Here is a 115,343-nt window from a genome sequence, read left to right on the forward strand (position 1 = left end):
ACTAGTCTCAGTACGTTGGTAGTGTTTACAGTAATATCAGGTTGTAATATGTCCTTATTTGAGGATACAGATATTAAGGACGTTGTAGAGAAAGTAAGTGATGGGGACACATTGATATTAAGAGATGGTGGTGGAGAAAAACACAAAGTACGACTGGGTTGTATAGATGCACCAGAGATACCCCATTCCCATAAGCAAAAGAGGAGTAAAAAAAGGCGGGATATGAATCAGTTTAATTGGGGGGTAAAGGCAAAAAATCGTCTGGCACAATTGATTAAAAATTCAGGGAGTAGGGTGAAAATAAATGTTGTTGACCAGGACGAATATGGTAGAAAAGTTATAGAATTGCGGTTGAGAGATGATACTTTAGTGCAAGAAGTTTTATTAATAGAAGGCTTGGCAAAAGTCCATCCGGAATACATGAAACTATGTAGTAGTAAAGATATTATGTTGCAGGCGCAAACCCAGGCCCAAAGGCAAAAAATAGGAATTTGGGGTGATGATCAATTTATTGATCCCTGGGAATACCGCAAACTATAGGAATAATGGTAACCCAGGTTTTTGAAAACCACAAGCCACAGTAGGATATATAATTTAGAGTTAATTTACGATGACTAACAACCAATTACCCAAGTACGAATCATTAGTGAAATCATCCGGTAACTTGTCAGACCAACCGTTGATTGAACTGAGAGGTGTTTCTAAATCATTTGGAAGAACCAGGGTTTTAGACGGTGTGGATTTACAAATTTACAGAGGAGAAGCACTGGGAATTATTGGACCATCGGGAACGGGAAAATCAACTATACTAAGAATTATAGCAGGTTTATTAGAACCCGATGCGGGAGAAATTTATATTCAGGGAAAAAAACGCAATGGTTTAATTGAAGATAATAAAGACCCCATTGGTATTGGTATGGTATTTCAACAGGCGGCCTTATTTGATTCCCTAAATGTAGATGAAAATGTGGGATTCCTATTATATCAAAAATCAAAACTAGTCCCAGCTCGAATTCGCAACCTAGTTAACGAAAAATTAGAAATGGTGGGGTTATCAGCTGAAATCGCCAATCTTTACCCATCAGAACTTTCTGGTGGGATGCGAAAAAGGGTGAGTTTTGCCCGTGCCATTATGTCCAATCCTGATTATCCTCGAGATACCCCGGAAGTTCTACTATATGATGAACCTACTGCTGGGCTTGACCCAATAGCCTCCACTGTTATAGAAGACCTGATTCGTAACTTGCAACATACACAGGGGGTTTGCAGCACCTACTGCATTGTCACTCACCAGGATAGCACGATCAGACGCACAGCAGACAAGTTAATATTTCTTTACCAAGGGAAAGTACAATGGCAAGGTAGGATAGGTGAAATAGATTACACTAATAACCAGTTAATCAGACAATTTATGAGTGGTAGCATCCATGGACCAATTCAAGTGATTGGTTAATAACCAGTATAAAGGGAGAATTGAATGAGTGGATTCAAGACTACAAGGACTTTTAGGGAAGGTGCGGTAGGATTATTGCTCCTACTTGGTTTGGGAGCATTTGGTATTATTTTTTTATGGTTAAATAGAGCCACTCCAGGACGTAGTTCCTATCAGGTGATAGTGGAATTTGCTGATGCTGGAGGTATGCAAAAGGGGGATCCTGTGCGCTATCGAGGCGTGAAAGTAGGTAGTATTGCCAAGATAACAACTAAACCCAATGCGGTGGAGGTTGAGCTGGAAATCAATGACCCTAATTTGCTAATCCCCGCCGATTCCAGAATAGAAGCTAATCAAAGTGGTTTAATCAGTGAAAGTGTTGTTGATATTACTCCCCTAGGCGATGTTACCTTGGATCCTAACACTGCTAAACCCCTGGATAAGGATTGTAATCCCGGTTTGATAATCTGTCATCAGTCCGGTAAGTTAAGAGGTCAAATTGGCACTAGTGTTGATAGACTGATTAGACAGTCGTCGGATTTTGCTGATAGATATGGAAATCAGCAGTTTTACGATAATGTTAATCGTTTGTTAATTACTTCCACAGATGCAGCGGCTAGTATAGCTAAGCTAAGTCGAGAATTACAAGTTGCCAGCAGAAGTTTTCAGGGAGAAGTGGGAAAATTTTCCGATACTGCTGTGACTATTCAACGTGCAACTAATGAACTCACTGCTACTACTAAACAAACAGCAGCACAGATAAATACAACCGCCGGTGATTTTAGTACCACAGCAAAGCAAGCGGGTAAACTAATTAATAATCTCGATGATTTGTTGACTACAAATCGTTCAGCATTAGTTAGTACTTTGAATAATATTAACGAAACAAGTAATCAATTGAGGCAAACGGTTAATGCGCTATCACCAGCCGTAACCAGATTAACCCAAGGAGATATACTCAAGAACCTGGAGATTCTCTCAGCTAATGCAGCAGAAGCTTCCATAAGTCTAAAAGATGCCAGTAAGACTTTAGCAGATCCTAAAAACATAGTTTTGTTGCAGCAGACACTGGATGCGGCAAGGGTCACTTTTGAAAATACTCAAAAAATCACATCTGATTTAGATGAGTTAACGGGAGATCCTAAATTCCGGCAAAATTTGTTGCAACTGGTTAATGGGTTGAATAAGTTGCTGTCTTCCACCGGGGATATGCAGGAACAAACAAAAGTGGCCTTGACTTTGGACTCGATTAAACTATCAATCAATCAAAGTTCTAGTCAGTCTGAGTCAGAAACGACCTCTGATTTAGGAGTTAGCAATCATGGAGTAAAAGCAGAAAAGTTGGAAAAACAAGAGAATCGATTGGTTCCTTCCGTTCCTGCAACTCCCAGTCCAGTGACAGAAATTACCCCTATACCCGAGTTATTACCAGAGCCAGTTTTGCCATCCTCCCAGGAACCCTAGGCCTAATTCCAATCTTCTTCCTCTCTTTTAGCATGACTTTTGTAAATCCCGCCTACATGGTGAATGGCTCGTGTTTTGACAAAGAGTTCTTCCGTAGTTAAACCCCAGAGTTGCAAAATTCGGTCTAAATCATTTTGTAGGTCTCGAGCTCCTGGAAAACCCTGATATCTGATTTTTAGTCGAGCCAGTTCGGCTAAATTGTAATCTGTTTTCTCCTCAGAGAGTAGACTATTAATAGTCAGGCGATCGCGGTCATAGCGGGGGTGATTTTGTTCTTTGGAGGGAGAAGTATTTGTCATAAATATTACCTAGATATTACAGGTTCAAGCAGGAGAATTAAATAATTGAGGATTGTTATATTATTATAACAAATACAAAGCATACCATACCAGACGTGTAATATGGGGATAGGAACTAATGACGGCTACCACATCCAGGTTAATACGGCTCTCACCACTGCCAAATATGGTCAAATAAGGATATCCTGGATGTAATTCCAGTGTCTTTAAGACTATTGCCCAATTTCGGATCAAAGTGGTACTATTAAACCAACAACCTAAGAATAACCAAACCATCTGCATGATGATTTATCCTAAGTATGGAGAAATACCAGCAGAGGCCAGGATCTGTTGGTTGAGTACAAAGGATATCCTTGATAACCTTATTCCTTCGACCTGCAGGGATGAGCAATATCAAGTTAAATCTAGGAACTGAGATTGGTCTACGAGGAGTTTACCCACTTATGCTAATTGGCACAGGTTGAATAAAATCGATTAGTGTATTTGTTAGCAGTAGTTAGCAAAAGTATCGGAGAAAGAACCCGCTATGTTTGAACACTTCACATCCGAAGCCATTAGGGTAATTATGTTAGCGCAGGAGGAGGCACGCCGCCTGGGTCATAACTTTGTCGGCACAGAACAAATTCTCCTGGGTTTAATAGGGGAAGGAACAGGCGTTGCGGCGAAGGTTCTGACAGATTTGGGTGTCACCCTCAAGGATGCGCGTCGGGAAGTTGAAAAAATTATCGGTAGGGGTTCTGGTTTCGTCCCACCGGAAATCCCTTTTACACCGAAAGTCAAGAGTCTATTTGAGCAGTCTTTTAGAGAGGCTCACGGTCTTGGTCACAACTACATAAACACAGAACACTTATTGTTAGGATTAACTGATGCGGGAGAAGGGGTTGCAGCCAAGGTGTTAAAGAGTCTTGGAATTGAATTGCAAACAGTCCGCAGTAGAGTGATGAGTATATTGGGTGAAGATAATAGAGTGGTTGCTGGTCGTCAAGACAACCCCAGACGCAACCAGAATCTTAGTATAGAAGAATTTGGACGTAACCTCACCAAGTTGGCCCAACAGGGGAGGTTAGATCCAGTAGTGGGTCGACAAAGGGAGATTGAACGCACGGTACAAATATTGGGTCGTCGCACCAAGAACAATCCTGTGTTAATTGGTGAACCCGGGGTAGGGAAAACCGCAATTGCCGAGGGTTTAGCTCAACGGATTGTGAACCAGGATGTTCCTGAAATATTGCTGAATAAGCAGGTGATTAGTCTGGATATGGGCTTACTGGTTGCGGGAACACGCTTCCGGGGAGACTTTGAAGAGCGTCTGAAAAAGGTCATGGAGGAGATTCGCTCCGTCGGCAATATTATCTTGGTGATTGATGAAATTCACACTATCGTGGGTGCTGGCGGTACGGAAGGAGGTTTGGATGCGGCCAACATACTCAAACCCGCCCTGGCCAGGGGTGAACTACAATGTATCGGTGCCACCACTTTGGATGAATATCGGAAGTATATTGAGCGGGATGCAGCTTTAGAAAGGCGTTTTCAACCAATTTTGGTAGGGGAACCATCAGTAGCAGAAACCATAGAAATTCTTCGAGGTCTGCGCAGTGCTTACGAGCAACATCACAAAGTAACTATTTCCGATGATGCCGTTACTGCTGCCGCTGAGTTATCAGATAGGTACATCAGCGATCGCTTTCTGCCTGATAAAGCCATAGACCTAATAGACGAAGCTGGTTCTCGGGTAAGGTTAAGGCACTCCCGAATCATTGATAACAAAGAGCTGAAACAACAACTGAAAAATACCAGCCAGGAGAAGGCGGAAGCGGTAAGAGTTCAAGACTTTGGCAAAGCTAGTAAACTGCGTCAGGAAGAGCTAGATTTACAAACCCAACTAGCGATGGCGCAAAATTTGCCCAAGATTGCCATTCCCCAGGTAGAAGAAGAGGATATTGCTGAAATAGTGTCCTCCTGGACGGGAGTACCTGTGAATAAACTAACCGAATCTGAATCTGAGTTGTTGTTGCATCTAGAAGATACCCTGCATAAAAGACTAATTGGACAGGAACAAGCGGTCACGGCAGTTTCCCGTTCTCTTCGTCGCGCCCGCGTGGGCTTAAAAAGTCCTAATCGTCCTATAGCTAGTTTTATCTTCAGTGGGCCTACAGGGGTAGGGAAAACTGAACTGGCCAAGGCTTTAGCAACCTACTTCTTCGGTGCAGAAGATTCCATGATTCGTTTAGATATGTCCGAATACATGGAAAGCCATAATGTTTCCAAACTGATTGGTTCACCTCCAGGTTACGTAGGCTACGATGAGGGTGGACAACTGACGGAGGCAGTAAGGCGTAAACCCTACACATTGCTGCTGTTCGACGAAATTGAGAAAGCACATCCCGATGTGTTCAATATGTTGCTGCAAATCCTAGATGACGGTCATCTTACGGATGCTAAAGGTAGGAAAGTGGACTTCAAGAACACCCTAATTATCTTGACATCCAACATTGGGTCCAAGGTAATTGAAAAGGGTGGTATGAGTTTAGGTTTTGAATTTGATAATCAGGCCAACGCTAGTTACAATCGCATTCGCAATCTAGTCAACGAAGAACTTAAGTCCTATTTCCGTCCTGAATTTCTCAATCGAGTAGATGAGATTATCGTCTTCAGTCAGTTGAATAAAGACGAGGTCAAAGAAATTTCCCAGATCATGCTTGAGGAAGTTGCTAAGCGTCTCCAAGAGAAAGGGATTAAGTTAGAAGTGACAGAAGCATTTAAAGACCTAGTAGTTACGGAAGGCTATGATCCCAGTTATGGTGCTAGACCATTACGTCGGGCCATAATGAGACTATTAGAGGATTCCTTAGCGGAGGCCATGTTGTCCGGTGAAATTAGAGAAGGTGACCAGGCCATTGTGGATGTTGATGACGATGGTTTGGTGAAGGTGAAGAAAGCAGAAACCCGTGACTTGGTACTAGTTAGTGCTCCTGCTTAGTATTAGTAATGGTTAGTCCTCATCTCCCACAATCCCCATGGATTCTATCCATGGGAATTGTTATTGATTGAGCAGCTAACTATAGTCCAAAATCCATGGTCTCAATAAACTCTAAAATATTCTGCTTCATGTCCTCAGCTTCATCTAGAATGGAACCTCGAAGGTCACCAGTAAAAAATGTTCGTTGACTGCTAACTATATACAAAAAATTGCCATTGGTGAATGTCAATAAGCCACGGTATGCATCTAATCTTGTTGGGTTACCATTGTTTTCCTTTTGGGAAATGCTTGAACCTTTAGGCATGTCCACTAGTACATAATAATAACTACTTAAAGTATCTTGGAGTAAGCTATCCTGTAAGTACTCAGTATATTTGATTTCTGCGCCCGGGATATGTTTTAAAATAGCCTGAGGTAAATATCTTTCAATTAAAACAGAGTGGAGATATGTTTCTTGTCCTTGCTCCTCCATAGTTTCTAAATGTTCTTTAGTCAGGGGATAGTAGTCAATTCTGATGAAAGCTCCCCCACTGTCAGAGAAACCAACCATTCCCTGTTGACTAACAATTTTCCCTCCTCGTTCTGATGTTACAGGTACAAGAACTCTGAAATTATTTGAAGGAGATTGGTATATTTCCTGTCCTAATTCATCTACTATGATTTCTGGTTGTTTTAATTCTTGTGTATCTTCTATATTTTGTGGATCTTCTATTACTGCTATTACCTCTCTAATAACTTCCTCAGCTTCTATATCCTGCAATTCTAAGGCTTGTTGTAGTTGTTTAATATATGACTGTTTTTCTTTAGGTATAGTGATACTCTCTTCTTCCAATAGCATTACTACACCAGCAGCAAACGCGTCCAAGACTGTATCACTTTTTAAACTTGTATTGGCAGTATTAAATAGGGAACCTAATCCTTCCTCCTGAGCAATAATTACTAGTCTATTGACCAGTTCTAAGATTTCCTCTTGAGAGTACCCATCAAAAACCTGAAATTCTAGTAAAATATCCGCTAAACTTTCCGTGTCTATATCTTCTATAGTACAGTCAACAGCTGCACTAATAATTGCTATAGCTGCTACTGCTTCCTCTGAATTTAGGGATTCAGTTGTAAATGCTGAGGAATTAAAGATTTTATCATACTTGGTCATAATGATAGATCACCCTTATTAATTGGTAATATCCCGGTCAGAAAAAATTGACTTTTTATGCTCTCACCAGAAAATTCTGGATTTTTGATTTGACCTTGAACTTCTACATACCCAGAGAGTTATACTCTGGGTTATCCATAGAGCGCGGTAATAGATCATTAACACCCCGATTAAAATCTGCTACATTATCTCAAATTATGGTTAATTTTTTTCGGTTATCCCGGGGAAAAATTTATAGCTTTAGCGAGAATGGGACAGAGTTGATGACTAACAGTGCTTTATTATATCACAAGAAAGCTAAGTTAGGATTAAATTTAACTTAACCATGAAAAAAATAATGACCAAAAGAACATTTCGTCTCAGTATACTAGCAATATTTATATTCGCCGTCGGTTTACGGTTTTGGGGATTGGCTAGATTTAATACCTTGGTGTTTGATGAGGTTTACTTTGCACAATTTGGCAATAACTATTTAACAAGAACGCCATTTTTTAATGCTCATCCTCCCCTGAGTCAGTACATAATTGGTCTAGGAATTTGGATAGGTAGTCATATTCCCTTCTGGCAAAATAGTCTTAATAGTTTGACGGGTTCCCTATTATCTTCTTGGAGTTATCGTTGGGCAAACGCGTTAATAGGTTCTTTGATTCCGGTGATAGCTATTTTTTTGAGTTATCAGTTAAGTTATCGTCGTGGTTTTGCACTATTAGCAGGTTTATTTACAGCTTTAGATGGTTTATTTTTAGTAGAATCTCGTTATGCTTTGAGTAATATATATATAGTATTATTTGGCTTACTCGGGCAATGGTTTTTATTGTTGGCATTAGAAAAAAGACCTAGGCAAAAGTGGGCAAAATTAATAAAATTACTAGTAGCAGGAATTTGCTTTGGTGCTTCCTTAGCCACAAAATGGAATGGATTGTGGTTTCTACTAGGTGTTTATGGAATGTGGATAGTGAGCTGGATAATTAGGTGGTTACAACCTCGGGAAAATTCACCAAACCAAGAATCAAGGATGAAAAATGAGCAAGATATGGTGAGAATTCCCTTGGCAAAAATTACCCAGATAAATATTTGGGAGATGGGATTTTTTTTGGGAATTATTCCCCTGATTACATATAGTCTGATTTGGATTCCCCACCTCCAACTTGATCGTCGTTATGGATTTATAGAAGTTCATCAACAAATTTTGAACTTTCATCTTCATTTAGGGGGTAATGATTCCAGTGTTCATCCTTACTGTGCTCCATGGTATAAGTGGCCATTAATGACTCGACCCATGGCTTATTTTTATCAGAAAAGCCAAAGTTTTCAGGATCCCCTACCTGTGTTTGGACCACCCTTACCAGCTGCATCTGGCAAAGTAATTTATGATGTTCACGCCATGGGTAATCCTCTTTTGTGGTGGTTTGGAATTACTGCAATTATATTGTTGTTACAAATTGTATTTATTGGCATTGTTCTTCCATCAATTCAACAAAAACGATTATTTATCCCCAGGAATATCAGTGTGGATACTTGGATTGGTTTATATGTAGTTATTAATTATGCTGCTAATTTATTCCCTTGGGTGAGGGTGAGTCGCTGTGTATTTATTTATCACTATATGAGTGCTTTAGTATTTGTATTTTTGGCTCTAGCTTGGTTTGTGGATTGTTGTTTACGCAGTAGTTATAAGTCAATGTGTATTTTAGGTTGGACTGTTACTGGTTCCACAATAGCTGCTTTTATTTTTTGGTTACCAATTTATTTAGGGTTACCACTTTCATCAGCAGATTATTGGCTACGTATGTGGTTTAGGAGTTGGATTTAGGAACGATCAACACTCAAAGCGATCGTAATTATCAAAAGGTGCTGTTTCTGTTCCTTGAATGGTGAGTATCATAGCATTAATCAATGATTTTCCTTTGAGGAGTGTTTCTTGAAACTCCATTTGGGGATCTGAAAGTGCGACAATACCACCACCAACCCCGATGCAAGTTTGTTCGGGTGTCATGACAGCAGTACGAATCACAATGTTTAAATCAGCTGAACCATTCAAACCCAAAAAGCCGATCGCTCCTGAATATACTCCTCTTGCTTCTTGTTCTAATCGGTCAATAATTTCCATAGTTCTGATTTTTGGGGCACCTGTCATTGAACCACCAGGGAAAGCATTACGAATGCAATCTATAGCAGTCATTCCTTCACGTAAATAACCCCGAATAGTTGTTACCAGTTGATGTACAGTGGCATAAGTTTCTACTTCCATTAATTTGGGAACATGAACAGTACCCACTGCACAAACTCTTCCTAAATCATTACGAAGTAAGTCCACAATCATCAAATTTTCCGCCCGATCTTTTTCGCTATTCTGTAATCTTTCACCCAGGATAAAATCTTCTTCTGGAGTTTTTCCGCGTGCAAGTGTTCCTTTAATGGGTTTGGTTTCTACCCAACCTTGAGGATCAATTTTTAAAAATCGTTCAGGAGATGAACAGGCGATCGCTAGATTACCAAAACGCAAAAATGCCGAGTAGGGAGCAGGATTAATTGAACGTAAGGTGCGATAAAATGCCAGTGGGTCAGGAGTGGTATTTGTTTTAATTTGATTGGTTAAACAAACTTGATAAGTTTCTCCTTCGTGAATTTCGACTAAACTTTTCTGAATATCATCAAGATAAGTTTTTTCAGATCGACTTAATCGAAAATTCACTGGTGTTTCTTTCTTTTCAGTAATAACAGGAGACAGAGGAGGCAGATTTTTAAGCTGTTGTTCCATCCATGTAAACCAGGTTTCTGCTGAAGCTGTTTCTCCTGACACAGTTAGGAAAAGTAAATAAACAGTTTGTTCTTGATGATCAATGGCAATCATGCGATCGGCAAACAAAAACATAGCATCAGGTAAGGTAGAATGATGCTTTAATTTGACTCCACATTCTGCCTTTAATTCATACCCAAAATAACCCACAAACCCGCAGTTAAAATCAAAGGGTAAATCATCAGATTTACAGTGTCTTTGTTCTAGTTCCCCCTTGAGATACTCAAAAATTCCCTCTTTCTTCAAACTGATCTGATCATATTTTGTAATTGTTAGTTCTTGAGATTGTGTTTGATAACGAATCAATAGACTGTTTTCACCACTACTATCTCCCATAAAAGAAAAGCGAGAAAGACCAGGTTCAACCCGACTACTATCTAACCAGAAAGCATTGGTTGATTCGCCAAACAAATGTACAAACATTTGCTCAGTATTAGGAAAAAAACTTAATTTGCGTGTACAAATTTCAAATTTTTGTTGCTGTTTTTGTTCACAACAATTGGTTAATAATAAAGGTGCATTTTGATTATTGCCCATCCAATATTTTTTAGTCATATTTTTGTTATTATCTTGGTTAAATTTATGGGTAATCTCTTTAAAATTCTCAAATAAAGTATGTCCATGTTCAGTACAGATTGACTCTGGATGAAACTGCACACCCCAGCGTGGTAAAGAACGATGACGTATTCCCATAATCAAATTGTCTGCTGTCCAGGCCACCTTTTCTAAACAGTCTGGTAAGTCATCTGCAACTAATAAGGAATGATAACGCACCACAGAAAAAGGAGAAGGAATTCCTGTAAGAACATCAGTTCCATGATGATAAACATCACTCAAGCGACCATGATGAACTTCTGGTGCATGAATAACTTTTCCTCCATACCCATTACCCAGTCCCTGATGTCCTAAACACACACCTAAAAGTGGAACTTTTGTATTTTGAATAGCTTGATGACAAATGCCAAAATCTTTTAAGTTCTCAGGACGACCAGGACCTGGTGAAATCACAATATTATCAAATTCCCACTTTTGTAGTTCTTCCCATGCTATTTGGTCATTGTATACTACAATCGGATACTCTCCATTAACTTCGGCAATTAATTGATAGAGATTGAAAGTGTAAGAGTCATAGTTGTCAATAATTAGAGTTTTCATTTTGTAAATCTCGCAAGTAGGTTGAAATTTTATTTCCAGAGCTGTTTGTCAATCCCATCTAATATCCTCCCTACGACCACCAACACCTGATATTCCCCGTGGGTGGATAAAAATGTTGGGTTTCGTTCCTCAACCCAACCTACACTAAGATTTTGCGCCATTTCAGGAGTGACTATGCTATCACATTCCTACCCCTTCGACCACGAAAAAACTTATCTCAACCCCCTATAAATATAATTTTTTCTTATTTTTGCCATGTTATTGTGGTAAATTACCTCAGAAGGCGATCGCTCGGTTACTTAAATTCCTTATTATACAATCCTGTTCCACAAGAGCTTATAATTTTACCGAGAGTGGTGTAAACATTTCAATTCATATGGCAACCAATCAATTAATATCATTACCCAGTATGGGATGTGGGACATGGTCTTGGGGGAATCAACTGCTTTGGGGATACAAACAAAGCATGGATGAGCAATTACAAGAGGTATTTAATCTTTGTGTAGATAATGGTGTCACCCTGTTTGACACAGGAGATTCCTATGGAACGGGAAAACTCAAGGGAAGAAGTGAAATACTGTTAGGAAAATTCAGCAGAGACTATGAGCATTCCCATCCAGAGAGACTGAATCAACGCGATATTTGTATTGCGACAAAATTAGCAGCTTATCCTTGGAGATGGACGAGAAAATCCATTATTTCTGCTTGTGATGCTTCCGCTAAAAGACTAGGTAAAAATGTTGATTTAGTTCAGATGCACTGGTCAACAGCCAATTATGCACCTTGGCAAGAATTAGGTTTATTGGATGGTTTGGCTGACTTATATGCACAGGGTTTGGTCAAAGGTGTGGGACTGTCTAATTACGGAACTAAAAGACTTTTATGGGTACACAAAAGATTTGCTGAAAGAGGTATACCTATAACAAGTCTACAGGTACAATATTCTTTGTTATCAACCTATCCGGTAACCGAATTGGGTTTAAAAGATGTTTGTGATAGTTTGGGGATTAAATTAATTGCCTATAGTCCCTTAGCATTAGGTTTACTTACGGGTAAGTTCCGAGAAAACGGCCAATTGCCCAAAGGAATACGGGGAATTTTATTTCGACAAATGTTACCGGGTATTAAGGGACTTTTGGGAACTTTAGAAGAAATAGCAAATAGTCGAGGTAAAACCATGGGTCAAGTAGCTATTAATTGGTGTATCTGTAAGGGAACAATTCCTATTCCTGGTGCTAAAAATCGAGAGCAAGCAAAACAAAACTTGGGAGCTTTGGGTTGGTTTTTAAATAATGGTGAGATAGCTGAATTAGATGTTGCAGCTAGCAAGAGTGAGAAAAAAATGGTGCAGAACATTTTTCAAACTAATTGACAAGGTGGTTCAAGGTGAAGATAATACCAGACAAAGATAATATAAATTTTGATTCCCATGGGAGCAACCCCTATTTATGGAAGTTTTGGGGTGTTCTCCCTATTTATCCCTACAATCAACGTCGCACTGTTCGTCAAGAGGTGGTTAAGGATACTATCTGGACCTTTGATCAAATCCAGGGGGTTTTTTATGTGGTTGTACCCATCCGCATGACGGTGATTAGGTTGGCACAAGGTGGTTTGTTAGTATATGCACCTGTTGCTCCCACTAGGGAGTGCATTAAATTAGTAAATGAATTAGTGGCCTTGCATGGAGATGTAAAGTACATTATTTTGCCTACAGTCTCTGGACTTGAGCATAAGGTGTTTGTGGGACCGTTTGCTAGGGAATTTAGTCGAGCAAGGGTTTTTGTAGCTCCCGAACAGTGGAGTTTTCCCCTGAATTTACCTTTGAGTTGGTTAGGTTTACCAGGGAGACGCACCCAAATATTACCCCAAGACCCTCATGAGACTCCCTTTAGTGATGAGTTTGATTATGCTATCCTTGGACCAATTAATTTGGGACTAGGCAAATTTGGGGAGGTGGCTCTATTTCATAAGCAATCCCGCACTTTAATGGTTACGGACACAATAGTTTCCGTTTCCGTGGATCCACCAGCAATAATTCAATTGGATCCATTTCCCCTACTTTACCATGCTCAGGAAAAAGGTGGTGATACTGTTCCTGATAGTTTACAAAACCGACGGAAAGGGTGGCAAAGAACTGCTCTCTTTGCTTTTTATTTCCGTCCCAGTGTGGTGGATGTACCTCCATGGAAGGATATATGGCAAGATGCCAAAAATTTGTCCCAGCGCAATTTGAGAAATTATTTTGGTTTTTTCCCCTTCCGCTGGAAACCAGACTGGGAAGAGTCTTATGAGTTGCTCACCAGGGGAGGAGAAATTTTTGTCGCTCCCGTTTTGCGAACCCTAATTTTAAACAGGGCTCCCCAAGTAACTATAAATTGGGCAAACCGGGTAGCGAAGTGGGATTTTGCACGGATTATTCCCTGTCATTTTGACGCACCCGTTACTGCTACTCCCCAAGAATTTAGAAGAGCTTTTAACTTTTTGGAGAAAGGTTCTGGTGACTCACCGGATAGTAATAATAAGGTGGAGGAGGATTTACAGGTTTTGAGGGATATTGACCGGGGATTAAATAATTGGAACATTGTCCCACCCGCTCAGGATTATTCAAAACCATAATTGAAAACCTTAACCGGAATTCCAGGGTTCGGTAAACCGAACCTTATCTTCTACCGAAAATCCTCATCCACAAAAAAGTCCCCTTCCTCATCAGCGGAATTCCCAGATCCCCCCATGTTCCCCAACAATTGCCCAAATGATACGGTAATTAAACCGACCACTACCCAAAAGGCTAACATTAACCCAAAGGGAACTTGTATAGATTGAAAAACTAAAAATCGTAGGGATATTGGTGTGGCATTTTGTACGGAAATTAACGCGATCGCCAGAATCCAAGTAGCTAGAACTACTGATAGAAATAGTGTAAATAGACTGGGGAGGTTTTTCATGGTTGAGGAATTAAAAAGGAGTTGGGGGGTCAAAAGGTAGAATTTTCGCTCGTGACCCAATCCCTATTCACTATGCTAACTGAGCAATTTCTGCTTCCATGGTCTTAGCAATCTCACCCAGTTTTTCTGGGGAGTTGGTTTCTATATAAACTCTGACCAGGGGTTCTGTACCTGATGGACGCAATAGGATCCAACTACCCTCTGCTAAATACAGTTTAATTCCATCCTTTCTACCTACTTCCTTAACGCTAATACCAGCTACTTGGGAAGGGGGATTTTGGGTGTAGGATTTAATTACAGCATTTTTGTGAGCTTCCGTTAGGTGTAAGTCTAAGCGGTTGTTGTATAGCGGTCCATCCGCTTCTGCTATGGCTTCCTGAACTAATTGACTTAATGGTTTACCCTCGTATGCTATAGCTTCTGCTACTAGCATATCAGCTAATACACCATCCTTTTCCGGAATATGCCCAATCACACTTAAACCACCGGACTCTTCACCTCCAATTAACACGGTGGTTTCCCGCATTTTTTCGCCTATGTACTTAAAACCCACAGCAGTTTCATAAATTGGCAGACCATATTTGGCTGCAAAGTTATCTAATAGGTGGGTAGTCGCTACGGTTCGGACTATGGCACCACTTTTACCTTTGTTTTTGATTAAATGTCTGGCTAAAACCAATAATACTGTATTGGGGGTCAGCACGTTACCCAGCTCATCTACAATCCCAAAGCGATCGCTATCACCATCCGTTGCTAAACCTAAATCAGCTTTGTCGTTTTTAACAGCTTCCACTAGTTCTACCAGTTGGTCACCCTTAGGTTCTGGCATACCCCCGCCAAATAACACATCTCTCCAGGTGTGGAAACTTTCCAGTTGGGTTCCACAATACTGTAATACCTCATCTAAATAACCACGGGATGTGGAATACAGGGCATCATATTTAACCTTTAAATTGGCACTCCTAATTTTTTCTACGTCCAGTAATTTGTAGATGAAATCAAGGTAATCAGGTTTAGGATCAAAGGTGGAAATTGTGCCTGATGGATTAGATCCTGGTAATTCGTCCGATGCCGTTTCTATATTGGCGACAATGGTATCCGTAATTTCTGGGGTGGCTGGACCTGCATAATCTGGTATGTATTTAATCCCACAATAGGGAGCTGGATTATGACTAGCGGTAAACATCAAAGCACCTGCGGAATTCAGGTGTTTTGCATTGTAAGCTATGACTGGTGTTGGACAGTCTCGAACGGTAATTTTCACATCCCAACCTAAATCGGCCAAGACTGCTCCGGAAGTTCTGGCAAACTCGTCAGCGAGAAATCTTGTGTCGTAGGCGATTAAAACAGGTCTGCTCTTGTCGTAGGCAGTTTCCAGATAGGCTGCTATTGCTCTAGTTACTTTTCTAACATTAGAAAAGGTGAAATCATCGGCAATAATTCCCCGCCATCCGTCTGTACCAAATTTGATTTTACCAGAATTGCTAGGGTTACTCATTTTACTACTCTCTCTTGTAGATTATGATTACTCTACTGTTCTTGATTATTCCAGATGTTGATCAAACCATTCCATTGGGACTAACATTTTCTTCCTGATCTTTATGCTCTGAGAATTCTATGGGTGGTAATTCCTTAAGGATGGTAAACCGAATGTGGTTAATGGCTAATTCCCCAATGGATAACTCTTCCTTGGTTAATCTTTGACCATTGCTGCTTATGGTCTCAAAGGAAACCCCTTTACCAATTTCAATATGATACCAACACAAACCCATGAAAAATCTGGTGGGGTAGGGACCATAATCCCCAATGTCGTCCGGATTGGATTCCATGGGTAACCAACCAAAATTGGGAATGTAAAACTCTAACCACACATGATTAAAGTCGGGTTGCAGGGGAACGCCTTTTAATTCTGGGTAGGGTGGACATTTATACCTACCCACCGTGCGGCAGGGAATGCCATTTAAACGACATAAAGCTAGTAATACACCCACGTATTCTCCACAGGACCCAACTCCTCGACCTAGCACTATATCGGGGGTGTCTATATGGGGCTTAATTCCGTATGATAGCTCATCATAAACGTAGTTACGAATGCTATACATTTTGCGCAGTAGGTTGGTTTCTGAACCCACAGCTTCATGAGCAGCACGCCGCACGATGACCGTATTCATCGCTAAATCGTCGTCATCTACTAAATAGCGTGTTTGTAATTCCAAGGTCGGTTCTGGTATTTCTTCCGTATCTTTGGGAGTAATACGATACTTAATACCTCGTACTTCCAATAGTGCCTTCCAACCAAATATATGCCTTTCGCCGGGAACAAGGGTATCAAATTTGAACACTGCAATCCTTTGTCCAGAAATTACCTCTTCGGTGAAGGGTAGACCAATGGGCTCTACCTGTTTGACTTTTTGCCTTTCAGTTTCCGATGGGAGTGCAATACGCCATTCAATATCGGTTAAGTAAACTTCTTCTAGGGGAGCAATTTCTTCAACATAGGACATTTCCACTAAATAACCATTAGACAGTCCATAGCGTTTATCTGGATCATAATGATAGTGAAGTGGGTGAATAAAGGTTACGTCCCGATAGGTTAACTCGTGGTTAGGATCAGCGTTAGGGTTGTCACGAATGTAAGGCTCCTCCAAAGAATAGGAGACGTATAAAATATCTTTATCTGTATGGTCTTGATGGTATATGGCAATACCAGTTGGGGATGCAAAGGGAGTAAGGACACTAAAACGAACTTCTCCAGTAGCCCGATCCATTGAGTAGACAGTTTGTTCCGTGCGATCGCATATCCAAAGGGTTTCCTGACTGACTGCTAAATTTTGTTTACCTACTCCAGGGGCGTAGAATCGGGTAATTTCTTTACGTGTGTCTCTGTCAAAAATCAGGATATAACCCATTCTCTGACAGCTAATATAAACAGTGGCATCCCAAACAGCAATGCCATCAGCATTATATGGTAGGGTGGCAAAATGTTCCAAACCCAGGGAGTTTAGTTTACATAAATAGACGCTATTACCACGGGTAACCCAAAGGGTGTCTTCCCAAACTGCTAAACCGGTGACATCAGTAAATTCTTTTACCTGGTGAGGATTGAGAATTTTACTATTGTCGGAAACCGGGTCAATTTGGAGTAAATGTCCCTTGAGGGAGTCAATGGCAAGGAGTTGATCTTTAATAAAAGCGATACCATAGATGGTAGCAGCAGTCACTGGTCGAATTGTTTTTTGCCCAAACATCTGGCTAACATTGAAATTAGGGAGTATCAAACTCATATTATTCCGTCATATTATTCATATTATTTTATTGGTGGTCTCCACTGTTTACAGTAACTAGTCACCAATGAGGTATTTGATGGAATTTCTGCCATCACTCAATTATGATCGAATTTTGTAACCATTTCCCGTAACTTACACAAACTTACACAATGTCTGCCCATTCTTTGCCTGAAGATGCCGCAGTTTGGCATAGTTTAGAGATAGATAAAGCTTTAGAGCTGCTTGATAGTAATGCTGATGATGGCTTAACACCATCCCAAGTTGAAGAACGTTTACTCAAGTATGGTTCTAATGAACTGGAAGAACACGGTGGACGTAGTCCCTGGCAAATTCTCCTCGACCAGTTCACTAACATCATGTTGTTGATGCTGATTGGTGTGGCCTTCATTTCTGGTTTTTTGGACTTTTTGTCCCTACAACAGGGGACCTTAAAGTCGGGAGAAGTTCCTTTTAAAGATACAATTGCAATTATGGCAATTGTGATTCTTAATGGTGTACTTGGATATGTCCAAGAAAGCCGAGCAGAAAAAGCTTTAGCAGCTTTGAAAAAGCTATCATCTCCCTCAGTGCGTGTACTTCGCAATGGCAAATTAGCGGATATAGCAGGGAAAGACCTTGTACCCGGTGATGTGATGTTGCTGGAAGCAGGAGTGCAGGTAGCTGCTGATGGACGTTTACTGGAACAGTCAAACCTGCAAATCAGAGAGTCCGCCCTGACCGGTGAAGCTGAAGCAGTAAGTAAACAAGCTGTACTTACCTTGCCTAAAGATGCTGCATTGGGCGATCGCCTAAATTTAGTTTTTCAGGGGACAGAAGTAGTCCAAGGTCGTGCCAAGGTTGTGGTCACTAATACTGGGATGACAACAGAGCTGGGAAAAATAGCTGCTATGCTCCAGTCAGTGGATAGTGAACCCACTCCTTTGCAGCAGCGCATGACCCAATTGGGTAATGCGTTAGTCACCGGTTCTTTAGTATTAGTAGGGATTGTTGTCCTGACTGGCATCATCCAAGCGCGTGGTTTTAGTAACATACAAGAACTGCTGGAAGTATCCCTCAGCATGGCAGTAGCAGTAGTCCCAGAAGGTTTACCTGCGGTAATTACCGTAACTCTGGCTTTGGGGACTCAACGTATGGTCCGTCATCATGCTTTAATTCGCAAACTCCCAGCAGTGGAAACCTTAGGATCGGTAACCACTATCTGTTCCGATAAAACCGGGACTTTAACTCAAAACAAAATGGTGGTGCAGTCCGTTTACACTAATCAAAAAGGTTTTAGAGTTACAGGGGAAGGTTATGCTCCCGTGGGTGATTTTCAATTAAAAGGGCAGAATATTGATTTAGAAGACCATCCAGAAATATCTGGTTTATTAGTGGCCTGTGCTGTATGTAATGACTCCGTACTACAAAAGGAAGCTGGAGAATGGGCAATTTTGGGAGACCCCACTGAAGGAGCTTTAATGACCTTGGCGGGGAAAGCTAGTATTGAAAGAGATCAGTGGAATAGCAAATTACCCCGGGTGTCTGAGTTTCCCTTTTCTTCTGAACGCAAACGCATGAGCGTGATCTCCCAAATACAGGAAGTGGCCACTGGTAATCCTGGCATTAGTGGTGTTGACCCCATAATAGCTGGATTTGTCAGTTCAGAACCCTATTTAATGTTCACTAAAGGTTCCCCAGAATTAACTTTGGCTCGCTGTAATCAAATTTACTTGGGTAATGGCAGTTTTCCCATAGAAGAGGAGCAACGTAGTCAAATTCTGATTGCCAATGATCAAATGGCTTCCCAGGGTTTACGAGTTCTGGGTTTGGCCTATAAACCTTTGAAGGAAATCCCACCAGAAGCATCCGAGGATACCTCAGAAAATGAGTTGGTGTGGTTAGGTTTAGTGGGTATGTTGGATGCACCCCGCCCAGAAGTACGTGCAGCTGTCGCAGAATGTCGTCAAGCTGGAATTCGCCCCATTATGATTACTGGTGACCATCAGTTAACTGCACGGGCGATCGCTGTGGATCTGGGTATTGCTGATAAGGATGCTAGGGTGGTTACCGGTCAAGATTTACAACGGATGAGTGACCAGGAAATAGAAGACCAGGTAGATTTAGTCAGCATTTACGCTAGAGTTTCTCCCGAACACAAATTGCGAATTGTTCAAGCATTGCAAAGACGCGGTAGATTTGTGGCCATGACAGGTGATGGGGTTAATGACGCTCCTGCTCTTAAACAAGCTGATATTGGTATTGCGATGGGCATTACTGGTACAGATGTGAGCAAGGAAGCTAGTGATATGGTGTTGTTGGATGACAACTTTGCTACCATAGTAGCAGCTACTAAAGAAGGTAGAGTGGTTTATACGAATATTAGAAGGTTTATTAAGTACATTTTGGGCAGTAATATCGGTGAGGTTCTCACCATTGCAGCAGCACCAATTTTGGGTTTGGGTGGTGTTCCCCTTAGTCCTTTACAAATCCTGTGGATGAACCTAGTGACTGATGGTCTACCAGCTTTAGCTTTAGCTGTGGAACCTCCGGAACCGGATGTGATGCAGCGCCCCCCCTTTAGTCCCCGGGAAAGTATTTTTGCCAGAGGACTGGGATCTTACATGGTTCGCATTGGCATTGTATTTGCCATCATCACTATTATCCTGATGGAATGGGCTTATTTCCATGTTAAGTCCGCAACGGGAGATGGTCTGAGTCCTGAACGCTGGAAAACTATGGTTTTTACCTCTTTGTGTATCGCCCAAATGGGCCATGCGATCGCCATTCGTTCTAATAACCAACTGACAATTGAAATGAATCCCCTATCCAATATATTTGTGTTAGGAGCAGTAATTGCAACAACTATTTTACAGTTGTTATTAATCTATGTTCCACCTTTGAGGGATTTCTTTGGTACCCATTATTTACCTTTGCATGAGTTGTTCATCTGTATAGGGTTTAGTGCCTTAATGTTTGTTTGGGTTGAGTGCGAAAAAATATTCTTCCGGGTTATGGGTAAGAAGAATGTTTAACAGTTAATTGGGGGAATGGGGAAATGGGTTAAATCTTCCATATCAAAATGTATTTACAATCTTTAGAGCTGCGACATTTTCGCAATTATCAGGAACAAAAAGTTGAGTTTACAGCACCGAAAACCATCTTAGTTGGTAATAATGCCCAGGGAAAATCTAATTTATTGGAGTCAGTGGAGTTATTGGCCACATTAAGATCCCATCGTTTGGGTAAGGATCGTGATTTTATTCAGGAGGGTGCAGAAATAGCACAAGTCAGTGCGATATTAGAAAGAATAACGGGAGTCAATGATTTAACCTTACATTTGCGTCGAAATGGTCGTCGCAGCGTGGCTATAAATGGAGAGAAAGTTCGCAGACAAATGGATTTTCTGGGTATTTTAAATGCCGTAGAATTTTCTAGTTTAGACTTAGAATTAGTGAGGGGTAGTCCCGCCATTCGTCGGACTTGGTTAGACACTCTCTTAGTGCAGTTGGAACCCGTATATGCCCATATCTTGCATCAATATAACCAGGTCCTGCGTCAACGTAATGCATTTTTAAAAACCAGTCAACAGACGGGAATCAAAAATCATGATTCTGAATTAGCAATTTGGGACGCCCAGTTAGTCACTACGGGAACAAAAGTTATGAGAAGGCGAAATAGGGCAATTCAGAGACTAGCACCCATTGCGACAGATTGGCATTCGAGTATTAGCGGTAAAACGGAAAAACTACAAATCAACTATATGCCCAATGTACCAATACCAATAGATGAACAACAAGAATTACCACATTTTTTTTTGGACAGAGTGCAACAGCATTCTGCTATAGAATCATATCGGGGTACAACTTTAGTTGGACCTCACCGAGATGAAATAGAATTAATAGTTAATGGAACTCCCGCTCGTCAATATGCTTCCCAAGGTCAACAGCGTACATTGGTTTTAGCGTTAAAATTGGCGGAACTACAGTTAATTGAAGAAGTGGTTAATGATACTCCTTTACTATTATTGGATGATGTGTTGGCAGAATTAGATCTTTCGCGCCAAAATCAATTATTGGATGCTATTCAAGATCGGTTTCAGACTTTAATTACGACCACTCATTTGGGAGCATTTGATGCCCAATGGCTAAATTCTTCACAAATTCTCTTTGTCAAATCCGGAACAATTTCTAAATAATATAATGGAAATCATTCAAAGTCTCCACACCACCATACTGGTCACTGACTTAGAAAAGTCAGAACAATTTTATGGCACTATATTAGGACTGGCTAAAATTGAACGCCCCCTGAAATATCCAGGTGTATGGTATCAAATTGGTCACCATCAAATACATTTAATTCTTGCTCCATCTGTTCCTACTCAAAACCAAAATCACAAATGGAGTCTGAATCCCCATATAGCTTTCTCTGTTCTAGATTTGACCACAGCACAGCTAGAACTACAAAACCAGAATGTGACCTTTCAAACCAGCTCATCCGGTCGTCGCGCCATTTTTATCCAAGATCCAGATGGTAATATTGTGGAGCTGGCCCAAGCAGGATAATTCCTGGTAAAATGACCTTCTATCACAAATTTTTTATCCCCAAGGAATCCAGGAAATTATGGCCCGTCTGGCATTAATAAGTGTATCTAATAAAACAGGTATAGTTAACTTGGCCCGTACCTTAGTAGAGGAATTTCAGTTTGATATTGTTAGTAGTGGAGGAACAGCCAAAACCCTGAAGGAAGCTGGCATACCTGTCACTAAAGTATCTGATTACACTGGATTCCCTGAAATATTAGGGGGTCGGGTTAAAACTCTTCATCCTCGTATACATGGTGGTATTTTAGCACGACGTGACATTCCTCAGGATATGATAGACCTGGAAAATAATCAGGTTCTTCCCATTGATCTGGTTGTTGTTAATTTATATCCCTTTGAAGAGACTATTGCCCAGTCTGATACTACCCTGGCTCAAGCAGTAGAGCAAATTGATATTGGTGGTCCAGCAATGTTGCGCGCTGCATCCAAGAACTTTGCCCATTTAACGGTATTATGTCATCCCGAACAATATAGTAGTTATTTACAACAATTACGGGAAAATGGATCAGTTTCCCTGGAATTTCGCCAAAAATGCGCCTTGCAGGGATTCTCGCACACAGCTAGTTATGATCATGCGATCGCAACTTATCTCTCAGAGAGAGAAAATCCCAGTTTATCTGAAAATGACCTGACAGAAAACTACAGTATTGCGGGTAAGCGAATTCAAACCCTACGTTATGGTGAAAATCCTCATCAACCTGCAACCTGGTATGGGACAGGTAGTAAGCCAACTGGTTGGACTTCAGCAATAAAGTTGCAAGGTAAGGAACTTAGCTATAATAATTTAGTAGATTTAGAAGCTGCTAGACAAATTATTGCTGAATTTACAGATCTGCCAGCAGCGACAATTATTAAACATAATAATCCCTGTGGAACTGCTGAAGCTGATACTATTTTTACTGCTTATCAAAATGCCTACAATGCTGATAGTGTATCGGCTTTTGGTGGAATTGTCGCCCTCAATCGCCCTATTGATACTCCAACTGCATTGGAACTAACTAAGACATTTCTAGAATGCGTAGTTGCTCCCGATTGTGATCAAGAAGCACAAGGGATTTTAAATAAAAAGGGTAATGTGCGAGTCTTAATTTTACCAGACCTATGGAGTGGACCAAAGGAAACAGTCAAAGCAATAGCAGGTGGTCTTCTAGTACAAACTGCTGATGATACAATTGCTGATAGTGCTAAATGGCAGGTTGTCACTAAAGTTAAACCTACTCCAGAAGAATTGGCAGAATTACTATTCGCTTGGAAAGTTTGCAAGCATGTCAAATCTAATGCTATTGTAATCAGTAAACAGAGAACCACTCTAGGTGTGGGTGCAGGCCAAATGAATCGGGTTGGTTCAACCAAAATAGCTCTAGAACAAGCGGGAGCAGGAACTAAAGGTGCTGTTTTAGCCAGTGATGGTTTTTTCCCCTTCGACGATACAGTGAGAACAGCTGCTGCTGCTGGTATTACTGCTATTGTGCAACCAGGAGGAAGTTTACGAGATCAAGATTCCATCAAAGCTGCTGACGAGCTTGGTTTATCAATGGTGATGACTGGTGTGAGGCATTTTTTGCATTAGCATGACAAATAAAAATTAACACTAGGTCAAAATTGCCCCTTCCATTAAACGCTTATACCTGTACTGTAACTCATCCTTCATCAATGGCCAACGCTCTAAACTAACATCCATGTCAATCACCCTTTCCGCTGCTTGTCGCGCTAACAGCAATACTTCCTCGTCTTCCACTAAACTAGCAAGAGTAAAATCTGCCACTCCAGATTGACGAGTTCCCATGACCTCTCCTGGACCGCGAAAGCGCATATCCATTTCAGAAATAAAAAACCCATCTTGTGACTGCTCTAAAACCTTCAATCGTTGTTGAGCATCCGGGTTTCTGGAACTACTCATTAAGAGACAATAGGACTGGGCCACACCTCTACCCACACGTCCCCGCAGTTGGTGTAACTGGGACAGTCCAAATCTCTCCGCATGTTCAATTAACATCACAGTAGCATTAGGTACGTCTACCCCTACTTCTACCACAGTAGTAGAAACCAAAATTTGGGTTTGGTTATCTCGGAACTTATTAATAGCTTCTTCTTTTTCTGTGGAAGTCATTTTTCCATGCAATAATCCCACTTGAAAAGTGGGGAAAACAGTTTCTTGTAATTTTTGATATTCATCTATAGCTGAACGTAAATCTAATTTTTCTGACTCTTCTACCAGGGGTAAAACTACATATACTTGTCTACCTTGGGCAATTTCTCTTCTAATTAAATCGTAAGCTTGTGGTCTTTGATGACCTGTGAGGAGAGAAGTTTTGATTTGTTGTCTTCCTGGTGGTAACTCATCAATTTGACTTACATCCAAATCTCCATGTACTGTTAATGCTAAAGTTCTAGGAATGGGTGTAGCAGTCATGGTTAGGACGTGAGGTTGTTCCCCTTTTTGTTGTAATTTAGCCCTTTGTTCTACGCCAAATCGGTGCTGTTCATCAATCACGACTAGACCTAAACGGTGAAATTTCACCTTGTCTTGAATTAAAGCATGGGTTCCCACCAGAAGAGGTAATTCTCCCGTTTCTAATTGGGAGTGAATTTCTCTTCTTTTGCTAGTTTTAGTAGAGCCAGTTAGTAATTCTACTGGTAAGTGCAAAAGATTAAACCAAGTTACTAATTTACGATAATGTTGTTCTGCTAATACTTCTGTAGGTGCCATTAAGGCTGCTTGATAACCTGATTGAATGGCTGTTAAAATGGCAACTACAGCAACAACAGTTTTACCTGAACCTACATCGCCTTGTACCAAACGATTCATGGGTATGGGCTTTTGTAAGTCATTTAGGATATCATTAATCACTCTTTGTTGGGCGTTAGTAAATTTAAAAGGTAAAATTTCATGAAATTGATCCAATAATTTGCCACTAGGTGCAAGAATAGCACTAGCTTGGTTAGCTTTAGCTTGTTTTTGCCTTTGTAATAAACCTACTTGTAAGTAGAAAAATTCATCAAATACTAACCTTCTCCTGGCCATTTTCAAGGTGTCACTATCTTGGGGAAAATGAATGTTAGGAATTGCCTGTTTTAATTCAATTAAGTTGTATTTTTTACGTAGACCAGGTGGTAAAGGATCTTGCAAACTTTTGGCAGATGGCAAAACTGCCATTACTGCTTGTCTGACTGCGTTAGCAACCACACCCTCTGTTAAACTATAAATTGGTACAACCCTACCAATGGTGAAAGAGTCTATAGCATCACCGGAATTGGCTAACACTTCTATTTCTGGATTATCTAATGTTAGTCCATATCTACTAGGCTTGACTAAACCACAAGCTGCAACCAAAGTACCAGGCGTATAACGTCGCTTCAAACTTTCTTGCCAACCTTTGCTACTAAAGCGGGAACCAGCGTAAAATCTACTAACCTTTAATTGTCCAGTTTGGTCTTTTAATATCAGTTCTAAAATTGACAATTTCTGATTTTTAGGACTGGTAAAACAATTACAACGTCTGACCTCCCCAATGATGGTTACGGTTTCACCTCCTTGTAATTCTCGAATATTTACCTGACGTGCATAATCAATATAATCCCGTGGATAATAAAACAACAGATCTCTGACGGTTACCAATTCTAACCGGTACAGATTTTCGGCTCTTTTGATGCCAATTTCCGGTAAATCACGAAGTTTTTGATCGATTTTTGGAGCTGGTTTGTGGTTAACTTCATTCACAAGGGGAGTGGTTTTCACCAATTTGGCAGACGATTCGATATCTTTTAATTGGCATTGTAATCGGTCTTGTAACTGACCCAGATAGGTTCCTAAGTCCTTGACTAATTTCTCTCGGATTTCTATGGCTAAATGGGGATATTGGATAAATTGAGAGGTTATATAGTCCCAATGTAATTTCTCTTCCCCTGGTAAACCCTCTGGAAACTGGCTAAAGGTTAAACTAATAAATTCACTAAAGCGGTATTGTTTACCCACCAAATCCCCAAAACCGGAATCGGCCTCTATTGATAATGCCTTATACAGTCTTCTCCAGTCAGGTGTTTGATTAGTCATAGTTATCAATTAGCTTAATTGATTCAATATCATCATCAAATATCGTCAAACCAACTAGCACGCCAAGCGGATTCCGCTTGGGCTATTTTTAATTCTTGATTTTTTTTACTATACTCCTTAGCTAACTTGTTAATTTGCAGCAAAATAACACGAATTTGCTTACTCTTTTCTAAGAGTTTGTGATTGGCAAATTCAATATCTCCCAATCGCAAATTGATGGTGACTAACTGGGTTAAGGTGGAATCTTCCGATTCTTTTTCATTAGTAATTTCTATGACCAAGTTTAACAAATTTGGTGGTCCTGCTATTACTTCTGTGGTTGCTTCTGAAGCTGCTGCTGCTAAAATCGGTTCTGGTAATTTCTTGGGTAAAAGTCCTGCTTTTTGCAACAGAAGGTTAGCTTCCAAAGAAACTGTCTTTAGTGTGTTTTGTATTCCCTCCTCTACATTGCGATGCCATTGTACCACTTCTATGGGATTAGAAAAATCTAAGGATTTTGCCTGGGGAACCTGTGGATCTTCCGTATTTTCCGGTCTTTTTGTTTCTAAGTAAACTAGTAGTTGTTGGGCAGCTTTTCTTCCCAGTTGACGGGTGCTTTGTTGCAGTTGTTGGCGTTGATTAAGGGATAGATGTAAGAACTTCTCTGGATATCCCTGAGTACATAAATGGTAAACAGCTAAAATTAATTGTTTGTGTATGGATTCTCCTAATTGAACTAGATAATCACCATAATTTTCTTGCAGTTGTGTTGCTACAGAACTGAAGTTTTGTTTTAAGTTGTCGATGTCTTCTTCTATTCGCTCTACTGGTCTTGTCATACATATAATAAATCACAATAAATCAGAGCTACCTCCCAGATTAATCCGGGAGGTTTAAGTTTATCCTAACACAATCTAGGGTTTATTTCGGCGCGATTAAACTGGTATGAATCAAGTTTTGATAATTGTTGCTCTACTCACAACCAACTTACTTAGTGCCAATTTGAGCAGCTACCTCTTCGGCAAAGTTGCTTTCTTGCTTTTCAATACCTTCACCTAATATGTAGCGAACAAACTCATGTACTTTGATTTTTCCGGACACTTGGGATTCCACTTGTCTAATTAGGTCTGCTACAGATATATTTTGGTCCCGGATATAAGGTTGATCTAACAGGGTCATTTCTCTAAGACGTTTGTCAATTCTTCCTTGAACAATCTTTTCTTTAATGTTGGCTGGCTTATTGCCCAGATCTTCCTTACCCATTTCAATCTCTTTTTCCTTTTGGACAACCTGGTCAGGAATTTTGTCCACACTTACATATTCCACATTGGGACAAGCTGCTACTTGCATTGCAGTGTTCTTAGCTAGGCTTTTCACCTCTTCGTTCGCCGCAGCGGTTCCTGTATCAACAATAATGGAAACTAACACACCCACTCTACCACCAGTGTGAATATATCCATCTATTGCTCCGGGTGCATCCTCCAGGGAAAAGTTGACAAAGCGACGCACCTGAATATTTTCACCGAGGGTAGCAATGGTTTCCTTGATATATTCATCTACGGTGACGCTGGCATTTTCAATATAGGGTTGGGCCAGTAAAGATGTTACATTGTTAGCATTTATCGCTTGTTTAGCTAAGTTCTTAACTAATAACTTAAAAGCGTCGTTTCTGGCAACAAAATCTGTTTGACAGTTAACCTCTATTAGTACCCCCCTATTCCCATCCGGTGTAGTATAGATGTCCACTAACCCTTCCGCAGTCACGCGATCGCTCTTCTTACCCGCTGAAGCAATACCTTTTTTTCTTAGCCAATCTATAGCTTCGTCTATATTGCCCTGAGTTTCACTTAGAGCCTTTTTACAGTCCATCATGCCTGCACCAGTTTTTTGGCGTAGCTCTTGCACGAGTTTTGCTGATATTTCTGCCATGTTCCCTCAATTTTGTTGCGATTAAATACTTACTTGGTTACGTTGTTAATTTTCACGACAAGAGTTACCAGGTTAACGAATTCTGGGATCAAGTGTTCCACCTGATCCCAAACTGTTCCTCAATTTTTATTATTCTTCATCATCGTCATCTGAGAAAGAGTCCACAAACTCCGATTCGTCGTATTCGTAATCTTCCTCAGCACTTTCGTAGTCCTCATAATCAGATTCTACTTCCAATTGACCATGACGACCCTCATAAATGGCATCCGCTAATTTACCCACAATGAGCTTAATAGAGCGGATAGCATCATCATTAGCTGGGATAGGAATATCTACCGTATCCGGATCACAATTGGTATCCAGCATAGAAACAATGGGAATACCCAGTTTTTGACATTCCTGAACAGCATTATACTCCCGTCTTTGGTCAACAATTATCACCACATCGGGTACTTTTCGCATGTTCTTAATGCCACCTAAGTATTTTTGTAGCTTAGACATTTCTCGCCTCAGCATTGAAGCTTCTTTCTTAGGCAATAAATCCAAGGCACCATTTTCTTCTCGCCGTTCTAAATCCTTGAGACGGTCTGCTCTGGTTTTAATCGTTGCCCAGTTGGTAAGCATTCCACCCAACCAACGCTGGTTAATGTAGTGAGAACCACAACGGTTAGCTTCTTGGGCAATAATCCCTGCTGCTTGTCTCTTTGTGCCTACAAACAAGAACTTTTTCCCCTGTTCTGCTTGAGTACGCATATAATTATATGCATCATCCATTAACTGTGCTGTTTGCACCAAATCAATGATATGTACTCCATTGCGAGCAGTGTATATATAGGGAGACATTTTGGGGTTCCAACGTCTGGTTTGATGACCAAAGTGAACTCCCGACTCCATCATTTGAGCCAAAGAAACTACGGGCATATGTAATCACTCCTATTCGGGTTAAACCTCCATCTAGGCGTATTTCTAAAGCAGAAACACCCGAATCCCCAGATGTGCGGAATTTAATCAACTAGACTAGGATAGCAGAATCTTCACCAATTGTGCCACTCCTGGTTGGGAATTCCAGCAACTTTAGTTTTTAATTTTTAAAAAATTTTCAAAAATAGGATACCTAGAAGAATTCTTCCCACTTCCCAAAAACATGACCCAAATTATGATAAAATCACGCACTAATACTGTTCTCCCATTAGGATCTAATAATGTGTGTGCAAAAAAATTCCTATTTGTCAGTGATCTAGACCATACCTTAGTGGGTAATGACTTGGCTATGCTAAAGCTTTTAGATGATTTACAAAGCCATCGCAGTCAACATGGTACAAAAATTGTCTACTCCACAGGGCGATCGCTTCACTTATATGAAGAACTACAAAAATCCCAAAAAGAGAAAGGGAGGGAACTACTGGAACCGGACATTTTGGTTTGTGCAGTAGGTACGGAAATATACCAGTACGACCACAATAACCACCATAATGGTAAGGAAGAACTAGTGTTAGATTGGGAGTGGTCCAAACATCTATCTCGTGATTGGGATAGAGAATTAGTAGTAGCAACCGCAGTCAATTTTCCCAGTTTAAAGCCCCAACCAGAAAGCGAACAGAGACCATTTAAGGTCAGCTATTTTGTCCAAGAAGAAAAAGCTGTACAAATTGCTTTAGAGCTAGAAAATTTTCTAGTTCAAGAAGCCAAACTAGACATTCAAATTATCTGTAGTCATAGTGACCACCAAGAATATAATAGGAATTTAGACATTTTACCAAGTTCGGCAAACAAGGGTATGGCCATGACCTTTGTGAGAGAAAAATTAGGAATAGATGTAGAAAAAACAGTTGCTTGCGGGGATTCTGGCAATGATATTGCCCTATTTGCCAACAGGCAAGAAAAAGGCATTATTGTGGCTAATGCTAAGCGAGAATTGCTAGATTGGCATAATAATAATCCCAGTGGCAATCGCTATTTGGCAAAAACTAGTTTTGCCGATGGTATCGCAGAAGGTTTACGTTATTTTAACTTGCTTTAATCACTTCAATTTTTACCTGTTCTACCCAAATCATAGTACTATATGACCAATCAAATATCCTCCACGAGAAACAAGCAAGCCCATCTTCTTGAGACCTACTTAAATTTACCTCCTGCTCATCAAAACATCCTGGAAATACTATCGATCATTTATGAAAAAATAAATAAGAGTTCAGTTTTATCATGTCTGGTTACTGCTGGTTTATCAGACGAGACAAATATTCCTTGGAATACTAAATCTCTCAATCGCCAGATTGACAACCTAGCACAGCAGGATCTATTAGTGCAGTTGCCAAAAAGCTTTTACCCAAAGTATTGGGAAAATTATACAGCAGTGCTGTCTTCTCCGGTTATCACTGGTTAGCCATAGAAGCAGCAAATTTGTTATCTCGGATTGACTCTAATAGTAATTACCAAACAAGAACACAAACTCTACAGAAATATACTAATATTGAAACCATAGTAGATATATTAAAACCTCAGCAAGAATGGGAGATTCGTCTGCAAGCTTTGGCCGGGATGCAAAAAGAATCCCACACTATCAACGAATCGGACACGCGAACGCGTTTGATCTGGCTCGTAAAATTCCATTCTGGCCAATGTTTCCTACAACCCAAGGAACAAAAAAGTAGTGTGAAGGGAGAATGGAGCAAGGGTCGTCAAATCTCCCTGAAACGTTTGAGTACAAACTTATCAGCATTAAATTATATCACACCCCAAGATATAAAAGTCTGTAGTTGTATTGAAGTATTTAGTTACGAATATTCCTATAATAAACTTGACTATGGGTTCAACGAAAGGGCAATTTTAGCTTTAATTGGACATCCCCTAGTATTTTGGGAGGATGCTCCTAATACTCGGGTAGAAATAGTCAAAGGAGAGATGGAATTTTTAGTAAAAAAAGACGACCAGGATCATTTAACCATAGAATTATCACCTAAAATAACAACAAACAATATTGTTTGCGTGAAAGAAACCCCCACCCGCATCAAAGTTATTGAAATTACACCCCAACATAGGCGCATCGGAGAGATTCTGGGTTACGAAAATAAGTTGACTGTCCCCATGATTGCTGAACAAAAAATTTTGGCAGCTATCAATGCTGTTTCTGGGATTGTCACTGTTCATTCTGATATCAGTGAAAATGTGGAAGGTGTGGAAGAATTGACCGCCCAAACCCTACCCTATATTCATCTATTACCCAACAATGCGGGTTTAAAGGTTAGCTTACTATCCCATCCCTTTGCTGAGGGTGGACCATACTTTCATCCAGGTGTTGGTGGGGAGAGGGTAATTGCTGAAATAGAAGGCAAACGTTTACAAACCAGACGCAATCTAGCCCAAGAAAGAGAATTATCTCAATCTGTTATTCGTGACTGTCCCACTCTGATGAGTGTTCATGAACAAGATGGTGAATGGCTAATAGAAGATCCAGATCAGTGTTTGGAGCTGTTACTGGAACTACAAGCATTAAAGGATAGAATAGTTGTAGAATGGCCCCAAGGGGAGAAAATGCGTGTTAGTTATCGAGCTGACTTGAAAGACTTCAATTTGTCAATTAAACGTCAAAAGGATTGGTTTGCTGCAACTGGTGAATTGGAATTGAGTGAAAACCTAGTTTTAGGTATGGAGCAACTCTTACAGTTACTCGATAAAACCCCCAGTCGGTTTATCCCTATGGGTGATGGTGAGTTTTTGGCATTAAGTGAAGTCTTTCGTAAACAACTGGACGAGCTACGACTTTTTTCAGAAACCCATGGTAAGGGGCTAATGTTTCATCCCCTAGCAGCATCAAGTCTACAAGAATTTGTAGATAATGTGGGCAACCTGAAAGCAGATAAACATTGGAAAGACCATATCAGTCGTCTCAGGGAAGTCCAAAGTTTACAACCGGAACTACCATCTACTTTTCAAGCAGAACTGCGGGACTATCAAATGGAAGGTTTTTGTTGGTTGGCACGGTTAGCTCATTGGGGTGTGGGAGCTTGTTTGGCTGACCAAATGGGACTGGGAAAAACTGTACAAGCATTAGCTGTTATTACTAGAAATGCCCATACCGGACCAACTCTAATTATTGCCCCAACTTCGGTGTGCATGAATTGGGTCGTGGAAGCAAATAAATTTGCTCCTACCCTCAATGTTATTCAGTTTGGTACCAACACTCGTGTGAGCGATCGCACTTTATCTGACAAAGATTTAGATGGAGAGGAGACACCAGTTATTTCTAGTCGGCAAAAATTATTGGATCAGTTACAACCCTTAGATATGTTGGTATGTAGTTATGGTTTACTGCAACAGGATGATGTGGCTCGAATGCTATCTCAGGTAGAATGGCAAACCATAGTTTTAGATGAAGCTCAAGCTATCAAAAACCTCAATACTAAACGTTCCCAAGCTGCAATGGGTCTGAAAGGTAATTTTAAGTTAATTACTACTGGAACGCCCATTGAGAACCATTTGGGTGAATTATGGAATTTGTTCCGCTTTATTAATCCTGGGTTATTGGGTTCTTTTGATAGCTTTAATCAGCGGTTTTCTACACCAATTGAAAAACATCAGGACAAACAAGCCAGAAATAAACTGAAAAAACTGATTCAGCCATTTTTGCTGCGGCGGACAAAAAGTCAAGTGTTGCAAGAGTTACCTTCTCGTACGGAAATTCTCCTTCATGTAGAATTGAGTCGGGAGGAAAAGGTGTTCTATGAAGCTTTACGTCGTCAAGCCATTTCTAAACTGAATGAAAGTGATGCAGATCCGGGTAAAAAGCATTTGCAGGTTCTGGCAGAAATTATGAGACTACGTCGCGCTTGCTGTAATCCCAGTTTGGTTATGCCTAATACTGATTTATCTAGTTCTAAATTACAGCTGCTAGGTGAGGTGCTGGCGGAACTGCTGGAAAATCATCATAAAGCATTAGTATTTAGTCAGTTTGTAGATCATTTGCACATCATCCGTAATTATCTGGAGAGCAAAAGTATTAAATATCAATATTTAGATGGTAGTACGCCTATGGCGGAAAGGAAAAGAAGTGTGGACAGTTTTCAAGCTGGAGATGGGGATATATTTCTCATTAGCTTGAAAGCAGGAGGTACAGGATTAAATTTGACAGCTGCTGATTATGTAATTCACACAGATCCCTGGTGGAATCCAGCTGTTGAAGATCAGGCTTCTGACCGCGCCCACCGGATTGGACAGCAACGCCCTGTTACTATTTATAGGCTAGTAGCAAAGGATACTATTGAAGATAAAATTGTAGAACTACACCATCATAAGCGAGATTTGGCGGATACTTTATTGGAGGGTACTGATATGAGTGGTAAGATTTCCATGGAGGCTCTATTACAATTGATTAATGATAGTTAAGTAATCCTTTTTATTAGCCAAAACAGATGATTGTAGCCAAGGACCAAACCCCTTACCTGACTCCAGAGGAGTATTTCACCTGGGAGTCCACCCAACCGGAAAAATACGAATATATCGATGGTCAAGTTTATGCCATGGGTGGTGGTAGTATCAATCACGGTCGGATCTCTATACGCTTTACTTCTATGCTAGACAGTTACCTAGAAGACACCGGGTGTATTACTGGCAATTCCGATATCAAAGTGAATATTTTGGGTAGTAATAACTATACTTACCCAGATATCAGTGTTACCTGTGATGATAGAGATAAAGCTAATACTCAATATATTACCTACCCCTGTCTTATTATTGAAGTTTTATCCCCCAGTACGGAAGCATACGATAGGGGTGGCAAGTTCCGAATGTACCGCAAAAACCCAGCTTTGATAGATTATCTTCTAGTTAGTTCTACTAGTATGGAAGTTGATCTTTATCACAAAAATGACAGAGGTGACTGGTTGATTATTAACTACAAACCGGGGGAAGTTATTGAACTGCAAAGTATTAACTTCAATTTTCCTATTGACCAGGTCTACCGGGGTTTAGATTTGACTAAACAATGTTATTTCTAAATAGCTCTCTTAAAGATATCATTGTAGGCTTGATAAACACCTTTAACGTTGTACCAGTTAAGAAAGATTCTGGCTATTTCTAAAGCAAGCTGTGGTTTACCTAAATTAATTAACCACTGCAACAGGGGAGCCATTGTCTTTTCGTTTAATAGCCCGTTCAAGGATAGTATTCCCCATAGCAATCGGTGAAAGAACGTCATTTGAATCATCATTTTCACTTCCCAAGTGGGATGTTTCTGATAAAACAAAACCCCCATTTTTCCCCTTTGAATTTCCTTGTCAATTAAATTGTGAATTTGTTGCAAACTAAAGGGTGGGTGCCAATGATAACCTACTGCTTGGGGACATTTGATTAGTTGTAAACCCAGTTTTTTTAACCTCACACCTAATTCTAAATCCTCCCAACCATATAACTGGAAACCTGTGTCAAACAAACCTGCTTTCTCTAACCAGTGTTTGGGAATTGCTACATTACCCGTGGCAAAAAAAGCTGCGGAAAAATCTGTGATTTTATAGGGTTCGGCGGTGGGATCCTCAAAATTACAAGTGTTAATTACCGCACCATAGGTAAATAGGCGATCGCCGCCCAGTCTTTTTTTCCCCTGAGTTAAAGCATCACTATGAGCCTCTAAAAAGTTCTCTAGAACTACTAAATCGCTGTCAATAAAAATAATTGTATCCCCCATGGAATTTTGCACTCCTAAGTTTCGTGCTGCTGCTGGACCTGCATGATCCTGTTGAAAGCAGCGAACATGGGGAAATAGATCTTGATGTTTTGCTAACCAGTCCAAAGTGCCATCGGTGGATCCATCATCCACCAAAACTACTTCGTAACCTGTGACTTGACTGGTGTAACTCTGGTTTTCTAAAGCGGTAAGACACTTTTGTAAAATCGGTAGTCGGTTGTAAGTGGGAATAATAACACTAAAGAACACTATTTCACCTAGAATGTGATTTTAATGGCAACCAAAGTCAGGGTTTGTTGATGGACAATAAACGTTCTAATTATAGTAAATTGTATACTAAAATAGCAATGTTTTAAGAATCATCAATCAATGTTGTTCTAACTGGAGAAATTAATGGGTCGCGCCAAAAAGGTTGTTTTAGCATACTCCGGTGGGGTAGACACCTCCGTTTGTATCCCCTACCTGCAACACGAGTGGGGAGTGGAAGAAGTTATTACCCTAGCAGCAGATTTAGGTCAGGGAGACGAATTAGAGCCAGTCAAAGAAAAGGCCTTAAAATCCGGTGCCAGTGAATCCTTGGTAGCAGATGTTAAAGAAAGTTTTGTCCAAGACTACGCATTTCCCGCGATTCAAGCTAATGCTCTCTATGAAAATCGCTATCCTCTGGGAACAGCTCTCGCTAGACCATTAATTGCTAAGGTACTAGTAGAAACTGCCCAAAACTATGGTGCAGATGCGATCGCTCATGGTTGTACTGGCAAGGGTAATGATCAAGTTCGCTTTGATGTTTCCTGCACTGCACTGAACCCCAAGTTAAAGATTCTGGCACCTGCTAGAGAATGGGGAATGAGTAGGGAAGAAACCATTGCCTACGGTGAGAAATTTGGTATTCCAGCACCTGTGAAAAAATCCTCCCCCTATAGTATTGACAAAAATCTACTGGGTCGGAGTATAGAAGCTGGTATATTAGAAGACCCGGCTAATGAACCACCCGAGGAAATTTATGAAATGACTAAAGCCGTAGCTGATGCTCCCAATGAACCGGAATATCTGGAAATTGGCTTTGAAAAGGGCATTCCCGTTACTATTAATGGAACTGTCAAAACACCAGTACAGCTAATTCAAGAAATCAACACCATTGTTGGCAATCATGGTATTGGACGTATTGATATGATTGAAAATAGACTGGTGGGAATTAAATCGCGGGAAATTTATGAATCACCAGCTATGGTGGTATTAATCAATGCCCATCGAGATTTAGAAAGTCTGACTCTGACTGCTGATGTGACACAGTACAAGCGTGGTCTTGAAGAAACTTATACTAAGCTCGTATATAATGGACTTTGGTATAGTCCATTAAAAAATGCTATAGATGCTTTTATACAGCAAACACAAACCCGAGTTTCTGGAGTAGTACGTCTAAAGCTGTTCAAAGGCAATGCTACTATAGTGGGACGTTGGAGTGAAAATACTCTGTACACACCAGATTTAGCAACTTACGGAGCGGAGGATCAATTTGATCACAAAGCTGCGGAAGGATTCATTTATGTTTGGGGTTTACCAACCCGAATTTGGGCCCAACACAGCAGGGATTAGTCAGTATGACAGCAGGTGATAGAGATATAATCTCCCATCACCTTGTTGCCTACTCGCCTAAATGTTTAACTTGACGTGACTCCCACCAAATGGGGATTACAATCACTAAAACCAGAATAAGTAAAGCCAATATGGCAAATTGACTCACCCAAGTCACCAATTGTTCCAGAGAAACTATTTTGCCGGCAAAAAATGCTAGGGTAACCATTACACTGGCCCAAGCGGAAGCACCAGCTAAGTTATATACTAAAAATTTGCCAAATGGCATTTCCGCAATACCAGCTAAGGGAGAAGCGAAAATCCTCAATAAGGCAAAAAATCTACCAAAAAACACGGTTTTCCCAGCATTTTCACTAAATTGATCTTTAATACTAACTAGTCGATCTTCAGATATGCGGAATATCTTTCCTGCTTTTACTAGTAGTGACCAACCACCAAACCTACCAATCCAATAACCACAGACACCGCCAATTACAGCACCTGTAACAGCATCACCCAAAACCAGCCAGTAATTAAGCTCGTCACTACCGGCTAAGAAACCTCCGACTAAGGTTAGGGTTTCACCGGGTAGAGGAATGCCCAAATTTTCTAGCAAAATCCCCACGAAAACTGCCCAGTAACCGTAGGTTTGGGCAAATTCTTGGATTTTTTCCAGTGAAAATAATTCCAAAGACATTCAACACCACCAACTTTATACAGTTCTACATTTTAGAATACTTTCCTTTCGCCTGTCCTTTTGATTATTGGTAAAATTTTTCCACGGTCTGCCAATTTTATAATTGTTAAGTTTGCTACTGAAATTTGGCGAATTTTATGCTTATACTATGAAAAATTAAGTTTGAAACCAAAATTTATATCTTTTTATGATTAGCAACTGGAGATTATAAAAGACCATACAAGGTAAATTACGGCTTAATTAGGGCTCCCCTCGGTCCTTTAGGATGCCTAGGGCTAGATAAATAAAATTATTCCGCTTTTCATTGTCGAGGAACACATTACTAAGGACTGGTCAAACCGACCAAATTAAACAAGGAATGTCTAGCTATGTCCAGAAATTGTCGAACAGCAGCCAACCCAATCGGATTCGTTTTCGATTTGGGTGTTATAACCCTTAGAAAGTAAATACTGTTGATCAGGAGTTGTAATTGATGTATAATAACAACTCTGGTGAACATTTAAACTCTCCCGTTCAATTATCCAGTTAAAATCATGACTCTTACACAAGAACGCCAAGTGATTTTGTTCCAACCCCAAGGAAGCATCAACTTACAAGTTGGTACCGACCTAAGCGAGAAGATGGCTAAAATTACCCCCCAGCCAGATCAGCTATGGGTTATAGATTTAGCTAAGGTTGATTTTATGGATAGCTCGGGTTTAGTTCCCCTGATTCAAGCACTGAAAACCGTGCGTGAAAGTGGTTGCCGTCTGGTGATTTGTAATGTACAAGCTCCCGTTAGGCTAGTACTAGAACTAACTCACCTAGACTCTGTGTTTGAGATAGTTAACAATTACCATATTCCCGATTCTACTCCTAGTCTAGTTTCTACTACATTCTAGGATATATTATAATCATCCAAAGTTTAATTAAACACTTGCCTAACAAACCATAGCCGTGTTACTACAAAAGTATTCCATAACGCCCACTTTCTAGTAGGCGTTATGGCCAGAGCTATGTTTATAAAACTTTAAAAAAAATTTTAAGGTTTTGCAGTACGCTAGGGAAAGTTTGGTAGGTCTATGCCACTATGGGTTGAATGTCGACTTTTTAGAGCTAGTCTATAACTAACGCTTTGTAGTTCTGCTTGGAGTTGTCCATTTTCTTTTTCCAGCATGGCTATTTTTTCCTGCAATGGGTTAATTCTTTCTTCAAATTTTTGACTATAAATTTGTGGTAGCTCCTGTACCACCTGCTCCAACATGCGACTGCGATCAGTTAGTTCTTGAACTGACTGTCTTAGCTGAAGAATTTCGGTATCACGGATAGAAATTTGTTCCTGATAGAATGTTACTTGCTCTTCCATAGCTTGCAGTTGTTGCTGCAGTGAGGTTATTTGTCCCACATTACCCTTTAACTCTTTTTGCTGAGGGATAAAAGTGTTATTACCTTTGACCAGTCGAAATAGTTCTTGGGATAACTGCTGCACCAATTGATCTCTCAGTTGCAGGTCTTGACGCAACTGCAACACTTCCGTAGCAAGCTCTTGGATGTTGGGATTCTCGGATTCAGTCACGGTGGGTTATATCTCTTATGTTGTTTAGGTTGTTAAAATATATACTTACATTTCTTAGTAGATCAAGGTTGCTCAGGTGAGAGCAACCGAGTTTTAGTACAAAACAGTACTATTCTTTGGTGGTTAAGCTGGCACTGCTTCGCTATCGGGCGATGTAGTTTTAACTTCCTGTTTAACAGTTAGGTAACGAATAACATCTTCATTGAGACGCATGCTACGCTCAAAAACAGCAATAGCACTTGCAGGAGCTGTATAGTTAAACTGGACATAGACACCATCACGATGGCGATTTATTTCGTAAGCAAGACGACGCTTGCCACGGTTTTGAACCTCTAAATTCTGTGCGCCCTGTTCGTTCAACAGGTTTTGGTATTTAACTATGGTCTGGTCTACCTGGTCGTCTCCCAAATCAGGACGGAGAATGTAGGTTGTTTCGTAAACTGTGGTCATGTATTGTTAGTTCCCTTATGGACAACAAAGGCTGCTGATGTAGATATGTGTGTAGAGTAACCTGATAGGTTACCGACCACCCCACATCCCAAGCAACAAGGAACTACAATTGTAGCAGTTTTCAGTTCCATTGTCTAACCCATGTTTAACCCAAATTATGGCAGAAATTATGGCACAACGGTACGTGCGAGTTAAAAGTCAGGAAGGAAGGATTTACTACGGGTCATTAGAAATATCCTTGAGTGTGATAGTTTTAGATGGCCCCCCTTGGTTGGAGGGAGAACCGACGGGTTTAATTTTGGAACCAGGTAAATATCAATTACTGGCTCCCTGTTTGCCTTCTAAGGTTGTTGCTGTGGGTAAGAATTATGTTGACCATGCAGCTGAAATGGGTGGATCTGTTCCCTGTGAACCCCTAATTTTTTTGAAACCACCCACCACTGTCATTGCTTCGGAGATGGAAATTAAATATCCCCGTCAGTCACAACGGGTAGACTATGAGGGCGAGTTAGCACTGGTTATTGGCGATCGCACTTGTGATTGTTCGCCACAGGAGGCCCAAAGCAAGATTTGGGGTTATACCATTGCTAATGATGTCACTGCTCGGGACTTACAAGTTAAGGACTCTCAATGGACTAGAGCTAAGGGTTTTGACACCTTTTGCCCTCTAGGTCCTTGGATTGTGCGGGAATTAAATCCTGGTGCTAGATTACAAACCTTTCTCAATGACCAGTCTCACCCTGTTCAATCTGCTTCTATTGATCAAATGGTCTTCCCTCCCGATATCTTAGTTTCCTATATTAGTCAAGTTATGACCCTCATACCGGGTGATGTAATCCTGACTGGAACTCCATCCGGTATAGGTCCATTAAATTTGGGCGATCGCGTATCCGTAGAAATTGAAGGAATTGGCAGATTGGAAAATATAGTTGTTGCCAGGTATAGTTAATAACCGGGTACTAACGGACTTGAATGTGAACTGCTTCCGAAATAGCCGGTATTTCTGGATAGCGACCATTTAAGGACTGAAATACGGAATAGACAACACAGGCGAATATCCCTAGAAATATGGTATTTGCCAAGATTTGTGCTGCAAAATCGCTGCTGGGGAGAGTCCCAAATACTCTTAGTAGTATGGAAGATAAAAATATGACAATGTCTAAAAGGATCGCCTGCATGGCATTAAAGCGAATAAAGTGGTTAATTTTTTCATTTCTGACCACAAAGAAGAACAGGGCAAAAAACACTAGGATTTGACCATACCCGGATGCCTGATAAACTCTAGCAATTGGTAATATTGGTAACAAGAGTATTCCTAGGATGGGAAACTGTTGCAGTAAAAACTCGCTGAAACCCAGACTATCAACTAAGGGTAGTAAATAGGGTAAACAGGCAAAGATTCTGTCAGGAATAGTAGTGGATCCGCGCCAAGACATTGTGATTTCTCCCGTGCTGCAATTTTGATAATTATGTTGACTTTGATAATCTTATGCCAACTTATGGTTGTGGCATAATTTCTTTTAGCGATCTTTTAAGATTGGGCTATTAAGAATCCGTACCTCCCGATTAATCAAATCTTCTTAATGAATATTGGCTAGTATAAAGCCCATTACACATTCATACTGTTCTGCTTGGTGTTCTGTACACTGTTTCACAGCTTGACCACAGCGTAATCTACCTTCATGCCAACGGGGTTGACCGCTATTATCAGCGAGCAGGCAAGATTGACAAACTTGCTCGGGGGCAAATATCTGATTGTCTGTTAAAATGACTAACATTCCCACACGATAGTAAGATAAAGAAAAGTATCGACAATATCTGGAGTTGATCCAGATGGAGTCAGTAAGGCGCTTTTGACTGCGCCAATTAGAATACGCTTGCAAAACAAAAACGGTTCTAATGAATCCCCGTTCCTTTAGAGCGGGGAGAAGTCAACTCCATCGCTTTGTCATCAGGGGCCGGAGGAAATTTTTTCGCACCCGTTCCTATTGTATACTACAATCGCAATGTATGAAAAAATCTCAGCGTTGTCGCACCCTACCCATAGGTGGTGAGGTTTTGGTAGTACGATTAAGGGATAAAAGCTGAAAGAAAATTTCTACCCAGATATTGACAAATTTACCAGAATGTCCACATACTAAAATGTAGTGTATACTATTGTTGAGTTCAATGAAGAAATCTGTTTTGAACAAGAACTTGTACAGGACATGATAGACTTGATTCAAGTGTTTTCCAGTCGTCTTTATGGCGCTAGAAGTCACAAAAAGAAAAAGTTGATTGAGGGTATAGCAGTTGATGAGGTGAAATAATGCTACTGGGTAACTCACTTATGATCTCGCTAAAAACCACAGCGTTATCAAAATTGAAGACTTGAGTATCAAAGCATTTTTAACGAGTTTACGTTTGTCCTGAATGTGGACACACACCAGAGATCGCAGCAAAAAATCTAGAACGATGGTTTGAAGGAATTCATATTCCGATTCGTTCGGATCAAACGGTAAGCTCTACCGAGATAGCTTGTGGAGTGGACAAACCTCTCGAGAATCATCTCGAGACTACGATGAAACAGGAAGTAGGTTCTAAAGTCCAGGTCTATAAAGGTCTGGGTAGCTTTGGGTAGATCCTATAGAGCGGATAATTAAGGATAATTATAAGGATAATTATTGTGAATAACACCAACTCAGAAATTCTCAAATCTGTTGACCCTACTATTAGTAATTTAATCAACCAGGAACTGCAACGGCAAAGAGATCACTTAGAATTGATTGCCAGTGAAAATTTTACCTCCGCTGCCGTTTTGGCTGCGCAGGGTTCTGTACTAACTAACAAATACGCAGAAGGTTTGCCTGGTAAAAGATATTATGGCGGTTGTGAATTTGTTGATGAAATTGAACAAGTAGCCATTGACAGAGCGAAAGAATTATTTGGTGCTGCCCACGCTAATGTACAACCACACTCCGGTGCCCAAGCTAATTTTGCTGTATTCCTCACCTTGTTGCAACCAGGAGACACCATTATGGGCATGGATTTGTCCCATGGTGGACACCTAACCCACGGCTCACCAGTTAATGTTTCTGGTAAATGGTTTAAAGTATGTCACTATGGAGTTAGTAAGGAAACAGAACAGTTAGATTATGACCAAATTCGTGACTTAGTAATTAAAGAACGTCCTAAACTGCTCATTTGTGGTTATTCCGCCTATCCTAGAATTATTGACTTTGAAAAATTCCGTAGCATAGCGGATGAGGTAGGAGCGTACTTATTGGCAGATATAGCCCACATAGCAGGTTTAGTTGCCACAGGTCATCATCCCAATCCCCTTCCCCACTGTGATGTAGTCACAACAACTACCCATAAAACTCTGCGGGGTCCCAGGGGAGGTTTGATTTTAACCCGGGATGGGGAACTAGGTAAAAAGCTGGATAAGTCGGTTTTCCCTGGCACTCAAGGTGGCCCCCTAGAACACGTGATTGCTGGTAAGGCGGTGGCCTTTGGAGAGGCATTAAAATCCGAGTTCAAAACCTATTCCGGTCAGGTAATTGCTAATGCTCGCGCCTTAGCTAATCAACTACAAAATAGGGGACTAAAATTGGTGTCTAATGGTACAGATAATCATCTTGTATTAGTAGATTTACGATCTATTGGCATGACAGGTAAAAAAGCAGACCAGTTATTGAGTGGTGTTAATATCACAGCTAATAAAAATACAGTTCCCTTCGACTCAGAGTCACCATTTGTTACCAGTGGTTTGAGACTGGGTTCCCCAGCTATGACCACGAGAGGTCTAAATGTAGTAGACTTTACTGAAATTGCAAACATAATTAGCGATCGCCTGCTTGATCCAGAGTCCCAGATAGTTGGCAGGGATTGTAAACAGCGGGTAGCCGCACTGTGCGATCGCTTTTCCTTGTACCCGCACTTAGAAGTGCCCAGTCCTGCGCTAGTATAGTAATATTGTGGTAAAGGCATGGCCGTTTATGCCCTCAGTGCTAGACTAACTGAGAACACACTTTTCTAGGAATTGTGTGAACGGTCAATTAATATTCTTATACTCCCATATGCCCAAACATGAGCGCGGAAATTATTTGTGTTGGTACAGAATTACTGTTAGGAGACATCCTCAACAGTAATGCCCAATTTATTGCCCAGGAACTGGCACAGCTAGGTATTCCCCACTACTATCAAACAGTAGTGGGAGATAACCCGGAAAGACTTAAAACAGTAATTGAAATTGCCGCTTCCAGGGTAGAAATTCTAATTTTTACTGGTGGACTAGGTCCCACACCAGACGATTTAACCTGCGAGACCATAGCTGATTACTTTGGTGCTCCCCTGATTGAAGACCCGGAAATAATTGAGGATATTAGGGAGAAATTCAGCCAAAGAGGAAGAGTAATGTCTCCCAGTAACCGTAAACAGGCCTTAATTCCCCAAGGATCCCAAGTTTTACCCAATCTCACGGGAACTGCACCGGGTATAATTTGGCAGCCTAGACCAAACCTGACGATTTTAACCTTTCCGGGTGTTCCCAGCGAAATGCACCAAATGTGGCAAGATACAGCAGTACCTTTCCTCAAAAGTCAAGGTTGGGGAAAGGAAATTATCTACAGTCGCAGTTTAAAATTCTGGGGTGTGGGTGAATCAGTCCTTGCGGAAAAGGTTTCTGATTACCTGAGTTTATCTAACCCCACGGTTGCCCCTTATGCGGGTAAAGGAGAAGTACGACTGAGAATTTGTGCCAAAGCACCGGATAATATAGCCGCAGAAGAGCTAATTGCCCCCGTAGAAAAGAAACTGAGAGAAGTTGGTGGACTGGACTATTATGGAGTTGATGGGGAAACATTAGCATCTGTTGTGGGTAAATTACTGCGTCTTTCGGGAACAAGTTTGTCAGTGGCTGAGTCCTGCACTGGTGGAGGGTTGGGACAAATGCTGACGGAAATTCCCGGTAGTTCGGATTACTTTTGGGGGGGAGTGATTGCCTATGATAATTCGGTAAAAGTGAGATTATTGGGGGTTGATCCTGGGGATTTAGACCAATTTGGTGCTGTGAGTGCTGTGGTTGCGCAACAAATGGCTACTGGTGTGAAAAATAGTTTAGGAACTACCTGGGGATTAAGTATTACAGGTATTGCTGGACCAACTGGGGGTAGTGAGACCAAACCCACAGGTTTGGTGTATATTGGTCTTTCAGGTCCTAATGATCAGGTACATAGCTACGAATGTAGATTCGGAACCATGAGGTCTCGTACTCTGGTCCGTTACCTAGCTGCTGCTAATGCTTTAGACTATCTGCGTCGTCTGCTTTTGACTGTGTAAACTTTTACCTTACTCAATTTGTCTTGTCCCCAGCTATACCACAATCAACTCATTAAGTTTTGTTAAGACTTAATTTTTTTGAGGTGAAAATGTTGCATCATTCGTGTTACTCTCAAACAGTTCTTATTACATACCTAATTAAAATTATGAAGTTGATTGCTATACAAAATGTCGAAAGTTTTCATATCACTGGTGGTTTCCCCTAATGATTCTATAAACACCCATGGTTGGTAAACACAAAGAGAAAACCTGGTAGCTTTTATATAAGAACTATATGAGAACTGCCACAAATTTATCTGCTTGTGACTTTTTGTATCAAATTGATTGAGCGAGGACCAAGTGCAAAGAAGGTGTGATAAGAATCGGAACCGTTCCAGAAGAAGGGCTATATACTGTCCCATTCATGATTGTTACCTTGACAGCGTCAGTCAAAAATATAGACTTTTTGCGGATAAACCAGGTCAGTTACAAAAAAGAGGTTTTGGTCGTCGTACTGCTTCTTTAGTAATATCTCAATATACAGCAGTGACCATTCAAGGAGAGTGGTTGGAGGCATTTTGGTGTCCAGAGTGTCAAGAAAAAAAATGGTATTACGTGCGTCAGTCTAATAATGGTATATATGAAATTTCTCCAGCTCCTATGGATCTGTGGAAGCAAGTGTCAGGTGTAATTGATCCCTATGGCAATCCGTCTGTTAGTGAATTCACTCGATTAAGTGCTAAGCAGACAAACTATAGAGGTCTTAGTGCTTTCTATTCTCTCTAAAACTCACGATTGATCCAGTTTTTTGAATGCACTACTGGATCTAAAGTCAAAACTCTGTTATCATAATCTTTCAGTTGGGGTGACTAGCTCAACGGTAGAGCATCGGACTCTTAATCCGCTGGTTCTGAGTTCGAATCTCAGGTCACCCACTGAATAGATATGATTGCCATATATTACCTGAACTCGATCTAATAGTCCGGATGTAATTCCCAAATGTGAAATCTACCATGTTAGTAAATGATGAGTTGGGTCATTATTTAGATAATGTCTCAATCAGCATTGTTAAGTTAAGCAAATTTTGGAGAAAATCGGATGTTAAACTTCAAAGGTATGGTGGATGACCTGTTGACTCCTATCGAAGCTGAAGCTGCTGCTAATATCAATGGAGGCGCGGAAATGATTGATAAAACCGTTGAAGAAGGCGCGGTACTGTTCAATCGTAGTAGATATTTGCAAGCGTTGGGGGTAGCCTATTTAGCACCTCCAGGAATTGGTGAAATAACCAATAAAGAAGCCTTGTTGGCACAGTACGAAGGTTGGAGAGGTTAGTCAATTAGGATCTTCGCCTTGTTAAGTCCTAAGTTTTTCGTTCCTAACTTGATAATTAACATTCATATTGCTCTTAGTCCAATTGCTTAACTCATAGGCCCTGGAATTACAAACGTGGTTCTAGGGTCTATTTATTTACATACTGAGGCACAATTATTTGTAGGATGGGTTTTCAACCCATCCTACGTTCATCTTATATTTAATTCCACCCACCCATTTATTCAAGATCAAAACAACAGTTGATAGCAAGTTCTGCATGATCAACTAATATCTGTTTTTCCAGCGGAAAAACCTCATATTGGGGGGTTTTAGTTAATAGTTGGGCAATTCTGTTATGGGAGTTTTCTATAACCGATGGGGTTAGAGAACCATTGTGCAAACAAGAAATGAAATTTTCAGCTATTTTATAGGTTTTTTCAATGGATGAAGAGCTTATATTGCGAGAAACTAAAAATAAATCACACCCAGCATTAAAAGCACGTGCTACTGTTTGAGGATAAACAAACATATCTGCAACCGCTTTCATATCTAAGTCATCAGAAACCACTACCCCAGAAAAATTCAATTCCTGTCTTAAAATCTGATGAAGAATAGTAGTTGATATTGTAGCTGGAAGATCCGGGTCAATTTGTGGAAACAGTATGTGTGCTGTCATCACCAGTGGTATTTGTTCCTGAATAAGAACTTCAAAAGGTATTAACTCTCGATTCTTTAAATCTTCTAAACTCAAATTCAAGACTGGTAACTCCAGATGAGAGTCTTGACTAGTATCTCCATGACCAGGAAAATGTTTAGCACAACCAAGAATACCCGACTCCTTTAGTCCACGATAGTACTCTGTAGCGTTTTGACCAGCTAAGTTAGCTATTTGACTAAAAGCACGTAAACCAATAACAGGGTTTTGAGGATTAGAAAAAATATCCGCCACGGGAGCAAAAGAAAGGTTGATCCCTAAAGATCTTAATTCCAATCCAGTTGCTTTTGCTACTTGATATGATCGAGACCTAAGTAAATGGGCAACGGGGAACCGTGTGATGGGTAATGGTGTTCTAACTACCTTTCCACCCTCATGGTCTAGGGCTGTAAACAGCAGTTCTCGCTCAGTATATTCACGAATATTAGTAAGTAGTTTTTTGAACTCTTCTAACCAGATGGGATAGGGTGTGCCATCGAGAAAGTTTTTGGCGAAAAAAATCACACCAACGGGTTTTAAATCGCTTAGTACCCGTTTGTCATCATCCGTGAGAGTTGTACCGGAAACTCCGAGAATTAAATGATTACCAAATTGCTGTAGATGTTGGGACATGGATTGCTAAAAGCATGGGGATGCAACGGGACTTTTTCCCCAAGCCAGGTTAAATGTAACAGAATGCAAAGTATAATGAAAACGTCAAAACAATTAAGAAATATTGAAAACAGTAGGGTTAAATGCGAGTAGTCATCGCCGGTGCTGGTCTAGCAGGACTTTCCTGCGCAAAATATCTAGTAGATGCAGGTTACACCCCCATTGTCTTGGAGCGTAGGGATGTATTGGGTGGTCTAGTAGCGGCGTGGAAAGACTCCGATGGTGACTGGTATGAAACCGGTTTACACGCCTTTTTCGGGGCATATCCCAACATGCTACAACTGCTCAAGGAATTGGGCATTGAGGACAGACTTCAGTGGAAACAACACACGCTGATTTTTAATCAACCTGATAAGCCTGGAACGCTATCAAGATTTGATGTTCCTGATATTCCTTCACCTTTTAATATCATTGTCTCGATTCTACGTAACAATGATATGTTGACATGGGAACAAAAACTTCGTTTTGCTGTTGGTTTGTTGCCCGCTATAGTCCGAGGTCAAGAATATGTGGAGGAAATGGATAAATACAGCTTTGCTGAGTGGTTAAAAGGACAAGGCATAGGTGAAAGGGTGGCTAGCGATGTATTTATTGCTGCATCTAAGGCTTTGACCTTTATCAACCCAGATCAGGTATCTTCCACAATTTTACTGACCGCCCTCAATCGGTTTTTACAAGAACGGTATGGCTCAAAAATTGCCTTTTTAGATGGATCTCCTACGGAAAGGCTTTGTCAACCTATTGTGGATTATATTACTCAAAAGGGAGGTGAGGTTAGACTTAATGCTCCTTTAAAAGAGATTATGCTCAATCCTGATGGAACGGTTAGGGGATTTTTATTACGCGGGTTAGATGGAAAACCTGATGAAGTCATTACAGCTGATTTTTACGTTTCCGCTATGTCCGTTGATCCTTTAAAAGTAATGTTGCCAGAACCTTGGCGACAAATGGAATTTTTCCAAAAGCTGGAAGGTTTGGAAGGTGTTCCGGTAATTAATCTCCATTTATGGTTTGATCAGAAATTGACGGATATTGATCACCTACTTTTTTCTCGGTCACCATTACTTAGTGTTTATGCTGATATGAGCAATACTTGTCGTGAATATTCTAATCCTGATCGATCAATGTTGGAACTAGTTCTAGCTCCAGCCCAAGATTGGATTGATAAGTCCGACGAAGAAATAGTATCAGCGACCATGACTGAGTTACAAAAGCTCTTTCCCCACCACTTTGGGGGAGAGGAACCAGCCAAACTGCTGAAATCTCATGTGGTGAAAACTCCCCGTTCGGTTTACAAAGCGACTCCAGGTCGTCAAAAGTATCGTCCACCCCAGAAAACTCCCATCGCCAATTTCTTTTTAAGTGGGAGTTACACCATGCAACGTTATTTAGGCAGCATGGAGGGGGCCGTACTTTCCGGTAAACTGACAGCCCAGGCCATCTCCCATATCCCAACGCTAAATCGACCGCCTGCAAAGAATGCTGCAACTGCCTGATTCCCCTCCGCGCATGAAAACCCTGGTCTCTGTCCATGAGTCCTATAAACTTTGTCAGGAACTTACAGCCAAGTATGCTAAAACCTTCTACTTGGGCACCCTGTTGATGAGTCCGACAAAGCGTCAATCTGTTTGGGCAATATACGCTTGGTGTCGCCGTACAGATGAACTAGTTGATGGCCCTGCGGCCACTAAAACCACTCCAGAAACTCTCGCACAGTGGGAAAACCAGCTAGATTCTATTTTTGCTGGTTGCCCATTGGATAATTATGATGTGGCCCTGGTTGATACTCTCCAGCACTTTCCCCTGGAAATTCAACCCTTTAGGGATATGATTGCTGGACAGCGCATGGATCTCTATCGCAGTCGTTATGAAACTTTTGAGGATTTATATCTCTACTGCTATCGTGTGGCGGGTACTGTTGGTTTGATGTCAACTACTATTATGGGTGTAGATACTAATGTTTATTCTGCACCTTGGTATCGAGATATACAACCTTATTTGCCTGTTGAGGAAGCGATCGCTTTGGGTATAGCTAACCAGTTAACCAATATTCTCAGGGATGTGGGTGAAGACGCTCGCCGTGGTAGGATCTATATACCCTTGGAAGACTTGAAAAAATTCAGCTATTCTCCAGAAGAGCTGTTGCAAGGCGTTTTGGATGACCGTTGGCGTTCTCTCATGCGATTCCAGATTAAACGCGCTCGAGAATTTTATACCAAGGCTGACCGTGGCATTAGCTATCTGGCCCAGGATGCTCGCTGGCCAGTTTGGGCTGCTTCTATGCTCTATGGAAAAATTCTGGATGTAATTGAGCGTAATGACTATCAGGTGTTTAGCCAACGCGCTTACGTTCCTCAACTGCAAAAGATCAGTACCTTGCCTTTGGCCTGGATGCGATCGCAAGTTTTGTGACATTTACTAACAATTGGAATGGGACAAGTATAACGGTGAGAGTAACTTCCTGTTAAACCGATTTCATGCCCATTCCCTAATTTGCTAGTTTAAGCTGGTTTAATTTATTTTTTGCAGTTGTGCTACCTTGGGGTCGATAATTTTTTGACCCAAACTGGTAAATTTAATTGCCAGGGATATTTTTTCATCACTGGCAAAAACATGAGTAATTACACCTTTGCCAAAAGTTTTGTGTAGTACTTGTTCACCAACACGCCAGTTGTTAGTTTCTCCAGGGGTTTTTGGCGTGATTGTTGTGGATTTGGTAGACCTAGCAGCACGGATTTTTGACTTAGTAGTTAATAGGTGCTGGGGTAGTTCTCCCAGAAATTGTGATGGCAATGCTGGTTCTCTAGAGCCATACAACCTTCTTTCTCTGGCATGGGATAGGTACAATCGCTCTTGGGTACGAGTGATTCCCACATAACATAATCTTCTTTCTTCTTCTAAAGCTTTAGGATCTTGTAGAGAACGATAACCGGGAAATAGGCCCTGTTCTAAACCAACTAAAAACACTATGGGGAACTCCAACCCTTTAGAAGCGTGCAAGGTCATCAGAGAAACCGCATCCCTGGCTTCGCTCAAATTGTCTAAATCTGAACTTAATGCTGCACTTTGCAAAAATGCTTGTAAAGAAATATCATTTCCCCTGTTTTCGTCTTGGAACTGGGATACAGCATTATATAGTTCCTTAACATTACTAATTCTATTATCAGCTTCATCTGTTCCCTGGTCCATTAAATCCCGGAGGTACCCAGAATCTTCCAGAATTCCTTCCAAGACTTCTGATGCGGGAACTTGAGTCGTTTGCCATTTTTTAATCATGCTAGTAAAACCAGTCAAAGATTTTGCCGCACGTCCGGTCAAGGTGTTTACAGAAGTTTCATCACTCAATATCTCCCATAGGGTAGTACCTAACTGTTGGGAAGCGTTAATCAAAGCATCTATAGTAGATTTACCGATACCTCTTCGGGGAGTATTAATTATCCTTAATAGACTTACCGTATCTGCAGGATTATTAATTGCTCTTAAATAGGCAATAACATCTTTGATTTCCTTCCGGTCATAAAACTTCATGCCTCCCACCACGGTGTAGGGGATTTGATATTTTACCAGCAGTTCCTCAAAGGGTCGAGATTGGGCATTAGTACGATAGAGAATAGCAAAACTTCCCCAAGTAATATCAGGGTTATTAGTTTTTAAATTCCGAATTTGATTGATGACAAAATCTGATTCAGCGACTTCATCATCGGCTTTATGAAAATAAATAGACTCGCCCACATCTCGTGTAGGTTTGAGAATTTTATCAATGCGTTGGGTATTATTTTCAATCAGTTCATTGGCAGCTTGCAGAATATTTTCACAGGAGCGATAGTTTTCCTCTAGTTTCACCATAGTCCTGGTGTCATCATCATCTAAACCATCCCCAAAATCCTGTTGAAACTCCAATAGAATGGTAAAGTCAGCCATCCTAAAACTATAAATTGACTGGTCCGCATCACCAACTACAAACACCGAACGATTGTCCCAATTCCATTGGTTTTTGCGACATTCACCATTCGTGACTAATAAACGCAGTAGTTCATATTGAGTCCGATTGGTATCCTGATATTCATCTACTAGAATATGACGGAACTTGTTATGCCAATAGGCTAAAACCTGCTCATTTTGTCCAAATAGTCTAGTGGGAACTAGAATTAAGTCATCAAAATCCAAACTGTTATTGGCCGCTAGTTGATCTTGATAAAGGTTATACACTTCGCCAATTACTCGACCACGATAGTTAGGTTGTTGCTCTTCAAATTCTCGCGGTGATAAACCTTGGTTTTTAGCATTACTAATGGCATACCTAACGGATTTAGGATCGAACTTTTTACTGTCTAGGTTAAGTTGTTTTGTGACAATTTCTTTAATTAAAGTTTGTACATCAGATTCATCGAAGATAGAAAAGTTCTTCTGCCAGTGTCGGCCCTTTTCGTCTTGATATTTTTCAATATCAAACCTCAGAATCCGGGAAAATAAACTATGGAAGGTTCCACACCAGATGTTTTTAATGTAGGTACGGTAAACACTGGATATGACCTCGCTTTGTTGTTGTGCGGGCAATAAATCTAATTTCTGACCATATTGATTTATGGCAAATTGATCCGCGAATAATCTTTGGATCCGGTCTTTCATTTCCCTTGCAGCTTTATTGGTGAAGGTTACTGCTAAAATGTTCTCAGGGTGCACACGGTTTTGTAAAATTAGATTAGCAATCCGATAGGTTAGTGCTCGGGTTTTACCTGAACCTGCACCGGCAACAACTAGTAAGGGACCGCAATAATGCTCAACTGCTATACGCTGGCTAAAGTTGAGCTGACTAGTAAATTCATTATTTGTGTTCATAGGCATATTTGTTAGTTTACTAAGAATTAAGTTTTACTAGTTCGACAAGTCTAATTTGATTGAAAACCTTGTGTGTAAGTCTAGCTAAGTAATTCTGGAAAAGTTCCTGTACAAGGCTTGTTGTTTTAATACCAATCCAGATGCAAAAAGCGCAACTGTGTTTAACCGTTACCTTTGAAATAATTATGAGTAGATCTTAATCCATTGCCTAATCAACGATATTGTTGTCATAATTATACGAATTAGAAAACCCAAATTTGAAAGTTATGGAAGTCGAAATGCAAGAACCACAATACACAGAAACCAAAACCAAGGAAACTCCAATTCCAGATCTTAGTACCCAAACGGGGAGCATAACTAAACTCCAACCCCCGCCCAAATCTCAGGAACAATGGCTTAAATACGGTCAGGAGGTTTCTAACTTTTTGGGGACGCTGCCAGAATATCTAGTTGGGTTATTTGATAAGTATAAACAACCACTTCTTACCCTGGGATTAATAGTGACTGCTGGAGTAACTGTTAAGGTCATACTGGCTGTGCTAGATTCTTTAAATGATATTCCTTTGGTAGCGCCCACTTTTGAGCTAATTGGCATTGGCTACTCTGGTTGGTTTGTGTATCGCTATTTACTCAAAGCTTCTACCAGAGAGGAACTCACAAGTGAAATTGACACTTTAAAATCACAAGTTTTTGGGCAAGACTAACCATTAGAAAACGCATTTGAATGCTTGCTGCAGAATTGCATTAAAAATATTTGCGTCAAAGTGTTACAAAAGCCCATACAGCAATAGCCGGGTATGTAGAAGTGGAATATAAGCTTTCCAGCAAGCCCCACTTCTACATAATAGATATCTAGCCCCTAAGTTTGGTCGGTTTAATATAGATTTTAAAAACCTAGGTTAAAGCACTCGTAAAATGCTAGGAATGCTATCTATGGCCTCCATGGTGTGGATTTCCTCTAGGGATTGTCTAAAATCACCTTCTTTAACATCGTGGGTAACAACAACAATTTCTGCCATTTCCCCCTGGAAACCAGTTTGCACAACGGATTCTAAACTTACTTGGTATTTACCAAAGCAAGTCCCCAATTTACCAATGACCCCTGGGTGGTCCTTAGTCAGAAATCGAGCATAGAACCGGGTGACTAGTTGAGATATGGGGGCTATGTGGCAGTATTCTTTATGTCTACAGGATAAGAGTGGATTAGCTTGAGCAGTATTAGTCTTGATTGTTGCTACTAGATTTAATATATCTGAGCAAACTGCACTCCCCGTTGGCCCAGCACCCGCTCCCGGACCAAAAAACATCACTTGACCTATGGGTTCCCCCTCTACTAAAATGGCATTGTAAACACCATTGATACTAGCTAGGGGGTGGGTTTGAGAAACTAGGGTGGGGTGAACTCTCACTGACAACTGGGATTTGTCACCCGTTTGATTTTTAGCAATGGCTAGCAGTTTAATCACAAATCCTAATTTGCCAGCGTAGGCAATGTCTGTTTTTGTGATTTGACGAATACCTTCACAATAAACATCTTGTAAGTTAATTCTCTCTCCAAACCCCAATGACGCTAAAATAGCAATCTTATCCCCAGCGTCTAAACCATCAATATCAGCAGTGGGATCTGCTTCCGCATATCCCAATCTTTGTGCGTCAGCTAGGACTTCTTCTAGTTCACTCCCTTCCGTCTGCATCCTCGTGAGAATGTAATTGGTAGTGCCGTTTACAATACCAATAATACTATGAAGCTTGTTCACACTTAAAGACTGCTTTAAGGTTTTAATTACGGGAATGCCACCAGCTACTGCAGCTTCAAACATAACATATACACCAGAAGCATTGGCAGCAGTAAATATTTCTTCTCCGAATCGTGAAATGACAGCTTTGTTTGCTGTTACTACATGTTTACCATTTTCAATAGCCGTCATAATGAGTGTTCGCGCAGGTTCCAATCCACCCATCAGCTCAACAATGATATCTATCTGAGGGTCATTGACAATAGCTGATAAATCCCCGCTGAGGATTTCTTGGGGTAAGTTCACCGGGCGTGATTTGTTTGGCGATCGCACACCTATGCGACATATTTCCACTTCCTGTAACAGTGGGTGACGACCTTGCAAGTCCTGTAACAGTTGTACAGTTCCAGTTCCCACCGTACCCAATCCTAAGATTCCTAATTTTACACCCACGGATTTGGCATCCTATTACATACAAAACACACATAAAACAATTGTAGATGGGATGGAACCCCACCTACAAAATTGCAGGCAAAAATTGGGAAACAAGGCCAACAGTAGATTAATAGGTTTCTACATGCCAACGTCCTTCTTTTTTGATTGCCTTTTGATAATCACTCCAAGTGACACCCTCTTGAGCAGCGGCTTTAGACAAAGCAGCATCAATGCCATCTTCCATACCACGCAACCCGCAAATATACGTATGAGTTTTGGGGTTTTTGATCAGTTGCCACAGTTCATTGGCGTTTTCTGCTACACGGTCTTGGATATACATCCTACCACCTTCAGGATTGTTTTGTTCCCGACTGATAGCGTAGGTAAGACGGAAGTTATTAGGATATTGAGCTTGGATTTCTTCCAGTTCCTCCTTATATAGAATATTAGGAGTAGTGGGTACACCGAATAATAGCCAAGCAAATCCGTTAAACTGGTATTCTGAGTTAACAGATCTTTCCGCATCCTTGAACATCCGCCATAAATAGGCTCGCATAGGAGCAATACCCGTACCCGTTGCCAACATAATTACATTAGCATCAGTGTTATCGGGTAGCAGCATTTCCTTACCTACAGGACCGGTAATTTTTACATCATCACCTGGTTTAAGGTCAGTTAGATAGGTAGAGCAAACACCATACACTATTTCGCCACTTTCTGGGTGTTTATATTCCAGTTGACGCACGCAGAGTGATATTGTTGTGTCGTCCACATCATCACCGTGACGTGTAGAAGCGATTGAATAGAGTCTGAGTTTTTCTGGCTTGCCGTTTTTGTCAACACCGGGGGGGATAATACCGATACTTTGACCTTCTATATACTTGAGTTGGCTACCAGAAAGGTCAAATTTAAGATGTTGAACCTTACCTATTCCGCCTTGTCTAACTAGGGTTTCATTGGAAATACACTTGCCAATAAAGGGAGCGTTAGGACGATAAGTGTTCACGGGAACATCAGCGTGTTTAGTTTTCGCTTGGGTCATGGTGGTGCCTTTTTTATCCTTAGCTGGTGGTTTAGCAAAACCTTGAGCTTCGCTACTAGTAGCTGGTAGGGTGTTCTGTTTTGTGTTAACACTTACGGGTGCTGGGCTGCTGAGCTGGCTCTCGGTATTGGTGAGAACAGTTCGATTAGTACCCTGCTCTAAAACCGATACCGGGTAAATACTAACAATTTTGCCACCCAGACGTGTAATTCTTCGCATTTCTTGATTCATGCGGTTGTAAGGTACTCTGATGAATACACTGCCACTTTTGCGAATTGGGTAGTTCGTTTGGTCAGATTCCCGGTTCTGACGCAGACCCACCACTTCGTACACGAAGACGCGGCTACCTGATTCCATATTGGCAGCACCCTCAACAGGACCTTGATTGTTCATTCGTTCTACCACTCCAATATTCACTAACCGTTTATCAAAAATAATTCCCATCACATTATCAGCTTTCAGTTTACCGGATTTTCGTTGCACAAAACTGACTGTCTGGGAAAACCACATCATTAACGGTTATCAGTTATTAGTTTTTTACTATCGCTTAATAATACATAAACTAGATGATTATTAAACTTGCCAGCTTGTGTATTGCTGTGCTTAGTAAATAATAACTGTTAACTGACACAATGCTACAATAATTGGTATCGGTTAAGGCGAGTAAAGAAGTTAAAGAACATACCAGCATATCTTTTAAGATAGATGATGTATCCTTGAAAGAATGTTAGTCGTAAAGCAATTTAATTAAATCTTCTTAGTTGTTATTTTTTAGTAAATTTCCGCTATTGTATAGCTCTAGTCATCTGGCGATCCCCATGACTAAAATGTTTGCCAACAAGTACCAGATATATGTTCAAATATGATTAGTACACTGATTTAGCAACTTTAACAGCCAATTTGGTTACAAAATAGGTTTTTTTCATTTTTTTGTTTATCGCGGGGGGGGTCAATAGTCTGATATGCTTTTTTTGTAATGGTCAGCCAAGGATATTACCTCCCAGGTAAACAAACTCCTAACTGCAAAAATCTGTTGTGAGAAAAAATATTTGGTTTAGTCATTTCGTTTAGTATTGAGAGGAGATTTATGACAAGTAAGCCGGAAAGGGTGGTATTAATTGGAGTAGCAGGGGACTCAGGATGCGGCAAATCTACGTTTTTGCGCCGGTTGATTGACCTGTTCGGTGAAGATTTTATGACAGTGATCTGTTTAGATGACTATCATTGCTTAGACCGCAAACAACGTAAAGAAACTGGTATTACTGCCTTAGATCCTAGAGCTAATAACTTCGATCTCATGTATGAGCAAATTAAAGCTCTGAAAGAAGGTTATGCTGTTGATAAACCAATTTACAACCATGAGACCGGCATGATTGACCCGCCGGAAAGAATTAAACCTAATCACATTATTGTGGTTGAAGGTTTGCATCCTTTGTACGATGAAAGAGTCCGATCCCTTTTAGATTTCAGTGTTTATTTTGACATCAGCGATGAGGTGAAAATTGCCTGGAAGATTCAGAGAGACATGGCAGAGCGTGGTCATCGATATGAAGATGTTTTAGCTCAAATTAACTCTCGCAAGCCCGACTTTGATAAATTCATTGAGCCTCAAAGAGAGTTTGCCGATGTAGTTTTACAGGTATTGCCTACAAACTTAATCAAAAACGATACTGAGCGCAAGGTTCTGCGGGTAAGAATGCTGCAAAAAGAGGGTAAAGAGGGATTTGCACCGGTTTACCTATTTGATGAAGGTTCAACCATCCAATGGACTCCTTGTGGAAGGAAGTTAACCTGTTCCTATCCTGGCATGCAAATGTACTACGGTTCTGATGTTTATTATGGTCGCTATGTTTCTGTTTTGGAAGTAGATGGCCAGTTTGATAATTTAGATGAAGTAATCTATGTAGAAAAACATTTGAGTAATACATCTACTAAATACATTGGTGAAATGACCCACTTGTTGTTGCAGCATCGTGAATATCCTGGTTCTAATAATGGCACTGGTTTATTCCAAGTCTTAACCGGGTTAAAAATGCGCTCTGTTTACGAAATTTTGACAGCCAAGGAAGCAAAACTAGCAGTTAAAGCCTAAATTTTGCCATGTTGGTAAACTCAAAAGGGGAACATCTACCGGGTGAACCCCTTTTTCATATCTAGTAATTAATAAGTAAAAGTTATGACTAATATAAACTCTAATAATCACAAAAAGTCAAAAGCACTGAAACCTGGTAGTCGTCGTCCAGCTAAGGAACTTTGTAGCGAGTGTGGACTGTGTGACACTTACTATATCCACTATGTTAAAGAAGCTTGTGCCTTTATCACTCAAAGAATAGAGGAGTTAGAAGTAAATACTCATCAGCGGTGTCGAGACCTAGATAAAGAAAATGAACTCTACTTTGGTGTACATCAAGAAATGATGGCAGCTCGGAAACAAGTACCTATCGTTGGTGCCCAATGGACAGGAATTGTGAGTACCATAGCTATAGAAATGTTAAATCGTGGTTTAGTGGAAGGGGTTGTCTGCGTGCAGAATAGCCAAGAAGACCGCTTTCAACCCATGCCCACCATTGCCCGCACTCCTGAAGCCATACTAGCTGCTAAGGTCAATAAACCCACCCTTTCCCCCAATCTCTCGGTTTTAGAGGAAATTGAGCGGTCAGGGATGAAAAAGTTATTGGTTATCGGAGTAGGTTGTCAAATTCAAGCCTTGCGTACAGTAGAAAAACAACTGGGACTGGAAAAACTCTATGTTCTGGGTACACCATGTGTGGATAATGTTACTAGAGCCGGACTGCAAAAATTTTTAGAAACTACTAGTCGTTCTCCTGGAACGGTTGTTAGTTACGAGTTTATGCAGGACTTTCGTGTACATTTTAAACATGAAGACGGGTCGGAAGAAAAAGTGCCCTTCTTCGGTTTAAAAACCAACATCCTCAAGGATATATTTGCCCCGTCCTGTATGAGTTGCTTTGATTATGTTAACTCCCTAGCAGATCTAGTGGTGGGGTATATGGGTGCACCCTATCCCTGGCAATGGATAGTTGTTAGAAATGATACAGGCAAGCAAATGTTAGATCTGGTGAAGGAACAACTAGAAATTCAACCAGTCATGTCTCAAGGTAACCGTCAACCTGCTGTACAGCAGGGAATAAAAGCCTACGATGACGCAGTGACATTGCCGATGTGGGTAGCCCAACTAATGGGAATCGTGATAGATAGAATTGGGCCCAAAGGTTTAGAATACGGAAAGTTTTCCATAGATTCTCACTTTGCCAGAAATTATTTATACGTTAAGCGCCATCATCCTCAAAAACTAGAAGCCCACGTCCCCGAGTTTGCTAAGCGGATTGTAGCCCAGTATGATTTACCAGAAGTTGACTAAAATTCTCCCACTGCTTCTATAGCCACTTGTAGAGCTAAAGAGACGTGAGTCCAATGAGTACCACCTTGGCAATATACAATATAAGGCTCTCTTAACGGACCATCAGCGGATAGCTCCAGAGTGCTTCCCTCAATGAAGGTTCCCCCCGCCATAACCACCTGACTTTCATAACCTGGCATAGCATCGGGAACCGGATCCAAATAGGAACCAACAGGAGAAGATTGTTGAATGGCCTTACAAAAGGCAAGGAGTTTTTTTGCCGAGCCCAGTTTAATAGCTTGAATCACATCTCCCCTGGGTGCTAGGGGTAGAGGATTAACCGCATATCCTAGCTTATCAAATACGTAACCAGTAAGATATGTTCCCTTCATGGCTTCCCCCACCATTTGAGGTGCTAAAAACAATCCCTGGAATAGCAACCGATTTTGATCGAAAGTTGCTCCTCCTGCACTACCAATACCAGGAGCAGTCAGTCTACAAGCTGCTGCTTCCACCAGATCAGCTTTGCCCGCTATGTAACCTCCTGCTGTAACAATTGTGCCACCAGGATTTTTGATGAGTGACCCAGCCATCAGATCGGCCCCCACGTGGGTGGGTTCCCTAGTATCAATAAATTCGCCGTAACAGTTATCTACAAAACAGATTGTCCGGGGGTTTTGTTGTTTAACTATCTCAACTACCCTTTTTATTTCATCAATAGAAAGACTAGAACGCCAGGAATATCCACAGGATCTTTGAATCAAGACTAACCGGGTGTTTTCCTGGATGGCAGTGCTTAATTTTTGCCAATTTATTTTTCCCTGGTCTGTTAGTTCCAGTTGGCGATATTTTATGCCAAAATCAATCAGGGAGCCTTGGTTTTGCCCTCGCAAACCAATGACCTCTTCCAGTGTATCGTAGGGAGAACCAACCACTGCCAACATCTCATCCCCAGGACGGAGTACCCCATAAAGCGCACAGGCGATCGCGTGAGTACCTGAAACAATCTGTACTCTCACCAAAGCTGACTCAGCTCCCATGACCTGAGCAAAGACTTGATCCAATGTATCCCTTCCTAAATCATCGTGTCCATACCCGCTCACGCCTGCGAAATGGTGTGATCCCAGATGATGATCACGAAAGGCGTTCAAGACTCTTTGAAGATTATGCTTGACCTGAGCGTCAATACCATAAAAAATTTCTAATAGTGCCCGTTCTGCTGCTCGCAGGTGTTCTAAGTTGTTCATTGTTTCCTCATTCAAAAAAACATTTAAGAATATGCAGATTCTTCAATCGGGCATATTAGTCTGGACAATTCCTATCAAGGTTACTGCATGACAATTGCTACTTCAACTAAACGTCAAATCAACTGGGTGAACACCCTGTTTTTCATCTTCCTGCACATCGGTGCCCTATTTGCTTTTATTCCCAGTAACTTTAGCTGGACAGCAGTTGGTGTGGCATTACTACTCTACTGGGTTACTGGTGGTTTGGGGGTTACCCTGGGTTTTCACCGTCTGATTACCCATCGTAGTTTTCAAAGTCCAAAATGGTTAGAGTATTTTTTAGCCTTGTGTGGTACTCTTGCTTGTCAAGGAGGGCCTATTGAGTGGGTAGGAACACATCGTATTCACCATTTACACTCTGACACTCCAGAAGATCCCCATGATTCTAACAAAGGTTTCTGGTGGAGTCATATTGGTTGGTTAATTTTCCATTCTCCCGCCCATGCTCAAATTCCCCGCTTTACAAAAGATATCGCGGAGGACAGAGTTTATCAGTTCTTGCAAAAATATTTCATTCCCATCCAATTCTTCCTAGGTGTGTTTTTATTAATTTTGGGTGGATGGTCCTTTGTAGTTTGGGGCATTTTTGCCCGCATAGTTTGGGTTTACCACTGTACCTGGTTAGTTAATAGTGCTACCCATAAATTTGGATATCGTACTTATCCTGAATCCGGAGATAGGTCAACCAACTGCTGGTGGGTGGCGGTTCTAGTGTTTGGTGAAGGCTGGCATAATAATCACCATGCCTTTCAGTATTCAGCTCGTCATGGATTGCAATGGTGGGAAGTTGACCTAACGTGGATGACCATTCAGCTGCTACAAGTTCTGGGTCTAGCTACAAATATTAAACTAGCGCCCAGAAAAGTGTAGACCATAATTTAGGTCTCATGTCAATAGTTTTGTGGTTAGTTTTGAGGTCATGAAACTATTGGCTTTTTGTTAGTAAATTTGAGAATTTCCCACTGGGAATTGTCGTCGATGGAAAATTAGAAAACGAAAATTAATTTATTTGCTGTGGCTATAATATAATTAGTTAAAGTGGCAAAAATTAACTTATCTGCTGTAAAATAATTTTGTTTGCCAGCGGATTTACATTGGTTGTTTCTCAGGTGTTCATGACTACATCACTTATTAAAGACCAGGAAAATATCGTTTACCCCACCCTGGGTGAGGACGAGATCAAACTAAAACACATTATCAAAAGTCTGCCCAAGGAATGTTTTCAGAAAAATAGCCGTAAAGCATGGACTACAGCCATAATCAGTTTAACCACAGTTGGGTTAGGCTATTATTTTTTGGCAATTTCTCCCTGGTTTCTTTTACCCATAGCATGGATTTTCACGGGGACTGCTTTAACAGGATTTTTTGTTATAGGTCATGACTGTGGACATCGTTCCTTTGCCAAACGTCGTTGGGTAAATGACTTGGTTGGGCACCTGTTCATGATGCCTTTAATTTATCCGTTTCACAGTTGGAGAATTAAACATAATCACCACCACAAACATACCAATAAGCTGGAAGAAGACAATGCGTGGCATCCCATAAGAGTAGAAGTTTTCGCAAATTGGGGGAAAGTCCGACAGTCCGCATTTGAATTATTCATACGCAAGCGCCTGTGGTGGATAGGTTCTATTGGGCACTGGGCAGTAGTTCATTTTAATCCCGGTAAATTCCAGAAAAAAGACCAAGCCAGCATCAAATTATCTGTGGGCGTGGTCATAGCTTTTGCTGCCATAGTTTTCCCGACATTGATATTAACAACTGGGTTGTGGGGTTTTATTAAGTTTTGGTTTATCCCCTGGATGGTTTATCATTTTTGGATGAGTACCTTCACCATTGTTCACCATACAACCGCAGATGTTCCCTTTAAAACAGCAGATAAATGGAACGAAGTCCTAGCCCAATTGTTTGGGACAATTCACTGTGATTATCCTCGCTGGGTAGAAGTACTCTGTCACGATATCAATGTTCACGTTCCCCATCATATTTCTACGGCCATTCCTTCGTATAATTTGCGGTTAGCTTACAAAAGCATCAAGCAAAATTGGCGACCATTTCTGCATAAAGAATGTAAGTTTTCCTGGGATTTAATGAAGAAAATTACTAACCAATGTCAACTTTATCAAACCGACATTGGTTACATCACCTTTGATGAGTATTACGCCCAGAAACAACCCGCTCGCAAATAACCCTCAAATAAGTTTTAGGACAGGCAATTTGCCTGTCAATTGTCCAATTGTGACCTTCATTGAAAAAGATAAAATCTAGTGCAATTAAAACCTGTTCCATCAAACCAAAATCTTGACATTAAATCTTTTCAAGGTGAAGATCAATTGCCATTTACCCTGCAAGATTTAAAAGCTGCCATTCCCCCTGAATGCTTCCAACCAAGTGTGGTTAAATCTCTGTATTATTTTTTCCGCGATGTTGCGATTATTATCGGGCTATATGCGCTAGCAAGTTATCTAGACTCCTGGTATTTTTGGCCGGTTTTCTGGATAATGCAAGGCACAATGTTTTGGGCCTTATTTGTAGTTGGTCATGATTGTGGACACCAATCTTTTTCCAAGTATAAATGGCTAAATGATTTGGTAGGTCATCTTTCTCATATTCCCATTCTCGTACCCTATCATGGTTGGAGAATTAGTCACCGAACCCATCATAAAAACACCGGTAGTTTAGAAAATGACGAGAGTTGGTACCCTTTAAGTGAGTCGAGCTATCAACAATTACCCCTTTTACAAAAGTTGATTCGCTACTATCTGTTTTTACCACTAGCTTATCCTATTTATTTATTCCAACGTACCCCTGGAAAAAGTGGTTCCCACTTCAATCCTAAAAGTGGTTTGTTTAAACCTTCCGAAAGGGGAGATATTATTACCAGCACTACCTTATGGATTGCTATGGTAACTTTATTGGGTTTCTTGACCTATCAATGGGGTTGGTTGTGGTTATTGAAATACTATGCTGGTCCTTATATTGTATTTGTAATATGGTTGGACTTGGTCACCTATTTACATCATACTGAACATGACTTACCATGGTATCGTGGTGAGAATTGGACTTTCTTAAAAGGGGCAATTTCCACTATTGATAGGGACTATGGAGTTTTTAACCACATTCACCATGATATTGGCACCCATGTTGCCCATCATATCTTTTTGAATATGCCTCATTATAATTTATTGAAGGCAACGAAAGCGATTAAACCAATTTTAGGTGAATATTATCACCAGTCTCAGGTTCCTATTTGGAAAGCATTATTACATTCTGCCAGAGTTTGTCATTTTGTTCCTGATGAAGGTGGCAAGGTTTATTATACCTCTTATGGAAGTAATGGCAAGTAATTCCTAGATTATTGATTTTGTAGTTTTAGCCAGAACGTCAATCAAAGTTTGTTAGGCGTTCTGGTTTACTTTTGGAGTCTTTCTTTTTGCCTAAGGTACAATAAAACCATATTTTTTAAAAACAGTTCTTGACGGATTACTCACTAAAAATTTAGAGAAATTTTTGGCAGCATCAATATTTTTACTTCCCCTAATTATTGCTAAGGGATAGATGATGGGAGAATGAAATTTCTCATCCGCTGCAACCACAACTTTTACTTGTTGAGATATTTTCCCATCGGTTACATACACTAAACCCGCATCAGCATTTCCACTTTCTACAGCAGCTAAAACCTGACGTACGTTATTGACATAAACTAGTTTTGATTTTATATTTGACCAGATTTTCAACTGCTCTAAAACTTGTTTTGCATATTGTCCAGCAGGTACACTCCTAGGTTCACCAATGGCAATTCTTTTCACACTTTCATCTTGAAGACTGTAAAAACTATTGACACCAGAACTATTCTTTGGTGTGATCAAGACTAGACGGTTTTTAGCTATGATGACTCTGCTTTCAGGAAGTAAAAGGTTCTTTTTTTCCAAATCATCCACTTGTTTTTTAGCAGCAGATATAAAAATATCCACGGAAGCTCCCTGCTCTATTTGTTGTTGTAAGGGTCCGGAAGCTCCAAAGTTGAAGCTGACATTCACGTTCCTTTGCTCTTTTTGGTATAGGACTTTAAGTTCGTTTAATACATCTTGCAAACTTGCAGCAGCGGACACCAATAGGTTGGTAGTTGACTGACCTACTGTCCAGGTTGGTATACCAATAGCTAGGAACATTGTGATTAGCGCTGTACCAATTAGTATGAGTAATTTTCTGCGTGATATAGTAAAATCAATTTTAGGCAATTTTATTGTCATTTCAATTATTACTCCGTATTTTTGCTAGACCATAGAGCTTTCTACCCGCTAAGTTGGTAGGGAATCCCTATTTTTGAATACTTATGTTTAGGAAACTGTACTATAGAATACGATTTACCAAATGAGTTGGCAAAAGACGGGTGCTTTTTTATACGGAATAATATTATAATTATAGATATCCAGTCAAGTATAAGCAATCTGCTCTTTAGATAGATGGTTTTTTGCTGACATAATTCACATCGCTTAATTACTTAATTTTCTATTATACAATTCGGCTGCGCGACACAGCTTACTCTATTGTTGTCAAAAAGTTAACCTTCTTATACAATTGCTTCAATGGTAATTTTAGCTTAGTTGATGCTACATTTAAAACAGCATCTTCCGTTTCATATTCAGTCAAAACCCACTGATTTTCATTATTCTTTACGTATTGCATTACATAATACTTAGTCTGATCAATTAAAATATATTCTTTAAATTGCGGAATTGAACGATAATAAAGAAATTTATCTCCCTGATCATAATCTTTTGTCGATTTGGATAAAACCTCGGCTATCTCTCACGGCTTATAATGGTCAGTTATCTAACAATAACTTTTTTGAAAAGAAAGAAACATTGAAAAGAAGCCATTTAGAGATCAATAAGTATTTTGACAAACAGGAAAGTTGGAAACGAGAGGATATAGAAAAGCGTAGCTCATATTTGGTGGATAAGGTTCTGAAAAGTTGGCCTTACTTTGGTAATCAAGATTATGCGAACTCATCTAATCAGTCTCACCGAGCAATTTCCTCGTTTTATTGGCAAAGATGAGAAATATTTTCGTGAATCTAGAAAGTTAGAATGCGGATTATTTATTGAGGTAAATTTATCCGCTAAAGATATTTATTCTTTTTGCGCGAAAGCCATTCAAGCAGCAGAAATTCCCATGGAAGAATGGAAAGTGGAAAATGACTAGTCAAGATACAATCAAATATGCTGTAATTTATCTGTGGTGAACTTTTGTTGAGCAATGTCTAGGAATTTGTTAAGCTATCTAAACTACTCTGGTTTTTTTCACCCCGACCAGTTATTGTCCAAAATATGGGAAATGTCAAATTGAGGATATAGATGACCAAAAGATTTTTTTTGACTGGTATCACCCTATTATCACTGGTTTTATTGGGCTTATCCCTATTTGCTAGTTGGCAAAAACCCCAGTTTCAAAGTATTTTAGAACTATACCAAACCAATATTGTTCTGCAAGCCCAAACCTGGGAAGCGTACAATAGTAATGATAACCAATTATCCGAGATTCTGCAAGCAATAGTGGGCGATGGTGCTATACAAAATGCAAATAACCAATATGAAGAAACACGAAACTCTGTACAAAAAAGTATAGATAAAGCTGAAACAGTTACAAATTCTGTTCAAGAGATCTCAAAAACTAGACTAGAAGAATTATTTAGGTTGCGGGACGAATTAGACCTACAACTGGGAATATTACAAGCAAAACAGGGCAATATTAAAACTGCTATCAGCACTTGGAATCAAATCCAACCTAGCGAAAGAACAGAACTCACCAAAACCGCTCAAGTACTTATTGGAATATGGAATACCCCCCCTCGATTACTCCCCAATGCTCAACCCCTAATCCAAAAAAATTTGGCAGGTTGGTTTCGCTATACTGCCTTAACCCAGTTATATGAAGTTCAGCAACGTCTCGATGCTTTGACAGATCTTCAAGCTGCACAGGAAGTAGTCGCGAAGGAAGCAGTATTTAAACTAGCTATAATCACTGTGGTTCCTGGATCCATATCTTTGATTGGTATTGTACTACTGATATCCCTGATTATTCAGCGTCTCATCAAAGGTAGGGAATCCATCTTAGCTCAAAATGCCCAAAGGGTATGGTTAACCCCCTGGAATTTGGAAATAGTCCTTCAAGTGTTTATCGTGGGATTTTTCCTCATGGGACAAGTATTTGTACCCACAATACTCCAACTAGTACCTATTTCTCCCTATTCAGAAAACTTGCAAATTCAGGCTTTTTCTGTTTTGATTAGTTACATACTAGTATCCTTTGGCGCACTACTAGTTTTATATATTTCCATTAAGCGTTATTTACCCTTACCAGAAGAATGGTTTAAGTTCCGGTTATTCGATAATTGGTTTTTGTGGGGAATAGGTGGGTACTGTGCAGCAGTCCCCATTGTAATCATAGTATCACTGATAAATCAAATTTTGTGGAAGGGAGAGGGTGGAAGTAATCCACTCTTACAAATGGCATTGGAAAACAGGGATGGTGTAGCTTTAGGAATATTTTTCCTCACCGCTGCGATCGCAGCACCTTTGTTTGAGGAATTTCTGTTTCGTGGGTTCTTATTGCCATCCCTTACTCCCCATTTACCAGTTTCGTGGGCAATAGTAGTTAGTAGTTTTATATTTGCCATTGCTCACCTGAGTTTATCTGAAACGCTCCCACTAACAGCATTGGGTATAGTTTTAGGTATAGTGTATACCCGGTCTCGTAATCTTTTGGCCCCTATGCTTCTTCATGGATTATGGAATAGTGGTACTTTAGTTAGTTTATTTATTTTGGGTGGCAGCAATAGTTAGGGACACATAGCAATACATCCCTATGAGCTTTGCTACGGCGAGGTCCACTCCCTGGATACCGTTTGACAAGACCTACTAAAATCTACTAACGTAGATGTAGTAATTCTTGTCTTTAAAAATGCAAAGCCTTTAGTGGTGCAACGACCACACTCTCTATCTCCTTTGCTTGTATCAGCATTGGGGAATACTTTTCTTGAGATTTGTAACGAACCATTAACATCCGCATTAATTTTGGTTCCGTTACTGGATTGAAACAAACCATGTTCAATCCTTCTACCTAAATAAGTAGAGTGTTTTGCTGGTATAAGATTCTTCAGTTACTACAACTTTGATTCCTGCTAACTGACATTTATAAGTAATTTGGTCAATTAATCTTGCATGGGGAATCTGTGTAAAAGACTGATTATTCTTTTTACCTAACACATTTGGAACTATTCAAGTGTAGGCACTTCATCAAGTTCCACTGGATGAGGATAAATTGTGCTGTCTTCCAACTCAAACTCAGTTTTTGTAACACGGATTACCTTTTTGCTGTTCATAGCAATTTACTCCAATACACATACTATCAGATTTTGGTAATATTTAGTATGATTTATTAGATTTGCTTTTTGCTACCTAAAATCCCTTTAATAGGCTAAGGTTTCTAAGGTCTCTCTCAAATACTTTTGCACTTGCTGTTCTAAGCGTAAACCTGTTAGCTTTGATTTGCTTTCTAGCTGCCAGCGTTGAAAACCAGAGGTAGCAGATATGGCATATTTTAGGTTTTGCCAAACTTGATCGTCATAAGTAAGATCTGGACTGTTAGGTGCCGAAATACGAATCATAGTTTATCACTCTTCTTCTAAAACTTATACGTACGGTGTTTAGCTTTTTGTAGTTTACCTACGGTGGAGTAGGATTTAACGATTATGGCATTACCAAAAGGTAATGGGGGGCAAAAATCTTATTTAATCTTTTTTCAATATAACCTTCTCCTTCCATTAAATTCTGTGTAACGGATCACTAAAACCCAGAATATATCGGATACTTAACATAGGAATAATAAGCAGGTAAGTGCCGGGTTGTAAAAAGGTTGCACCATTTTTTAACCCAGCATCCCAGAACTGCAAAGCCTACTTAGTTAAGGTGAGGGTACGACGTTTAGTTACCATTTGATAAGCCTCGATTATATCACCCTCGATCCAATCATGAAACTTCTCAATACCAATACCACATTCATACCCAGAGTTTACCTCCCGAACATCTTCCTTCATGCGTTTGAGAGAATCTAAAACTCCTTCATAGATGACCTTACTATGGCGACGAACTCTTACCTTACAGTTACGCAGCAGTTTGCCAGATTGAACATAACAACCAGCAACCGCACCACGTCCCACAGGGAAAACGGCACGCACTTCCGTTTGTCCAAGGGGTTCTTCCACCAGCTCCGGTTCTAGCAGACCTTCTAGGGCACCTTGAATATCTTCCAATAGTTTGTAGATGATATTGTATTCCCTTACATCCACACCTGCTTCATCTGCTGCTTGTCTAGCACCACTAGCATAAGTAGTGTTAAAACCAATGATGACCGCATTACTAGCAGCAGCTAGGTCAATATCAGTTTCTGTGATTTCCCCTGCTGTCGCTAACAACAGGCGAATTTGTACTTCATTTTGAGGTATTTGCTTGAGGGATCCAATAATCGCTTCCACAGAACCCTGCACATCCCCCTTGAGAATTAGGTTTAGTTCCTTCAACTCTCCCTCTTGAGCTTGAGCAGATAAGGTTGTGAGAGTAACTCTACCTTGGAGTAATCGCGACTGACGTTGCTTGTCTGCACGTTCACCGGCGATCGCCCGTGCTTCCTTCTCATTTTCGAAGACTTCAAACTCATCTCCTGCAGCGGGAACATCGCTTAAGCCCAGGACTTCCACAGCGGAAGAGGGGGTAGCAGCATCTACCCTACGACCTCTGTCGTCAACCATGGCTCGAACCTTACCGAATGCGGATCCAGCTACTAACATATCTCCCACATGGAGACTACCATTTTGAATTAACAAGGTAGCCACAGCTCCCTTAGCCTTATCCAAATGAGCTTCAATCACCGTTCCCTTAGCAGCGCGATTGGGATTAGCGGAAAGTTCAGCCACCTCTGCTACCAATAAAACCATTTCCAGTAGGGTATCCAGATTTTCACCCCTAATGGCGCTAACGGGAACCATAATTGTTTCTCCACCCCAGTCTTCTGCGGTTAATCCATAATTAGTCAATTCCTGTTTAACCCTTTCTGGTTGGGCACCCTCTTTATCAATCTTATTAATAGCCACAACAATAGGCACACCAGCTGCTTGAGCGTGACTAATGGCCTCTATAGTTTGAGGGCGCACACCATCATCAGCAGCTACCACTAAGATGGCAATATCTGTTACCCTGGCCCCCCTAGCTCGCATGGCAGTAAAAGCTTCGTGACCAGGAGTATCCAGGAAGACGATTTGTTGACTTTTCCCCTCATGTTCCACATCTACATGGTAAGCGCCGATGTGCTGGGTAATACCACCAGCCTCCCCGGCAGCCACCTTAGTTTTACGGATAGAATCCAAGAGAGTAGTTTTCCCGTGGTCTACATGACCCATAATAGTTACTACAGGAGGACGACGAATCAGATGCTCTAGGTCCTCAAGGTCAATCATTTCTGTGACCTTGCGGGCCTCAGCTTCGGGTTCTGCCGTTTCCACTTCCACCTCTAGTTCTTTCGCCACCAGGGTGATAGTAGGAATATCCAGACTTTGGGTGATGCTGACCGCCATAGCCTTCATAAACAGAATTTTGACAATTTCCGTATCAGCGACTAGCAGTGCTTCTGCTAATTCTTGCACCGTCATTGGTCCTGTCACAATTAGCTTGTTGGGTCGTTCTTGAACTTCAACCTCAGTTGGTTGTTGGCGACGATTTTGGTCACGCTGGGCGCTGGGTTTTTTATGGCGACCTGTTGGGGGAGCCACCGCCAAAGCAGGTTGTTGGGTAGCCTTGGGTGCTTTCGGTTTAGGTGGACGAGCTATAGACAAGCTAACTTGAACACTGGCGGGAATTTCCAACCCCTGTTCATTAATTAGATCATCATCCTCAAAATCATCCTCCAAAATGGGTTTAACCCGTTTGCTCTTAATACCGACCTTGGATTTTTCCTTCAGATCATCAATTATTTCCTCTTCTTGCCACTTCTTACCAGTTTTAGCATTCCGTGGCGGGGTTGGACGTTTCAAATCCAGTAGTGGTGGTGCTATGACATCTTCCACCAACAGATCTTTCTTCCCTCCTCCCACCATGGGTCTTAATGAAGTCTCGGGAACACCTGTTTCCGAAGGTTTGGTTGGTCTAGTGGGGCGTTGGATATCACCCGGAGTAGATTTAGGTCCCCGATGCTCTGCTCTGATCGGGGGTGGGGTGGGACGACCTGTTTTTTGAGGTGGTGCTTGGTCCGCAGGGGATTTAGTGGATCTGGGTTTGCCATGTTCCTCCTCCCGACGCTGTTGACGCTCCCGTTTGAGGATGGGTTTTTCCGCTGTGGATGGCGGTTGTTCAGTGCCCGAAGTTTTTTCCCCTGGTGGTCTGGATGGGGGACTAACCAATTGGGGTTTTTGTGGCTTTTCCGTTCTAGGTTTGGGCGCAGGAGGTTTTTCCCCCTTAATTTTTTCCGGCGCCGGAGCATGGGGCTTATTATCTGTGTCTACCACCGATTTATGTGGGTTTTCAGATTGATTCTTGGGTATGGGTCGAGTTGGTGCCGTCGGTTTCATGGGTGAGGCTGATGTAGCAAAAGTTCGTGGTTGTGATGGAAGTGTGACCGATGGGTCGGTCATATTGACACTGTCAGATGAAGCAAACTGTCCGTTGGTAGCAACTGATGCCTCTAGGGCATTGGAGGTAGTGTTTCTCAAGATTTTGGGTTTACGAATCTCCAAAATTTGTTGTTGACGAGGTGCAGCAGATCGGTTTCGGAAGCCAGGTTTCTGGGAATTTGGTTTATGGTTATTTATACCTAATTCTTTTTTTTGCGTCATTCTCGCTGCTGTCAGCTTTTGTGACACCTCGCGAATTTGTGTCGCTTCTGTTTCAGAAATTGTGCTGCTGTGGCTTTTGACCGCGATATTGAGCTGGTCGCAAATTGCTAAGAGCTCCTTGTTATCCAAATTCAATTCCTTCGATAATTCGTAGATTCTAACTTTGCCGTTGTTCATCCACTCTTTCCCCTTTAATTTACAGTTTTAACGGACGGTTGCCTGGTTTTCGACATCTCCATCCTTTGATCACTGTTTTTTAGGTTGCCCTTGGTGATGTTGTCGGTGCCTCCAAATAATTAGGGAAGAGAGATGTTCCGGTTTCATACTGGCATCCCCACCGGTAATGATGGTTGACTGGATCCCGCAAAATTTTTTTTCATAAAAAATTTCCTTGGGCATCCTTGATGCCGAACTGCGCTTTGACGCTACCAGGTTGCCATGGTTTAGGTTTAGGTTTTGCTGATTCTGAGTTTTCCACTACAAAGTCGAGTAAAACTTATTACGGTTTTCCGGGCGTTTAGGTTTCGCGGGGTCTCCACGTACCATATAGAATGCTCCATATAATTCTAGCAACTGAATGCTATCCTTTTTGGGGATAACATCTGTGGGTGGTTGGAAGATAACTAGGACCAAGATTTTCCCTTTGTTTTTTGGTCAAACCTGGTTGTGGTTATTTTCCCGACCGAGTCTTTGCCACAATGTTTCATAGACTGTTTCTGGAACTATTCCCTTTAGGGAGCGCCCTAGTTTATTTTTCCTCTGTGCCTTATGGAGGCAGTCAGCTTGAGGGCAAATATAAGCAGAACGCCCCATGCCCTGATCCAATTCTACCTTGCCAGATGGAAACAGACGAACAATCCTCCAAAACTCTGTCTTTGTTCCTACCCGACGACAACTAATGCACCGCCGATAGTTTGGTTTCATTTACTATGTCCTTTAATTTTCTTCCCCCATTGAGTTAAATTCATCTTCCCCTTCGTCTGGGTCATCTTCATATTCCTCTTCTCTAACTTCAAACTGACTATCCGGTTGATTACTCTCGTCTTGATAGTTGGCTCTAACTGCTGCAAATTTGGCATCCTCCGCTCCATAATCATATTTTGCCTGGTCTTTAATATCTATTTTCCACCCGGTTAACCGTGCGGCTAATCTCACGTTTTGACCTTCTTTGCCAATGGCTAAACTCAGCTGATCCTCGGCCACTAAAACGTGGGTTTGGCGACTTTCAGGATCCATTAAGCGTACCTCATCTACCCTAGCAGGACTCAACGCGTTAGCAATATAGGTGGCTGGATCCGGTGACCAGCGAATTACATCTATTTTTTCACCGCGCAATTCGTTCACTACTACTTGAATTCTTGATCCCCTAGCTCCAATGCACGCCCCCACCGGATCCACATCCCGATCTAAAGTATCTACTGCTATTTTAGTCCTTGGACCAACATAACGGGAAGGAGGATTGGCCTCCCGAGCTACTGCTACTATTCGCACTACCTCATCCTCTATTTCTGGCACCTCGTTGGCGAATAAGTAAACTACTAATCCTGCATCCGCACGAGATACTAGCAATTGTGGCCCTCTTTGCTGTCCCTGAGAAACTTTTTTTAAGTATACTTTGAATGTTGCATTAGATCTATAAGTGTCATTTGGCAATTGTTCCCTTTTTGGTAGCTCGGCCTCCACTTCTGGCTGCCCAAAACTACTACTAACTGCTAATATTACAGACTGTCTTTCAAATCTTAAAACTCTTGCTTGTAAAACTGTGCCTTCTAAGTCTTGAAATTCCTCCTGCACCATTTGACGCTGCTGATCCCGCAGCTTTTGTGCTAAGACCTGTTTGGTTTGCATGGCGGCCATGCGTCCAAACTCTCCTTGATCCGGAGTAACATCTAAGACTACCGAATCCCCCGATTGGGCTTCAGGAGCTACCTGCTGCACTTCATCTAAGGAAATTTGATGATCACAATTGGTTACTTCTTCTACTATGGTTTTGGTAGAAAGAACTCGAAATCCCTCCCCATCAATATCTAGTTCTACCTCAAAGTTATCAAAATAATTTTCGTCAAATTGTCTGCGCTCTAGGTTTTGGGCGCGGCGGTAGCGTTCATAACCTTTAAGTAGTGCTTCTCTAATAGATGATTGTACTGCTAAACGGGGTAAATTTCGCTCTAGGCTAATTTTTTCAATTAAATCTTTTAATCCGGGTAAAGTAACCATTGACATAAGCAGTCTCCTTAATCCTTAATTTTTATCCGTGCAAACGCTGCAATTTTGCACTGTTTATGTTGCCAATTTTTAGGAAAATCGTTGACTAATTTTATAGCTTTGGTAAGAACGCTTAAAACAGGTTTATGGCGTGACTGCTGGATAGACGTTCTAGATCGCTATATCTCTATATTTTCTCAATCACATAAAAAAATCTCAATTTCATTAGGGGTGATCATCTAATTGCACCTTGGTAACCAGGGATCTGAGAATTCCTACTACACGACCCTTTTGGTTTAAGTAAATTTTTGTTTCATCTCGACGAATCAACTGACCTTTCCATTCTTTTTCTCCATCATCGGGATCACAGGTAGATACAACTACAGGAAATCCTTTAAAGGAAATAAATTCCCTGTCAGTTGCCAATTCCCTCGAAATCCCTGGGCTAGATACTTCTAAAACATAAGTGTCTAGAATAATCTCAGCTGCGTCTAGGGAAGTTTCTAAAGCACGGCTCATCTTTTCACAATCGTTTAGACTAGTATCTTGTTGAGGATTGCGAATATCTACACGCAAAATGGGAGGACGCTGGTTCGTATGAAAAACCATGCCAACAACTTCCAGTCCTAGTTCTGCTGCTAGTGGAGTCGCTAAGTCAATAATTTGTGGAACTAAGGGATGAGTCATGCGATAATTCAATAAAAAAAAGTGGGCACCCACCCACTTCCGGCGATAGGGATATCTTCCCAGAAGTCTGAGACGAACTTTTTTAGGTTTGTCTCTCCTGCTAGTGTAATCTATTTTTTTGCTGTTGACACCCTGCTACCAATTAACTGGCAAGAAAAATTCTGCGATCGCCTGATTTTGTTCACACTGCTTTAGACCGCATTTTTCTCGTCTGCTCTATAATTTGCTCTATGTCTTCTTGGGACAATCGCTGCACATAGTTTATTTTTACCTCTTCTAAAAGGTCATTTAGCAAACTTTGGAGTTCTACTAGTATGTGTTTTGCCTGTATTTCTCCTGATAATGTAGTTGTAAATTTACCAATTAAGTCCTTAAAAAGTTGAGCGGTTAGGGGATCTTTACTGACTTTATTCACTATTAAATAAAGATTTTTGCCAATTTGGTCAGCTATCTCTCCACTGAGTTGATTTTGTACCTGGCTCAATCCTGGCAGCTGTAACAGGTTGCGATAAATTGGGACTTGTTCTAAGGCCCCTTCCATACTACGACTCAAAATGGCATTGATTTCCGGTTGAACCTTAGGCATAACAGTATCAATTAAAATACGTATTAATATTCCTGATATTGCCTCTATTTCATTAATGTTATTAATATCTATATACTCACGTTCATTTTGTTTAGGGTCAAACCAACGACTAATATCACTATGTTGAATCGAGAACTGAATTTGATTAATCACCCGCACCACAACAATTTCCGTGATTTCTTCGGCAAAATTAGCGACTATACCCTGGTGAATCTGTTTTCTTACTAAATATAAATTTATAAGATTTGATTGGTCTAGACGTACAACGACTGGTACAATACGTAGCCAGCGCCAAAGGGGAAACAACAGAAATAGATCATACCAACGCCATAAAATTGCCTCCAACCAACTAAGATGAGAGTTTTGACGCTTAATATAAAAACTCCGCCATAACAGTTCCAACCCAAATACAGCTACAAATGGTAAATCAATTAACCAAAAATTATTGATCAACTCCCCATTTTCGCCAATTCTCCGGTAGTAATTACTAGCAATACTAGGGAGAATTTGCCGATTAAAAAAGTCAATTTCTTCTACCCATCGTCCCTGGGATAAATATTCCGGACTCCAGAAAATTGTAAAAGCGCTCTTTGATGACTCCTGACCTACTCTTTCCCGCATGCGGTTTTTAATTTTTTCTAGGGTTCCACTTTTCCCAGATCCCGCAAAGGGGTTACTATCAATCATATCCATGCTCATACGGCGAATTTCTGCTAGTTTAGTTTTTACAGCAGGGGAACCTAAACCACTTTCACTCACCTGGACTTGTAAACTGGCTATATTATTTAAATAGTTCACCGTATCTCGATGGGGTTCAATGCCTTTAATCGGATCATAAATACGACTAAGTTGGGGCAAATTGCGAAAGTAAAAATCTCGCCAAGGTACGTAACTCCAATCAAACATCACCAGACCCAAATTAAGGGTAGCAGTGATTGCCATCAACCTTTCTAACCATAGATGTTGTTTGGAAATTCTCAACTTACTCATATATAATTGGGTTGCTCACTAGAAACTAGATAGTAATCTTACATGTAGTTAAATACACAAGAATGTTATAAATCTTAAAGGTTTGTTACCTCGGGTTATCTATAGAAATTCAACCAGTCCTAATTGCATTTAATATGTCAAACTACCAGAGAAATGATCTACCAAATTTACTAGTTACCGGTGGCGCAGGATTCATCGGGTCTAACTTTGTCCTGCATGCTAGAAGGTTAGGCTATGGTAACATAATTAATCTAGATAAGCTAACTTATGCCAGTAACCTACAAAACCTGACTGAAATAGAACGGAATGAAAAATATCAAGAGGGTTATAGATTCATTCAAGGAGATATTGGTAACTCTGAGCTAGTTAGTTACCTGTTAGAAGAGTATGAAGTAGATGCAGTCATAAATTTTGCAGCAGAAACCCATGTTGATCGTTCTATTTTTAGTCCAGGGAATTTTATTGAAACTAATGTGGTTGGAACCTTTAAGCTTCTGGAAGCCAGTAAAACCTACTGGCAAAAACTGTCATCTAAAAAACAGGAAGCCTTCCGATTTTTACATATATCCACAGATGAAGTGTATGGTTCTTTAAATGCTGAAGATCCAGCTTTTCGAGAAGATAGCCAATATGCGCCTAACAGTCCTTATGCAGCGTCTAAAGCATCCGCAGATCATCTTGTTCGTTCTTACTATCATACCTATGGACTACCGACCTTAACGACCAATTGTTCTAATAATTATGGACCATTACAATTTCCTGAAAAACTGATTCCCTTAATGATTATCAACGCTATAAATGGTAAGCCCCTACCCATATATGGTGATGGTCAAAACATCCGGGATTGGTTATATGTCACAGATCACTGTGATGCCATTTATCTAGTTCTGCAAGAGGGTAGAATTGGTGAAAATTATAATATTGGGGGAATGAATGAACAAACGAACTTAGTAGTTGTGAACAAGATTTGTGAGATCTTGGAAAGACTAGCGCCCAAACCCAACTGTGAATACTCATCCCTAATTACCTTTATTAAAGACCGTCCTGGTCATGACCGTCGGTATGCGATTGATTCTAGTAAAATTGCCAAAGAATTAGGTTGGCAACCCAAAGAGAACTTTGAGAGTGGATTAATCAAAACAGTGCGGTGGTATCTAGATAATTCAGCCTGGGTAGAATCTATCCTTACTGGAGCATACCAAAACTGGATCAAACAGAACTATGAATCTCGTGAAACATCACAGTTAAAGGAGTAAGAATGAAAGGAATTATTCTAGCAGGTGGTTCAGGGACAAGACTTTATCCTCTGACTCAGGTAGTTAGTAAACAGCTGATGTCTATTTATGACAAGCCCATGATTTACTATCCTTTATCCGTACTAATGTTAGCGGGAATCAAAGAAATTTTGATTATTTCCACCCCTAGAGACTTGCCACTATTTGAAAAACTGTTGAAGGATGGTAGTCAATGGGGATTAAAGTTTAGTTATGTGGAGCAACCAAAACCAGAAGGATTGGCCCAGGCTTTTATTTTGGGGAAGGACTTCATCAAAAACCAGCCCGTTTGTTTAATTTTAGGAGATAATATATTTTATGGGCATGGGTTAACAGAAATTTTAACTCGTGCTGTGCAACTAGAGCAGGGAGGATTAGTATTTGGATATAAAGTCACCCAACCAGAAAACTATGGTGTGATTGAATTTAACCATTTAGGAAAGGCAATTAGTATTGAAGAAAAACCAAAAATTCCCAAATCAAAATATGCTGTTCCTGGCATTTATTTTTATGATGCTCAAGTGGTAGAAATCGCTGCTAGTTTAAAACCTTCTGCGCGGGGTGAATTAGAAATTACAGATATCAATTTAACCTATCTCCGACAAGAGCAATTAAGGGTAGAAATTTTGGGACGTGGATATGCTTGGTTGGATACGGGTACCCATGAGTCCCTACATCAAGCCAGTAATTTCATTTATACTTTGGAAGAAAGACAAGGGGTAAAAATTGCCTGCATTGAGGAAATTGCCTACAATCAAGGATATATTGACCGTCCCCAACTCCAGTTTTTAGTAGATTCTATGGGTAAAAGTAGTTATGGAATGTATTTGCAACGAATTCTACAAGATGAAATTACTTTTAAATAAGTTTTCAATAATCAAATAAACGCAAGATGATTCTATGAAAGTAAGCAAGACAGAAATTCCAGACGTGCTACTAATTGAACCACAGGTTTTTGGTGATGAGCGGGGTTTTTTCTATGAGAGTTTTAATGAACAGCTCTTTACGGAAAAAACGGGAATATCACCTCACTTTGTTCAGGATAATCACTCTCGCTCTGGCAAAAATGTGCTCCGAGGGTTACACTATCAGATTCAGCAACCGCAAGGAAAATTAGTTCGTGTTGCAGCTGGTGAAGTTTTTGATATTGTTGTTGATTTAAGGAAGAGTTCCCCTACCTTTTCTCAATGGGTATGTGTGTATTTATCATCAGCTAATAAGCATCAACTTTGGATTCCACCAGGTTTTGCCCATGGTTTTTTAGTCCTATCAGAATATGCAGATTTCTTGTATAAAACTACGGATTATTACGCACCAGAATATGACCGATGTATTTTATGGAACGATCCAGATTTAGCTATTTCTTGGCCAATTGGGGATGAACCAATTGTTTCCTCCAAGGATAAATCTGGAAAATTATTTTCCCAAGCGGAGGTTTACCCATGAAAATTCTTTTAACTGGTATTTCTGGTCAGGTAGGTTGGGAATTACAACGCAGTTTGATGACTGTGGGGGATGTGATTTGTTTAGGGAGAAATGAATTAGACTTATCCCGATATGAAACAATTCCCTCCACAATTAGGGAGGTAAAACCAGATTTAATTGTCAATCCTGCTGCTTATACTGCGGTGGATAAAGCAGAATCAGAACCAGATTTAGCTATGTCTATTAATGGTGTTGCTCCCGGTATTCTTGCTGAGGAAGCAAAAAGGTTAGGAGCTGGTATCATTCACTATTCTACCGATTATGTTTTTGATGGCCATCAAAATATTCCCCATAAGGAAAACGACCAAACCTCTCCACAAAATGTCTATGGAAAAACTAAGTTAGCAGGGGAAAAAGCTATTCAAGCTGTTGGCGTAAATCACCTGATTTTTCGTACTAGTTGGGTTTATGGTTTAAGAGGTAAGAATTTTTTATTGACTATGCAAAGATTAGCCAAAGAAAGAGAAGAAATTCGAGTGGTTGATGACCAAATTGGGTCACCTACTTGGAGCAGGATGATCGCAGAAGTAACCGCCCAAATTATTGCCCAAATTCGCGGTCAAATGGTGATTCCACATGCTAGTTATCTGACTGATTTTATGGCTGAGAAAGGGGGAATATATCACCTATCCTGTGGGGGAAAAACTAGCTGGTACGGTTTTGCCAAAGCTATTCTCACCGATAAATTTGCTGATGATCAATATGGTCAATACAAGTTACAAAGGTTAGTCCCAATCACCACACCAGAATATCCCACACCAGCACTCAGACCTGGTTATTCTCTATTAGATAACCAAAAATTATTGGATACTTTTGGTTTGAAAATATCAAATTGGCAACAGGTTTTAGGTTTGGCTCTGGATAGTTAGTTTAACAATCTTTTAGTCTTCATCCTCCTCCTCTAAATCCAAATCGCTATTTTCTAAAGACTGATGGGGAATAGCTGCAATAATAGCATCTATAACTTTAGAAACTTCTAATATTTCTATCTTTAAGTCAGGAAACTTTTGTCCCTTGGGTATGATTGCTCGTTTAAATCCTAATTTTGCAGCTTCCTTTAATCTCAGCTCCATTTGGGACACTGACCTTACTTGTCCCCCTAAACCCACTTCCCCTATTAATACTGTTTGCGGGTCAACTATTCTATCTCGAAAACTAGCAACAATCGCAACTGCAATCCCTAAATCAACCGCAGGTTCTTCTACGCTTAAACCCCCCGCAGAGGCAACATAAGAATCTAATTTTGACATGGGCACTCCTACTCGTTTTTCTAACACAGCTAGAATTTGTACTAACCGGTTAAAATCCACACCTGTTCCAGCTCTGCGAGGCGAAGGGTAACTTGTGGGACTAACTAAGGCTTGTAGTTCCACAACTATTGGTCTTGTACCCTCACAAGCAACCACAATAGCAGTACCAGGAGAGGGTTCATCCCGATTTCCCAGAAACAACTCCGAGGGGTTAGGGACTTCCCTTAGTCCATTAGATACCATTTCAAATATACCAATTTCATGGGTAGCTCCGAAACGATTTTTTACAGTTCTTAATAATCTATGGGAAGCAAAGCGATCGCCCTCAAAATATAAAACCGTATCGACTAGGTGTTCTAAAACTCTTGGTCCAGCAATGGTTCCTTCTTTGGTAACATGACCAACGATTAACATGGTAATATCTTCATGTTTGGCGACTTTCATCAAAGCTGCGGTACATTCCCGAACTTGAGCTACGGAACCAGGAGCAGATGTGAGTGCAGGAAAGAAAACAGTTTGTATACTGTCAATTACTGCTAAATTTGGCTTGAGAGAGTCAATTTCTCGGAGAATTTCCTCTAAATCTGTTTCCGGAAGGACATACAAGTCAGAGCTGATGGTGTGGTGTTCCACGGTAACCCTGTGGTCATCTTCCACAGCATCCCCAACATCTTGTTCAGGTAGTGGGTGAGAACTTTCCGAGCTTGTGTTGATATCCTCTACGGAAACCACCTGGAGAGGTTTGGACATTCCTAAACGAGAAGCGCGTAATTTTACCTGTTGTCCTGATTCTTCTCCCGTCACATAAAGAATACGGTATCGCTGGGATAGTTCATTAGATACTTGGAGTAATAGGGTAGATTTGCCAATACCCGGATCTCCACCAATGAGAACCATAGATCCGGGAACTACACCACCACCAAGTACTCTATCCAACTCCGAATATCCCGATTCCCATCGAGCAATTTGGCGATCGCTAATTTGGTCAAAAGTCAATGATGCTCTGGGTTTAGAAGGCTTAGTGGATTTAGCAGCTGGTTGAGCGCTGTGCCAACCACCCACACCGAAGGAATTGGCATTTTGTTCCACGAGAGAATCATAAGTGTCACAATTAGAACATTTACCAAACCATTGAGAAAACTCAGACCCACAATTACTGCAAATAAAAATCGTCTTTGGCTTTGCCATGGGTAATATTAAAAAACATTAAAATTTGGTCAGACGCAAGAAAAGGTAAAAGAAGCAAAACTGGTAAGTAGTAGAAATTGCTTTTTTAGCTTTTTTGAATTAATAGGTAGAATGATATCTTAATATTATGTATGGTATGAAAATTCCACAAAACAAAATTTAACGGAGAGTAGGAAAACTTGGAAAGTAATAAGGAAAAAATCCTCGTAGTGGACGATGAAGCAAGCATTCGGCGGATTTTAGAAACACGCCTTTCCATGATTGGTTATGATGTGGTAACTGCAGGTGATGGAGAAGAGGCTTTGGAAACCTTTCGCAAAGCGGATCCAGATCTGGTAGTTTTAGACGTGATGATGCCTAAGTTAGATGGCTATGGAGTATGTCAAGAACTACGTAAAGAGTCCGACGTCCCCATTATCATGCTAACAGCTTTAGGGGATGTAGCTGATCGGATCACAGGTTTAGAATTGGGTGCAGATGACTACGTAGTCAAACCTTTCTCCCCCAAGGAACTAGAAGCGCGGATTCGTTCAGTTTTACGTAGGGTCGATAAAAACGGGACTACTGGTATTCCCAGTTCCGGGGTAATTCATGTTGGCAATATCAAAATAGATACAAATAAGCGACAAGTTTATAAGGGTGATGAACGGATTCGACTAACTGGTATGGAATTTAGTCTATTAGAATTATTAGTGAGTCGTTCTGGAGAGGCATTTTCCCGTTCTGAAATTTTACAAGAGGTGTGGGGATATACACCAGAGCGTCACGTAGATACTCGGGTGGTAGATGTTCATATTTCTCGGTTGCGGGCTAAATTAGAAGATGATCCGAGTAATCCAGAATTAATCTTAACTGCGAGGGGAACGGGTTATCTTTTTCAACGCATCCTGGAACCAGGGGAAGATTAATGACTACTAAATCTGATCCAAATAGAATTTTACGCCTTCTCCCCTTAGTGGTTGGAAGTCTGGGTGCTGTGCTGTTGTTGGTGAATCGTGTGTGGACACCCCAGCTGACAGAATCTCAAGCTAGGGGGGATGTTTTGGGGGTGATCCTGAGTGCGGTTTTAATCCTCACTGGACTAATTTGGCAACAAGTACAACCCAAATCCCCTGATACTGTGGAGCTGATCGGGAAAGAAGGATTTATTCTAGCATCAGATTTACCAGAAACAATCAAGACCGAATTGGCTTGGGCATCCCGTTTATTATTAACTAATACAGTTACGCGATCGCTCGTTGTTTATTATAAAGGTCAGGTTTTGTTAAGACGTGGAATTTTAGGTTCTAAAGCAGAGGTAATACCTGGACCCATATTAGAAAGAGTTCTGGGGACTCAAAAACCAATTTATTTAGTTGCGCTCAGGGTTTACCCTGGCAAAATTGAATTTGATTATTTACCGGAGAACACACAAGGGGTAATTTGTCAACCTATTGGTAAAGAGGGGGTGCTCATCTTAGGAGCAAATGCTCCCCGTAGTTATACGAAACAGGATGAGAATTGGATTGAGGGTATTGCGGACAAATTAGCAGTTACCCTGGAAAACAGAATGGAGCAGGAGTCAAGCTAATATGGTTGAAGGTTTAGTTTCAGGTGATAAGCGTTTAACACCTTGCTTGACAAAAGTTTCCCATAGCGCCAAAGTCTGATTTTGTTGGAATACCCTTTGTAGGACTCGACCTAGTGTTTCCATATTTAACTGGTGGTCAGTGATCAAAGCTATGTCTTGCTGTTCAAAGTACTCAATTAAACTTAAACCAGCTATTTTAGTTAAATAGGCCGCGCTGACACCTTCTACCATCCCCCCAGCGAAAAAGGTAACAGCATTGGTTTTTAAAACACCCGTTACTGCTTTGGTAGATAATTCCACCAGTCCCAACTTGAACATTAGGGTTGCAAGGGTTCTAGCTACTGTTTGGGCTTGGTCGAGGGAGATTTTTTGTTGATAGATATTACCCAAATCCATAACCATTTGACCGGTAATGGCCACAGTTGCTAATATATCCAGGGCGGGTAGGGGATTAGCAAATGCAGCAGCACCAGCGATCCACTGATTTTGTTCTACAATAGGTAAAGAGCGATCGCGTCTAATAGAATTCAAGCAATTTCTAGCTTGGGTTTTTAAAAATAGGGACTTGCGCCATGTGGTTGCACAAACCAAATGTGGTGTTTGTTGCGCCAAAATCAGCGTGAGCTGTTCTACCAACTGTTGAATATTGGGTGTGGGTTGTTCCATCCCCTCTTGAATGGATCCATCAGCAAGATGCTTTCTGACCTTTATGGGTAGGGGAGAAGCAGAAGTAGCGAGCACATGACCGGAGAATGTTTGTTGTAGGGATTGCATAATAATTATGCGTTCCTCTGTCATATATTGGTCTTGCTTATTAAAAACTAGTAGAACTAATTGTTGAGTAGATCGTAATTTTTGCAAAACATCTAGTTGGGATGCGGTAAGGTCTCCATTAGTGATAAATAGCACCAAATCAGACTTTTGTAGTGCTGACAAAATAGCAGCATCACCATCCTGACCGAGTTCCGTAAATAAAGGTGATGTTTCCACCAACTCCAAGGGACTAGCAGATAAATTAGATACAGTTTTGAGGAGGTGAATTATGGTACTTTTGCCTACAGACCTACCACCGGTAACCGCCATTTGCACTTCCTTTCTATCTAGCTCCAAAGTCAATTTGGCCAGTTGTTCTTGTAGAGTTAACAGACTGGGGTGATCAACCACCTCACTTGCGATTTGGTCAATAATAGATTGGGTTTGACTAATAACAGCTTCCACCTTATTTCTATCTGGTGGACTATCATGTAGCTGTTCACCGGGTTGATTTTTGCGCAACAACCATAATCCTCCACCAACTGCTAAAGCACCTAACAAACCCAACTCTGCCATTTGTATGATAGAGTCGTGCCAAGTGTTTAACATCCATAGAGAAAAGGATAATCCTAATCCTCCCACTAATATTGGTTTTTGTAAGTTCACAGTTGCCATTCTCCCGAGCATTATTTTTTAGAATATCTCAAAATCAACCACTAAAAGTGATTTCCAGTGGCAATTCCGGTAGTTGCTATGGATTTTCCTGACGGGGATTTTTTGATAACTGTTTAAAGAAATTATATATCTCTGGCAACCTGCTATATACAGCAGATACCTTTAAATAGAGTTTATGAGGGAGAGCAGGTGAACCTGAGACTATTTCTCCCGGTGCAATATCGCCATGAACACCAGCTTGGGCGCTAACAATTGCTCCATCCCCTATTTTTACCTGATTGGCAATTCCCGTTTGTCCCGCTAGAATGACCCGGTTCCCCACTTTTACACCCCCAGCTATTCCCGCTTGACCAGCGATCGCACAACCTGAACCAATTTGACAACCGTGACCAATTTGCACTAAATTGTCAATTTTAGTGTGTTTACCAATACGTGTTTCCCCCACCGCTGGACGATCCACCGCACTGTTACAACCTATTTCCACCCCATCCTCCAATACTGTATAACCAGACTGTTCCATTTTTAACCAGCCTGTTGTAGTGGGAACAAAACCAAATCCTTCAGCACCAATCACAGTACCACTGTGGATTACACAGTCCGCACCAATTTGACTGCGTTCATGAATGGCACAATTGGCATGTAAAACCGTGCGATCGCCTATTTTTGCATGTGGATAAATAACTACATTGGGATAAATAAAGACACCATTACCGATTTCCGTATTAGCAAGTATAACCACATGGGCGCCAATATAGACATGATCACCGATTTTAACACTAGGGTCAATTACAGCGGTGGGGTGAATGGAGGGGGAGGGTTTATATGGTTGATAGAATAGGGAGATAGTCTGTGCAAACAATAGACGGGGTTGGGAGGTTGCTAACCAGGCTATACCCTGAGCAGTTGCTTGCTGATGCAATTTTTCATCTAAGGGTAAAATCAACACACTAGCTTTTGTGGAGGTAAGCAAGGAGGCAAATTTTGGTCCTTCCACATAGCTGATAGTACCCGCTTGTGCTGCGTCTATAGCAGCAACTCCCCTAATTTGAGGATTCAGTTCTGGTTGGGAGGTCAGACTGTGGGATGTGATATTGTTTTGGAGTTTATCCACAACTTGGCTGAAAGATATCATATTTGACAGATGTTATTTTATTGCTTTGTTAATAGTTACCTATTATAACTCATCCTCTGGTATCTACATACCCATTGCACATCCGGCTAAATATGCAGTAGTCCAAGCGCTTTGAAAATTAAATCCCCCCGTAATGCCATCTATATCCAAAATTTCTCCTGCAAAGTATAAACCGGGGACTATTTTACTTTCCATGGTTTTAAAATCTACCTCTTTTAGGTCTACACCTCCGCAAGTGACAAACTCTTCTTTGAATTCACCCTTACCGGTTATTACATATTCTCCTCTATGGATTTCTTGTGCTAGCTGATTTAACACTTTATTAGTGATTTCTGCCCAACGGTCTTCCGCACTAATATTTACTCGGTCAATTAAATATTGCCATAGTCGGTGAGGTAAATCTACACCACGATGGAGTGCTATGGCTTTTTTCCCCCATTCTTGTTTCACATCTAAAAGCTTTTGTTTTACTTCCTCCAGGGATAAATCTGGCAACCAATTAATGTACAATTTCCCCTGGTAGCGGTTTTCGTACAGTAATCTAGCACCATAAGCGGAAAGTTTTAATATTGCGGGTCCGCTCACACCCCAATGGGTAACTAGTAAGGATCCCGTTTGTTTTAAGGCAATTTTTCCCTGTAAAGACAAAGTTAAACTGACAGGATTAACACTAATTCCAGATAAAGACTGTAGTTTAGGATCGGTAATTTTGAAACTGAATAGGGAGGGTACCGGACTCTCTATATGGTGTCCTAAAGCGCGAGCAATTTTATAACCTACTAAACTACTACCTGTAGCTAAAAGCAGGCGATCGCAATTCAAAGAGTACACATCCCCGCCTGATTTACAATTAACCTTAAAGCCTCCATCTTGACGCTCCACAGAAACTACAGAAGTACCCGTTTTTAACTTCACCCCTGTATGAGCTGCGAACTTAATTAAGCATTCAGCAACGGTTTCAGATCGATCAGTAATAGGAAAAACCCTTCCATCTGCTTCAGTCTTTAATTTCACCCCGTGTTCTTCAAACCAAGCCATTGTATCCTGGGGTTGGAATCGAGTAAAAGGACCACGTAATGCTTTATTCCCTCTGGGATAGTTTTGCACCAGGTCTTGAGGAATAAAACAGGCATTGGTTATGTTACAGCGTCCACCACCGGAAATCAACACCTTAGCTAGAGGTTCACGACCAGCTTCTAAGAGGGTAACTTGAGCTTGAGAATTGGTTTTAGCGCAGGCGATCGCACCAAAAAATCCTGCTGCTCCACCTCCGACAACCACAATTTGTAATGACAACAATTTTAAAGTACAATTTTGAGGTAGATGACAAAAAAATAATTGCAAATCCTAAAAATCAACCATTTGCAGAGGGACTATTCCAGCTGTTACAATAATTCATAGCCTTTTCCACTCCCTGCTTAAAGGTTAATTCTACACATTCCACCACAAATGTCAAAATGGGACCAATTAATTTTGCTTCCCAGGGGGAAAACTTTCCCAAAACATGAGAAACCGTACCATCATGACCATCATTTGATATATCCTTAGGTTTACCAATACCAATACGTAACCGAGGGAAGTTTTGACTATGCAAGTGAGAAATAGCACTTTTCATACCATTGTGTCCACCAGCGGATCCAGATAAACGAAGACGGGTTTTACCCAAGGGCAAATCCATATCATCATAAATTACCAATACCGATTCAGGTGGCAACTTGTACCAACTAGTAACTGATTGAATAGACTCACCAGAACGGTTCATGTAGGTTAAGGGTTTTAAAAGTCTAACTTTTAGATTTCCAGGTCCTAAACCTTCCCCAAACTGTCCCTGGAACTTACGATTTTCCGTCAAAGGAATATGCCAGGTACGGGAAAGAGCATCAATAGCAGCAAAACCAATATTATGGCGTGTTTGGTCATACTTAGGTTCAGGGTTGCCCAACCCGACTATGACCTGGGGAATAAGCAAAGTAGGTGGAGTGATAATTTCTGTCATTCGGTTATTTGGAATGCTCTTGCTCCTTAGTAGACTCTATTTGTTTAGTCTCCAGTTCAGCAGTAGTTTTAATAGTCTCCTCCAATTGTTGAACCTCTTTTTTCAACTCATTTTGAAACTCATCAGAAGCTTGCTGGAAACTGCGAATAGTTTTAGCCAAACTGCGACCAATTTCCGGTAGCTTCTTAGGTCCAAAAATTAACAAAGCCACCACCCCAATCACAACCATTTCTGGTAGTCCAATACCAAATATATTCATAAAACCTCACGGGACTTGAAAAGCTCAGTCGCTCAACCAATATTGACTGCTCCTCGGGTGGAAACACCAGGGATTGTAGTACAGGTAGTACAGATGCTAGAAGGGAGGGTGAACCCATCCCTCCTGGCGTCTTTTTAGCTGTCAGCCAAAACGAGATAGCATATTTCGATAGCAATTAGCCACCCAAACTGCGCCAGTCTACAAGCACGTCTTGAATTAACAAAGATTTGTTGTAGACCTGCAGAATAATAAGCAAGAATACGAAAAACAAACCCATAAAAACAGCCATTAAAGGAGTTGTACCCCAACCAGGAGCTACCTTACCATATTCAGCGTTTAAGGGTCTGAGGATATCTCCTAATTTAGTCCGTTGTGCCATAGTTCACCTAAGATCAGTTGCCAAAACTTTTTTTTAATTTTCCTATTCCCCGTTGTAGGGTGCTGCAATATTTCAGCAGGATTTTAACCTTACATGTGGGATAATTCTGACTATGAAGATAATACCACTATCCAGGTCAGGTAGTTGACTGTTCTGCAGGAAAACTGAAAGTTTTGTAATTGAGGTTTAATTAGAGTTAATTTTTGTAATATATTATAACATACTCATAACATAACTTTAAAATCATGGACTTAGACCCCGGTTTAGTGCTAGGTGTTTCCTTTAGTGCCATTCTCGTTGCTATCACTGCTATGGCCATATACACATCCTTCGGTCCACCCAGTAAGGAATTAGCAGATCCTTTTGAGGATCATGAGGATTAGAAGCACATTCAAGAATAGGGGGTTTTATCCCCTTTCTACTGAGGTAAGTTTATTTTGACATTTACTGGGTGAGAACCTGAAACGTGCTGATTTTCCAGGGTGCAATTGGGTTCACAGTGGGATGGATATTTCTTTCTAATAAATCAAGCGGGTCACCCAAGGTAAAAAATTCACTTTTTAAATTTAGGGTTGGTAAGTTTGCGGATTCACCATGACATTCATAAAATCTTAGAATAAAGCTTTGTGGATGGTTTTCGCTGACTTTAAAAGCTGTGATAATCAAATTATCTGCTGCTAGTGTGAGGAAACTGTTGTTTTTAAAAACCGGTGATGGTGACTTTTTAGTTTCCGGATTGAGAAGTACATTTAATGGTATATTGAAATCAGATGCTCTTCTGACAGTTTCAGCTGCTTGCCAACCACCAGTATGGGGATATAAAGCATAATTAAAGTGATGTTCACCCCGATCTGCTTGAGGGTCTGGCCAGTGGGGACTTCTTAATAAGGTCAACCGCATTTGATTACCCTTGATGTCATATCCATATTTACAGTCATTTAGTAAACTGACACCGTAGTTTCCAGTATTTGTATCTGCTGTCAAATCTGCCCATTTTAAAGCGGGTACTTCCCATTTAGCCTGTTGTGATGGTGTGTGGGGATTAGTAGGACGATGGATGACCCCACAGGGTATTTCATAGGTAGCAATGTCACTGTGGATATTTAAGAGAAAAGAGGTTTTCACCAATACCTGATCTTCTTGCCAATTTACACTGTTCTCAATTTTGAGGATTGGGCAATTGGTTTGTAAAACATAATCTTGGGTAAATTCAGACTTGCCAATTTGACGTACAACTCGCAACCTGTGTTCGATAACACCCTTTTCTAACCATTCAATTGACTGTAATTTAGCAGGTGGTAGAGGTTTAGATTGATAATCTGGGTCAATATTCCAAGCATCCCAGTATTGTCCTTTATCCGCAAATACTTGTAGCTGGTTTCCTGGTCCTTGCAGGACTTCTCGAAATTGAATTTTGTCAAATACACTTTCTAGATCTCCCGTTTGTGCATTGACCCTAACTAGTAAATATTCATTTTCTAAATAAAACTCTTGCCCACATTTGTTTTCGTCCACATCCCCATTTGCATCTCCAGGAGAAAGCCAATATATTTGATATCCTATGGAGGGGATAGTGGGAATAAACAATAAACCATCCCTGGTTATTTGATGCGGTAGCTGATTACCATCGAGGTCGTGAATTAACCAATGTTGAGGATGGGGAGGTTTTATCTTAACCACTTCCGAACGCTCCCAATTGAGTGAGTTAAAGATAATTACCGGAATGCTGTCAGGTTGAGGGGGTTCGGGCAAATTTATATTACAGGCGATCGCTCTTAGTGCTCTATCTAGGATAGTAGACCCCAACTGTTGAACTTGTTCCCATTCTGGTAAAGCATCTTGGTAAACTTGGGTGATGGAAGAACCGGGCAAAATATCATGGAACTGGTGAAACAAAACCTTTTTCCAAGCAGTTTGTATTTCTGCTTTGGGATAGGGTAAACCATAAACAGCAGCAGCAAGGGTCGAGAATAATTCTGCTTGATATAAGAGATTTTCACATTGACGATTCCATCTTTTCTGGTCTGCGTGGGTGGTATAGCATCCTCGATGAAATTGTAGATATAATTCATCTTGCCATACTGGCAATTTTTCGGGAAGAATTGCCACAGAAGATTTGAGATATTGCCAATAATTTTCGGCGGTGGAAAATTCTGTTTCTGGGAAAATGGGGGAATTCTTCCACTTTCTTGCAAGTTCTAACATATCACGAGTCGGTCCACCACCATGGTCTCCCACACCCGGTAACCAAAGAGCATTTGCTAAACCGGTTTTACCTTGCCATGTAGATAGATAATCGGTCATTTTGACTGGATCTATAGTTTCCCCAATGGGTGGTGACATGTAACTTAATATTTGACTACCATCGGGAGATTGCCACCAAAATAAATCATACTCAAATTCACTAGTATCATTCCAGCGGAGCTTTTGGGTGACAAAGATTTCAATTCCTGCTTGGGTGAGAAAACCCGGCAAAGTCCCACAAAAACCAAAGGTATCAGGAACCCACACTATCGGTGATATTTTTCCAAATTTCTCTAGAAAATAAAGCTGACCATATAACAGTTGTCTAACTATTGATTCTCCCGAAATCAAATTCAAATCTGGTTCTACCCAAAAACCACCTAACACTTCCCATTTTCCCGATTTTACCTGGGTTTGAATTTGAGTAAATAACCCAGACTGATGTTCCTCCATCCAAGCATATAAAGCTGGTGTGGTATGACAAAAAATTAACTCAGAAAATTCCGTTTGTAATTTTAACACGGACTCAAAAGTATTTTGTGCTGCTTTCCAAGTTTCTTGTACTGGCCATAGCCATGCTAAGTCTAAATGGGCATGACCTAATAAAAATAGTTTGTTATTCTTAATACTTGTTAACTGGTCTATTCCCAAATAGGTTTGACGAATCTTTTCTAACAAGCTTTTCCAGTCTGCTTGTGTTTTTATACCACAGCTAAAATTCATTAACTCTTCTATTTCTGTTACTAGTCTATTCCACTCCGTTGATGAAAGATTTTTTCCCCTAGTTTGGGCGATCGCCAACTCATTAGCTATAAGACCCGGATCTATATCATCCACAATCCCCGATTCAAAAATCATCTGGGAGTGCATCAAAGCTCCATCACAATGTTCAGGACTTACCAACCGCAATACAATAAAAAACTCATCTTTTGATTTTACCTCTTGACTTAAAAGCAACCGTGGAGAACAATCAAATAAATCACCTGTTGACAATAAATTACCATTAAGATAAACCTCAACCCCATCCGCCCACCAAGTTAGAGATAAGCGCGCACATAAACCACTTAAAGGATAATCATATAAGCTTTCTGGGACAGTGAACTTTTGTCCTAACCAAAGTATGTGCTTTCCTTGATTCCAAACCACCTGTTGTTTGTCATTTAACTGTATGGGTTGCCAATGGAGGAGGTTTGATTGCATCACATCGGTGATTTCTAGGTCACCTCGCCAACACACCCAGGATCGGAGTATATTAATTTGACAGTGGGAGCGTAATTGTTCAATTTTGTCTGAGAGGGACTGACTGTGTGTTGGGGGGGTGGGATAATTCATAAAAGCAAACCCTAATTAATAAATAAACTCGCAATGTCCTCCGGTTCCTCTAGTCCTTATCAAAGCCAAGTATTTAAATTTTTCAGTCACCAGTCTCGTCGGTTGTCCCAAAAGTTGGTGGGTGCTTTCCGCAATTTACAGTTGGCAACAAAATGGGGGGCGGAGGCTTTGCTTTACCCGCTTTATAAGTCATTACAACCTGATGAAGCAGTGGGGAAAAGACTTAAAACTTTGTACCCCCCTTTGGATGACCATACATCAATGGAATCACCAATTGTAAAAGTATTGGAACTGGTCAGGAGTTTACCATCTGCAGCTACTTGGGAATCGGAAAATTTACAAAATGTCAAATCCTCGGGTTGGTTTGGTGGAATTGTGCAAAAGTTGACCGGAGGTGCAAGAGATGACCAGTCTCTAGGAAGCAAGACGTTACAGTCTCATATTCCTAAGATAGAAGCAATTGCCGTTAATTTAACAAGTCGTGATTTGGTGCTTGTGGGGGAGAACAATAAGGTTTTTGATGTTTTAACACCCATACAGCAGAAGCAAATTGCTAATAGCATTGAAGAGCAGATAAATAATTATTCTAACAGTAATCTAGAGATTCTAGCTGACCTCCCCCGGGGTGTATTCTCTTATTCACAGGTTTTGGCATCTAAATGTTTGAAGTTTGTAGATACAATGCTGGTTAAGTTAGAACATCAGGCTCAGTTACCAGCTAATGTGTCTGTTGGGAGTGCCAATGTTTTGGTCTTAATTCAATCTGTCATAGGTTACATTTTTGAAACTAGACAAATTACCTTAATGGGTGAAGAAACTGCTCCTGTTCTCCCTCACGAACTCACGACCAGTGCCAGGTTTTCTCCTAGCTGGGAACAAGTACAGACATCCCATGTTGGGGAAGTTAAGGAAGATTGTTGGTTAACATGGGAGGATTTATTTGGGAGCGATTTTTCTGATGGTGATTCGCGTCAACCCCGACAAATGTCTAGTTATGGTAAAAACTATCAAACTCAAGAAAGTGACCTCAAATTAGGAAGAGAACAAAATAATTATCCATACCACTATTATCAATTCAAGCCTGATTGGATAGAAATCAAAGCCACATTTATTGGTTATGAAAAACACCCATTGGAGCAGATTTTAACCTGGCTAGATCATCTAATGCTATGGATAGAAATCATATTCACCAGCATCTTTTATTTTTGCAAGGGGTTGTTAGAATTGGAGCAATGATTTTTAAAAACTGTCACCAGGTTGAAATTGATGAATACTTACCATAAGTTGCGGGTGATTAATCTCACCAGTCTAGGCAAGGTTATCACGGGAATATTGGCAATTACTCCCCTAGCTTGCATCCCATCAGCAAAAGCATTAGAGGTGCAAATTTTACCACAAACGGTAAAATTGGGAGATACAATCTCAGTATTAATTAAGCCCGATGCGGAACAAACTCTAAATACTGATATCCAAAATCTTATAAAACCTAGTGTTAAAGTTGATGAAAACACATATCCAGCTTTTGCGATCGCACCAAACACCTATCGTTCCCTGATTCCTACTACCCCCCTAGAAAAACCAGGAATAAGAAAAATTACAATATTAGTGGGGGGACAAGAGGAAAAAAAATTAGAGGTAATAGTAGGTAATAGGAAATTTCCGTTACAGAGGATCAACCTACCACCAGGAAAAGCGGGAGTAAAAGCCACAGAATATGAACTAGCTCGTGTAAAAGAGTTCAAAGAACTACAAACACCAGAAAAATACTGGAATGGAGTGTTTCTCAGTCCCAATAAAGGGAGGATGAGCACGAGATATGGTGTGAGACGGTACTATAATGGTGTGTTTGCCCAGGATTATTATCATCGAGGGTTAGACTATGCAGGTGCAGTGGGTTCAGCAGTAATCGCACCAGCAGCGGGGAGAGTAGCTTTAGTAGGGAAAGTATCCCAGGGATTTAGGGTTCATGGAAACGCGGTGGGTATTGACCATGGTCAGGGAGTAACCAGCATTTTCCTGCACTTGAACCGAATTGATGTCAAAGAAGGTGATTTTGTCCAACCTGGCAATCTCATCGGTACTGTGGGTTCCACAGGTGCTTCTACTGGTCCCCATTTACATTGGGGTTTATATGTTAATGGAAAATCCATTGATCCTATGTTTTGGAAAACCAAAACTATTGATTAGTGGCGTACTGATACAGGAGTCCCCAAGTCCACTTGTTCATATAACATTCTTACATCAGGATTACGCATCCTCAAACAACCATGGGACACAGCACCACCAATCAAATCGTTATTAGGTGTGCCATGGAAACCAATTTCATTCTTACCATCTGACCAAAAACCAATCCATCGATCTCCCAGGGGACTATCCGTCCCCGCTTCAAATATTTTCCCCGTAATTGGGTGCTTCCAAATAGGGTGATGCTCCTTATGTATAACTTTAAAAGTACCTGTGGGAGTCTCCCAACCCTTTTTGCCCACTGAAATTGGGTAACTGGCCACCACTTGATCATAACGATAAACATAAACCCGGCGATCGCTCAAATCAACTACCACATCACTTTGATCATTTCCCGCTCCGGGAGATGGAGAGTCATTTCCAGCACCAAAGAAAAAGCCTTTTAACCCACTACTTGTTTTGTTTTGTTGTGTAGGGAGTACCAATCTTGTATTTTTTTCCCCATCACCAGAATCAGATGAAGAGGTCATATCAGCACCCAAAGCGGTATCCCCAAGAGTAATACCCGAAGAGAAATCAGGATTATGCTTATTAGAGTTGGCACTGGTCCGCAGGATCATGGAAGAGGAATCATTGGACTGATTTGTATTTGTACCAGTATTGTACCAATAGACAACCAGGGAAACAAGGGATGTGCCAAAACAAAGTAACATAAGCATGGGTAGTAAAGGTTTTTTCTTCGCCATTGGAAATAAAATATAGACTAAACGCTTTAAAATCTCGCCATAGCTGGCCCATCATAATTATTAAATGCTCCGAGAGCGTCAATTAGCAAAAAATTTATCAAAAATTGTCTATTGTCTGATCACCCTGACAAAGAGGATTTTTTCATGATTCCGGATAGATATTTAGCTAATCCGGTAATAAATTAATCACTTGGGTGGGGAACATAGGAAATTAGATTCAGTCTAATAGATAGAGATTATTTTATGCCAGTGGGATCTATGAGTCAGTCTATTGCTGTATCCTGGTCAACTGTTGATGCCAATTATTCACAAGCATCGGTGCAAGTTGATAAACTCTCGAATCAGGATCTTATTTTGCGCTGTCAATCTGGACTGCGCCCGGACAAAGCAGCTTTTGCTGAATTGCTGCGTCGCTATCAGACTCAGGTAGATAGGGTACTATATCACTTAGCTCCCGACTGGTCTGACAGAGCTGATTTGGCTCAGGAGGTGTGGATTCGAGTCTATCGGAATATTCACCGATTACAAGAACCTGCTAAATTTCGCGGTTGGTTAAGTCGAATTGCCACTAATTTGTTTTATGATGAGCTACGTAAGCGCAAAAGATCTGGTAGTTCTTTCTCCCTAGATGCTCCTCGTTTAGCAGGGGATGGGGAAATGGATTGGGAAATTGCCAGCGATACACCAAGTCCGGAAGAACAACTAAAAACTAGGGAATTTTATGAGCAACTGCGGGAAGCTATTGCTGATTTACCAGAGATTTTCCGTACTACCATAGTTCTTAGAGAAATCGAAGGTTTAGCATATGAAGAAATTGCTCAAATTACTGGTGCTTCCCTAGGAACCGTCAAATCTAGAATAGCTAGAGCCCGTTCCCGACTGCAAAGCCAACTAAAAAGTTATCTGGATGGTTAAGTGGATTCACAGGAAAATTCCTCTAGTTTACCCGTGGAAAGGTCAAAGCGAATATGGATAGGTTTAATTATCAGGAATATAATGAAGATGATCAGTTTGAGCTGTTAAGCGCATATTTAGATGGTGAAGTTACAGCTACTGAACGTCAGCGGATAGAGCAGTGGTTGGCAACGGATGAATCTAGTAAGCGTTTGTACATGAGACTGTTAAAATTGAGGCATGGTGTCCGAACCATGCCTGTGCCAAGCTGTTATGCTTCGTCTCCGGATTTATTTAGTCTTGTTTGGAAACGCATAATTTTCCGTCGTCGGATAAATTGGATGTGGGGTAGTGCTGCTATCGCAGCTTGTGTTATTGGTTCCATATCAGGAATTTTGCCAGCAAATACTTCTAGGTTGCAACTAGCACAACAGAAGATAGATAGTGGGGATATCCAAACACAAGCACCAATCTCTCCTTTAATGGTCGCTCTCAATAACCCAATAGTTGAAATTCCCAAAACTGCTGTGGTTCAACCACCAGCAGCTGAGGAACTTGAATATATTCGAGAGGAGATGGAATTTGACATCAATAACCAATAAGTTTAATTAGTATTATTAATTAGACTTTAGAGCTGTAAATACTGGACAAGGTAGAATCTCTTGTAAACTGTCTGGTTTTGTCCACACGAAGGGGGCTCTTTTAGCTGCGGACATCCATAGGAGTTTTTTTGCCCTGGTCATGGCCACATATAGTAATCTATATTCCTCTGCTAGTTTTAAATCCTTAGCTTCTTCCCATGCTTGTTTAATCTCAAAAAAACTTTTGTTTGGGTTTTGGTTTAGATTTGCATTTTGCTGAGAATTATTAGTGGTTTCTGTCCCTTGATGGAGTGCAGTGCGAATTTGGGCGCGAGCAACTTCTGCTAGGCTAAAATCACCTAAGAATTGACTTTGGGGTTTTACCCACAATTTGCCAGGAATTAAATTTTCATGCAAAAAGGGTAGGAATACATAGTCCCAATCCAGTCCTTTGGCTTTGTGCATGGTAATAATTGTTAATTGACCTTTTTTTATATATTTAGTTTCTGGGTTTTCTGTGTCCACCGCTTCAAATTTTTCCGAATTTACTATTTCCACTAATGCACTAATTAGGGAACTTCTAGATCTATCCCCAGTAATTTGGAGATTAACTTTTTCCGCTAATTTATCTGCTGTAGCCAACTCCCCTTGATCATAGTTTAGACTTGAGGCCAAAAAGTAAATTATCTGATATGGTGGTATTTCCCATGCTGCTTGCAGCAGGTTTCTGCATAGTTGGGCAGCTTGCTGAACTATTTCTGTTTGCACCCTGGTGAATGGTGTAGGATATAAAAACTCTTCGGGTAAAATCGCCAAACTATTAATGTCTTGAGCAGCTATTAATTGTCTTTGCATCAGCACAGTTAATGCAGTTTTTAAAAACTCCGGGGAATGGGGGCGATCGCAAAACTGCAATAAAGCTAGGATTTCTTTTGGTACTTGGGAACGTCTTTCTGTTTCCGCTACTTCATATAGGTCAATATTATACCGATTACATATTGGTCTTATATTTTCTGCTAACCATTTACCTTGGCGATTTTCTCTCACTAATATAGCTGCAGTACCTAGATTATTTTTAAAGAGTTCTACAATCTTTTGACCTATCAACTCAACAGTGTGATGAATGTCATCAGGTGTATGTAGTTCCAATCCTTTTCCTACGGGTGCAGGATTAGCATCGGTTTGCGGATCACCAATATTGACGATTTGAATTTTCTGATTTATAAATGGTGGTTTTTTTGGTGAATGATTTTGTAGATTCCTTTTGGACCATTGGTGATTTACCCATTCCAGAACAAAGTTAGCCGCATCAATAATAATTCTACTACTGCGTCCAGCTTGGTTCATAGTTGCCAGTCTTTGTTCCCCAGCACATTGTTCACAAAATTCCCGAAAATAAATGGGATCTGCAGGCGTAAAAGTGGAATTAATAGCTTGATTAGAATCACCAACCCTGACCAAATTCAAGGTTGTTTTTCCTCCGTTGCTATCTTTTCTTTCTGCCAATATTTCTAATAGTTGAGTTTGTAGCTGACTAGAGTCTTGTGCTTCGTCTTCAAAAACTGCAAAAATCTTATTTTTTTCAATTCGTAACGCACTGGGATTTTTGAAAACTTCTAAAGCTGCCAAAATCATATCATCATAATCAATCAAACCTTGGGACTTCATTAACTTTTCATACTCCTCATATAGTCCCGCTGCAATCCGCAAAATTTGATAGGAGTTTTGAGTTTTCTCACTCCATTGATAGAGAGTTTCCGGTACAATCCCAGAACTTTTAGCCTCATGAATTGTGGTATAAGCTAAATCTGGCAAAATCTCCGTTCTTAAAACCGATTGACGACGCAGTTTCTCCGTTTCTTCCCCATCAAATTGGTGTCCTTCCAATAAACGATAATACATGGTGGGATGCTTGCTAATCCACTGCTCTACAGCTATACTAATTAAACGATGACTCCGATTAGGAGTAATTAACTTCACCTGGTCTAACTCCAAACCAGACAGTTGGGGATAACGAGTGGCAATATTTAAAGCCAAACCATGTAATGTATAAACCACAAACCCCTTTTGTGGTAGAGATAGTTCCCGCAATTTTTCACAAATCTTTAATTTCAGGTTCATAGCAGCTGACTTGGTAAAAGTCACTAGGACTAATTGGGAACGGGAGTGGGAGTAATACTGACGCGCTATGGCAATAGCTGCTGCACTAGCCATTCCCGTAGATTTACCCGCACCAGGGACAGCGGAAACAGCTAATGGTCCCCCCAACCAATCAGCCATTTGCACCTGTCCAGGACGCAATTTTTGCCGAATCTGTTGGATTTTGACCTCTAGTCTATGTTCTCTATCTTGAGAGTCCCATTTTTCACTATTTAAATTCTCAAGTTGCATGGATTTGCTCTGATGATTCTGAATCTTAATCGCGGGTTAAGTAGGGAGGCACAATTATTTAATTCCACCCACCCACTTAATTTTATTGTGATTTGTTTATTGCTCACATCACCCCAATTCTTTAGTGGAGATTGAGATGGTTGGTAACAATCTTTTTGAGGATTTTTAGGATGATTTCTCCCTCATTTTTGGAACTATATTCCCTAGAAAACTCCAGTTCCATTCTTAACTTTTCAGATTCCATACCTTCAATTTTAGCATGGACAAAAGTCCAAACATCAGCAATCGTATAACACCCATATACTTCTTGGGGATCTTGTCTATCCTCTTGCCAATTCAATCTTCCAGCTGTTAGCAGTTGGCCATATAATTGGGATAGAGGATTTTGATTATCTAAACCCTTTTTCGCTTCCACCACCACCAGATATGGAACTTCTACACTATCAACCACGCTCCTAGCTAGTAAACCATCAGCAATTCCTTCTAATTCAAATTGGGGATATTTTGCCTGCAACAATACTTCCGCTAATGCTTGAATTTTACCCCTTTCTGCTAACAGTAAAAAGGGGTAAATTCCCCTAGCCCAAATGGTGGCTTCATTCATTAAATGAATAGAATAATTTAATAAATGAGATTGTATATAGCCCACCTGTTGCTGTTCATCTTGAGTTATGGTTATACTCTCAAGGTCTAACCATTCATAACTCCCAATTCCCTTTTCGTCTAATTGCACAAATCTTTTTAAATCAGATTTAGAAATCTTGGACAGGGTCAACTTTTCCATATCTCATCACTCATCAATTTGCCAACTATCTTTGGTAAAATCTTCGTCTAAAACTTTTTTAGGACGTAAAATGACAATTATGCGTCCTAATATTGTCTGCTCTGGTTGAGTTTCAAACCACTGAAAATCCACTTCTCCATCATTGTCAAAGGCAAAATAACTCCCGTCATCCCAATCTCTTTCATCTCTATCTATCACAATTAGAATTTGTTCGGTTTTGCCAGATTTGCTCTGGGGAAAAATGTTGCTCTCCCCAATTATCACTATTGGATCTTCCGCAGAACGCAACACTTGCCATCCCGGTAATGCTACCCAAGCTTGCTCACCAGCAAATTTAACTATGTTAAAAGGGGCCTCTTCTATAATTAGGGGTACTGACTTGACATCCTCTGGGGTTAGGGGTAATTCTCCTACCACGGGAACTAATCTGGGCAGTTCTTCATCGGACTCTAGTCGAAAATAGGGAAGCAAGGGCGCATTGCGCTGGGGAACAATGGTAAAGTCTGTTAGTAATTGTTCAATCTGTTTTCTGGCTGTACTCGATTGCACAAAACGCAATCCTTTGGCAATTAAACGGGATCTCTCTTGCAGGTCTGAGTTTTGTCTGGCCAGTTTCCAGCATTGGTAAGCAATAGCGTCTCCAGGATGGGTACTGAATCCTTCCGGGGGAGTGGAAAATCGGGAGAAGTCTTTAATAGCTTTAGCAATTTCTCTTGCTTCATCCACATCCAGTTTATGGGCAAAAATTAAATCCGCAGCTGTCGCTCTATCTCCCTGGGTTAATAGTCTCAGTTCGTAAAGAATGTCACTGGCTCTTGTTCCGTAGTAGGTTTTGGTAGCTTCTGATGCGCCGAATTTTTCTAGGGAGCTGTAAACCTGTGCACCAACAACCACCTGATTTTGCTGAATCGGTTCAAATCCTGTAGCTTCAAAAATATCCTGGGGATTATAGCCATTTTTTTGTAAATGGGCGATCGCATTTCCCCACTCTACCCAATTACCTTTTTTCTGTCTCAGTTTTACTAGTAATTCTTCAGCTGTATTATCTGTGTTCTGAATATTTCCCTGGTGGTTTTCTCTGTTGGAAGATTGGGTCATAAGTTACTCTTGTTGTTTTCACCTAGTTTATCCTAATCAACTTTTTTAAAATTTTAAAATAATTAAAATAAGTATAAAAAAGAACTGCTCCCTATTTTATTACAATCTATTTAATAAGTCAAGTGGACAATTGATGGCGCAGGTTGCGTAACATAGTGCTTGTTCCCTGTTTGATCGCTTGTTGTACTAACTCTGGAATGAGATCTGTAATACTTAGGGATGGAAAGACTCGACTGGTGGTGGTCTTTTGATAGTTGTTTTTTTCTAGCAGGTAAATTGTTAAGCGATCATTTTCATAAATCCAGATCTCAGGAACCTGTAGGGTCAAGTAGGTATCTAATGTGGTTTGAGAGGTAAGATCACTCTCAATTGCTAAGTCCGGTGGCGGATCCGTTTCCATATTCATTCGCATCAAGGAGCGAACCCGATCCGCATTCTCTATATAAAAACAGGTATCTGGTTCCAGACCTGCTTGTTCTGGCTTTTTAAAGGTGGTAGAGCCAAAATCTTCCCAAGCTCTGTTTTCAGCATCTAATAGGGTTTTGACAATATCACCAATAATACGATGGGGACGTTCATGAGCAGGAAGGGGAGACATAATTTCCAGGGTTCCATTGCAATAGTTCATTCGGGGCACTTGGCGTTCATCTCCCCAATCTTTATATAAAGCTTCATATTGCTCCCAAGTAACATCGTGAATCAACAAGTGACTACCCGGTGCAATTTCAATGGTAGTGATTGGCAATTTGACTAGATTAAGTGTAGTCATGATATTTTGTTTGTGGAACCAGATTTTGTCGTTATATTATCCTATGTTAACAGAGTGACCTTAAATTCTTCCCCAATTTCTTCAAAGAGTACATCCTTGCCAAGTTTTTTCGCTTCTTGATAAACCATAGGTAAACCTCTGCCCAATTTATCTATATATCTGAGGTTTTCCATAAATTTAACAATAACCGGATTTATAGAGTAAGACACTCCAAACCTCAGTTTATCAATAGTGACCGTGTTTGGTAATTTCCCCGGGCTCATAAACTCTATCCGGTTATCAAACATAAAAATTCGGATCCTGGAACCGGTTATAGAATAATTACGATGCACACAAGCATTGACAATCAATTCCCGAAACACTTTGTCAGGATATTTTATCCTTTCATCTCTCCTGGTTCCCAAAATAGATGATGGGGTCAGGATATTGTTTTTGATTATTTGTAATGCTGCTTGTACCTGATCTGGCAGTGATCCTTCAATATTTTTTTTGTCTATTAACTCTTCTGAGATTGTATCTCCTAAGAAGTGGGCAAATGAGATAGAAGCATTATGGAAAATCCGCTGGGGATTAATGCCAAAGACCAAAAGACCACCAACTGTCACCTGCTCATTTTCCGCAATGATATCAGTGTTTTTTAGCAGTGTTATCTTATCTTCCTGCTCCATTTCCATGTAGTGGACATCATAACTGTGGAAATATCGATCAATGGCATTGTGATTGAGATAAGACGGATTGGTATTGTCAACTGCTGTGACATCAAAGTGATAAAGTCCACTTTGCTGAAATAGTCTCATTAGTTCGTTTAAACTAGCTATGCGGTTAGTTGAGCCAATGCGTATATAAAACCTACCAGTATTATCTTGATATGGTCTGTCCTTTCCTTTAGGAACCTCCACAACCACAATTTTTTTCCCGTCCCAAACCACTTCCCTGGATTGGATGTTGACAGGAGGGATGATATTATTGCGTGCGATATTTACCACCCATTCCTCGTAATTTCTATGGCTCTCCACCCCCAAAATGGTCCCATCATCATCAACACCAATTATTACAACCCCTCCACTGGAATTGGAAAAGGCGATGATTTCCTTACATAGACTATCCAGCTTCACATCACTACGCTTAAATTCAACGGATCCATTTTCTCCCTGATTAATTAGCTCAATGATATAGTTGATGTCCATAATAGTTCTTAATCTCTATCAGTTATATTAAATTAACTATGGCAAATATTCCGGATTGAGCACGTCTTTGGGATCAAAGGGACATTCTTGGGGAAATACCTCCAGTTCTAAACCAGTTTCCCGGGAAGCGATGAGTCGAGCATCGCTGTAACACTCGTCAAAAACCTGGGCAAAATATGGTCGCAAGCTAGGACTTTTCTTAAAAGCTCTATTTAAACGCAGACTATGTTCAGTAATTGATGCCCGCCAGCTATCAGTACGTTTATGCTTTTGATATTTCCACTTGAGTAAGTGCTGAAGCACCCGGATTAAATTGCTTTCTAAAGCATCTTTTTGACTATTGCCCATGTCTTCCAGTTCTTCAATGAGATGGGGAATTTCTTTGGGGTCTAACTTACTTAATTGCAAAGCTTGTATGGTTTCCTGAATCCAAAGATAAAAGTCTTGTTCGTAAACTGATGTGTTTCTATTCGATGTAGACATCTTTAAATTACCTGAGAGATTATTAAGCTTTACCGGTTGTCTTTTATATATTAAATTGGTTGACACCCATATTAACACAGCTCCCAATTTTTTTCCGCCACCAATGAAGCAAGAAATTCGTGATATTTTTGACAAGGTGCGATCGCAGATAAATTCCCATTCTTTTCAACGAGCGATCGCTACCAAGACAATTCATGTTATATTGAGAATGAAGCAAGAAATTCGTGATATTTTTGACCGTATTGCTCCTGTGTACGATCAACTTAATGATTGGTTAAGCCTGGGACAACATCGCATCTGGAAGGAAATGACCGTGAAATGGAGTGGTGTGAAACCAGGAGATACTTGTCTAGATTTATGCTGCGGTAGTGGGGATTTAACCTTCCGTTTGGCTCGACGTGCAGGAACTGCTGGTAGGGTATATGGTGTGGATTTCTCTAATAATTTACTTAATGCTGCTAAAAACCGCCAGAAATTATCCCAGAACCCATATTCTATCACTTGGACAGAAGCAGATGTGCTGAGTCTTCCTTTTGTAGATGATCAATTTGACGTTGTGACCATGGGTTACGGTTTAAGAAATGTGACAGATATCACCCGCAGTTTACAGGAAATCTATCGAGTGCTAAAACCTGGGGGTAAAGCGGCAATTTTGGATTTTCATCGTCCTGATGACCACATCTGGAGGACCTTTCAACAATGGTATTTAGATTATCTGGTTGTTCCCCTGGCCACTAATTTGGGTGTGAGGGAAGAATATGCTTACATCAGTCCCAGTTTGCAGCGTTTTCCCAGGGGTGAGGAACAGGTTGCCTTAGCACGTCAAGTTGGGTTTGTCAATGCTATTCATTATCCAATTTCCAATGCTATGATGGGGGTACTAGTAATCGTCGTTCCCTAATCGAACTGAGTCCAAAATCCCGTGGATTGGTCACATCTTTGGCTTTATGTATCACCTCCCGTTCTGGGTGGTGTGATTGGCTATTTCACTAATGATATAGCCATTAGAATGCTTTTCCGTCCCTACAGACCCATCTATGTTCTGGGACGTAAGTTACCTTTTACTCCTGGTTTGATTCCCAGTAATCAAGAGCGATTGGGAAACAATATTGCCCATGCTATTATGGGTTCTCTGTTAACTCCAGACGAATTACATAAATTGGCTGGACGACTTTTGGCAACTGATCGGGTCAAAGCTGCTATCCTATGGTTGTTACAATTGGCATTGGCCCAAATTAAACAGGAAAAAAATCAAAAAACTGCTCAGATCTTGGCGGGAATTTTGCGCGATTTATTGGGGGACTCCCTTCCCCGTCTGTTAAGAGTGTTAGCTCGTAAAGAAGATTTTCTAGAAGTACAAATTAATCAAGTTTTTGACCGTCTAATATTAGAGTTTAGACTAAACGAAGAACAGGCTATTTGGTTAGCTGACTGGTTACTGAAGGTTGCTTTTCCACCGGATGTGTTAAGACAAGCAATAATTAATTTTCTCACAGATAAAACTATTCAAACTATTGATGATAGCTTTAGAGAAAAAACTAGTGGTACTTACTGGGTGGTAGCTAATCTTTTCGGTTTACGAAATACTCTTACCCGACTCAGAAGTTTTTGTTTGGATGAGAAGGAATTGACTAATCAACGACTGCAAGAGTTAGTTCAAGATCTACAATTGGGCGATCGCCTGAAGAAGCTATTACAGGACTTGTCCCTACAAAATTTGCCCATTGGCACAGTTCGTGAATTGAGAAAGAGTATAAAGGAGAGCATTAGATATTATCTGCGAGACAGTGGCAGTAACCTGATACAAGAGGTAACAGAATCAGCGGATTGGGAGAGAATTTCTATTATTTTATTAACTCGCCTGCGTGATTCAGCCATTGTTAACAGTTCCCTGGAGTCTGTGGCTCAAGAGTTAGCCCTAATCCTAGACAAGTATTTAGAAAAAGACCTAGAAACCATTGTAGCCCAAGCAATTCCAATTTTGTCCCTAGATAAAGTTATCGTAGAAAAAGTCAAAGCCACCTCACCTGCTGACTTAGAAGCAGCTATTGAGGGGATTGTCAAGAATGAGTTGCAGGCAATTGTGAATCTAGGAGGTATTTTAGGGTTAGCGGTGGGCCTGTTACAAGTGGGATTTCTCCTTCTAAACCAGGTCTAGTCAGGGTTGGCATCAAAAAATGGAGAAGGAGGAGTGAGGAGGGGGAGATGGAGAAAGGGGGGATAGGTGGAGGGAAGAAGATAAAAAAAATTAAAAAAAAAATTGTTAAGTTTTATTATGTAGACAATAATTGCATTTAAAGTGCTAAGATTTTATCCGAAGTCATTAATGTTTATTGTTAGTTCCGTGGCTAGAGCAAGTACCGCAATTGGCGTAAGTCCAGTGATCAAAGAGACTGTGCAAAAACAGGCACATTCTACCCGTCTGACCTTAAAAGAGGTTATCCTCATGGGTATGTTGGCAATTGATAAGCTAGATGACCAAGGTCGTCAAGAGTTAGCTGATCAAGTGCACAAAATGCAAGTGGACGGCGAAATTTAACTCGGACTAGTCTTGATTCCTGGGTAGAGACCAAGAATTAAGACTGTCATCCGGCTAATCCATAGCCAAGTTAAAGCCGTGTCTTCAGCAACCTCAAAGCAAATCCCAAGGAAATCTGGAATCAAAGTGATGAAGTTTTGACTTTCCTAGGTTTAGCTTCATCAGTAGCTAGATTTCTTTGGGAAGCAGTAAACCGAGTTTTTAGAGAAAAAGGAACTGTTCTCCTTTTTCTCTGGTTAACGACCAGTTTAAGAAATAACCTCAAAATTTTTAGGTGGAATAGCCACAGTCCTGACCAAAAACAGGTACTAATTCGGGCAAATTCCCCCCAATAGTTTTAGTTATTGTTATTTTTCTGCTTTCCTTTGTCTCTATCAGGATTCTTTTTTTGGAAGGACGAAATCCTGTCTTGTCAAGACTCGATTCAGCTTACCACTCTGATAACCTTCTAAATCTAAGGTGACGTAAATAAATCCTAGATTTTCCAGAGTGGTTACTAGGGTAGGTAGGTCTGTCTTGAGGACGAAATCCTTGATTTTTTCCGGTGGGAGTTCAATTCTGGCGGTTTCCCCTTCCGATCTGACTCGCAGGTCTTCCCAACCCAAAGTTTTTAAATATATTTCTGCTCTCCCCACACGTTGTAATTTTTCTATGGTGATTTCTTCTCCGTAGGGGAATCGGGAACTTAGACAGGGTTGGGCGGGTTTGTTCCACCAGGGTAGTGCTAATTGTTGGGAAAGTTGACGCACTTCCATTTTAGTAATTCCTATTTCTGCTAGGGGTGATCTTGCTCCCCTTTCTTTTGCAGCTTGAATTCCCGGTCTGTAGTCTTTGAGATCGTCAGCGTTTACCCCATCAATCACATAACTGTATCCCCATTCTAATGCTAGGGGTTTGAGCGTGTCATGTAATTCACTTTTACAAAAGTAGCACCGGTTAACTGGATTGGACGTGTAGTTGGGATTGGCCATCTCTTGAGTATGGACAATTTTATGGGTTATCCCAATGGTTGCTGCTTGTGCAGTAGCTTCTGTTAACTCTTCCGGTAGTAAAGATGGGGATACTGCAGTTACCGCTACCGCGCGATCGCCTAATACTTCATGAGCAACCTTGGCTACTAGTGTGCTATCAACTCCTCCGGAATAGGCTATTAAAGCATGTCCCATTTCGGCAAATAAGGTCTTTAATTTTTCTAATTTTTCTGTGAGTGTCATATTTTTAATATTTTACACATATATGGCTTGGTCCAGAAAGCTATGGACAAGTAGGATGGTTGATTGCTAGGGGTTCTGGCACTTTTCCAGTATAGCACCGAGATTTGTCAAATTTATGGGTTTAGGAATATAGTGGGTGAAACCGGAAGCTAGACATATTTCTCTGTCTCCCTTCATGGCCATTGCTGTTTGAGCAATGATAGGAATGTTCTGATATCTGGGGTCTTTTCTGATTTCTGATACTAAGTTCAGTCCGTTACCATCTGGCAATTTCAAATCCATTAAGATGATTGTCGGTTGCACTTGTGGTAAATTTACCCACATTTCTGTGGCAGTTTTTACGTGTATGACTTGATAACCTAATCTATTTAGATAAGTCTTTATGAGTTCACTATTATTTAGATCATTTTCTACTAGTAATATTGTGCAGTGATTGATTTTTTGAATATTGGTTGGAGTATTAATTAGGTGGTCAAGAGTTTTGTCAATTAGTTCTAGGTCTTGTTCTGGTTGAATTTCTAGTATTTGGGTAGTTCTCTCAGATTTGAGAGGTAGAATAATAGTAAATTCAGAACCTTGATTTAATTGCGATCGCACCTCAATACTACCCCCATGAATTTCCGCCAGTTGTTTGGTGACAATCAATCCTAAACCGGTGCCATGATTTTTATCAAGTTGGGTATTTATGGTATTTACTAGTTGGGTATAGGGACGAAACAGTAAGGACAGGTCTTCCCCAGAAATGCCAACTCCCGTATCCCATACTGTAAATCTCAACCATGAATCTTTAAGAACAACCCGTAAACCCACACTTCCTACATTAGTAAACTTTATAGCATTAAACAATAGATTTAATAGCATCTGCTTCAGTCGTAGAGGATCCACCAACAGAGTGTTCACATCCTCATTGATTTCTAATTGTAATTTTAAACCCTTATCTCCTGCTTTTTCCTTCACCAGGGCTAAAACGCTTTTACACAATGATGGTATATTAGCTACTTCCCATTGCACTTCTAACTGATTGGCTTCTATTTTGGAAAGATCTAAAATGTCATTGATTAAACTCAATAAATGCTTACCGCTGGATTGAATAATCTGTAAATATTCTTGATGGCGTTCTCTTTCCGCTTCGTAACCTTGGGCTAATAATAACTCAGTAAATCCAATAATCGAAGTCAAGGGGGTTCTGATTTCGTGACTAGTGTTTGCCAAAAATTGATTTTTAAGTTTATTTTTACGTTCTAGGTTGTAATTAAACTGTAATAGGGACTGATAAGAATATTTTAAAGTCTGAATTTTTTGAGTTTGTATTAAATAAGTCCAGGAATATTTAATGGCTTTTTGAATAAACTGCGATCGCCAGTGCAAGGGAGAAAATTGAGGTTTAGCAAGACCAGATAAATCAGATAGGGGATGAAGAGCAATTAGCCATTTGGTCACACCAGTAGAATCATCAGGAAAACGCCAAGCTAGGGGAGGATTGTGCTTTTCCATTTCCAGGAGATCGGGGAGACCAATATGGGATTCCAAATTCCATCTGGAGGTTGTTTGCGACAGGGATGGAGGTGAAATTGGTGTGGGTGAATTACACATCAAGACAATTCTAGCCATATTCTCTTGAGGTTTACACTCAGCTATATATACAGTAAGACTTTCAATACCCAACCCGTGAAAATTCAAAGCAGTATAAACCTCATTAAGCAGAGTTTGCAAAATCTGGGACTCAGCCATTTTTGCCTCCTGGGTACTAGGTTCACTCGTGCTTAAAGGTGTATTAACTGCTGTGAACAAGCAAAAATTTAGACTAAGTTGTAACCTATTCAAGTGTTTTTCCAACCACAAATCGTATCCTTGTTGTTGGATGGTGCGTAAAAGTTTCGAGGTTTTATCTATCCGAGGATTTCTTTTTGGTAAGTTTGAGTATTTGTACATAAAAAGTGCCCAAAGATACTAACCCTGACGGAAAACAGCGGGAGATAAATAGGGGTTATACTTTCATATATTGATCTCCACACTGTGTATATTAACACAGAAATTGATTTTTCTTACTAGCTCCGTGTGAAATATAACTTATGATATTCATAGTTTGACATTGATGTTAGGATCTGAGTAAAGTAACTTTATGGATGCACAACTAGCTCAATTAATTATTAATGGAATTGCAGTAGGTAGTATTATTGCCTTAGCAGCAGTGGGACTAACACTCACTTATGGAATTTTAAGAATATCGAATTTTGCCCATGGGGACTTTTTAACGTTAGGGGCATATTTTACCTGGGTTATAAACGGGTGGGGAATGAACATTTGGTTATCAATGGTTGTTGCAGCCATATTAACCGTGATAGCGATGTTACTAACGGAGAAGATATTGTGGTCAAGAATGAGAATATTACGTGCCACATCTACCACCCTGATTATCATCTCCATTGGACTGGCCCTATTTGTCCGTAACGGGATTATTTTTCTTTGGGGGGGTAAAAACCAAAATTATAATCTTCCGGTAATTCAGGCCCTGGACATAGGCGGTTTGAAAATACCACAAAATCAATTACTGGTTTTAGTCCTAGCCATACTAGCGATTCTATTCCTGCACTACATATTACAGAATACTAAAATTGGTAAGGCTATGCGAGCAGTAGCGGATGACCTAGATTTAGCCAGGGTTTCTGGGATTAACGTAGAACGAGTAATTCTTTGGACTTGGATCATTGCAGGTAGCTTGACCTCCCTGGGTGGTAGTATGTATGGTTTAATTACTGCTGTTCGTCCCAACATGGGCTGGTTTTTGATTTTACCCTTATTTGCGTCAGTAATTTTAGGGGGAATTGGCAACCCTTATGGTGCCATATTTGCTGCTCTTATTATTGGCATTGTTCAGGAAGTGAGCACTCCCTGGTTAGGATCCCAGTATAAGCAAGGAGTTGCCTTGTTAATTATGATTTTAGTTTTACTCATTCGTCCCAAAGGACTCTTTAAAGGAACAGTTTAGGGGAGGGGTTAGAAACTGGGAGATTCAGTCCCTCTCCACCTACCTACTCAATAATATGGAAATAATAAGCTGCTACTAAAAAGTTGATAGCGAGTAGCAGTATAGCCCAACTGGCCCGGAAAACATAACTGGGTTTGGTTTCTTTTGTTTTAGAAGTCATATTTGACCCTCCTGATTTAATCACATTTCCACAAATACCAAACAGGAGTACCAAATTTCCACTATCTTTAAAAATGTTCAAAGTAATGTTCAAAGTTTAGCTACTTTCCATCTATTTAGGTCTTTGCCAATGGACGGACAAGGTACCTTTAGAGTTACTTCATCTTGGGAAAAACCAAACCGCCCAACCCATAATACATGGAGTGAGCGGTTGTGTAATAATAAACCTGGCATCGAGCTATTTTGACACAGGGCAACCCCCATACTATCGTCGCCGCAACAGCGTTTCACCTCTGAGTTCGGGAAGGGATCAGTGTGGTTCCACCGCACCATAGACACCAGGAAAACTTGTCGGTTTCAAAGTTCCCACTTCAAAACCCTGAAGACTGCATATATTTCGATAAGAATGAATTACCTTTCGAGGTCAAGCCCTCGGTCTGTTAGGACTTCTCTGCTACATACATTACTGTACTTCCACATAAAGCCTATCAACGGGTCTTCTCCCCGTGACCTTACCTACTCTCGTAGTGAGAACACTCATCTTAAGGTGGGCTTCCCACTTAGATGCTTTCAGCGGTTATCCTCTCCGAACTTGGCTACCCAGCGTCTACTCCTGGCGGAATAACTGGTACACCAGCGGTTCGTTCCTCCCGGTCCTCTCGTACTAAGGAGGACTCCTCTCAATGTTCTTTCGCCTGCACCGGATATGGACCGAACTGTCTCACGACGTTCTGAACCCAGCTCACGTACCGCTTTAATGGGCGAACAGCCCAACCCTTGGGACGTACTTCCGCCCCAGGTTGCGATGAGCCGACATCGAGGTGCCAAACCTCCCCGTCGATGTGGACTCTTGGGGGAGATCAGCCTGTTATCCCTAGAGTAACTTTTATCCGTTGAGCGACGGCCATTCCATGCTGCGCCGTCGGATCACTAAGGCCGACTTTCGTCCCTGCTCGACTTGTTGGTCTTGCAGTCAAGCTCTCTTTTTGCCTTTACACTCGTCGCACGGTTTCCAAGCGTGCTGAGAGAACCTTTGCGCGCCTCCGTTACCTTTTAGGAGGCGACCGCCCCAGTCAAACTGCCCACCTGAAACTTTCCTCTCACCGGCTTACGGTGATGAGTTAGAATTCTAGCTTCGCCAGAGTGGTATCTCACCGTTAGCTCCCTTCCCCCCTCAAGGAGAAGTTCTTCGCTTCCCACCTATCCTGCGCAAGCCAAGCCCGAACACAATTCCAGGCTACAGTAAAGCTTCATAGGGTCTTTCTGTCCAGGTGCAGGTAGTCCGTATCTTCACAGACATTCCTATTTCGCCGAGTCTCTCTCTGAGACACCATCCAGATCGTTACGCCTTTCGTGCGGGTCGGAACTTACCCGACAAGGAATTTCGCTACCTTAGGACCGTTATAGTTACGGCCGCCGTTCACCGGGGCTTCGGTCGTCAGCTTCATGTTTCCACTGACCAACTTCCTTAACCTTCCGGCACTGGGCAGGCGTCAGCCCCCATACGTCCTCTTTCGAGTTGGCGGAGACCTGTGTTTTTGGTAAACAGTCGCCTGGATCTCTTCACTGCGACCTGCTTTTCAGCAGGCACCCCTTCTTCCTAAGTTACGGGGCCATTTTGCCGAGTTCCTTAGAGAGAGTTATCTCGCGCCCCTTGGTATTCTCAACCTCCCTACCTGTGTCGGTTTCGGGTACGGGTACTATATGTTCATCACAACCCTAGCTTTTCTTGGCACTTTCCTTCACCACTCGACCGTCGTAACGGTCTTCCCAATCCATTCAGGGCGTGGCTATCTTTCATGCGTCCCTAGTTCTGCTCCCATATTGTAGTCCGGGATTGTTGACCCGGTCTCCATCGACTACGCCTTTCGACCTCGCCTTAGGTCCCGACTAACCCAGAGTGGACGAACCTGCCTCTGGAACCCTTAGGGTTTCGGGGCATTGGATTCTCACCAATGTTTGCGCTACTCAAGCCGACATTCTCACTTCCGTCTCGTCCACAGCTGCTTGCCGCTACTGCTTCTCACTACTACGGAACGCTCCCCTACCGATTATTTCTAATCCCACAGCTTCGGTACATCACTTAGCCCCTTTCATTTTCGGCGCAGGATCGCTTGACTAGTGAGCTATTACGCACTCTTTCAAGGGTGGCTGCTTCTAGGCAAACCTCCTAGTTGTCTTTGCAACCCCACCTCCTTTTTCACTTAGTGATGATTTGGGGACCTTAGCTGGTGGTCTGGGCTGTTTCCCTCTTGACGATGAAGCTTATCCCCCACCGTCTCACTGGCAATGTGTTCCTTGGGTATTCTTAGTTTGCCTCGATTTGGTACCGGTCTCCCAGCCCGCACCGAAACAGTGCTTTACCCCCCAATTTTTTCATTACCGCTGCGCCTCAACACATTTCGGGGAGAACCAGCTAGCTCCTGGTTCGATTGGCATTTCACCCCTAACCACCGCTCATCCGCCGATTTTTCAACATCGGTCGGTTCGGACCTCCACTTGGTTTTACCCAAGCTTCATCCTGGCCATGGTTAGATCACCAGGGTTCGGGTCTATAAATACTGATTATCGCCCTTTTCAGACTCGGTTTCCCTTTGGCTCCAGCATTCCCGCTTTAACCTACCAGTACCTATAAGTCGCCGGCTCATTCTTCAACAGGCACGCGGTCATCCGTTTAATCGGACTCCCACTGCTTGTAAGCTCACGGTTTCATGTTCTTTTTCACTCCCCTCCCGGGGTTCTTTTCACCTTTCCCTCGCGGTACTTGTTCTCTATCGGTCACACAGTAGTATTTAGCCTTACGAGATGGTCCTCGCTGATTCATACGGGATTCCTCGTGCCCCGTACTACTCGGGATTCAGCTTCTATCCTTTGACTTTCGACTACAGGACTTTCACCCCCTCTGGTGCAGTATTTAGCTGCTTCGTCTAGTCTCTGGATTCGATGTTGCTGTCCCACTACCCCAAGAGGTATACCCCTTGGTTTAGGCTCTTCCCCTTTCGCTCACCACTACTGGGGGAATCTCTTTTGATTTCTTTTCCTCTGGCTACTAAGATGTTTCAATTCGCCAGGTTCGCTCTTTCCTGTCTATATATTCAACAGGCAGTGTTCAGGGTTGCCCCATTCGGATATTTCCGGCTCTCTGTTTGCTTCCAACTCCCCGGAACTTTTCGCAGGTAACCACGTCCTTCTTCGCCTCTGTGTGCCTAGGTATCCACCATGAGCCCTTATTAGCTTGACCACTTGGTTCTTCACTTGCTTCTATCTTTCGATTTCGGCTCTCTTATCTATCTATATGCAGTTTTCAAGGTTCTGGCTGGTTTATCACCAGCAGTCTAGGTCTTTCCTAGTTGCTGGGAGTCACCGGAAATATAATACTTTGAAAGAGACTTGACCAATTCTCGACCGACCTAGAGTAGACCATTTGATTCTCTATTCGCCTGCGGCTTTCGATTCCTCAATGGGTAGGTCTCCCTAAAAGGAGGTGATCCAGCCACACCTTCCGGTACGGCTACCTTGTTACGACTTCACCCCAGTCACCAGTCCTACCTTAGGCATCCCCCTCCTTTCGGTTGGGGTAATGACTTCGGGCGTGACCAACTTCCATGGTGTGACGGGCGGTGTGTACAAGGCCCGGGAACGAATTCACTGCAGTATGCTGACCTGCAATTACTAGCGATTCCTCCTTCACGAAGGCGAGTTGCAGCCTTCGATCTGAACTGAGCTACGGTTTCTGGATTCGCTTGCCATCCCTGGCTCGCTGCCCTCTGTCCGTAGCATTGTAGTACGTGTGTAGCCCAAGACGTAAGGGGCATGCTGACTTGACGTCATCCTCACCTTCCTCCGGTTTGTCACCGGCAGTCTCTCTAGAGTGCCCAACTTAATGCTGGCAACTAAAAACGAGGGTTGCGCTCGTTGCGGGACTTAACCCAACATCTCACGACACGAGCTGACGACAGCCATGCACCACCTGTCTCTGCGCTCCCTAAGGCACTCCCAGCTTTCACTGGGATTCGCAGGATGTCAAGTCTTGGTAAGGTTCTTCGCGTTGCATCGAATTAAACCACATACTCCACCGCTTGTGCGGGCCCCCGTCAATTCCTTTGAGTTTCACACTTGCGTGCGTACTCCCCAGGCGGGATACTTAACGCGTTAGCTCCGGCACGGCTCGGGTCGATACAAGCCACGCCTAGTATCCATCGTTTACGGCTAGGACTACTGGGGTATCTAATCCCATTCGCTCCCCTAGCTTTCGTCCCTCAGTGTCAGTTATGGTCTAGCAAAACGCTTTCGCCACCGGTGTTCTTCCTGATATCTACGCATTTCACCGCTACACCAGGAATTCCTTTTGCCCCTACCACACTCTAGTTCTGTAGTTTCCACCGCTTTTATTTGGTTAAGCCAAACTCTTTAACAGCAGACTTTCAGTTCCACCTGCAGACCCTTTACGCCCAATCATTCCGGATAACGCTTGCATCCTCCGTATTACCGCGGCTGCTGGCACGGAGTTAGCCGATGCTTATTCCTCAAGTACCGTCACTTTCTTCTTCCTTGAGAAAAGAGGTTTACGACCCAAGAGCCTTCCTCCCTCACGCGGTATTGCTCCGTCAGGCTTTCGCCCATTGCGGAAAATTCCCCACTGCTGCCTCCCGTAGGAGTCTGGGCCGTGTCTCAGTCCCAGTGTGGCTGATCATCCTCTCAGACCAGCTACTGATCGACGCCTTGGTGGTCCCTTACACCACCAACTAGCTAATCAGACGCGAGCTCATCTCCAGGCGATAAATCTTTCACCTCTCGGCACATCCGGTATTAGCAGTCGTTTCCAACTGTTATCCCCGACCTGGAGCCAGATTCTCACGCGTTACTCACCCGTCCGCCACTAGATGCCTAAGCATCCCGTTCGACTTGCATGTGTTAAGCATACCGCCAGCGTTCATCCTGAGCCAGGATCAAACTCTCCGTTTTGTTAAGTTTGCTTTTAGCTCTACTATTATGATTTGACTAACGAATCCTTCTGCATCGCTAGAATTCGTTAGTTTGAATTTCTTAGACGAGGAATGGTTGTCTTTACTCTTTCAAAGTATTATTTTGTCTCGGTTCGGTTGCGGGGCTTGTTTGCCTCACTCCAACTAATCTAACAACTATCTTTGGGAATGTCAAGTAGTTTTTTGAGATTTTTTGTAAAAAGTCTCTAACCCAGTCGTGACAATAATTTCAGCCTGAATCTTCCCCCAAAAGTCCATAGCGAAGTGAATTTATACCAGCTAATACGTACTTGGACAAAACCCTATAGAAAGGATTAATAGCTAAAAACAGTTTGGTATAACTGTTGGGATTGGGAATCTTTCGATAATCTGCTCATCTCCTCCATTCCAGTGCGGTAGAGTGTCAACTCAATCCTGTGTTATGTTGGTGATGTCACAATTAACTTTTCTACCTGGCATAACTGTCATTATGGTAATTACAAAAAGTAGACTTGTTCTAGGTGCTACAGCTGTGGCTGTTTCTACAATTGCGGTCGCTGGTCTTGGTATTCACTGCCGTGGTCAGGCCTTGTTTCAGTCAAGTCCCAAGGAACTGATAGATGAGGTTTGGCAAATTGTAAACCGCCAATATGTTGACGGTAGTTTTAATCAGGTCAATTGGCAAGCTGTTCGTCAAGAGTACTTAAGCAAGTCCTACGGTGATAAACAGACAGCCTATAAGTCAATTCGCGAAATGCTCAAACGGTTAGGAGACCCCTACACTCGATTTATGGACCCGGATGAGTTTAAAAATATGCAAGTTGATACATCCGGTGAGCTAACAGGTATTGGCATAACTATCAGTCAAGACGAAAAAACTAAACAACTAGTTGTGATTGCTCCTATTGAAGATACACCAGCATTTAAGGTGGGTATCTTAGCAAGAGATGTAATTTTAGAGATTAATGGTAAAACCACTCAGGGTATGGATACCAATCGGGCCGTCTCTTTAATTCGCGGCGAACCGGGAACAAAGGTCAGATTGAAAATCTCGCGAAATGGAAAGACTAAAATATTTGATATTACTAGGGCCAGAATTGAAATTCACCCGGTTAAATTTTCTCAAAAACAAACCCCAGCAGGTAATATTGGTTATATTCGCCTCAATCAATTTAGTGCCAATGCTAGCAAGGAAATGAGAGGTGCTATTGAAAATTTAGAAGCTAGTCTGGTTGATGGCTATATATTAGACTTACGAGGTAATCCGGGTGGACTCCTATATACAAGTATAGACATTGCTCGCATGTGGTTAGATAAGGGAACTATTGTATCTACTATTGACCGACAGGGGGAAAAGCAACGAGAAGCAGCTAGAGATCGGGCCTTAACTGATAAACCTTTAGTTGTATTGGTAGATAAAGGATCCGCCAGTGCTAGTGAAATTCTTTCTGGGGCCCTACAAGATAATAAACGGGCAATGGTGGTAGGTACACAAACCTTCGGCAAAGGTTTAGTTCAATCAGTCCGTCCTTTACGGGATGGGTCGGGACTAGCAGTTACTATTGCTAAGTACCATACCCCCGCTGGTAGAGATATTAATAAGCATGGTATTGATCCCGATGTCGTTGTGGATTTAACCGATGCCCAAAGACAAAATTTGTGGGTGAAGGAACGGGAAAAGCTGGCAACCTTGGAAGATCCCCAATTTGCTAAAGCATTAGACATTTTGGGCAAGGAAATAGCCAAAAATCCCTAGCAATAGACAAAAGTAGGAGGAG

At 41.0% G+C, this 115,343-nt stretch carries 96 protein-coding genes, 1 tRNA gene, 3 rRNA genes and 3 pseudogenes (1 of these 103 cut by a window edge); 51 read left to right on the plus strand and 52 right to left on the minus strand.

What is annotated here, in order from left to right:
• From IAR63_RS05170 to IAR63_RS05180, 3 genes are all read left to right on the plus strand, one after another.
• Positions 1 to 540 carry the 3' portion of a thermonuclease family protein gene (locus IAR63_RS05170; protein WP_187706835.1) on the plus strand. The gene continues 27 nt to the left of window position 1, outside the view, so the window shows 540 of its 567 coding nt (coding positions 28–567); the start codon falls outside the window, past its left edge; the stop codon is at positions 538 to 540.
• 70 nt (positions 541 to 610) lie between these two features.
• Positions 611 to 1,453 carry an ABC transporter ATP-binding protein gene (locus tag IAR63_RS05175; RefSeq protein WP_235678359.1) on the plus strand — a complete coding sequence of 281 codons (843 nt, stop codon included), beginning with the start codon at positions 611 to 613 and terminating at the stop codon, positions 1,451 to 1,453.
• A 24-nt stretch (positions 1,454 to 1,477) separates the two neighbouring features.
• Positions 1,478 to 2,896, plus strand: a complete 1,419-nt coding sequence (locus IAR63_RS05180; RefSeq protein WP_187706836.1) for an MlaD family protein — start codon at positions 1,478 to 1,480, stop codon at positions 2,894 to 2,896.
• Between the two features lie 2 nt (positions 2,897 to 2,898).
• Here the strand turns inward: IAR63_RS05180 and IAR63_RS05185 are convergent, their stop codons facing one another.
• Together IAR63_RS05185 and IAR63_RS05190 are read right to left on the minus strand one after the other, a co-directional pair.
• Positions 2,899 to 3,195: a DUF3288 family protein gene (locus tag IAR63_RS05185; RefSeq protein ID WP_096545721.1), complete on the minus strand. Its 297-nt coding sequence runs from the start codon at positions 3,193 to 3,195 to the stop codon at positions 2,899 to 2,901.
• 63 nt (positions 3,196 to 3,258) lie between these two features.
• Positions 3,259 to 3,477 carry a hypothetical protein gene (locus IAR63_RS05190; protein WP_096545723.1) on the minus strand — a complete coding sequence of 73 codons (219 nt, stop codon included), beginning with the start codon at positions 3,475 to 3,477 and terminating at the stop codon, positions 3,259 to 3,261.
• Between the two features lie 244 nt (positions 3,478 to 3,721).
• Here IAR63_RS05190 and IAR63_RS05195 point away from each other — a divergent pair, with 244 nt between their 5' ends.
• Positions 3,722 to 6,175, plus strand: a complete 2,454-nt coding sequence (locus IAR63_RS05195; protein ID WP_187706837.1) for an ATP-dependent Clp protease ATP-binding subunit — start codon at positions 3,722 to 3,724, stop codon at positions 6,173 to 6,175.
• Between the two features lie 79 nt (positions 6,176 to 6,254).
• Here the strand turns inward: IAR63_RS05195 and IAR63_RS05200 are convergent, their stop codons facing one another.
• Positions 6,255 to 7,328 (minus strand): tellurite resistance TerB family protein, encoded by a 1,074-nt coding sequence (locus IAR63_RS05200; RefSeq protein WP_187706838.1) that lies wholly within the window; start codon positions 7,326 to 7,328, stop codon positions 6,255 to 6,257.
• 337 nt (positions 7,329 to 7,665) lie between these two features.
• Here IAR63_RS05200 and IAR63_RS05205 point away from each other — a divergent pair, with 337 nt between their 5' ends.
• Complete coding sequence (locus IAR63_RS05205) at positions 7,666 to 9,141, plus strand: dolichyl-phosphate-mannose--protein mannosyltransferase (RefSeq protein WP_187706839.1); 1,476 nt, start codon at positions 7,666 to 7,668, stop codon at positions 9,139 to 9,141.
• Positions 9,142 to 9,147: 6 nt separating this feature from the next.
• On the opposite strand, the gene pabB is transcribed toward IAR63_RS05205, so the two are convergent.
• Entirely contained in the window at positions 9,148 to 11,283 is a 2,136-nt protein-coding gene (gene pabB, locus IAR63_RS05210) for an aminodeoxychorismate synthase component I (RefSeq protein ID WP_187706840.1), read from the minus strand.
• Positions 11,284 to 11,659: 376 nt separating this feature from the next.
• Here pabB and IAR63_RS05215 point away from each other — a divergent pair, with 376 nt between their 5' ends.
• Together IAR63_RS05215 and IAR63_RS05220 are read left to right on the plus strand one after the other, a co-directional pair.
• Positions 11,660 to 12,655 (plus strand): aldo/keto reductase, encoded by a 996-nt coding sequence (locus IAR63_RS05215; protein WP_096545733.1) that lies wholly within the window; start codon positions 11,660 to 11,662, stop codon positions 12,653 to 12,655.
• 14 nt (positions 12,656 to 12,669) lie between these two features.
• Positions 12,670 to 13,899 carry a DUF4336 domain-containing protein gene (locus IAR63_RS05220; protein ID WP_187706841.1) on the plus strand — a complete coding sequence of 410 codons (1,230 nt, stop codon included), beginning with the start codon at positions 12,670 to 12,672 and terminating at the stop codon, positions 13,897 to 13,899.
• Between the two features lie 50 nt (positions 13,900 to 13,949).
• On the opposite strand, the gene IAR63_RS05225 is transcribed toward IAR63_RS05220, so the two are convergent.
• The 3 genes from IAR63_RS05225 to IAR63_RS05235 all read right to left on the minus strand — a co-directional run bounded on the left by IAR63_RS05225 (position 13,950) and on the right by IAR63_RS05235 (position 17,512).
• A complete protein-coding gene (locus tag IAR63_RS05225) occupies positions 13,950 to 14,261 on the minus strand; it encodes a hypothetical protein (RefSeq protein ID WP_057177833.1) in 312 nt (103 codons plus the stop codon).
• Between the two features lie 37 nt (positions 14,262 to 14,298).
• Positions 14,299 to 15,726 (minus strand): phosphoglucomutase/phosphomannomutase family protein, encoded by a 1,428-nt coding sequence (locus IAR63_RS05230; protein WP_187706842.1) that lies wholly within the window; start codon positions 15,724 to 15,726, stop codon positions 14,299 to 14,301.
• A 61-nt stretch (positions 15,727 to 15,787) separates the two neighbouring features.
• Entirely contained in the window at positions 15,788 to 17,512 is a 1,725-nt protein-coding gene (locus IAR63_RS05235) for a transglutaminase domain-containing protein (RefSeq protein WP_187706843.1), read from the minus strand.
• Positions 17,513 to 17,664: 152 nt separating this feature from the next.
• On the opposite strand from IAR63_RS05235, the gene IAR63_RS05240 reads away from it, so the two are divergent.
• From IAR63_RS05240 to purH, 4 genes are read left to right on the plus strand one after another with little or no spacing between them, the layout of a single operon-like run.
• A complete protein-coding gene (locus IAR63_RS05240) occupies positions 17,665 to 20,526 on the plus strand; it encodes a cation-translocating P-type ATPase (RefSeq protein WP_187706844.1) in 2,862 nt (953 codons plus the stop codon).
• A 47-nt stretch (positions 20,527 to 20,573) separates the two neighbouring features.
• Complete coding sequence (recF, locus tag IAR63_RS05245; RefSeq protein WP_096545742.1) at positions 20,574 to 21,689, plus strand: DNA replication/repair protein RecF; 1,116 nt, start codon at positions 20,574 to 20,576, stop codon at positions 21,687 to 21,689.
• A 4-nt stretch (positions 21,690 to 21,693) separates the two neighbouring features.
• Complete coding sequence (locus IAR63_RS05250; protein ID WP_096545744.1) at positions 21,694 to 22,056, plus strand: VOC family protein; 363 nt, start codon at positions 21,694 to 21,696, stop codon at positions 22,054 to 22,056.
• A gap of 58 nt (positions 22,057 to 22,114) precedes the next feature.
• Positions 22,115 to 23,665 (plus strand): bifunctional phosphoribosylaminoimidazolecarboxamide formyltransferase/IMP cyclohydrolase, encoded by a 1,551-nt coding sequence (gene purH, locus IAR63_RS05255; protein WP_187706845.1) that lies wholly within the window; start codon positions 22,115 to 22,117, stop codon positions 23,663 to 23,665.
• A 21-nt stretch (positions 23,666 to 23,686) separates the two neighbouring features.
• On the opposite strand, the gene recG is transcribed toward purH, so the two are convergent.
• From recG to rpsB, 4 genes are all read right to left on the minus strand, one after another.
• Positions 23,687 to 26,149 (minus strand): ATP-dependent DNA helicase RecG, encoded by a 2,463-nt coding sequence (recG, locus tag IAR63_RS05260; protein WP_187706846.1) that lies wholly within the window; start codon positions 26,147 to 26,149, stop codon positions 23,687 to 23,689.
• A 35-nt stretch (positions 26,150 to 26,184) separates the two neighbouring features.
• The gene (locus IAR63_RS05265; RefSeq protein ID WP_096545750.1) at positions 26,185 to 26,967 is read right to left on the minus strand and encodes a hypothetical protein; all 783 of its coding nucleotides are present in this window, start codon (positions 26,965 to 26,967) and stop codon (positions 26,185 to 26,187) included.
• Between the two features lie 148 nt (positions 26,968 to 27,115).
• The gene (tsf, locus tag IAR63_RS05270) at positions 27,116 to 28,057 is read right to left on the minus strand and encodes a translation elongation factor Ts (protein WP_096545752.1); all 942 of its coding nucleotides are present in this window, start codon (positions 28,055 to 28,057) and stop codon (positions 27,116 to 27,118) included.
• Between the two features lie 129 nt (positions 28,058 to 28,186).
• Positions 28,187 to 28,978, minus strand: coding sequence for a 30S ribosomal protein S2 (gene rpsB, locus IAR63_RS05275; RefSeq protein WP_187706847.1), 792 nt, complete (start codon positions 28,976 to 28,978; stop codon positions 28,187 to 28,189).
• A gap of 235 nt (positions 28,979 to 29,213) precedes the next feature.
• Here rpsB and IAR63_RS05280 point away from each other — a divergent pair, with 235 nt between their 5' ends.
• From IAR63_RS05280 to IAR63_RS05295, 4 genes and pseudogenes are all read left to right on the plus strand, one after another.
• Positions 29,214 to 30,077, plus strand: a complete 864-nt coding sequence (locus tag IAR63_RS05280) for a sucrose-phosphate phosphatase (protein ID WP_187706848.1) — start codon at positions 29,214 to 29,216, stop codon at positions 30,075 to 30,077.
• A gap of 42 nt (positions 30,078 to 30,119) precedes the next feature.
• The gene (locus IAR63_RS05285; RefSeq protein ID WP_187706849.1) at positions 30,120 to 30,440 is read left to right on the plus strand and encodes a hypothetical protein; all 321 of its coding nucleotides are present in this window, start codon (positions 30,120 to 30,122) and stop codon (positions 30,438 to 30,440) included.
• Positions 30,368 to 33,439, plus strand: a pseudogene (locus IAR63_RS05290) (DEAD/DEAH box helicase); the annotation flags it as partial. The gene IAR63_RS05285 and the pseudogene IAR63_RS05290, both read left to right, overlap by 73 nt.
• A gap of 26 nt (positions 33,440 to 33,465) precedes the next feature.
• Positions 33,466 to 34,050 (plus strand): Uma2 family endonuclease, encoded by a 585-nt coding sequence (locus IAR63_RS05295; protein ID WP_057177790.1) that lies wholly within the window; start codon positions 33,466 to 33,468, stop codon positions 34,048 to 34,050.
• Here IAR63_RS05295 and IAR63_RS05300 read toward each other — a convergent pair.
• A complete protein-coding gene (locus IAR63_RS05300) occupies positions 34,047 to 34,985 on the minus strand; it encodes a glycosyltransferase family 2 protein (protein ID WP_057177789.1) in 939 nt (312 codons plus the stop codon). The two genes, IAR63_RS05295 and IAR63_RS05300, sit on opposite strands and share 4 nt — an antisense overlap.
• 144 nt (positions 34,986 to 35,129) lie before the next feature.
• On the opposite strand from IAR63_RS05300, the gene IAR63_RS05305 reads away from it, so the two are divergent.
• Positions 35,130 to 36,332 carry an argininosuccinate synthase gene (locus IAR63_RS05305; protein ID WP_187706850.1) on the plus strand — a complete coding sequence of 401 codons (1,203 nt, stop codon included), beginning with the start codon at positions 35,130 to 35,132 and terminating at the stop codon, positions 36,330 to 36,332.
• A 49-nt stretch (positions 36,333 to 36,381) separates the two neighbouring features.
• Here the strand turns inward: IAR63_RS05305 and IAR63_RS05310 are convergent, their stop codons facing one another.
• Positions 36,382 to 37,008, minus strand: a complete 627-nt coding sequence (locus IAR63_RS05310; RefSeq protein ID WP_187706851.1) for a DedA family protein — start codon at positions 37,006 to 37,008, stop codon at positions 36,382 to 36,384.
• A gap of 533 nt (positions 37,009 to 37,541) precedes the next feature.
• Between IAR63_RS05310 and IAR63_RS05315 the strand changes: the two genes are divergently transcribed.
• Positions 37,542 to 37,889 carry an STAS domain-containing protein gene (locus IAR63_RS05315; RefSeq protein WP_187706852.1) on the plus strand — a complete coding sequence of 116 codons (348 nt, stop codon included), beginning with the start codon at positions 37,542 to 37,544 and terminating at the stop codon, positions 37,887 to 37,889.
• 158 nt (positions 37,890 to 38,047) lie between these two features.
• Here IAR63_RS05315 and IAR63_RS05320 read toward each other — a convergent pair whose 3' ends face one another.
• Complete coding sequence (locus IAR63_RS05320; RefSeq protein ID WP_187706853.1) at positions 38,048 to 38,563, minus strand: Npun_F5560 family protein; 516 nt, start codon at positions 38,561 to 38,563, stop codon at positions 38,048 to 38,050.
• A 123-nt stretch (positions 38,564 to 38,686) separates the two neighbouring features.
• Positions 38,687 to 39,013 carry a 30S ribosomal protein S6 gene (gene rpsF, locus IAR63_RS05325; RefSeq protein ID WP_187706854.1) on the minus strand — a complete coding sequence of 109 codons (327 nt, stop codon included), beginning with the start codon at positions 39,011 to 39,013 and terminating at the stop codon, positions 38,687 to 38,689.
• 169 nt (positions 39,014 to 39,182) lie between these two features.
• On the opposite strand from rpsF, the gene IAR63_RS05330 reads away from it, so the two are divergent.
• The gene (locus tag IAR63_RS05330; RefSeq protein ID WP_187706855.1) at positions 39,183 to 39,962 is read left to right on the plus strand and encodes a fumarylacetoacetate hydrolase family protein; all 780 of its coding nucleotides are present in this window, start codon (positions 39,183 to 39,185) and stop codon (positions 39,960 to 39,962) included.
• 10 nt (positions 39,963 to 39,972) lie between these two features.
• Here IAR63_RS05330 and IAR63_RS05335 read toward each other — a convergent pair whose 3' ends face one another.
• Complete coding sequence (locus tag IAR63_RS05335) at positions 39,973 to 40,449, minus strand: Tic20 family protein (protein ID WP_187706856.1); 477 nt, start codon at positions 40,447 to 40,449, stop codon at positions 39,973 to 39,975.
• Between the two features lie 144 nt (positions 40,450 to 40,593).
• A complete protein-coding gene (locus IAR63_RS05340; RefSeq protein ID WP_187706857.1) occupies positions 40,594 to 40,791 on the minus strand; it encodes a hypothetical protein in 198 nt (65 codons plus the stop codon).
• A gap of 369 nt (positions 40,792 to 41,160) precedes the next feature.
• Here IAR63_RS05340 and IAR63_RS05345 point away from each other — a divergent pair.
• The 6 genes and pseudogenes from IAR63_RS05345 to IAR63_RS05370 all read left to right on the plus strand — a co-directional run.
• Positions 41,161 to 41,322 (plus strand): annotated as a pseudogene (locus IAR63_RS05345) (IS607 family transposase); the annotation flags it as partial.
• A gap of 356 nt (positions 41,323 to 41,678) precedes the next feature.
• Positions 41,679 to 42,962: a serine hydroxymethyltransferase gene (gene glyA / locus IAR63_RS05350; protein WP_096545779.1), complete on the plus strand. Its 1,284-nt coding sequence runs from the start codon at positions 41,679 to 41,681 to the stop codon at positions 42,960 to 42,962.
• 119 nt (positions 42,963 to 43,081) lie between these two features.
• Positions 43,082 to 44,332, plus strand: coding sequence for a competence/damage-inducible protein A (locus IAR63_RS05355; protein WP_187706858.1), 1,251 nt, complete (start codon positions 43,082 to 43,084; stop codon positions 44,330 to 44,332).
• A gap of 339 nt (positions 44,333 to 44,671) precedes the next feature.
• Entirely contained in the window at positions 44,672 to 45,097 is a 426-nt protein-coding gene (locus IAR63_RS05360) for a hypothetical protein (RefSeq protein WP_187707370.1), read from the plus strand.
• Positions 45,098 to 45,174: 77 nt separating this feature from the next.
• Positions 45,175 to 45,246 (plus strand) — tRNA-Lys (locus IAR63_RS05365).
• A gap of 163 nt (positions 45,247 to 45,409) precedes the next feature.
• Positions 45,410 to 45,646 (plus strand): hypothetical protein, encoded by a 237-nt coding sequence (locus IAR63_RS05370; protein WP_187706859.1) that lies wholly within the window; start codon positions 45,410 to 45,412, stop codon positions 45,644 to 45,646.
• A gap of 217 nt (positions 45,647 to 45,863) precedes the next feature.
• Here IAR63_RS05370 and nagZ read toward each other — a convergent pair whose 3' ends face one another.
• Entirely contained in the window at positions 45,864 to 46,952 is a 1,089-nt protein-coding gene (gene nagZ, locus IAR63_RS05375; RefSeq protein WP_187706860.1) for a beta-N-acetylhexosaminidase, read from the minus strand.
• Between the two features lie 122 nt (positions 46,953 to 47,074).
• On the opposite strand from nagZ, the gene pds reads away from it, so the two are divergent.
• Together pds and crtB are read left to right on the plus strand one after the other, a co-directional pair.
• Complete coding sequence (gene pds / locus IAR63_RS05380) at positions 47,075 to 48,487, plus strand: 15-cis-phytoene desaturase (protein WP_187706861.1); 1,413 nt, start codon at positions 47,075 to 47,077, stop codon at positions 48,485 to 48,487.
• Positions 48,471 to 49,403, plus strand: coding sequence for a 15-cis-phytoene synthase CrtB (gene crtB / locus IAR63_RS05385; RefSeq protein WP_187706862.1), 933 nt, complete (start codon positions 48,471 to 48,473; stop codon positions 49,401 to 49,403). The genes pds and crtB overlap by 17 nt, the downstream gene beginning before the upstream one ends.
• A gap of 99 nt (positions 49,404 to 49,502) precedes the next feature.
• Here crtB and pcrA read toward each other — a convergent pair whose 3' ends face one another.
• Positions 49,503 to 51,830 (minus strand): DNA helicase PcrA, encoded by a 2,328-nt coding sequence (gene pcrA, locus IAR63_RS05390; protein WP_187706863.1) that lies wholly within the window; start codon positions 51,828 to 51,830, stop codon positions 49,503 to 49,505.
• A gap of 266 nt (positions 51,831 to 52,096) precedes the next feature.
• Between pcrA and IAR63_RS05395 the strand changes: the two genes are divergently transcribed.
• On the plus strand, positions 52,097 to 52,534 hold the full coding sequence (locus IAR63_RS05395) for a CAAD domain-containing protein (RefSeq protein WP_187706864.1): 438 nt from the start codon (positions 52,097 to 52,099) through the stop codon (positions 52,532 to 52,534).
• 195 nt (positions 52,535 to 52,729) lie between these two features.
• Here IAR63_RS05395 and IAR63_RS05400 read toward each other — a convergent pair whose 3' ends face one another.
• Both IAR63_RS05400 and petH read right to left on the minus strand, forming a co-directional pair.
• On the minus strand, positions 52,730 to 54,019 hold the full coding sequence (locus IAR63_RS05400; protein WP_187706865.1) for a homoserine dehydrogenase: 1,290 nt from the start codon (positions 54,017 to 54,019) through the stop codon (positions 52,730 to 52,732).
• Between the two features lie 109 nt (positions 54,020 to 54,128).
• A complete protein-coding gene (gene petH / locus IAR63_RS05405; RefSeq protein WP_187707371.1) occupies positions 54,129 to 55,436 on the minus strand; it encodes a ferredoxin--NADP reductase in 1,308 nt (435 codons plus the stop codon).
• Between the two features lie 694 nt (positions 55,437 to 56,130).
• On the opposite strand from petH, the gene IAR63_RS05410 reads away from it, so the two are divergent.
• Together IAR63_RS05410 and IAR63_RS05415 are read left to right on the plus strand one after the other, a co-directional pair.
• Positions 56,131 to 57,135, plus strand: a complete 1,005-nt coding sequence (locus IAR63_RS05410; protein WP_187706866.1) for a phosphoribulokinase — start codon at positions 56,131 to 56,133, stop codon at positions 57,133 to 57,135.
• An 84-nt stretch (positions 57,136 to 57,219) separates the two neighbouring features.
• On the plus strand, positions 57,220 to 58,425 hold the full coding sequence (locus IAR63_RS05415; RefSeq protein ID WP_187706867.1) for a Coenzyme F420 hydrogenase/dehydrogenase, beta subunit C-terminal domain: 1,206 nt from the start codon (positions 57,220 to 57,222) through the stop codon (positions 58,423 to 58,425).
• On the opposite strand, the gene IAR63_RS05420 is transcribed toward IAR63_RS05415, so the two are convergent.
• Positions 58,422 to 59,651: a methionine gamma-lyase family protein gene (locus IAR63_RS05420; RefSeq protein WP_187706868.1), complete on the minus strand. Its 1,230-nt coding sequence runs from the start codon at positions 59,649 to 59,651 to the stop codon at positions 58,422 to 58,424. The two genes, IAR63_RS05415 and IAR63_RS05420, sit on opposite strands and share 4 nt — an antisense overlap.
• Positions 59,652 to 59,738: 87 nt before the next feature.
• On the opposite strand from IAR63_RS05420, the gene IAR63_RS05425 reads away from it, so the two are divergent.
• The 3 genes from IAR63_RS05425 to IAR63_RS05435 all read left to right on the plus strand — a co-directional run bounded on the left by IAR63_RS05425 (position 59,739) and on the right by IAR63_RS05435 (position 63,037).
• On the plus strand, positions 59,739 to 60,560 hold the full coding sequence (locus IAR63_RS05425; RefSeq protein ID WP_187706869.1) for an acyl-CoA desaturase: 822 nt from the start codon (positions 59,739 to 59,741) through the stop codon (positions 60,558 to 60,560).
• A gap of 245 nt (positions 60,561 to 60,805) precedes the next feature.
• Positions 60,806 to 61,879 (plus strand): fatty acid desaturase, encoded by a 1,074-nt coding sequence (locus IAR63_RS05430; RefSeq protein WP_187706870.1) that lies wholly within the window; start codon positions 60,806 to 60,808, stop codon positions 61,877 to 61,879.
• Between the two features lie 117 nt (positions 61,880 to 61,996).
• Positions 61,997 to 63,037, plus strand: coding sequence for a DUF3474 domain-containing protein (locus tag IAR63_RS05435; protein WP_235678391.1), 1,041 nt, complete (start codon positions 61,997 to 61,999; stop codon positions 63,035 to 63,037).
• A gap of 90 nt (positions 63,038 to 63,127) precedes the next feature.
• Here IAR63_RS05435 and modA read toward each other — a convergent pair whose 3' ends face one another.
• A complete protein-coding gene (gene modA, locus IAR63_RS05440) occupies positions 63,128 to 63,943 on the minus strand; it encodes a molybdate ABC transporter substrate-binding protein (protein ID WP_187706872.1) in 816 nt (271 codons plus the stop codon).
• Between the two features lie 289 nt (positions 63,944 to 64,232).
• Positions 64,233 to 64,499: pseudogene (locus IAR63_RS05445) on the minus strand (Uma2 family endonuclease); the annotation flags it as partial.
• 59 nt (positions 64,500 to 64,558) lie between these two features.
• Between IAR63_RS05445 and IAR63_RS18375 the strand changes: the two are divergent.
• The 3 genes from IAR63_RS18375 to IAR63_RS05460 all read left to right on the plus strand — a co-directional run bounded on the left by IAR63_RS18375 (position 64,559) and on the right by IAR63_RS05460 (position 66,538).
• Positions 64,559 to 64,753, plus strand: coding sequence for a hypothetical protein (locus tag IAR63_RS18375; RefSeq protein ID WP_235678360.1), 195 nt, complete (start codon positions 64,559 to 64,561; stop codon positions 64,751 to 64,753).
• Positions 64,695 to 64,898, plus strand: a complete 204-nt coding sequence (locus tag IAR63_RS05455; protein ID WP_187707516.1) for a hypothetical protein — start codon at positions 64,695 to 64,697, stop codon at positions 64,896 to 64,898. Before IAR63_RS18375 ends, IAR63_RS05455 begins: the two co-directional genes overlap by 59 nt.
• A 152-nt stretch (positions 64,899 to 65,050) precedes the next feature.
• Positions 65,051 to 66,538 (plus strand): type II CAAX endopeptidase family protein, encoded by a 1,488-nt coding sequence (locus tag IAR63_RS05460; protein WP_187706874.1) that lies wholly within the window; start codon positions 65,051 to 65,053, stop codon positions 66,536 to 66,538.
• Positions 66,539 to 66,811: 273 nt separating this feature from the next.
• On the opposite strand, the gene IAR63_RS05465 is transcribed toward IAR63_RS05460, so the two are convergent.
• From IAR63_RS05465 to IAR63_RS05495, 7 genes are all read right to left on the minus strand, one after another.
• Positions 66,812 to 66,961, minus strand: coding sequence for an IS200/IS605 family accessory protein TnpB-related protein (locus tag IAR63_RS05465; RefSeq protein ID WP_187706875.1), 150 nt, complete (start codon positions 66,959 to 66,961; stop codon positions 66,812 to 66,814).
• A 203-nt stretch (positions 66,962 to 67,164) separates the two neighbouring features.
• Positions 67,165 to 67,362: a hypothetical protein gene (locus tag IAR63_RS05470; protein WP_187706876.1), complete on the minus strand. Its 198-nt coding sequence runs from the start codon at positions 67,360 to 67,362 to the stop codon at positions 67,165 to 67,167.
• 288 nt (positions 67,363 to 67,650) lie between these two features.
• A complete protein-coding gene (infB, locus tag IAR63_RS05475) occupies positions 67,651 to 70,755 on the minus strand; it encodes a translation initiation factor IF-2 (RefSeq protein ID WP_187706877.1) in 3,105 nt (1,034 codons plus the stop codon).
• A gap of 477 nt (positions 70,756 to 71,232) precedes the next feature.
• On the minus strand, positions 71,233 to 71,502 hold the full coding sequence (locus IAR63_RS05480) for a YlxR family protein (RefSeq protein ID WP_187706878.1): 270 nt from the start codon (positions 71,500 to 71,502) through the stop codon (positions 71,233 to 71,235).
• Between the two features lie 12 nt (positions 71,503 to 71,514).
• Positions 71,515 to 72,801 carry a transcription termination factor NusA gene (gene nusA, locus IAR63_RS05485; protein WP_187706879.1) on the minus strand — a complete coding sequence of 429 codons (1,287 nt, stop codon included), beginning with the start codon at positions 72,799 to 72,801 and terminating at the stop codon, positions 71,515 to 71,517.
• A gap of 207 nt (positions 72,802 to 73,008) precedes the next feature.
• Positions 73,009 to 73,470 (minus strand): ribosome maturation factor RimP, encoded by a 462-nt coding sequence (rimP, locus tag IAR63_RS05490; protein ID WP_040007805.1) that lies wholly within the window; start codon positions 73,468 to 73,470, stop codon positions 73,009 to 73,011.
• Between the two features lie 181 nt (positions 73,471 to 73,651).
• A complete protein-coding gene (locus IAR63_RS05495) occupies positions 73,652 to 75,046 on the minus strand; it encodes a hypothetical protein (protein ID WP_187706880.1) in 1,395 nt (464 codons plus the stop codon).
• 134 nt (positions 75,047 to 75,180) lie between these two features.
• On the opposite strand from IAR63_RS05495, the gene rfbB reads away from it, so the two are divergent.
• Genes rfbB through rfbD form a run of 4 tightly spaced genes read left to right on the plus strand, consistent with a single transcriptional unit; the run spans position 75,181 to position 78,674 of the window.
• On the plus strand, positions 75,181 to 76,302 hold the full coding sequence (gene rfbB / locus IAR63_RS05500; RefSeq protein ID WP_187706881.1) for a dTDP-glucose 4,6-dehydratase: 1,122 nt from the start codon (positions 75,181 to 75,183) through the stop codon (positions 76,300 to 76,302).
• Positions 76,303 to 76,304: 2 nt separating this feature from the next.
• On the plus strand, positions 76,305 to 77,186 hold the full coding sequence (rfbA, locus tag IAR63_RS05505; RefSeq protein ID WP_187706882.1) for a glucose-1-phosphate thymidylyltransferase RfbA: 882 nt from the start codon (positions 76,305 to 76,307) through the stop codon (positions 77,184 to 77,186).
• Between the two features lie 34 nt (positions 77,187 to 77,220).
• The gene (gene rfbC, locus IAR63_RS05510; protein ID WP_187706883.1) at positions 77,221 to 77,766 is read left to right on the plus strand and encodes a dTDP-4-dehydrorhamnose 3,5-epimerase; all 546 of its coding nucleotides are present in this window, start codon (positions 77,221 to 77,223) and stop codon (positions 77,764 to 77,766) included.
• Positions 77,763 to 78,674, plus strand: coding sequence for a dTDP-4-dehydrorhamnose reductase (gene rfbD / locus IAR63_RS05515; RefSeq protein WP_187706884.1), 912 nt, complete (start codon positions 77,763 to 77,765; stop codon positions 78,672 to 78,674). The genes rfbC and rfbD overlap by 4 nt, the downstream gene beginning before the upstream one ends.
• A 12-nt stretch (positions 78,675 to 78,686) precedes the next feature.
• Here the strand turns inward: rfbD and radA are convergent, their stop codons facing one another.
• A complete protein-coding gene (gene radA / locus IAR63_RS05520; protein ID WP_187706885.1) occupies positions 78,687 to 80,243 on the minus strand; it encodes a DNA repair protein RadA in 1,557 nt (518 codons plus the stop codon).
• Between the two features lie 179 nt (positions 80,244 to 80,422).
• Between radA and rpaB the strand changes: the two genes are divergently transcribed.
• Both rpaB and IAR63_RS05530 read left to right on the plus strand, forming a co-directional pair.
• Complete coding sequence (rpaB, locus tag IAR63_RS05525; protein WP_096545828.1) at positions 80,423 to 81,151, plus strand: response regulator transcription factor RpaB; 729 nt, start codon at positions 80,423 to 80,425, stop codon at positions 81,149 to 81,151.
• Positions 81,151 to 81,813: a cofactor assembly of complex C subunit B gene (locus IAR63_RS05530; RefSeq protein WP_187706886.1), complete on the plus strand. Its 663-nt coding sequence runs from the start codon at positions 81,151 to 81,153 to the stop codon at positions 81,811 to 81,813. The genes rpaB and IAR63_RS05530 overlap by 1 nt, the downstream gene beginning before the upstream one ends.
• Here IAR63_RS05530 and IAR63_RS05535 read toward each other — a convergent pair.
• From IAR63_RS05535 to psbH, 6 genes are all read right to left on the minus strand, one after another.
• The gene (locus IAR63_RS05535; protein ID WP_187707372.1) at positions 81,805 to 83,232 is read right to left on the minus strand and encodes a slr1306 family protein; all 1,428 of its coding nucleotides are present in this window, start codon (positions 83,230 to 83,232) and stop codon (positions 81,805 to 81,807) included. The genes IAR63_RS05530 and IAR63_RS05535 overlap by 9 nt on opposite strands.
• Positions 83,233 to 83,317: 85 nt before the next feature.
• Positions 83,318 to 84,373 carry a UDP-3-O-(3-hydroxymyristoyl)glucosamine N-acyltransferase gene (lpxD, locus tag IAR63_RS05540; protein ID WP_407927149.1) on the minus strand — a complete coding sequence of 352 codons (1,056 nt, stop codon included), beginning with the start codon at positions 84,371 to 84,373 and terminating at the stop codon, positions 83,318 to 83,320.
• A 63-nt stretch (positions 84,374 to 84,436) separates the two neighbouring features.
• On the minus strand, positions 84,437 to 85,672 hold the full coding sequence (locus tag IAR63_RS05545) for a BaiN/RdsA family NAD(P)/FAD-dependent oxidoreductase (protein WP_187706887.1): 1,236 nt from the start codon (positions 85,670 to 85,672) through the stop codon (positions 84,437 to 84,439).
• A gap of 55 nt (positions 85,673 to 85,727) precedes the next feature.
• On the minus strand, positions 85,728 to 86,369 hold the full coding sequence (pth, locus tag IAR63_RS05550) for an aminoacyl-tRNA hydrolase (RefSeq protein WP_187706888.1): 642 nt from the start codon (positions 86,367 to 86,369) through the stop codon (positions 85,728 to 85,730).
• 4 nt (positions 86,370 to 86,373) lie between these two features.
• A complete protein-coding gene (locus tag IAR63_RS05555; protein ID WP_187706889.1) occupies positions 86,374 to 86,628 on the minus strand; it encodes a TatA/E family twin arginine-targeting protein translocase in 255 nt (84 codons plus the stop codon).
• Positions 86,629 to 86,803: 175 nt separating this feature from the next.
• Positions 86,804 to 87,007, minus strand: a complete 204-nt coding sequence (gene psbH, locus IAR63_RS05560; protein WP_006275636.1) for a photosystem II reaction center phosphoprotein PsbH — start codon at positions 87,005 to 87,007, stop codon at positions 86,804 to 86,806.
• 245 nt (positions 87,008 to 87,252) lie between these two features.
• Between psbH and psbN the strand changes: the two genes are divergently transcribed.
• Positions 87,253 to 87,390 carry a photosystem II reaction center protein PsbN gene (gene psbN / locus IAR63_RS05565; protein WP_006275637.1) on the plus strand — a complete coding sequence of 46 codons (138 nt, stop codon included), beginning with the start codon at positions 87,253 to 87,255 and terminating at the stop codon, positions 87,388 to 87,390.
• Between the two features lie 61 nt (positions 87,391 to 87,451).
• Here the strand turns inward: psbN and IAR63_RS05570 are convergent, their stop codons facing one another.
• On the minus strand, positions 87,452 to 90,583 hold the full coding sequence (locus IAR63_RS05570; protein ID WP_187706890.1) for an alpha-mannosidase: 3,132 nt from the start codon (positions 90,581 to 90,583) through the stop codon (positions 87,452 to 87,454).
• A gap of 33 nt (positions 90,584 to 90,616) precedes the next feature.
• Here IAR63_RS05570 and IAR63_RS05575 point away from each other — a divergent pair, with 33 nt between their 5' ends.
• Both IAR63_RS05575 and IAR63_RS05580 read left to right on the plus strand, forming a co-directional pair.
• Entirely contained in the window at positions 90,617 to 91,819 is a 1,203-nt protein-coding gene (locus IAR63_RS05575) for a hypothetical protein (protein WP_187706891.1), read from the plus strand.
• A gap of 30 nt (positions 91,820 to 91,849) precedes the next feature.
• Entirely contained in the window at positions 91,850 to 92,770 is a 921-nt protein-coding gene (locus IAR63_RS05580) for a M23 family metallopeptidase (protein WP_187706892.1), read from the plus strand.
• Here IAR63_RS05580 and IAR63_RS05585 read toward each other — a convergent pair.
• Positions 92,767 to 93,387: a L,D-transpeptidase gene (locus IAR63_RS05585; protein WP_187707374.1), complete on the minus strand. Its 621-nt coding sequence runs from the start codon at positions 93,385 to 93,387 to the stop codon at positions 92,767 to 92,769. The two genes, IAR63_RS05580 and IAR63_RS05585, sit on opposite strands and share 4 nt — an antisense overlap.
• A gap of 384 nt (positions 93,388 to 93,771) precedes the next feature.
• Here IAR63_RS05585 and IAR63_RS05590 point away from each other — a divergent pair, with 384 nt between their 5' ends.
• Both IAR63_RS05590 and IAR63_RS05595 read left to right on the plus strand, forming a co-directional pair.
• On the plus strand, positions 93,772 to 94,428 hold the full coding sequence (locus IAR63_RS05590) for a sigma-70 family RNA polymerase sigma factor (protein ID WP_187706893.1): 657 nt from the start codon (positions 93,772 to 93,774) through the stop codon (positions 94,426 to 94,428).
• A gap of 53 nt (positions 94,429 to 94,481) precedes the next feature.
• Entirely contained in the window at positions 94,482 to 95,009 is a 528-nt protein-coding gene (locus IAR63_RS05595) for an anti-sigma factor family protein (protein WP_187706894.1), read from the plus strand.
• Positions 95,010 to 95,024: 15 nt separating this feature from the next.
• On the opposite strand, the gene IAR63_RS05600 is transcribed toward IAR63_RS05595, so the two are convergent.
• From IAR63_RS05600 to IAR63_RS05625, 6 genes are all read right to left on the minus strand, one after another.
• Entirely contained in the window at positions 95,025 to 97,379 is a 2,355-nt protein-coding gene (locus IAR63_RS05600) for an ATP-dependent helicase (protein ID WP_187706895.1), read from the minus strand.
• 121 nt (positions 97,380 to 97,500) lie between these two features.
• A complete protein-coding gene (locus IAR63_RS05605) occupies positions 97,501 to 98,163 on the minus strand; it encodes a hypothetical protein (protein ID WP_057177756.1) in 663 nt (220 codons plus the stop codon).
• Positions 98,164 to 98,169: 6 nt separating this feature from the next.
• Positions 98,170 to 99,261, minus strand: coding sequence for a RuBisCO accumulation factor 1 (locus IAR63_RS05610; RefSeq protein WP_115538866.1), 1,092 nt, complete (start codon positions 99,259 to 99,261; stop codon positions 98,170 to 98,172).
• A gap of 118 nt (positions 99,262 to 99,379) precedes the next feature.
• Positions 99,380 to 100,030, minus strand: a complete 651-nt coding sequence (locus IAR63_RS05615) for a Uma2 family endonuclease (protein WP_096547554.1) — start codon at positions 100,028 to 100,030, stop codon at positions 99,380 to 99,382.
• A gap of 41 nt (positions 100,031 to 100,071) precedes the next feature.
• Positions 100,072 to 101,217, minus strand: a complete 1,146-nt coding sequence (locus IAR63_RS05620; protein WP_187706896.1) for an RNA-binding domain-containing protein — start codon at positions 101,215 to 101,217, stop codon at positions 100,072 to 100,074.
• Positions 101,218 to 101,253: 36 nt separating this feature from the next.
• Positions 101,254 to 101,700: a DUF29 domain-containing protein gene (locus tag IAR63_RS05625; RefSeq protein WP_096547552.1), complete on the minus strand. Its 447-nt coding sequence runs from the start codon at positions 101,698 to 101,700 to the stop codon at positions 101,254 to 101,256.
• Positions 101,701 to 101,908: 208 nt separating this feature from the next.
• Here IAR63_RS05625 and ubiE point away from each other — a divergent pair, with 208 nt between their 5' ends.
• The 3 genes from ubiE to IAR63_RS05640 all read left to right on the plus strand — a co-directional run bounded on the left by ubiE (position 101,909) and on the right by IAR63_RS05640 (position 104,239).
• The gene (ubiE, locus tag IAR63_RS05630; protein ID WP_187707375.1) at positions 101,909 to 102,601 is read left to right on the plus strand and encodes a bifunctional demethylmenaquinone methyltransferase/2-methoxy-6-polyprenyl-1,4-benzoquinol methylase UbiE; all 693 of its coding nucleotides are present in this window, start codon (positions 101,909 to 101,911) and stop codon (positions 102,599 to 102,601) included.
• A gap of 21 nt (positions 102,602 to 102,622) precedes the next feature.
• Complete coding sequence (locus IAR63_RS05635) at positions 102,623 to 103,858, plus strand: DUF445 domain-containing protein (RefSeq protein ID WP_187706897.1); 1,236 nt, start codon at positions 102,623 to 102,625, stop codon at positions 103,856 to 103,858.
• A gap of 168 nt (positions 103,859 to 104,026) precedes the next feature.
• Entirely contained in the window at positions 104,027 to 104,239 is a 213-nt protein-coding gene (locus tag IAR63_RS05640; RefSeq protein WP_009344334.1) for a hypothetical protein, read from the plus strand.
• Positions 104,240 to 104,613: 374 nt separating this feature from the next.
• On the opposite strand, the gene larE is transcribed toward IAR63_RS05640, so the two are convergent.
• Both larE and hrmK read right to left on the minus strand, forming a co-directional pair.
• Entirely contained in the window at positions 104,614 to 105,453 is an 840-nt protein-coding gene (gene larE, locus IAR63_RS05645) for an ATP-dependent sacrificial sulfur transferase LarE (RefSeq protein WP_006275652.1), read from the minus strand.
• A gap of 66 nt (positions 105,454 to 105,519) precedes the next feature.
• A complete protein-coding gene (gene hrmK, locus IAR63_RS05650; protein ID WP_187706898.1) occupies positions 105,520 to 107,385 on the minus strand; it encodes a hybrid histidine kinase/response regulator HrmK in 1,866 nt (621 codons plus the stop codon).
• Positions 107,386 to 107,575: 190 nt separating this feature from the next.
• Between hrmK and IAR63_RS05655 the strand changes: the two genes are divergently transcribed.
• A complete protein-coding gene (locus IAR63_RS05655; protein WP_187706899.1) occupies positions 107,576 to 108,442 on the plus strand; it encodes a branched-chain amino acid ABC transporter permease in 867 nt (288 codons plus the stop codon).
• A gap of 43 nt (positions 108,443 to 108,485) precedes the next feature.
• Here the strand turns inward: IAR63_RS05655 and psaX are convergent, their stop codons facing one another.
• The 4 genes from psaX to IAR63_RS05675 all read right to left on the minus strand — a co-directional run bounded on the left by psaX (position 108,486) and on the right by IAR63_RS05675 (position 113,566).
• Positions 108,486 to 108,602, minus strand: coding sequence for a photosystem I protein PsaX (psaX, locus tag IAR63_RS05660; protein ID WP_040007874.1), 117 nt, complete (start codon positions 108,600 to 108,602; stop codon positions 108,486 to 108,488).
• A 224-nt stretch (positions 108,603 to 108,826) separates the two neighbouring features.
• Positions 108,827 to 108,944: ribosomal RNA gene (gene rrf, locus IAR63_RS05665) — 5S ribosomal RNA — on the minus strand.
• A gap of 77 nt (positions 108,945 to 109,021) precedes the next feature.
• Positions 109,022 to 111,842: ribosomal RNA gene (locus IAR63_RS05670) — 23S ribosomal RNA — on the minus strand.
• A 236-nt stretch (positions 111,843 to 112,078) separates the two neighbouring features.
• A 16S ribosomal RNA gene (locus IAR63_RS05675) occupies positions 112,079 to 113,566 on the minus strand.
• The 16S, 23S and 5S rRNA genes sit together here, the layout of an rRNA operon.
• A gap of 489 nt (positions 113,567 to 114,055) precedes the next feature.
• On the opposite strand from IAR63_RS05675, the gene ctpC reads away from it, so the two are divergent.
• Positions 114,056 to 115,321: a carboxyl-terminal processing protease CtpC gene (gene ctpC / locus IAR63_RS05680; RefSeq protein WP_187706900.1), complete on the plus strand. Its 1,266-nt coding sequence runs from the start codon at positions 114,056 to 114,058 to the stop codon at positions 115,319 to 115,321.
• The last annotated feature ends 22 nt before the right edge of the window (positions 115,322 to 115,343 follow it).

It is taken from the genome of Cylindrospermopsis curvispora GIHE-G1, assembly GCF_014489415.1.
In the GTDB taxonomy this organism is placed as follows: domain Bacteria; phylum Cyanobacteriota; class Cyanobacteriia; order Cyanobacteriales; family Nostocaceae; genus Raphidiopsis; species Raphidiopsis curvispora_A.

Bases quoted from the DNA above. Each gene is read 5' to 3' on its own strand.
- IAR63_RS05415 (WP_187706867.1), top strand. From the start codon at position 57,220: ATGACTAATATAAACTCTAATAATCACAAAAAGTCAAAAGCACTGAAA.
- IAR63_RS05265 (WP_096545750.1), bottom strand. From the start codon at position 26,967: ATGACAAGACCAGTAGAGCGAATAGAAGAAGACATCGACAACTTAAAA.
- IAR63_RS05205 (WP_187706839.1), top strand. From the start codon at position 7,666: ATGACCAAAAGAACATTTCGTCTCAGTATACTAGCAATATTTATATTC.
- psaX (WP_040007874.1), bottom strand. From the start codon at position 108,602: ATGACTTCTAAAACAAAAGAAACCAAACCCAGTTATGTTTTCCGGGCC.
- IAR63_RS05585 (WP_187707374.1), bottom strand. From the start codon at position 93,387: ATGATCCTGCGGACCAGTGCCAACTCTAATAAGCATAATCCTGATTTC.
- infB (WP_187706877.1), bottom strand. From the start codon at position 70,755: ATGAACAACGGCAAAGTTAGAATCTACGAATTATCGAAGGAATTGAAT.
- IAR63_RS05625 (WP_096547552.1), bottom strand. From the start codon at position 101,700: ATGTCTACATCGAATAGAAACACATCAGTTTACGAACAAGACTTTTAT.
- IAR63_RS05180 (WP_187706836.1), top strand. From the start codon at position 1,478: ATGAGTGGATTCAAGACTACAAGGACTTTTAGGGAAGGTGCGGTAGGA.
- IAR63_RS05455 (WP_187707516.1), top strand. From the start codon at position 64,695: ATGCGAACTCATCTAATCAGTCTCACCGAGCAATTTCCTCGTTTTATT.
- IAR63_RS05530 (WP_187706886.1), top strand. From the start codon at position 81,151: ATGACTACTAAATCTGATCCAAATAGAATTTTACGCCTTCTCCCCTTA.
- petH (WP_187707371.1), bottom strand. From the start codon at position 55,436: ATGAACAATCAAGGTCCTGTTGAGGGTGCTGCCAATATGGAATCAGGT.
- nusA (WP_187706879.1), bottom strand. From the start codon at position 72,801: ATGTCAATGGTTACTTTACCCGGATTAAAAGATTTAATTGAAAAAATT.
- IAR63_RS05185 (WP_096545721.1), bottom strand. From the start codon at position 3,195: ATGACAAATACTTCTCCCTCCAAAGAACAAAATCACCCCCGCTATGAC.
- IAR63_RS05620 (WP_187706896.1), bottom strand. From the start codon at position 101,217: ATGGACATCAACTATATCATTGAGCTAATTAATCAGGGAGAAAATGGA.
- IAR63_RS05580 (WP_187706892.1), top strand. From the start codon at position 91,850: ATGAATACTTACCATAAGTTGCGGGTGATTAATCTCACCAGTCTAGGC.
- IAR63_RS05555 (WP_187706889.1), bottom strand. From the start codon at position 86,628: ATGAATATATTTGGTATTGGACTACCAGAAATGGTTGTGATTGGGGTG.
- rpsF (WP_187706854.1), bottom strand. From the start codon at position 39,013: ATGACCACAGTTTACGAAACAACCTACATTCTCCGTCCTGATTTGGGA.
- IAR63_RS05215 (WP_096545733.1), top strand. From the start codon at position 11,660: ATGGCAACCAATCAATTAATATCATTACCCAGTATGGGATGTGGGACA.
- IAR63_RS05480 (WP_187706878.1), bottom strand. From the start codon at position 71,502: ATGAAACCAAACTATCGGCGGTGCATTAGTTGTCGTCGGGTAGGAACA.
- IAR63_RS05250 (WP_096545744.1), top strand. From the start codon at position 21,694: ATGGAAATCATTCAAAGTCTCCACACCACCATACTGGTCACTGACTTA.
- pds (WP_187706861.1), top strand. From the start codon at position 47,075: ATGCGAGTAGTCATCGCCGGTGCTGGTCTAGCAGGACTTTCCTGCGCA.
- IAR63_RS05305 (WP_187706850.1), top strand. From the start codon at position 35,130: ATGGGTCGCGCCAAAAAGGTTGTTTTAGCATACTCCGGTGGGGTAGAC.
- IAR63_RS05355 (WP_187706858.1), top strand. From the start codon at position 43,082: ATGAGCGCGGAAATTATTTGTGTTGGTACAGAATTACTGTTAGGAGAC.
- rfbA (WP_187706882.1), top strand. From the start codon at position 76,305: ATGAAAGGAATTATTCTAGCAGGTGGTTCAGGGACAAGACTTTATCCT.
- IAR63_RS05230 (WP_187706842.1), bottom strand. From the start codon at position 15,726: ATGAGTAACCCTAGCAATTCTGGTAAAATCAAATTTGGTACAGACGGA.
- purH (WP_187706845.1), top strand. From the start codon at position 22,115: ATGGCCCGTCTGGCATTAATAAGTGTATCTAATAAAACAGGTATAGTT.
- larE (WP_006275652.1), bottom strand. From the start codon at position 105,453: ATGACACTCACAGAAAAATTAGAAAAATTAAAGACCTTATTTGCCGAA.
- IAR63_RS05495 (WP_187706880.1), bottom strand. From the start codon at position 75,046: ATGAGTAAGTTGAGAATTTCCAAACAACATCTATGGTTAGAAAGGTTG.
- ubiE (WP_187707375.1), top strand. From the start codon at position 101,909: ATGAAGCAAGAAATTCGTGATATTTTTGACCGTATTGCTCCTGTGTAC.
- recF (WP_096545742.1), top strand. From the start codon at position 20,574: ATGTATTTACAATCTTTAGAGCTGCGACATTTTCGCAATTATCAGGAA.
- IAR63_RS05425 (WP_187706869.1), top strand. From the start codon at position 59,739: ATGACAATTGCTACTTCAACTAAACGTCAAATCAACTGGGTGAACACC.
- lpxD (WP_407927149.1), bottom strand. From the start codon at position 84,373: ATGATATCTTTCAGCCAAGTTGTGGATAAACTCCAAAACAATATCACA.
- IAR63_RS05470 (WP_187706876.1), bottom strand. From the start codon at position 67,362: ATGATTCGTATTTCGGCACCTAACAGTCCAGATCTTACTTATGACGAT.
- IAR63_RS05240 (WP_187706844.1), top strand. From the start codon at position 17,665: ATGTCTGCCCATTCTTTGCCTGAAGATGCCGCAGTTTGGCATAGTTTA.
- IAR63_RS05195 (WP_187706837.1), top strand. From the start codon at position 3,722: ATGTTTGAACACTTCACATCCGAAGCCATTAGGGTAATTATGTTAGCG.
- rimP (WP_040007805.1), bottom strand. From the start codon at position 73,470: ATGACTCATCCCTTAGTTCCACAAATTATTGACTTAGCGACTCCACTA.
- IAR63_RS05595 (WP_187706894.1), top strand. From the start codon at position 94,482: ATGGATAGGTTTAATTATCAGGAATATAATGAAGATGATCAGTTTGAG.
- IAR63_RS05615 (WP_096547554.1), bottom strand. From the start codon at position 100,030: ATGACTACACTTAATCTAGTCAAATTGCCAATCACTACCATTGAAATT.
- IAR63_RS05175 (WP_235678359.1), top strand. From the start codon at position 611: ATGACTAACAACCAATTACCCAAGTACGAATCATTAGTGAAATCATCC.
- rpsB (WP_187706847.1), bottom strand. From the start codon at position 28,978: ATGCCCGTAGTTTCTTTGGCTCAAATGATGGAGTCGGGAGTTCACTTT.
- IAR63_RS05395 (WP_187706864.1), top strand. From the start codon at position 52,097: ATGGAAGTCGAAATGCAAGAACCACAATACACAGAAACCAAAACCAAG.
- IAR63_RS05430 (WP_187706870.1), top strand. From the start codon at position 60,806: ATGACTACATCACTTATTAAAGACCAGGAAAATATCGTTTACCCCACC.
- IAR63_RS05280 (WP_187706848.1), top strand. From the start codon at position 29,214: ATGATAAAATCACGCACTAATACTGTTCTCCCATTAGGATCTAATAAT.
- ctpC (WP_187706900.1), top strand. From the start codon at position 114,056: ATGGTAATTACAAAAAGTAGACTTGTTCTAGGTGCTACAGCTGTGGCT.
- radA (WP_187706885.1), bottom strand. From the start codon at position 80,243: ATGGCAAAGCCAAAGACGATTTTTATTTGCAGTAATTGTGGGTCTGAG.
- IAR63_RS05295 (WP_057177790.1), top strand. From the start codon at position 33,466: ATGATTGTAGCCAAGGACCAAACCCCTTACCTGACTCCAGAGGAGTAT.
- rfbD (WP_187706884.1), top strand. From the start codon at position 77,763: ATGAAAATTCTTTTAACTGGTATTTCTGGTCAGGTAGGTTGGGAATTA.
- recG (WP_187706846.1), bottom strand. From the start codon at position 26,149: ATGACTAATCAAACACCTGACTGGAGAAGACTGTATAAGGCATTATCA.
- rfbB (WP_187706881.1), top strand. From the start codon at position 75,181: ATGTCAAACTACCAGAGAAATGATCTACCAAATTTACTAGTTACCGGT.
- nagZ (WP_187706860.1), bottom strand. From the start codon at position 46,952: ATGTCCCAACATCTACAGCAATTTGGTAATCATTTAATTCTCGGAGTT.
- IAR63_RS05340 (WP_187706857.1), bottom strand. From the start codon at position 40,791: ATGTTAGTCATTTTAACAGACAATCAGATATTTGCCCCCGAGCAAGTT.
- IAR63_RS05310 (WP_187706851.1), bottom strand. From the start codon at position 37,008: ATGTCTTTGGAATTATTTTCACTGGAAAAAATCCAAGAATTTGCCCAA.
- psbN (WP_006275637.1), top strand. From the start codon at position 87,253: ATGGACTTAGACCCCGGTTTAGTGCTAGGTGTTTCCTTTAGTGCCATT.
- IAR63_RS05640 (WP_009344334.1), top strand. From the start codon at position 104,027: ATGTTTATTGTTAGTTCCGTGGCTAGAGCAAGTACCGCAATTGGCGTA.
- psbH (WP_006275636.1), bottom strand. From the start codon at position 87,007: ATGGCACAACGGACTAAATTAGGAGATATCCTCAGACCCTTAAACGCT.
- IAR63_RS05570 (WP_187706890.1), bottom strand. From the start codon at position 90,583: ATGAATTATCCCACCCCCCCAACACACAGTCAGTCCCTCTCAGACAAA.
- IAR63_RS05605 (WP_057177756.1), bottom strand. From the start codon at position 98,163: ATGGAAAAGTTGACCCTGTCCAAGATTTCTAAATCTGATTTAAAAAGA.
- pcrA (WP_187706863.1), bottom strand. From the start codon at position 51,830: ATGAACACAAATAATGAATTTACTAGTCAGCTCAACTTTAGCCAGCGT.
- IAR63_RS05410 (WP_187706866.1), top strand. From the start codon at position 56,131: ATGACAAGTAAGCCGGAAAGGGTGGTATTAATTGGAGTAGCAGGGGAC.
- IAR63_RS05335 (WP_187706856.1), bottom strand. From the start codon at position 40,449: ATGTCTTGGCGCGGATCCACTACTATTCCTGACAGAATCTTTGCCTGT.
- IAR63_RS05200 (WP_187706838.1), bottom strand. From the start codon at position 7,328: ATGACCAAGTATGATAAAATCTTTAATTCCTCAGCATTTACAACTGAA.
- IAR63_RS05610 (WP_115538866.1), bottom strand. From the start codon at position 99,261: ATGACCCAATCTTCCAACAGAGAAAACCACCAGGGAAATATTCAGAAC.
- IAR63_RS05315 (WP_187706852.1), top strand. From the start codon at position 37,542: ATGACTCTTACACAAGAACGCCAAGTGATTTTGTTCCAACCCCAAGGA.
- IAR63_RS05590 (WP_187706893.1), top strand. From the start codon at position 93,772: ATGAGTCAGTCTATTGCTGTATCCTGGTCAACTGTTGATGCCAATTAT.
- crtB (WP_187706862.1), top strand. From the start codon at position 48,471: ATGCTGCAACTGCCTGATTCCCCTCCGCGCATGAAAACCCTGGTCTCT.
- IAR63_RS05655 (WP_187706899.1), top strand. From the start codon at position 107,576: ATGGATGCACAACTAGCTCAATTAATTATTAATGGAATTGCAGTAGGT.
- pth (WP_187706888.1), bottom strand. From the start codon at position 86,369: ATGACAGAAATTATCACTCCACCTACTTTGCTTATTCCCCAGGTCATA.
- modA (WP_187706872.1), bottom strand. From the start codon at position 63,943: ATGACAATAAAATTGCCTAAAATTGATTTTACTATATCACGCAGAAAA.
- tsf (WP_096545752.1), bottom strand. From the start codon at position 28,057: ATGGCAGAAATATCAGCAAAACTCGTGCAAGAGCTACGCCAAAAAACT.
- IAR63_RS05235 (WP_187706843.1), bottom strand. From the start codon at position 17,512: ATGAGTTTGATACTCCCTAATTTCAATGTTAGCCAGATGTTTGGGCAA.
- IAR63_RS05420 (WP_187706868.1), bottom strand. From the start codon at position 59,651: ATGAACAACTTAGAACACCTGCGAGCAGCAGAACGGGCACTATTAGAA.
- IAR63_RS05600 (WP_187706895.1), bottom strand. From the start codon at position 97,379: ATGCAACTTGAGAATTTAAATAGTGAAAAATGGGACTCTCAAGATAGA.
- IAR63_RS05330 (WP_187706855.1), top strand. From the start codon at position 39,183: ATGGCACAACGGTACGTGCGAGTTAAAAGTCAGGAAGGAAGGATTTAC.
- rfbC (WP_187706883.1), top strand. From the start codon at position 77,221: ATGAAAGTAAGCAAGACAGAAATTCCAGACGTGCTACTAATTGAACCA.
- pabB (WP_187706840.1), bottom strand. From the start codon at position 11,283: ATGAAAACTCTAATTATTGACAACTATGACTCTTACACTTTCAATCTC.
- IAR63_RS05370 (WP_187706859.1), top strand. From the start codon at position 45,410: ATGTTAAACTTCAAAGGTATGGTGGATGACCTGTTGACTCCTATCGAA.
- IAR63_RS05460 (WP_187706874.1), top strand. From the start codon at position 65,051: ATGACCAAAAGATTTTTTTTGACTGGTATCACCCTATTATCACTGGTT.
- IAR63_RS05285 (WP_187706849.1), top strand. From the start codon at position 30,120: ATGACCAATCAAATATCCTCCACGAGAAACAAGCAAGCCCATCTTCTT.
- IAR63_RS05575 (WP_187706891.1), top strand. From the start codon at position 90,617: ATGTCCTCCGGTTCCTCTAGTCCTTATCAAAGCCAAGTATTTAAATTT.
- IAR63_RS05190 (WP_096545723.1), bottom strand. From the start codon at position 3,477: ATGCAGATGGTTTGGTTATTCTTAGGTTGTTGGTTTAATAGTACCACT.
- hrmK (WP_187706898.1), bottom strand. From the start codon at position 107,385: ATGTACAAATACTCAAACTTACCAAAAAGAAATCCTCGGATAGATAAA.